General features: G+C 62.4%; 109 protein-coding genes, 2 tRNA genes and 2 pseudogenes (2 of these 113 running past the window's edge). 59 read left to right on the top strand and 54 right to left on the bottom strand.

The window, feature by feature from the left end; translation table 11 throughout:
• From PU133_RS14030 to PU133_RS14015, 4 genes are all read right to left on the bottom strand, one after another.
• Positions 1-261 carry the 5' portion of an O-antigen ligase family protein gene (locus PU133_RS14030; protein ID WP_404864546.1) on the bottom strand. The gene continues 948 nt to the left of window position 1, outside the view, so the window shows 261 of its 1,209 coding nt (coding positions 1-261); it begins with the start codon at positions 259-261; the stop codon falls past the left edge of the window.
• Positions 262-341: 80 nt separating this feature from the next.
• The gene (locus PU133_RS14025; RefSeq protein ID WP_404862186.1) at positions 342-1,901 is read right to left on the bottom strand and encodes an undecaprenyl-phosphate glucose phosphotransferase; all 1,560 of its coding nucleotides are present in this window, start codon (positions 1,899-1,901) and stop codon (positions 342-344) included.
• A gap of 47 nt (positions 1,902-1,948) precedes the next feature.
• A complete protein-coding gene (locus tag PU133_RS14020; RefSeq protein ID WP_404862185.1) occupies positions 1,949-3,130 on the bottom strand; it encodes a glycosyltransferase family 4 protein in 1,182 nt (393 codons plus the stop codon).
• 5 nt (positions 3,131-3,135) lie between these two features.
• Positions 3,136-3,708, bottom strand: a complete 573-nt coding sequence (locus PU133_RS14015) for a polysaccharide biosynthesis/export family protein (RefSeq protein WP_126010711.1) — start codon at positions 3,706-3,708, stop codon at positions 3,136-3,138.
• Between the two features lie 231 nt (positions 3,709-3,939).
• On the opposite strand from PU133_RS14015, the gene PU133_RS14010 reads away from it, so the two are divergent.
• Positions 3,940-6,141: a GumC family protein gene (locus PU133_RS14010; RefSeq protein WP_404862184.1), complete on the top strand. Its 2,202-nt coding sequence runs from the start codon at positions 3,940-3,942 to the stop codon at positions 6,139-6,141.
• 28 nt (positions 6,142-6,169) lie between these two features.
• On the opposite strand, the gene PU133_RS14005 is transcribed toward PU133_RS14010, so the two are convergent.
• Both PU133_RS14005 and PU133_RS14000 read right to left on the bottom strand, forming a co-directional pair.
• Complete coding sequence (locus PU133_RS14005) at positions 6,170-7,372, bottom strand: GNAT family N-acetyltransferase (RefSeq protein WP_404862183.1); 1,203 nt, start codon at positions 7,370-7,372, stop codon at positions 6,170-6,172.
• A 145-nt stretch (positions 7,373-7,517) separates the two neighbouring features.
• Complete coding sequence (locus PU133_RS14000) at positions 7,518-7,745, bottom strand: DUF2842 domain-containing protein (RefSeq protein ID WP_126010708.1); 228 nt, start codon at positions 7,743-7,745, stop codon at positions 7,518-7,520.
• Between the two features lie 136 nt (positions 7,746-7,881).
• Here PU133_RS14000 and PU133_RS13995 point away from each other — a divergent pair, with 136 nt between their 5' ends.
• Positions 7,882-9,003: a COX15/CtaA family protein gene (locus tag PU133_RS13995; RefSeq protein WP_126010707.1), complete on the top strand. Its 1,122-nt coding sequence runs from the start codon at positions 7,882-7,884 to the stop codon at positions 9,001-9,003.
• Between the two features lie 30 nt (positions 9,004-9,033).
• Here the strand turns inward: PU133_RS13995 and argC are convergent, their stop codons facing one another.
• The 5 genes from argC to PU133_RS13970 form a co-directional block, all read right to left on the bottom strand.
• A complete protein-coding gene (gene argC, locus PU133_RS13990) occupies positions 9,034-9,975 on the bottom strand; it encodes an N-acetyl-gamma-glutamyl-phosphate reductase (protein ID WP_126010706.1) in 942 nt (313 codons plus the stop codon).
• Positions 9,976-10,053: 78 nt separating this feature from the next.
• Positions 10,054-11,010, bottom strand: coding sequence for an agmatinase (gene speB / locus PU133_RS13985; protein ID WP_404862182.1), 957 nt, complete (start codon positions 11,008-11,010; stop codon positions 10,054-10,056).
• A 178-nt stretch (positions 11,011-11,188) separates the two neighbouring features.
• Positions 11,189-11,677, bottom strand: a complete 489-nt coding sequence (rpsI, locus tag PU133_RS13980) for a 30S ribosomal protein S9 (RefSeq protein ID WP_404862181.1) — start codon at positions 11,675-11,677, stop codon at positions 11,189-11,191.
• 2 nt (positions 11,678-11,679) lie between these two features.
• Positions 11,680-12,144: a 50S ribosomal protein L13 gene (rplM, locus tag PU133_RS13975; protein ID WP_126010703.1), complete on the bottom strand. Its 465-nt coding sequence runs from the start codon at positions 12,142-12,144 to the stop codon at positions 11,680-11,682.
• 208 nt (positions 12,145-12,352) lie between these two features.
• Positions 12,353-12,802, bottom strand: coding sequence for a PaaI family thioesterase (locus tag PU133_RS13970; RefSeq protein WP_126010702.1), 450 nt, complete (start codon positions 12,800-12,802; stop codon positions 12,353-12,355).
• A gap of 108 nt (positions 12,803-12,910) precedes the next feature.
• Between PU133_RS13970 and PU133_RS13965 the strand changes: the two genes are divergently transcribed.
• Entirely contained in the window at positions 12,911-13,735 is an 825-nt protein-coding gene (locus tag PU133_RS13965; protein ID WP_404862180.1) for an enoyl-CoA hydratase, read from the top strand.
• A gap of 12 nt (positions 13,736-13,747) precedes the next feature.
• Here PU133_RS13965 and PU133_RS13960 read toward each other — a convergent pair whose 3' ends face one another.
• Both PU133_RS13960 and PU133_RS13955 read right to left on the bottom strand, forming a co-directional pair.
• Positions 13,748-14,395, bottom strand: coding sequence for a 4-carboxy-4-hydroxy-2-oxoadipate aldolase/oxaloacetate decarboxylase (locus tag PU133_RS13960; RefSeq protein WP_404862179.1), 648 nt, complete (start codon positions 14,393-14,395; stop codon positions 13,748-13,750).
• Positions 14,392-15,087 (bottom strand): fumarylacetoacetate hydrolase family protein, encoded by a 696-nt coding sequence (locus tag PU133_RS13955; protein WP_126010700.1) that lies wholly within the window; start codon positions 15,085-15,087, stop codon positions 14,392-14,394. The genes PU133_RS13960 and PU133_RS13955 overlap by 4 nt, the downstream gene beginning before the upstream one ends.
• 182 nt (positions 15,088-15,269) lie before the next feature.
• Here PU133_RS13955 and PU133_RS13950 point away from each other — a divergent pair, with 182 nt between their 5' ends.
• The 8 genes and pseudogenes from PU133_RS13950 to PU133_RS13915 all read left to right on the top strand — a co-directional run bounded on the left by PU133_RS13950 (position 15,270) and on the right by PU133_RS13915 (position 21,531).
• Positions 15,270-16,292, top strand: coding sequence for an ABC transporter substrate-binding protein (locus tag PU133_RS13950; RefSeq protein WP_404862178.1), 1,023 nt, complete (start codon positions 15,270-15,272; stop codon positions 16,290-16,292).
• Positions 16,289-17,104: an ABC transporter ATP-binding protein gene (locus PU133_RS13945; RefSeq protein ID WP_404862177.1), complete on the top strand. Its 816-nt coding sequence runs from the start codon at positions 16,289-16,291 to the stop codon at positions 17,102-17,104. The genes PU133_RS13950 and PU133_RS13945 overlap by 4 nt, the downstream gene beginning before the upstream one ends.
• Positions 17,101-17,976, top strand: coding sequence for an ABC transporter permease (locus tag PU133_RS13940; protein WP_404862176.1), 876 nt, complete (start codon positions 17,101-17,103; stop codon positions 17,974-17,976). Before PU133_RS13945 ends, PU133_RS13940 begins: the two co-directional genes overlap by 4 nt.
• 35 nt (positions 17,977-18,011) lie before the next feature.
• Positions 18,012-18,740, top strand: coding sequence for a GntR family transcriptional regulator (locus PU133_RS13935; RefSeq protein ID WP_404862175.1), 729 nt, complete (start codon positions 18,012-18,014; stop codon positions 18,738-18,740).
• 125 nt (positions 18,741-18,865) lie between these two features.
• Positions 18,866-19,183: pseudogene (locus tag PU133_RS13930) on the top strand (VOC family protein); the annotation flags it as partial.
• A gap of 81 nt (positions 19,184-19,264) precedes the next feature.
• A complete protein-coding gene (locus PU133_RS13925) occupies positions 19,265-19,837 on the top strand; it encodes a CoA-binding protein (protein ID WP_404864545.1) in 573 nt (190 codons plus the stop codon).
• A 66-nt stretch (positions 19,838-19,903) separates the two neighbouring features.
• Complete coding sequence (locus PU133_RS13920) at positions 19,904-21,187, top strand: O-acetylhomoserine aminocarboxypropyltransferase (RefSeq protein WP_404862174.1); 1,284 nt, start codon at positions 19,904-19,906, stop codon at positions 21,185-21,187.
• Positions 21,187-21,531: a cupin domain-containing protein gene (locus PU133_RS13915; RefSeq protein WP_404862173.1), complete on the top strand. Its 345-nt coding sequence runs from the start codon at positions 21,187-21,189 to the stop codon at positions 21,529-21,531. Before PU133_RS13920 ends, PU133_RS13915 begins: the two co-directional genes overlap by 1 nt.
• A 10-nt stretch (positions 21,532-21,541) precedes the next feature.
• Here the strand turns inward: PU133_RS13915 and PU133_RS13910 are convergent, their stop codons facing one another.
• Positions 21,542-22,786 carry a cytochrome P450 gene (locus PU133_RS13910; RefSeq protein WP_404862172.1) on the bottom strand — a complete coding sequence of 415 codons (1,245 nt, stop codon included), beginning with the start codon at positions 22,784-22,786 and terminating at the stop codon, positions 21,542-21,544.
• Between the two features lie 105 nt (positions 22,787-22,891).
• Here PU133_RS13910 and PU133_RS13905 point away from each other — a divergent pair, with 105 nt between their 5' ends.
• The 5 genes from PU133_RS13905 to hupB all read left to right on the top strand — a co-directional run bounded on the left by PU133_RS13905 (position 22,892) and on the right by hupB (position 29,606).
• Positions 22,892-23,992 carry an NAD(P)/FAD-dependent oxidoreductase gene (locus tag PU133_RS13905; protein ID WP_404862171.1) on the top strand — a complete coding sequence of 367 codons (1,101 nt, stop codon included), beginning with the start codon at positions 22,892-22,894 and terminating at the stop codon, positions 23,990-23,992.
• Positions 23,993-24,130: 138 nt separating this feature from the next.
• Positions 24,131-24,763 (top strand): ATP-dependent Clp protease proteolytic subunit, encoded by a 633-nt coding sequence (locus PU133_RS13900; RefSeq protein ID WP_126010692.1) that lies wholly within the window; start codon positions 24,131-24,133, stop codon positions 24,761-24,763.
• Positions 24,764-25,104: 341 nt separating this feature from the next.
• The gene (gene clpX, locus PU133_RS13895; protein ID WP_126010691.1) at positions 25,105-26,382 is read left to right on the top strand and encodes an ATP-dependent Clp protease ATP-binding subunit ClpX; all 1,278 of its coding nucleotides are present in this window, start codon (positions 25,105-25,107) and stop codon (positions 26,380-26,382) included.
• Between the two features lie 318 nt (positions 26,383-26,700).
• Positions 26,701-29,118 carry an endopeptidase La gene (lon, locus tag PU133_RS13890; protein WP_404862170.1) on the top strand — a complete coding sequence of 806 codons (2,418 nt, stop codon included), beginning with the start codon at positions 26,701-26,703 and terminating at the stop codon, positions 29,116-29,118.
• Between the two features lie 215 nt (positions 29,119-29,333).
• Positions 29,334-29,606: a DNA-binding protein HupB gene (gene hupB, locus PU133_RS13885; RefSeq protein ID WP_126010689.1), complete on the top strand. Its 273-nt coding sequence runs from the start codon at positions 29,334-29,336 to the stop codon at positions 29,604-29,606.
• A gap of 87 nt (positions 29,607-29,693) precedes the next feature.
• On the opposite strand, the gene PU133_RS13880 is transcribed toward hupB, so the two are convergent.
• The 9 genes from PU133_RS13880 to dgcN all read right to left on the bottom strand — a co-directional run bounded on the left by PU133_RS13880 (position 29,694) and on the right by dgcN (position 40,248).
• Complete coding sequence (locus PU133_RS13880; RefSeq protein WP_404862169.1) at positions 29,694-31,328, bottom strand: M20/M25/M40 family metallo-hydrolase; 1,635 nt, start codon at positions 31,326-31,328, stop codon at positions 29,694-29,696.
• Positions 31,321-32,355, bottom strand: a complete 1,035-nt coding sequence (locus PU133_RS13875; RefSeq protein ID WP_404862168.1) for a class 1 fructose-bisphosphatase — start codon at positions 32,353-32,355, stop codon at positions 31,321-31,323. The genes PU133_RS13880 and PU133_RS13875 overlap by 8 nt, the downstream gene beginning before the upstream one ends.
• 32 nt (positions 32,356-32,387) lie before the next feature.
• Positions 32,388-33,362, bottom strand: coding sequence for a peptide ABC transporter ATP-binding protein (locus tag PU133_RS13870; RefSeq protein ID WP_126010686.1), 975 nt, complete (start codon positions 33,360-33,362; stop codon positions 32,388-32,390).
• Positions 33,359-34,381, bottom strand: a complete 1,023-nt coding sequence (locus tag PU133_RS13865; protein WP_126010685.1) for an ABC transporter ATP-binding protein — start codon at positions 34,379-34,381, stop codon at positions 33,359-33,361. Before PU133_RS13865 ends, PU133_RS13870 begins: the two co-directional genes overlap by 4 nt.
• Positions 34,381-35,319, bottom strand: coding sequence for an ABC transporter permease subunit (locus PU133_RS13860; protein WP_404862167.1), 939 nt, complete (start codon positions 35,317-35,319; stop codon positions 34,381-34,383). The genes PU133_RS13865 and PU133_RS13860 overlap by 1 nt, the downstream gene beginning before the upstream one ends.
• A 9-nt stretch (positions 35,320-35,328) precedes the next feature.
• Positions 35,329-36,333 (bottom strand): ABC transporter permease subunit, encoded by a 1,005-nt coding sequence (locus PU133_RS13855; RefSeq protein WP_404862166.1) that lies wholly within the window; start codon positions 36,331-36,333, stop codon positions 35,329-35,331.
• A gap of 56 nt (positions 36,334-36,389) precedes the next feature.
• A complete protein-coding gene (locus PU133_RS13850; protein WP_404862165.1) occupies positions 36,390-37,985 on the bottom strand; it encodes an ABC transporter substrate-binding protein in 1,596 nt (531 codons plus the stop codon).
• 280 nt (positions 37,986-38,265) lie between these two features.
• Positions 38,266-39,249 (bottom strand): N-acetyl-D-Glu racemase DgcA, encoded by a 984-nt coding sequence (dgcA, locus tag PU133_RS13845; protein WP_404862164.1) that lies wholly within the window; start codon positions 39,247-39,249, stop codon positions 38,266-38,268.
• A 3-nt stretch (positions 39,250-39,252) separates the two neighbouring features.
• Positions 39,253-40,248 (bottom strand): N-acetyltransferase DgcN, encoded by a 996-nt coding sequence (dgcN, locus tag PU133_RS13840; protein WP_404864544.1) that lies wholly within the window; start codon positions 40,246-40,248, stop codon positions 39,253-39,255.
• 183 nt (positions 40,249-40,431) lie between these two features.
• Between dgcN and PU133_RS13835 the strand changes: the two genes are divergently transcribed.
• Positions 40,432-41,448, top strand: coding sequence for a DUF808 domain-containing protein (locus PU133_RS13835; protein ID WP_404862163.1), 1,017 nt, complete (start codon positions 40,432-40,434; stop codon positions 41,446-41,448).
• Between the two features lie 27 nt (positions 41,449-41,475).
• On the opposite strand, the gene xseA is transcribed toward PU133_RS13835, so the two are convergent.
• A complete protein-coding gene (gene xseA / locus PU133_RS13830) occupies positions 41,476-43,074 on the bottom strand; it encodes an exodeoxyribonuclease VII large subunit (protein ID WP_404862162.1) in 1,599 nt (532 codons plus the stop codon).
• Between the two features lie 45 nt (positions 43,075-43,119).
• On the bottom strand, positions 43,120-44,070 hold the full coding sequence (locus tag PU133_RS13825; protein ID WP_126010679.1) for a LysR substrate-binding domain-containing protein: 951 nt from the start codon (positions 44,068-44,070) through the stop codon (positions 43,120-43,122).
• 275 nt (positions 44,071-44,345) lie between these two features.
• On the opposite strand from PU133_RS13825, the gene PU133_RS13820 reads away from it, so the two are divergent.
• Entirely contained in the window at positions 44,346-44,633 is a 288-nt protein-coding gene (locus tag PU133_RS13820; RefSeq protein ID WP_164527902.1) for a DUF1127 domain-containing protein, read from the top strand.
• A gap of 114 nt (positions 44,634-44,747) precedes the next feature.
• Here PU133_RS13820 and PU133_RS13815 read toward each other — a convergent pair whose 3' ends face one another.
• From PU133_RS13815 to PU133_RS13775, 9 genes are all read right to left on the bottom strand, one after another.
• A complete protein-coding gene (locus PU133_RS13815) occupies positions 44,748-45,554 on the bottom strand; it encodes a DUF937 domain-containing protein (protein WP_404862161.1) in 807 nt (268 codons plus the stop codon).
• A 75-nt stretch (positions 45,555-45,629) separates the two neighbouring features.
• Positions 45,630-47,003, bottom strand: a complete 1,374-nt coding sequence (locus PU133_RS13810; RefSeq protein ID WP_404862160.1) for a glutamate--cysteine ligase — start codon at positions 47,001-47,003, stop codon at positions 45,630-45,632.
• Positions 47,004-47,158: 155 nt separating this feature from the next.
• Complete coding sequence (locus tag PU133_RS13805; RefSeq protein WP_126010675.1) at positions 47,159-47,896, bottom strand: 16S rRNA (uracil(1498)-N(3))-methyltransferase; 738 nt, start codon at positions 47,894-47,896, stop codon at positions 47,159-47,161.
• A gap of 31 nt (positions 47,897-47,927) precedes the next feature.
• Positions 47,928-48,554 (bottom strand): hypothetical protein, encoded by a 627-nt coding sequence (locus PU133_RS13800; protein WP_404862159.1) that lies wholly within the window; start codon positions 48,552-48,554, stop codon positions 47,928-47,930.
• A gap of 1 nt (position 48,555) precedes the next feature.
• On the bottom strand, positions 48,556-49,311 hold the full coding sequence (locus tag PU133_RS13795) for a metallophosphoesterase family protein (RefSeq protein ID WP_404862158.1): 756 nt from the start codon (positions 49,309-49,311) through the stop codon (positions 48,556-48,558).
• A gap of 2 nt (positions 49,312-49,313) precedes the next feature.
• A complete protein-coding gene (locus tag PU133_RS13790) occupies positions 49,314-50,006 on the bottom strand; it encodes a lactate utilization protein C (RefSeq protein ID WP_404862157.1) in 693 nt (230 codons plus the stop codon).
• The gene (locus PU133_RS13785; RefSeq protein ID WP_404862156.1) at positions 49,999-51,429 is read right to left on the bottom strand and encodes a LutB/LldF family L-lactate oxidation iron-sulfur protein; all 1,431 of its coding nucleotides are present in this window, start codon (positions 51,427-51,429) and stop codon (positions 49,999-50,001) included. The genes PU133_RS13790 and PU133_RS13785 overlap by 8 nt, the downstream gene beginning before the upstream one ends.
• 2 nt (positions 51,430-51,431) lie before the next feature.
• Positions 51,432-52,211: a (Fe-S)-binding protein gene (locus tag PU133_RS13780; RefSeq protein WP_404862155.1), complete on the bottom strand. Its 780-nt coding sequence runs from the start codon at positions 52,209-52,211 to the stop codon at positions 51,432-51,434.
• A complete protein-coding gene (locus PU133_RS13775; protein WP_126010670.1) occupies positions 52,208-53,032 on the bottom strand; it encodes an FCD domain-containing protein in 825 nt (274 codons plus the stop codon). The genes PU133_RS13780 and PU133_RS13775 overlap by 4 nt, the downstream gene beginning before the upstream one ends.
• 169 nt (positions 53,033-53,201) lie before the next feature.
• Between PU133_RS13775 and PU133_RS13770 the strand changes: the two genes are divergently transcribed.
• Positions 53,202-54,521 (top strand): DUF3422 family protein, encoded by a 1,320-nt coding sequence (locus PU133_RS13770; RefSeq protein WP_404862154.1) that lies wholly within the window; start codon positions 53,202-53,204, stop codon positions 54,519-54,521.
• Positions 54,522-54,680: 159 nt separating this feature from the next.
• Here PU133_RS13770 and PU133_RS13765 read toward each other — a convergent pair.
• Positions 54,681-55,571: pseudogene (locus PU133_RS13765) on the bottom strand (LysR family transcriptional regulator); the annotation flags it as partial.
• Between the two features lie 194 nt (positions 55,572-55,765).
• Here PU133_RS13765 and PU133_RS13760 point away from each other — a divergent pair.
• Genes PU133_RS13760 through PU133_RS13740 form a run of 5 tightly spaced genes read left to right on the top strand, consistent with a single transcriptional unit; the run spans position 55,766 to position 61,661 of the window.
• Entirely contained in the window at positions 55,766-57,256 is a 1,491-nt protein-coding gene (locus PU133_RS13760; RefSeq protein WP_404862153.1) for an FAD-linked oxidase C-terminal domain-containing protein, read from the top strand.
• 17 nt (positions 57,257-57,273) lie between these two features.
• Entirely contained in the window at positions 57,274-58,515 is a 1,242-nt protein-coding gene (glcE, locus tag PU133_RS13755) for a glycolate oxidase subunit GlcE (RefSeq protein ID WP_404862152.1), read from the top strand.
• A 27-nt stretch (positions 58,516-58,542) separates the two neighbouring features.
• Complete coding sequence (locus PU133_RS13750; protein ID WP_404862151.1) at positions 58,543-58,941, top strand: DUF4870 family protein; 399 nt, start codon at positions 58,543-58,545, stop codon at positions 58,939-58,941.
• Between the two features lie 11 nt (positions 58,942-58,952).
• Positions 58,953-60,278, top strand: a complete 1,326-nt coding sequence (glcF, locus tag PU133_RS13745) for a glycolate oxidase subunit GlcF (protein ID WP_404862150.1) — start codon at positions 58,953-58,955, stop codon at positions 60,276-60,278.
• Between the two features lie 27 nt (positions 60,279-60,305).
• Positions 60,306-61,661, top strand: a complete 1,356-nt coding sequence (locus PU133_RS13740) for an NAD(P)H-dependent oxidoreductase (protein ID WP_404862149.1) — start codon at positions 60,306-60,308, stop codon at positions 61,659-61,661.
• A gap of 149 nt (positions 61,662-61,810) precedes the next feature.
• Here the strand turns inward: PU133_RS13740 and PU133_RS13735 are convergent, their stop codons facing one another.
• Both PU133_RS13735 and PU133_RS13730 read right to left on the bottom strand, forming a co-directional pair.
• Positions 61,811-62,167, bottom strand: a complete 357-nt coding sequence (locus tag PU133_RS13735; RefSeq protein WP_404862148.1) for a hypothetical protein — start codon at positions 62,165-62,167, stop codon at positions 61,811-61,813.
• 36 nt (positions 62,168-62,203) lie between these two features.
• Positions 62,204-62,279, bottom strand: a tRNA-Val gene (locus PU133_RS13730).
• Positions 62,280-62,521: 242 nt separating this feature from the next.
• Between PU133_RS13730 and PU133_RS13725 the strand changes: the two genes are divergently transcribed.
• The 25 genes from PU133_RS13725 (at position 62,522) to PU133_RS13605 (ending at position 87,176) form a co-directional block, all read left to right on the top strand.
• Positions 62,522-62,598, top strand: a tRNA-Asp gene (locus PU133_RS13725).
• A 342-nt stretch (positions 62,599-62,940) separates the two neighbouring features.
• The gene (locus PU133_RS13720) at positions 62,941-63,306 is read left to right on the top strand and encodes an NADH-quinone oxidoreductase subunit A (protein WP_126010663.1); all 366 of its coding nucleotides are present in this window, start codon (positions 62,941-62,943) and stop codon (positions 63,304-63,306) included.
• Positions 63,307-63,344: 38 nt separating this feature from the next.
• On the top strand, positions 63,345-63,899 hold the full coding sequence (locus PU133_RS13715) for an NADH-quinone oxidoreductase subunit B family protein (RefSeq protein WP_164528007.1): 555 nt from the start codon (positions 63,345-63,347) through the stop codon (positions 63,897-63,899).
• Positions 63,900-63,964: 65 nt separating this feature from the next.
• Positions 63,965-64,576, top strand: a complete 612-nt coding sequence (locus tag PU133_RS13710) for an NADH-quinone oxidoreductase subunit C (protein ID WP_164528006.1) — start codon at positions 63,965-63,967, stop codon at positions 64,574-64,576.
• 3 nt (positions 64,577-64,579) lie between these two features.
• The gene (locus PU133_RS13705) at positions 64,580-65,770 is read left to right on the top strand and encodes an NADH-quinone oxidoreductase subunit D (protein ID WP_126010661.1); all 1,191 of its coding nucleotides are present in this window, start codon (positions 64,580-64,582) and stop codon (positions 65,768-65,770) included.
• Positions 65,771-65,772: 2 nt separating this feature from the next.
• Positions 65,773-66,039 carry a hypothetical protein gene (locus tag PU133_RS13700; RefSeq protein ID WP_404864543.1) on the top strand — a complete coding sequence of 89 codons (267 nt, stop codon included), beginning with the start codon at positions 65,773-65,775 and terminating at the stop codon, positions 66,037-66,039.
• 15 nt (positions 66,040-66,054) lie between these two features.
• On the top strand, positions 66,055-67,275 hold the full coding sequence (locus PU133_RS13695) for an NADH-quinone oxidoreductase subunit E (RefSeq protein ID WP_404862147.1): 1,221 nt from the start codon (positions 66,055-66,057) through the stop codon (positions 67,273-67,275).
• A gap of 13 nt (positions 67,276-67,288) precedes the next feature.
• Positions 67,289-68,596 (top strand): NADH-quinone oxidoreductase subunit NuoF, encoded by a 1,308-nt coding sequence (gene nuoF / locus PU133_RS13690; protein WP_404862146.1) that lies wholly within the window; start codon positions 67,289-67,291, stop codon positions 68,594-68,596.
• A gap of 78 nt (positions 68,597-68,674) precedes the next feature.
• Positions 68,675-69,553 (top strand): hypothetical protein, encoded by an 879-nt coding sequence (locus PU133_RS13685; RefSeq protein WP_404862145.1) that lies wholly within the window; start codon positions 68,675-68,677, stop codon positions 69,551-69,553.
• An 89-nt stretch (positions 69,554-69,642) separates the two neighbouring features.
• A complete protein-coding gene (nuoG, locus tag PU133_RS13680) occupies positions 69,643-71,721 on the top strand; it encodes an NADH-quinone oxidoreductase subunit NuoG (protein ID WP_404862144.1) in 2,079 nt (692 codons plus the stop codon).
• A gap of 18 nt (positions 71,722-71,739) precedes the next feature.
• Positions 71,740-72,786 carry an NADH-quinone oxidoreductase subunit NuoH gene (gene nuoH / locus PU133_RS13675; protein WP_126013319.1) on the top strand — a complete coding sequence of 349 codons (1,047 nt, stop codon included), beginning with the start codon at positions 71,740-71,742 and terminating at the stop codon, positions 72,784-72,786.
• A 24-nt stretch (positions 72,787-72,810) separates the two neighbouring features.
• Positions 72,811-73,299 carry an NADH-quinone oxidoreductase subunit NuoI gene (gene nuoI, locus PU133_RS13670; RefSeq protein ID WP_126010656.1) on the top strand — a complete coding sequence of 163 codons (489 nt, stop codon included), beginning with the start codon at positions 72,811-72,813 and terminating at the stop codon, positions 73,297-73,299.
• Between the two features lie 137 nt (positions 73,300-73,436).
• Entirely contained in the window at positions 73,437-74,051 is a 615-nt protein-coding gene (locus PU133_RS13665; RefSeq protein WP_126010655.1) for an NADH-quinone oxidoreductase subunit J, read from the top strand.
• Between the two features lie 48 nt (positions 74,052-74,099).
• On the top strand, positions 74,100-74,408 hold the full coding sequence (nuoK, locus tag PU133_RS13660; protein ID WP_126010654.1) for an NADH-quinone oxidoreductase subunit NuoK: 309 nt from the start codon (positions 74,100-74,102) through the stop codon (positions 74,406-74,408).
• Positions 74,409-74,416: 8 nt separating this feature from the next.
• Positions 74,417-76,405: an NADH-quinone oxidoreductase subunit L gene (nuoL, locus tag PU133_RS13655; protein WP_404862143.1), complete on the top strand. Its 1,989-nt coding sequence runs from the start codon at positions 74,417-74,419 to the stop codon at positions 76,403-76,405.
• Positions 76,405-77,910 (top strand): NADH-quinone oxidoreductase subunit M, encoded by a 1,506-nt coding sequence (locus PU133_RS13650; RefSeq protein WP_404862142.1) that lies wholly within the window; start codon positions 76,405-76,407, stop codon positions 77,908-77,910. Before nuoL ends, PU133_RS13650 begins: the two co-directional genes overlap by 1 nt.
• 16 nt (positions 77,911-77,926) lie before the next feature.
• Positions 77,927-79,369 carry an NADH-quinone oxidoreductase subunit NuoN gene (nuoN, locus tag PU133_RS13645; protein ID WP_404862141.1) on the top strand — a complete coding sequence of 481 codons (1,443 nt, stop codon included), beginning with the start codon at positions 77,927-77,929 and terminating at the stop codon, positions 79,367-79,369.
• An 8-nt stretch (positions 79,370-79,377) separates the two neighbouring features.
• The gene (locus PU133_RS13640; protein WP_404862140.1) at positions 79,378-80,211 is read left to right on the top strand and encodes a biotin--[acetyl-CoA-carboxylase] ligase; all 834 of its coding nucleotides are present in this window, start codon (positions 79,378-79,380) and stop codon (positions 80,209-80,211) included.
• Between the two features lie 68 nt (positions 80,212-80,279).
• Positions 80,280-81,947 (top strand): ribonuclease J, encoded by a 1,668-nt coding sequence (locus PU133_RS13635; RefSeq protein WP_404862139.1) that lies wholly within the window; start codon positions 80,280-80,282, stop codon positions 81,945-81,947.
• Positions 81,948-81,960: 13 nt separating this feature from the next.
• Positions 81,961-82,371 carry a methylmalonyl-CoA epimerase gene (mce, locus tag PU133_RS13630; RefSeq protein ID WP_404862138.1) on the top strand — a complete coding sequence of 137 codons (411 nt, stop codon included), beginning with the start codon at positions 81,961-81,963 and terminating at the stop codon, positions 82,369-82,371.
• Between the two features lie 27 nt (positions 82,372-82,398).
• Positions 82,399-82,668, top strand: coding sequence for a DUF1467 family protein (locus PU133_RS13625; RefSeq protein ID WP_126010647.1), 270 nt, complete (start codon positions 82,399-82,401; stop codon positions 82,666-82,668).
• A gap of 417 nt (positions 82,669-83,085) precedes the next feature.
• Positions 83,086-84,417 carry a proline--tRNA ligase gene (gene proS, locus PU133_RS13620; RefSeq protein WP_404862137.1) on the top strand — a complete coding sequence of 444 codons (1,332 nt, stop codon included), beginning with the start codon at positions 83,086-83,088 and terminating at the stop codon, positions 84,415-84,417.
• Between the two features lie 84 nt (positions 84,418-84,501).
• Positions 84,502-85,767: a lipoprotein-releasing ABC transporter permease subunit gene (locus tag PU133_RS13615; protein ID WP_404864542.1), complete on the top strand. Its 1,266-nt coding sequence runs from the start codon at positions 84,502-84,504 to the stop codon at positions 85,765-85,767.
• Positions 85,768-85,793: 26 nt separating this feature from the next.
• Positions 85,794-86,486, top strand: a complete 693-nt coding sequence (locus tag PU133_RS13610; protein WP_126010644.1) for an ABC transporter ATP-binding protein — start codon at positions 85,794-85,796, stop codon at positions 86,484-86,486.
• 183 nt (positions 86,487-86,669) lie between these two features.
• Complete coding sequence (locus PU133_RS13605) at positions 86,670-87,176, top strand: hypothetical protein (RefSeq protein ID WP_404862136.1); 507 nt, start codon at positions 86,670-86,672, stop codon at positions 87,174-87,176.
• 21 nt (positions 87,177-87,197) lie between these two features.
• Here the strand turns inward: PU133_RS13605 and PU133_RS13600 are convergent, their stop codons facing one another.
• The 4 genes from PU133_RS13600 to PU133_RS13585 all read right to left on the bottom strand — a co-directional run bounded on the left by PU133_RS13600 (position 87,198) and on the right by PU133_RS13585 (position 90,905).
• Positions 87,198-88,436, bottom strand: coding sequence for a L,D-transpeptidase family protein (locus tag PU133_RS13600; RefSeq protein WP_404862135.1), 1,239 nt, complete (start codon positions 88,434-88,436; stop codon positions 87,198-87,200).
• A 98-nt stretch (positions 88,437-88,534) separates the two neighbouring features.
• A complete protein-coding gene (locus tag PU133_RS13595) occupies positions 88,535-89,836 on the bottom strand; it encodes a DNA polymerase IV (protein WP_404864541.1) in 1,302 nt (433 codons plus the stop codon).
• 97 nt (positions 89,837-89,933) lie between these two features.
• On the bottom strand, positions 89,934-90,590 hold the full coding sequence (locus PU133_RS13590) for a hypothetical protein (RefSeq protein ID WP_404862134.1): 657 nt from the start codon (positions 90,588-90,590) through the stop codon (positions 89,934-89,936).
• Between the two features lie 3 nt (positions 90,591-90,593).
• A complete protein-coding gene (locus tag PU133_RS13585; protein WP_126010640.1) occupies positions 90,594-90,905 on the bottom strand; it encodes a DUF3572 domain-containing protein in 312 nt (103 codons plus the stop codon).
• Positions 90,906-91,013: 108 nt separating this feature from the next.
• Here PU133_RS13585 and PU133_RS13580 point away from each other — a divergent pair, with 108 nt between their 5' ends.
• Positions 91,014-91,385 carry a response regulator gene (locus PU133_RS13580; RefSeq protein ID WP_126010639.1) on the top strand — a complete coding sequence of 124 codons (372 nt, stop codon included), beginning with the start codon at positions 91,014-91,016 and terminating at the stop codon, positions 91,383-91,385.
• On the top strand, positions 91,382-92,749 hold the full coding sequence (locus tag PU133_RS13575) for a PleD family two-component system response regulator (RefSeq protein ID WP_404862133.1): 1,368 nt from the start codon (positions 91,382-91,384) through the stop codon (positions 92,747-92,749). Before PU133_RS13580 ends, PU133_RS13575 begins: the two co-directional genes overlap by 4 nt.
• 544 nt (positions 92,750-93,293) lie before the next feature.
• Here PU133_RS13575 and rpmG read toward each other — a convergent pair.
• From rpmG to topA, 6 genes are all read right to left on the bottom strand, one after another.
• A complete protein-coding gene (gene rpmG, locus PU133_RS13570) occupies positions 93,294-93,461 on the bottom strand; it encodes a 50S ribosomal protein L33 (RefSeq protein WP_126010637.1) in 168 nt (55 codons plus the stop codon).
• A gap of 147 nt (positions 93,462-93,608) precedes the next feature.
• On the bottom strand, positions 93,609-94,775 hold the full coding sequence (locus tag PU133_RS13565; RefSeq protein WP_404862132.1) for an MFS transporter: 1,167 nt from the start codon (positions 94,773-94,775) through the stop codon (positions 93,609-93,611).
• Positions 94,776-94,795: 20 nt separating this feature from the next.
• A complete protein-coding gene (locus tag PU133_RS13560; protein WP_404862131.1) occupies positions 94,796-95,530 on the bottom strand; it encodes an NUDIX hydrolase in 735 nt (244 codons plus the stop codon).
• Positions 95,531-95,545: 15 nt separating this feature from the next.
• Positions 95,546-95,995 carry a DUF983 domain-containing protein gene (locus PU133_RS13555; RefSeq protein ID WP_404862130.1) on the bottom strand — a complete coding sequence of 150 codons (450 nt, stop codon included), beginning with the start codon at positions 95,993-95,995 and terminating at the stop codon, positions 95,546-95,548.
• Positions 95,996-96,093: 98 nt separating this feature from the next.
• Positions 96,094-98,409: a ribonuclease R gene (gene rnr / locus PU133_RS13550; RefSeq protein ID WP_404864540.1), complete on the bottom strand. Its 2,316-nt coding sequence runs from the start codon at positions 98,407-98,409 to the stop codon at positions 96,094-96,096.
• Positions 98,394-101,069, bottom strand: a complete 2,676-nt coding sequence (topA, locus tag PU133_RS13545) for a type I DNA topoisomerase (RefSeq protein ID WP_404862129.1) — start codon at positions 101,067-101,069, stop codon at positions 98,394-98,396. Before topA ends, rnr begins: the two co-directional genes overlap by 16 nt.
• 232 nt (positions 101,070-101,301) lie before the next feature.
• Here topA and PU133_RS13540 point away from each other — a divergent pair, with 232 nt between their 5' ends.
• The gene (locus PU133_RS13540) at positions 101,302-101,565 is read left to right on the top strand and encodes a hypothetical protein (RefSeq protein WP_404862128.1); all 264 of its coding nucleotides are present in this window, start codon (positions 101,302-101,304) and stop codon (positions 101,563-101,565) included.
• Here PU133_RS13540 and dprA read toward each other — a convergent pair.
• Genes dprA through PU133_RS13520 form a run of 4 tightly spaced genes read right to left on the bottom strand, consistent with a single transcriptional unit; the run spans position 101,515 to position 105,516 of the window.
• A complete protein-coding gene (gene dprA, locus PU133_RS13535) occupies positions 101,515-102,669 on the bottom strand; it encodes a DNA-processing protein DprA (RefSeq protein WP_404862127.1) in 1,155 nt (384 codons plus the stop codon). The two genes, PU133_RS13540 and dprA, sit on opposite strands and share 51 nt — an antisense overlap.
• On the bottom strand, positions 102,669-103,283 hold the full coding sequence (plsY, locus tag PU133_RS13530) for a glycerol-3-phosphate 1-O-acyltransferase PlsY (protein WP_404862126.1): 615 nt from the start codon (positions 103,281-103,283) through the stop codon (positions 102,669-102,671). The genes dprA and plsY overlap by 1 nt, the downstream gene beginning before the upstream one ends.
• Positions 103,284-103,297: 14 nt before the next feature.
• Positions 103,298-104,587 (bottom strand): dihydroorotase, encoded by a 1,290-nt coding sequence (locus tag PU133_RS13525; RefSeq protein WP_404862125.1) that lies wholly within the window; start codon positions 104,585-104,587, stop codon positions 103,298-103,300.
• The gene (locus PU133_RS13520; protein WP_404862124.1) at positions 104,584-105,516 is read right to left on the bottom strand and encodes an aspartate carbamoyltransferase catalytic subunit; all 933 of its coding nucleotides are present in this window, start codon (positions 105,514-105,516) and stop codon (positions 104,584-104,586) included. Before PU133_RS13520 ends, PU133_RS13525 begins: the two co-directional genes overlap by 4 nt.
• Positions 105,517-105,667: 151 nt before the next feature.
• Between PU133_RS13520 and PU133_RS13515 the strand changes: the two genes are divergently transcribed.
• Positions 105,668-107,314, top strand: coding sequence for an acyl-CoA dehydrogenase family protein (locus tag PU133_RS13515; RefSeq protein WP_404862123.1), 1,647 nt, complete (start codon positions 105,668-105,670; stop codon positions 107,312-107,314).
• Here the strand turns inward: PU133_RS13515 and PU133_RS13510 are convergent.
• Positions 107,299-108,231 carry an AEC family transporter gene (locus PU133_RS13510; protein WP_404862122.1) on the bottom strand — a complete coding sequence of 311 codons (933 nt, stop codon included), beginning with the start codon at positions 108,229-108,231 and terminating at the stop codon, positions 107,299-107,301. The two genes, PU133_RS13515 and PU133_RS13510, sit on opposite strands and share 16 nt — an antisense overlap.
• 237 nt (positions 108,232-108,468) lie before the next feature.
• On the opposite strand from PU133_RS13510, the gene PU133_RS13505 reads away from it, so the two are divergent.
• Together PU133_RS13505 and PU133_RS13500 are read left to right on the top strand one after the other, a co-directional pair.
• Positions 108,469-108,966, top strand: a complete 498-nt coding sequence (locus PU133_RS13505; protein WP_404862121.1) for a hypothetical protein — start codon at positions 108,469-108,471, stop codon at positions 108,964-108,966.
• Positions 108,963-109,286 carry a DUF6105 family protein gene (locus PU133_RS13500; protein WP_404862120.1) on the top strand — a complete coding sequence of 108 codons (324 nt, stop codon included), beginning with the start codon at positions 108,963-108,965 and terminating at the stop codon, positions 109,284-109,286. Before PU133_RS13505 ends, PU133_RS13500 begins: the two co-directional genes overlap by 4 nt.
• On the opposite strand, the gene ruvX is transcribed toward PU133_RS13500, so the two are convergent.
• A complete protein-coding gene (gene ruvX, locus PU133_RS13495) occupies positions 109,253-109,681 on the bottom strand; it encodes a Holliday junction resolvase RuvX (RefSeq protein ID WP_404864539.1) in 429 nt (142 codons plus the stop codon). The genes PU133_RS13500 and ruvX overlap by 34 nt on opposite strands.
• A gap of 130 nt (positions 109,682-109,811) precedes the next feature.
• On the opposite strand from ruvX, the gene PU133_RS13490 reads away from it, so the two are divergent.
• Positions 109,812-110,519, top strand: a complete 708-nt coding sequence (locus PU133_RS13490; RefSeq protein WP_404862119.1) for a metal-dependent hydrolase — start codon at positions 109,812-109,814, stop codon at positions 110,517-110,519.
• A gap of 29 nt (positions 110,520-110,548) precedes the next feature.
• Here PU133_RS13490 and PU133_RS13485 read toward each other — a convergent pair whose 3' ends face one another.
• On the bottom strand, positions 110,549-112,510 hold the full coding sequence (locus PU133_RS13485) for a putative bifunctional diguanylate cyclase/phosphodiesterase (protein WP_404862118.1): 1,962 nt from the start codon (positions 112,508-112,510) through the stop codon (positions 110,549-110,551).
• Positions 112,511-112,673: 163 nt separating this feature from the next.
• On the opposite strand from PU133_RS13485, the gene gatC reads away from it, so the two are divergent.
• The 3 genes in view from gatC to gatA are tightly spaced (at most 54 nt apart) and all read left to right on the top strand, a layout consistent with a single transcriptional unit that may run on beyond the window.
• On the top strand, positions 112,674-112,961 hold the full coding sequence (gatC, locus tag PU133_RS13480; RefSeq protein WP_126010622.1) for an Asp-tRNA(Asn)/Glu-tRNA(Gln) amidotransferase subunit GatC: 288 nt from the start codon (positions 112,674-112,676) through the stop codon (positions 112,959-112,961).
• A gap of 54 nt (positions 112,962-113,015) precedes the next feature.
• Positions 113,016-113,432 carry a GNAT family N-acetyltransferase gene (locus tag PU133_RS13475; RefSeq protein WP_404864538.1) on the top strand — a complete coding sequence of 139 codons (417 nt, stop codon included), beginning with the start codon at positions 113,016-113,018 and terminating at the stop codon, positions 113,430-113,432.
• Positions 113,432-113,867, top strand: the beginning of a protein-coding gene (gene gatA / locus PU133_RS13470; RefSeq protein WP_404862117.1) for an Asp-tRNA(Asn)/Glu-tRNA(Gln) amidotransferase subunit GatA. Its footprint extends 1,046 nt past the window's final position; only the first 436 of its 1,482 coding nucleotides appear in the window; it begins with the start codon at positions 113,432-113,434; its stop codon lies off the right edge, out of view. Before PU133_RS13475 ends, gatA begins: the two co-directional genes overlap by 1 nt.

Raw genomic sequence — 113,867 nt, 5'->3', positions numbered from 1 at the left:
GACGGCAAAGAAGATCGAGGTCAGCGCCAAGAAAAGCGACACCGCCATGTAAAGCGGCCCGCCGTCCAGATTGGCCATCTGGGTCAGCGCAATCAGCCCGCCGACATTGAAGAGGATCAGCAGCCCGATCAGCGGCATAATCGCGCGCGACAGGGATATGCCGAAGACGGCCCAGAGCCCGATCAGGCCGACCATGAAAAGTTCGTAGGGCGCCGGCTCGTTGATGACGAAGCCGGAGAGGAACACGCCGAACGCCACCATCGCCGCACCGACGATCCGGAACGACTGAGAGACCGGCGCAGAAGCCGGCCTGAACGTCTCATGGGCATGGCCGACGAGGCTCAATAGGCGTTCTCCGTATTGAGCAGGCGCAGCGGTGTCAGGACCAGGATCTTGAGGTCGAGGAAGAGCGACCAGTTCTCGATGTAGTAGAGATCGTAGGCCGTCCGCTGCTTGATCTTCTCGTCGCTGTCGATCTCTCCGCGCCAGCCATTGATCTGCGCCCAGCCCGTCACGCCTGGCTTCACGCGATGACGGGCGAAGTAGCCATCGACCACTTCGACGAAGAGCCGGTCGCGCGTCTGCGCCATCACGGCGTGGGGGCGAGGGCCGACGAGCGAGAGGTTGCCTTTGAGCACATTGAAGAGCTGCGGCAGTTCGTCGATCGACGTGCGGCGGATAAAGCGGCCGACAGGCGTCACGCGCGGATCGTTCTTGGTAACCGCGAGCAAGGCGGTCGGGTCGCTCATCTCCGTGTACATCGACCGGAACTTGAAGACCTCGACTTCCTCGTTGTTGAAGCCATGGCGCTTCTGCTTGAAGAGAACCGGACCCTTCGATGTCGTTTTCACCGCGATCGCGGCTCCAAGCATCACCGGCCAGAGAACCAGGAGCGCACCCAGCGAGAAGCAGATGTCGAAGATGCGCTTGGCAACCGAATCCCAATCGCGGATCGGTCGATCGAAGATATCCAGCATCGGCACGTCGCCGACATAGGAATAGGAACGCGGCCGGAAGCGGAGCTTGTTGGTGTGGGCGGCCAGTCGGATATCGAGCGGCAGCACCCACAGCCGCTTCAACAGCTGCAGAACGCGTGCCTCCGCCGTGATCGGCAGCGCAATGATCAGCATGTCGATGCGCGCGCGGCGGGCGAAATCCACGAGGTCCGTGGTGTTTCCCAACTTCGGATAGCCGGCGACCATGCTTGGCGAACGGGCCTCGTCGCGATCGTCGAACAGGCCGCAGATGCGGATATCGTTGTTCGGCTGCTGCTCGATCTGGCGGATGAGGGTCTTGGCGGTCTCTCCGCCGCCGACGATGACGGCGCGCCGTTCCATCGTCCCGTCGCGTGCCCAGCGCTTGATGGCGAAGGCGGTGAACTGGCGGCTGACGAAGAGGAACGCGCAGCCGAAGAGGAACCAGCCCGCGATCCAGAGGCGCGAGAATTCCTCGCCGATTTTGAGAAAAAAGGCAGCCACCGCCATGATCGCGATCGTCGCGCACCAGGCGATCAAAGCGCGCTTGAGCGTTCGCATCGGCGTTCTAAGCGCCGGAACCTGATAGGCGTCAGCCGCCTGGATGAGGAAAACGGCAAGCAGGGAGCCGATGAGGATGGATGTCGGGTAGCTGATCGCAAAGGCTTCCTGCGGCAGCACGTAGATCAGATAGATGCCCATGGCGCCCAGAAAGAGCCCGGCGAATTCGAACAGGCGCAGGAGCCCGACGATCATGCGCGGCGAATAGCTTTCTTCGCGCAGCTGCGAAGCGATCTGGTCAGCCAGCCGCCGCGTTTCCTCAGATGCGCTTGCCCCAGGCGCTGCTGTCGGCCCGGTTTCGCTGCTGGCGAGCTGCTCGCGAAGCGCCTGCGGGTCGAACAGCGGGGCACGTTTCTCGTTCTTCATGAGCGCGCGGACCTCTTCATCGATCCACAACGCCTATCAGGAAGGAGCTAAGAAAGGCTTGATGGGAAGCGTTTGAGGCCCCGTGCCTTCGCCTCGGCAAGCGCTGCTCCATAGGCGGACATGACGCCGTCGGCCATGGTTTCAACCGAGAAGCGTTGCGCGAATTGTGCCCGATCGGGCATGGCCGCGTTGAGGCTCGAAGGGTCCAGAATGGCCCCCGACATTGCCGCTGCAAGCGAGGGGGCGCTGCCTGGCTCGACCAAGGCGGCGCTGTCTATGTCCAGGATTTCGGGAATACCGCCGACGCGGGTGGCGATGACCGGCTTTCCACCGGCAACCGCTTCCAGCACGATATAGGGCATTGCTTCCGCTCGTGACGGCACGACCACCGTCCGCGCCATCGCGAACGCCTCGCGCGACGGCATGGCGGGGCGCATGGTGACTCGGTCTGCCAAACCGAGTGTTTGGAGTGTCGATTGATAGCGCGGCTTGTCGTCGCCGTCGCCAACCATCAGGGCCGAAAGCGATCGCCCCGATAGGCGCTCCGCCTCAACGAAGGCGTCGATGAAGACATCCGGGCCCTTCAGGTCCCGCATCATGCCGATATAGAGGAAGTCGACTGCGGGCGCGCTCAACCCAACGGGCTCGAACTCGGCGGGGCGCAGGCCGTTATAGACCGTTTGGGAAGCGGTGCGCGGCGGTCCGATCTTTCGCCCGTAGACGTTGCCCTCGTAGTCGCAGACGAAGACGAGCCGATCCGTCATGCGTTCCAGGAAGCGCTCGATCGCGAAGAACACGCGGCCCTTGGTCGAGCCGGGGTCGTAATGCAGGCTTCCGCCATGCGGGGAATAGAAACGGGCTACGCAATATCCAGATGCCCGTAGGAACGTGCCGGCGAGCCGGGCATAGGCGCCACCTTTGGCGCCATGCCCATGCAACACATCCGGCCGCAATGCCTTGATTTCTCTGTAGCTCTTCATCCCGGCGCTGAGATCGCTGGGGCTGATGGACCGCTGCATCGGCAGCCGGGTCAGACCCAGCGCCAGATGCGGACGAATGCTTTCGAACAGCGCGTCTTCGTAAGCGCCGCCTGTTGAACTGTCGCAGACGATGCCGACGGCATGTCCCTGTTGGCTATGGCGTTCCGCCAGATCGCGCACATGGCGGAAAATCCCGCCGACGGGCGATCGAAAGCAGTGAATGATGCGCAGCGGTCCTTGATTGGACATCTGGCTCAGAACAGCCGCTCGCGGACGTAGATCGTGTCACCGGCAACGATGGGATCGGAAATCGGTACGCGGCCGGTGATGACCTCGCCGTTGATCTTGCGGGTAACGTCGGCATCGTTCTGATTGGCGCGAGACGTGAAGCCACCGGCAATCGCAATGGCGTTCTGCACGGTCATGCCGGGCACGTAGGAATACTGGCCGGCAGCACCCACTTCGCCCATGATGAAGAAGGCGCGGTACTGGTCGACTTCGACCGTGACGTCCGGATCGCGCAGATAGCCTTCGCGCAGCTTTGCAGCGATGGCGCCTTCCAGTTCCTGCACCGAGCGGCCGCGCGCCGGTACCGAGCCGATCAGCGGAAAGGCGACGTAGCCGGCCTGGTCGATGGAATAGGTGCCTGTCAGGCTCGCCTGCTCGAAGACGGTGATGCGCAGCCGGTCACCCGCATCCAACTGGTAAGGCTGGATGGTTGCGGCGCTGAATCCCTCCGGTGCCGGCCGGTAACCGGAGCATCCGCCAAGCAGCAGCGAAGCGGCAAGAGTGAGAAGCAGCGCCCGTGGGCGAGAAATCGCGATCATGAGTATCCGTCCGTGCGCGTTCGACGCGGCCGATCAAGGCTCCTCCTCTTATCGAACTGTTAGGGTTAATGGCCGGTAAAGAGGCGCTGAAAGAAGATGTATCCAAGCATTCACGCGGATCGTCGACGAAATTAACGGTTGAGTTACCATGATTATTTACGGTCGCCCTTGAAGCATTCCGCGCGTGCGCCGCTGCGCCCAGTATTCGCGGAGATCCTGAAGGAGCCCAGAATGTCCGGCAATCTATCGTCACGCGGGGATGTCGATATCGATTTGGCCGGTCTGGCCGCCGCGCTCTGGGCGCGCAAGTTCGCCATTGCGGCAAGTGTGCTCATCGTTGGCGCGCTGACCTATTTCACCACCAGTTCCATGGCGCCGCTCTATCGCAGCGAAGCCCGCATCCTCATCGAAGAGCGCGGTTCGGCCCTGTCGCGGACGGGTGAGGGCGGTCAGACGCGGGATCTCGTGCTCGACGAGCAGGCCATCGCGAGCCAGGTCGAAGTTATCCGATCCTCCGACCTTCTGCGCGAGGTGATCACCGAGCTCGATCTTGGCAGCCGCGCGGAATTCGATCCGGCAGGCCAGCCATCGATGATCGGCGACCTCCTCGTGCTGCTCGGCATCGGCAGCGATCCGATCGATGCCAGTGCGCAGCAGCGCGTGCTTGAAGCGGTTCGGGAAAATCTGCAGGTTTACCAGGTGCAGAATTCGCGCGTGATCGCGATCGAGTTCTCTTCGCAGGACCCCGAACTGGCAGCGGCTGTCGCCAACGGTCTCGCAGGCGCTTATCTGCAGGTGCAGAGCGGCGCCAAGCTTGATTCCAATGCCGATGCTGCCGCCTGGCTCGAGCCGGAAATCGCGGAACTCCGTGGCCGCGTACGCGATGCGGAAGCCAAGGTCGCAGCCTTCAGGGCAGACAATGGTCTCCTGCTCGTGACCGAGAACAACACGCTCGTGACGCGGCAACTGTCGGACCTGACGACCGAGCTCTCACAGGTCCGCGCGCAGCGCGCCGATGCCGAGGCGCGTGCCGCCAATGTTCGCTCTGCACTCGAATCAGGCCAGTCGGCCGATGCCGTCAGCAGCGTCGTCGACTCGCCACTGCTGCAGCGCCTGCGTGAGCGGCAGTCGGAAATCGAAGGCCAGATTTCGGACCTCTCGATCACGCTTCTCGACAACCACCCGCGCATCCGCAGCCTGCGTTCGCAGCTTTCGGGCATCGGGACGCAGCTGAACGAGGAAGTGCGCAAGGCGCTCGCCAACCTGGAAGCCAATGCCGCCGTTGCCCGGTTGCGCGAAGCGGAACTGGCAGAGCAGCTCGACGTCTTGAAGCAGAGCTCGGCGCAAGCCGGCACCGACGAAGTCGAATTGCGCGCACTCGAGCGCGAAGCGCGTGCCGAGCGCGATCTCTTGGAAACCTATCTCGCCCGTTTCCGTGAGACGGTCTCGCGCGGCGATGCCAACGCGCTGCCGGCCGATGCCCGCATCATCTCCCGTGCTGGCGTAGCGAGCGAGCCCTATTTCCCGAAGGTGATCCCGGCCGTCATTGTCGCGATGCTGGCTACGGCACTCATCCACATGATCATCATCCTGCTGATCGAGCTCTTCTCCGGCCGGGCGCTTCGCGAACGGGTTGTCGTGGATGAGATGCGTGAGGAAACGACACCGCTGGAACCCAGCCGCATCGCGACGACGGGGACGGCGACAGCGAGCCTTGCCCACCAGCCCCTGACGGCATCCACTCAAGCTGTACCGGTCGCAGCGCCTGCACATCCGGCGGAGCCGCTGACACAGCCGGCACCTACGATCGCCAAGGCTGGCGCCCTCCCGGTGGCCGAGGACGAAGAGGACTTTTCGGTCGATGGCGTTGCGGCCGCCCTGATCTCCAAGCGCGTCCAGGTCGTCGCCGGCATTTCCCCGGAAGGCGATGCAGCGACGCTCGGCGCCGTTCTTCTGGCGCGCGCCGTCTCCGATCGCGGCCATCGCGTCCTGACGATCGACATGACCGGCGCCGGCCTGCCGGGAGCAACCATGGCAGGGGCGGGCCTTCCTGGCATTACCGACCTTCTCTGCGGATCGGTCTCGATCGCCGAGTCGATCCACGCCGACTACGCCTCATCTGCCGATATCATCCCGCTTGGAACGGCCGATCCGGAGACCGCCATGCGCGGCGCATCCCGGATCGCCATGATCATCGAAGCCCTGTCGGATGCCTACGACACGATCATCGTCGAGTGCGGCAGCACAGAGATCACGGCTGTCCAAAAGATGCTCGCAGACCGGCCGATCACTGTCGTGATGTCGGTGGTGGACCCGGACGCCCCGATCATCGCTGAGGAATTCGAAGCGCTGGTCGAAGCAGGATATGACGACGCGCTGATCATGCTGGTCGACGAGGACGGCCCCCAGTCGACCCGCAGCAACGCGGCCTGAAGGCACCGAATGCCTTCAGTCTGTTCGTTCAGGATATCCGGCGCTGGATGGCCCGGGCGATCTTGTCGAGCCGCGGATTGGCCTTGATCGCCTGCTTGGTCGAGGCGATGGCACGCAGCGTCGCGCCAACGGCACGACCCTTCATCGTCAGCGGCAGGTAGCAATCGTACTGCGTCGTGATCTGATCGCACCAAGACCGCTTGTAGGCCTCGTCGCCGATGCCGAAATCGAACATCATCTGGCCGTTGGCGCAAGCATCTTCGATCAGCCGGTAGAACAGGAACTCACCGATGCTGAGCTCGCTCGCCATGTCTTCATCGATCGAGCCGAACTGGCAGATGAGATGTCCGTTCTTGCGCGTCACGCCTGAAATCGCGCCGTAGCGTCCATCGGTGAGTTGCACGGCCGAGAGCCGCAACAAGGGTACGTTCTCTTCGGTCTTCGTGACGACCAAACGGCGGAAGAAATCCTGCACGTCCGGCTTGGCGAACACGTCAAGCTTGCCTTGCTTGTCGAAGCGGGCAGCCTTCTGGACGAAAAACGCCTCAAGTAAGCGAAGCGCCGTTTCGGGATCGTCGCCATGCATGATCTCGTAGCCGCCCAGTTCCTCCAGCGTGCGCTCACCAAGCCGGTGCTTCTTGCGCCGCTTCTTGCCATTGATGCGCGACAGCGCCTTGTCGAAGCCGCCGTCGAGCGTCATCTGGAACGCCTGGTTGTTGCTGACGACGCGGTCGAGCGGCATCAAGGGGTTGGCTACCCCGCGCCAGCGCTCCGGCGTGCGATAGAGCGCCAGCAGATCGAGCTTGAGCCCGGCCTCCGAGAGCGCAGCCGAAAGAAGCGGCGGCGAAAACTGCATGTTGTCGGGTGAAAAAAGGCCGAAATTCAAATTGCTGTAGGATGTGCCGATATAGCGGCCGACCTTCGCGCCGCCCTGGCTGATGATTTCGAGCGGCAGCATGATCCGCCCGCCGCCGGTGAAATGAAGGAGCACGACGACCGGTTCGGTACCCGTTGCTTCCAGCCAGTTGCGGCACCAGTCGTAGCTTAGATGGACGGAGGTGAAGAACTGCGTCTCGAGCGAACGCCACTGCCGTTCGGCCGCTTCGATGCTGGCGAAGATTTCCACGCGTTTGACCGTCTGGGCATCACCTTGAGCCGGAACATGCGACGTCACTCCCGCGATCAGCGGTGCGTCCGTCGGTTCGCCGGTTGTCTTACGGGCAACTTCCATGGGTACGATCCTCGTCATCAAACGACCTCGTCACGATGCGCGCGAGGATGGGGGATCGTCCTGAACAAAGCGTTGTCTGGACAACAGTCGAAGCGGTTAGAACCTCTCGAACACCCGACTAAGTCCTCCTATGCTTTCGCCGCCGTTAATCCAAAAGGTCGGATTTTTCTTTTGGAGGGCGTTCCATCCAGCTGATGAGCAGCATGGCCGGCACGACCCAAAGAACGCCGGTGAAGAGGAAATAGAGAAGATGCACCCACCAGGGTGACTCCGCCAGGCGATAGGTCGCGATGGTCGTGGCGACAAGCGCATAGATGATGACCAGTGCGACGATGGCGAAGGCGCCGATGAATTTCTTGAGGCGGACGGGCATGGTGGTCTCCTTGATCTTCCACATAGCCGGTCGGACGCTTCAGGCAAAGCGGCGCGACGCCATGCCGCAAAGCTCTTCGCCTTGAATTGGAAGGCAGGGTGGGGCAAATGCCATGGCAATCTGCAAGGACAGTGCAATGACCGTACTCGATGCCGTCTCACCCGCTTCCAGCCCATCCGAAATCGCCGCCCAGGCCCGACGCGGCGAACTGGAGACAAACCGCCGGATGCTTCGGCTCTGGCTTGGCATTGTCATGCTCGCGATTTTCGCGCTCGTGGTTGTCGGCGGCGCGACGCGGCTGACCGATTCTGGGCTCTCCATCACCGAATGGAAGCCGATCCACGGCGTCATCCCACCGCTGAGTGCGGAAGAATGGCAGGAGGAATTCGACCTCTACCGTCAGATCCCGCAGTACCAGGAAGTGAACCGGGGGATGAGCCTCGACGAGTTCAAGGTCATCTTCTGGTGGGAATGGGCCCACCGTTTCCTCGCCCGCGCCGTCGGCGTGCTTTTCGCCGTGCCTCTCGTCTTCTTCTGGGCCACCGGACGGATCGAGCCGCGACTGCGGCTGCCGCTCGTCGGTCTTTTCTTCCTCGGCGGCCTCCAAGGCTTCGTCGGTTGGTGGATGGTCGCGTCCGGCCTGACGGAGCGCGTCGATGTCAGCCAGTACCGTCTCGCAGTCCACCTGACGCTCGCCTGCATCATCTTCGCCAGCATCATGTGGGTGTCGCGGGGCCTCGCGCCGCACTCGACCGACGCCCCACCGACCGAGCGCTCCCATCTGGCCGCCGGCGGTCTTGCTCTCTTCGTCCTTTTCCAGATCTATCTGGGCGCGCTTGTCGCCGGGTTGAACGCCGGATTCGCGTTCAACACCTGGCCGCTCATCGACGGCGCCTTCATTCCCGCCGGTTTGTTCGTGATGGATCCGGCTTGGCTGAACCTCTTTGAAAACGTCAAGACGGTGCAGTTTGTCCACCGGATGACGGCCTACGCCCTATGGTTCGCCGCGCTGGCCCACATGGTCGTAGCGCTGCGCCATGGTGCAGGCAGCACCCATGCCAATCGTGCCATGGTGCTGTTCTTCCTCGTCACCATGCAGGCGCTGATCGGCATCATCACCCTGGTCATGGTCGTGCCGCTCAATTGGGCGCTCCTGCACCAGGCCTTCGCCGTCGTCGTCCTCGGCTTCGCAGTGGCCCACTGGCGCGCCTTTTATGGATCCTACGCGCCCACGGGGCGGCTCGCCGCCGCCGGTTGATCGATCATCCAAATGAGGTGCTAGCGCCTGTCAGTCGACAGGCGTGATTCCGAGCATCAAGTCCATGTTCTGAACTGCGGCGCCGGAAGCGCCTTTGCCGAGATTGTCCAGAACGGCCACCACATTGACGTGCTCGCCGCCTTCCGACCCGAACACGTAGATATTCATCGTGTCCTTGCCGTTGAGCGACGTCGGATCGAGGCGCTGGATCGCCATGCTCTCGTCGAGATCGACGACCGCAACAATATTCTGCCCGCGATAATGCTCGGCCAGGGCCTCATGCACGCTGCGCAGCGAAGGTGAACCATCGAGATCGGCGAGATGCAGTGGCACCTGCACGGCCATGCCCTGCGCAAACCGCCCGACGGATGGCGAAAAGAGAGGCGTACGCTGCAGGCCGCTGCGGATCTTCATCTCGGGCACATGCTTGTGCGCCAGCGTCAGCCCGTAGAGGAAGTGCGGGGCGCCGAGATAGTCTGGACGGCTCTCGTCCTCCATCTGGGCGATCAACTGCTTGCCACCGCCCGTATAGCCGGAAACGGCGTTGATGCTGACAGGGTAATCGGCAGGCAGCAGCGCCGCGTCGACCAGCGGCTTCAGGATGCCGATGGCGCCGGTCGAGTAGCAGCCAGGATTGGACACGAACCGCGCGGACGCGATCTGTTCGGGGCGTTCGGGGTCGGATTCGGCGAAGCCATAGACCCAGTCCGGATCGACCCGGTGGGCGGTGCTCGTGTCGATGATGCGCGTCGTGGACGAAACGCCGAGCATCGACACCGCCTCCTTCGCACCGTCGTCGGGCAGGCAGAGTATCGCGATATCGGCTTCTCGCAGGAACTCCTCGCGCAGTGCGGTGTTGCGGCGCTCTTCCTCGGGAATGGAGATGATCTCGATATCGGTGCGCTCCGCCAGGCGGGACCGGATCTGGAGACCAGTCGTGCCATGCTCGCCGTCGATGAAGATCTTCGCCATGTCCGTCATCCCGTTTGCGAGCAAATCCAGCCGCTTGAACGCAAGACCGGATTCACCCTGTGAGCGCGTTGAATCGAACTATGAACGCTCGATCGCGCGCCGTTCAGCCATGAGGCCGAGCGTATACATGGCGACACTGGCACCGGCAATGGCGGTGACATCCGCGTGATCGTAGGGTGGGGACACTTCGACGACGTCACCGCCGCGGATATCGAGGCGCCGCAACTGCCGGAGGATCGAAAGCATCTTTGCCGTCGACGGGCCGCCTGCAACGGGCGTTCCAGTGCCGGGAGCGTAAGCCGGATCGAGGCAGTCGATGTCGAATGTGAGGTAGGCTGGGCGGTTGCCGACGCGCGCGAGGATCCGAGAGGCGACGTCGCCCGTGCGCATCTCCTCCAGCTCGTGTCCGTAGATGATCTGAATGCCGAAATCTTCGGGCGCATGTGTACGGATGCCGATCTGGATCGACGTGTCCGGATCGACAAGCCCCTCACGCACGGCGCGTGCGACGAAGGATCCGTGGTCGATGCGCTTTCCGTCATCGTCCCAAGTGTCCTGATGTGCATCGAACTGGACCAGGGAAAGCGGGCCGTGACGGGCGACATGCGCCTTCAAGAGGGGCCATGTCACGAAGTGATCGCCGCCCAGCGTGAAGAGAAACGCTCCGGTATCGAGGATGCGGCCGGCTTCAGCTTCGATCCGATCCGGCGTTTCTTGGTGATTGCCGTAATCGAGCAGGCAATCGCCGTAGTCGACGACCGAAAACTCGGCGAACAGATCCCGTTCGAATGGATATTGCGGGTCGTTGTCGAAGATGGCGGAGGCGCGGCGGATCGCCTGCGGGCCGAAGCGCGCACCCGGCCGATTGGAAACGGCAGCATCGAACGGGATGCCCCAGACCACCGCATCAGCGCCGGCGACGTCCTTGCGGTAGGGCCTGCGCATGAAGGAGAGGGCGCCGGCATAGGTCGGGTCGGACGCGGCCCCGGTCAATTCGCTGGCATTGAAGGCGTGATCGATCGACTTCGATGGCATGGGCTCTGATCCTTTTCGGATGGATGGCAGCAGCCTGGAACCAGCGCTGCGATATCGAAAATTGGTAAGGCAGCCATAAGATGGGACGAGAGAAGCTGGTTGGGAAGGCCGATGCTGCATCGCAACGAAAAAAGGCGGAGCCGAAGCCCCGCCTTTTGATCTGGCAGCCGTCCGAAGCTTAGCGCTTGGAGAACTGGAACGAACGACGGGCCTTCGCCTTGCCGTACTTCTTACGCTCGACGACGCGGCTGTCGCGCGTCAGGAAGCCGCCCTTCTTGAGGACGCCGCGCAGTTCCGGCTCGTAATAGGTCAGAGCCTTGGAGATGCCGTGACGAACGGCGCCAGCCTGGCCGGAAAGACCGCCACCGGCGACCGTTGCGACGATGTCGAACTGGCCGGTGCGTGCGGCAGCGACGATCGGCTGCTGCAGAACCATCTGCAGAACCGGACGTGCGAAGTACTTTTCGAACTCGCGGCCGTTGATGGTGATCTTGCCGGAGCCTGGCTTGACCCAAACGCGCGCGACAGCGTCTTTACGCTTGCCGGTTGCGTAGGAACGGCCCTGTGCATCGACCTTGCGGACATGCGCCGGCTGAGAAGCCTGGGCGGAGCCGGCGGTCACGCCGGTTGCCTGGCCGAGGTCCTGGAGGGAATTCAGTTCAGCCATGATCAGGCAGTCCTCTTGTTCTTGGTGTTCAGCACGCCGATGTCGATCGTCTCGGGCTGCTGGGCTTCATGCGGATGGTTCGAACCGGCATAGACGCGCAGGTTCTTCATCTGGCGACGGCCGAGCGGGCCGCGCGGGATCATGCGCTCGATTGCCTTTTCGAGGATGCGCTCCGGGAAGCGGCCTTCGAAAATCTGGCGCGCGGTGCGCTCCTTGATGCCGCCGGGATAGCCGGTGTGCCAGTAGTACTTCTTGTCGGTGTACTTCTTGCCCGTCAGCACGGCCTTTTCAGCGTTGATGATGATGACGTTGTCACCATCGTCGACATGCGGGGTGTAGGAAGGCTTGTGCTTGCCGCGCAGGCGGGTGGCGACGAGGGTGGCGAGACGGCCGACAACGAGTCCTTCGGCGTCGATCAGCACCCACTTCTTCTCCACCTCTGCAGGCTTCTGCGAGAAGGTTTTCATGGATATCACTCTTTCGTTCGGGTCCCGAACCATGCGTGCACGGCAAGGGCGCTTCTTGTTGCTTGTCTTGGCATGGCCAAGTGCTGCCCGCATGGATCCATGCGTGGCTGCGAGCGGTGTATAACCCAACGGCCCGACACGCGCAATCGCAGTGAACACAGGCGTCGTAAAATTAGTCCAGCAATAACAGTGTCTTAAGTATGTGGTATTATTTTACCGCAGTTTCTGTCTGCGGTGGGATCGAATAGGTGGCCGATGCCTGCGCCACGATGGTCCCTTCTTTGTCCACGATGATCACGTCGACGACCGCCAGCCGCTTGCCGAGCTTGAGCAACCGGCAGCGTGAATAGAGCGGCACGCCGTCGGCCGGCCTGCGCAGGAAATTGATGGTAAGATTGGTGGTGACGGCGAGCGCGACCGGCCCGATATGGGCAAGAATGACGACATAAGCGCCGAGATCGGCAAGCGCGAACAGCGTCGGACCGGACACGGTGCCTCCCGGCCGCAGATGGCGACGATCGGGCATCAGCCGCAACACGGCGGCACCCGGTTCTATCTCGGTTACCGCATAGAACGGTCCGCCCTCGTTGATCTGCGGAAATTCCTGCGCCAGAAAGGCCTCCAGCGCGTCGATGGTCATGACCGGCTTCACGGCAATCCTTTGGTCTCGATCTTGAGCGCGCAGTTGAAAGCGCTGGTCCGGCCCCGTCAAGTCGTGCCAGAAATCGCCTGAAGCAGGGAATGAAAGCAAAGGAGCCGGCAGAGCATGGCCGACATCGTTTCGATGAAGCAGAAGCAGGACACGGACGCGTTGGTCGTCGCCCAGAAGTACGACGGCATCCTGCGGCTGTCGCTCAACAATCCGCCGGCGAATGCCCTGTCCGTTGCGCTTATGGAAGCGCTTCTGAGCAACCTGGAAGAGGCGCGTGACGACGCGGAGACGCGCGTCATCATCATTGCCTCGCTCGCAAAGGTGTTTTCCGCCGGCCACGACCTGAAGGAATTGCAGCGGCATCGCTCCGAAGACGACCGTGGCCGCGCATTCTTCGACAAGACCATGCGGCTCTGTGCGAAACTGATGCAGACGATCGTGGCGCTGTCGAAGCCCGTGATCGCCGAAATCGACGGGATCGCTACGGCGGCCGGCTGTCAGCTCGTCGCCTCTTGCGACCTCGCGATCTGCACCGACACCTCCGGCTTCGCGACGCCAGGCGTCAATATCGGCCTTTTCTGCTCGACGCCGATGGTCGCGCTGTCGCGCGCCACGCACCGCAAGCAGGCCATGGAAATGCTGCTGACCGGCGAGACGATCGATGCCTCCACCGCCAAGGAATTCGGCATCGTCAACCGGATCGTGCCGAAGGAATATCTGCGCCAGGTGGTCGACAAATACGCAGCTGTCATCGCGTCGAAATCGCCGCTGACGGTGAAGATCGGCAAGGAGGCGTTCTATCGCCAGGCGGAAATGAGCCTTGAAGACGCCTATGATTACACGGCGCGCGTGATGGTCGAGAACATGATGGCGCGCGACGCGGAAGAGGGCATTTCCGCCTTCATCGACAAGCGCAAGCCGGAATGGAAGGGAGAATAGGCCAGAGTCGCTCTACCGGTCCCTGAGACCGAGCAGATCCATCGTTGTCTGCCCGGCCCGCAAAGCGGCACGCAAGGCGTCCTCTTTCTGCTCGCGTTCATGGGCTGCTTCGATGGCCTCTTCAATCCTCGCATGGGGAACGATGACGACGCCGTCTTCGTCGCCGACGACGACGTCGCCGCGATGGATGGTTGTTTTCCCAAGCGTGATCGGTGCGCCGAGCGGCGATGTCCGGAGCTTGTCGGTGCCTTCGATGCACAAGCCCCGGGCAAAGACCGGGAATCCCATGGCCCGCAGTGTTGTCGCGTCACGGACGCAGCCATCGATGACGAGGCCGGCGATCCCGCGCGCCAGACAGGCTTCGGCGAGAACATCGCCGAACGGTCCGTCGCTCATCAATGCTTCGTGGTCGACGACGAGAATTTCGCCGGGAGCCGCGGCTTCGATGGCCTTGTGGATCATCAGATTGTCGCCAGCGGGGCAGAAGACCGGAAAAGCCGGCCCGCAAAGCCGGATATCCCGATCGATCGGTTTGATCGCGGCGGGCAGGGCGCCGATCCTGCCCATCGCTTCATGCAGAGTGGCGGACGAAAAGGATGCCAGGGCAGCAAGCTGCGCCGGATCCACCGTTGCCGGTCCTTCGTCCGCCCTGTCGCTCACTTGACCGGGTCGCCGATCTTGACGGTCAACGGCTCGAGCCCGTCGATCGTGCCGACGAGTTCATCGCCCGTCTTGACCGGTCCGACGCCGTGCGGTGTGCCGGTGAGGATGATGTCGCCCGCCTTCAGCTCGTAGAACTCCGACAGTTTCGAGATGATCTCGGGCAGCGACCAGATGAGCAGGCTCACATCCGAATCCTGGCGGGTTTCGCCATTGACGGTGAGCTTGATGTTGCCCTTCTCGATGTGCCCGGACTTCTCGACCGGCGTGATCGGCCCGCACGGGCAGGACTCGTCGAACGACTTGGCAATTTCCCAGGGGCGACCGCCGCCCTGGATGTCGCGACGCGTCATGTCGATGCCGACGCCGTAGCCGTAGACATGGTCGAGCGCCTGGTCCTCGGGAATGTTGTAGCCGCCCGATTTCAGCGCCATCACAAGTTCCAACTCGTAATGGAAGTCCTTCGTCATCGTAGCGTAAGCGATGGTGGAGCCGGACTGCACGATGGAATCCGTCGGCTTCTGGAAGAAGATCGGCGGGTCGCGATCCGCGCTGCCGCCCATTTCTTCTACATGCGCCACATAGTTGCGACCGACGCAGTAGATCCGGCGTACCGGGAAGCGCTCGTCCTTGCCGACCACCGGCAGGGATGCCGCTTTCGGCCGCTCGATGACAAAGCCTTCATGACCCATGATGTTCTCCTCCTCAGGGTGCCGGCGCGACAGACGCCGATCGCGAAATCGATGAAAGACGGTTTAACGCAAAAAAATAGATATTTGACAACAAAAAAATGAAAAGTATGGTTTGAGGCGTGGCGGCGCCACAGGTCCGATTGGGAGTTCGGGCCGAATTCAACATCCAAGGGAGGATGGCTATGCATGGATATCGGAATTGGCGGATCGCGTTCGCAGCGTCACTGCTCGTTGCTGCTCCGCTCGGCGTAACGGCGGCGAATGCCCAGGACATGATGCAGCTGACGGTGGCGGTGCCGAACCCGTCCGCAATCAACAACTTCCCGCTCTTCGTTGCGATGGGCGAGGGCTATTTTGCCGAGGAAGGGCTGGAGCTTACGGTCGAAGCTTTGAATGGCTCTGCGGCCGTTCTCCAGGTGATGGCATCCGGCCAGGCGCAGATCGGAAACCCGGGACCTGGCCCGCTGCTCTCGGCCCGTGCACGCGGTGAAGACGTCGTCTTCATCTACAACCAGTATCCGAAATCCATCTTCGGCCTCATGGTGCCGGAAGAATCCGAAGCCCAGGGCCCGGCCGATCTCGACGGAACCACTGTCGGCGTCGGCACGGCTGACGGCGCGGAAGTCGCGTTCACGCGCGGCATTCTGCAGGATGCCGGTCTGAAGGAAGGCGAAAACTACGAATTCCTCACCGTCGGCGATGGCGGCACGGCCGCTGCAGCATTCCTGGGCGAAGAAGTCGACGCCTATGCTGCCGCCGTCAGCGATGCGGCCATCATCGAGTCCCGCGGTATTCCGCTGCGCGAAATCACGCCCGAGGAATATCTCTCCTTCTTCGGCAATGGTTGGGCGGTCACGGGCCAGTTCATCGAAGAGAACCCGGAAGCGGTCGAAGGCTTCGGTCGTGCGCTGGTCAAGGCCACGCGATTTGGTCTCGATCCTGCCAACCGCGAAAAGGTGCTTGAGCACACGACGGCCGGCAATCCCCAGGAAGGCGAGGACACCGAGTTCGCCAACGCGCTGCTCGATGCCGTGATGGAGCGCATCCAGCCGGTCGACGACAGCAATGGCTACGGCTACCAGCCGCCGGAGCACTGGGAAGCCTGGCACCAGAGCCAGCTCGACACGGGCGGTCTTGCCGAACCACTGGAAAATCTCGAGGAAGCCTATAACAACGACTTCGTCGAAGCGTGGAACGCGCAATGACCTTAGCGGCACAAAAAGCCGCGGCAGTGCAGGCCGACCTAAAGGGTCGGCCTGTCTATCAGTTGCGCGGCGTTTCCAAGCACTATGCCCACGGGCATATCAAGGCACTCGATACGATCGACCTGACTTTGCGGGAGGGCACGTTCTCATCCGTAATCGGTCCGTCGGGATGCGGAAAATCCACGCTTCTGAAGATCATGGCGGGTCTCGTCTCGCCGACCAGGGGCAGCGTCGTGCTCGAGGGCAAGCCCGTCACCGGCGCGCGTCGCGACATCGGTATGATGTTCCAGCAGGCGACGCTCTTTCCCTGGCGCACGACGGCGGAAAACATTCTGCTGCCGATCGAGGTGCGCGATGGTCGAGCAGCCGCGAAGGCTGCGCGTGGAGCGGCCGAGGAACTTCTCAATACGGTCGGCCTCAAAGGGTTCGAGAATGTCTATCCGACGCAATTGTCGGGTGGCATGGCGCAGCGCGCCGCGATCTGCCGGATGCTCGTCACCAAGCCGAGCGTGCTGTTGCTCGACGAGCCTTTCAGCGCGCTCGATGAGCTTGCCCGCGATTTCATGAACATCGAGCTTCAGCGCATCTGCCTGGAGCGCAACGCCACCGCGTTTCTGGTCACGCACTCCATCCCGGAAGCCGTCTTCCTTTCGGATATCGTCTACGTCATGTCGTCGCGGCCGGGTCAGTTCGTCGAAACGATCGAGATCGACCTGCCGCGGCCGCGCACCGTGGAGATGCTCGTCGATCCAGCCTTCGGTCAATATGTGAACCGCATCCGCAGCCGTCTGGACAAGGGAGCCTTCGTATGAGCTCGGTATCGACGGATATTCCCATTCACGCCGACGGCGAGACGGTCTTCCCGGAAACTGTCTGGGAGGAAGAGGTCGCCTTCATCGACCGCATCCCGCGTCCGATCGCGATGATCGGCATCCTGGTCGTGTTCATCGCCGTCTGGCAGGGGCTCACCTCCTTCGGCATCGTGTCGCGCATCATTCTGCCGACGCCGTGGGAGACGGCGAAGGACATCGTCTTCGTCGGCAAGAACCTCGCAAGCGGCGGCTACATGCTGCAAGCCTTCTGGATGACGACCAAGGCGGTGCTGATGGGCTTCGTCTATGCTCTGATCTTCGGCTTCTCGCTCGGCATTCTCGTTGGCGAAACCTCCTTCGGCGAACGGGCTGTGCTGCCTTATCTCGTCGCGATCGACACGATGCCGAAGGTCGCTTTCGCGCCGCTGTTCCTGGCATGGCTCGGCTTCGGCATTGCGTCCAAGGTGGCGCTCGCGGCCTTCATTGCGACCTTTCCGATCGTCGTGGCCGTCGCGGCCGGCCTGCACGCGGCCGATGACAATGCCCGTATGCTCTTTCGCACCATGGGCGCGACCCGCTGGCAGACCTTGTTCAAGATGAAGCTGCCGACGGGCCTGCCGCATATCTTCACGGGTCTGAAGATCGCCGCGGTAGGCGTCATGGCCGGCGCGATCACCGCGGAGTTTTTGGGAGGCGGAAACGGCTTCGGCGAATTGATCCGGGTTGCTGCATCGCAGCTTAATACGCCGCGCGTCTTTTCCCTGATCCTCTATCTCAGCCTGCTCGGCTTCGCGCTATTCTGGTCCGTGGTCTGGCTTGAGCGCCGTTTGGTGTTTTGGCATAGCTCCACCGTCTCGGGCATCAACAAATAGGGATGGCGCAGTGAGCGCCATCGGCATCGGAATTCATGACAATCATCGAGGCATTCGATTCGAAATCGTCCGCTGGCGAGGCGCGGCGGGAAAAGACCACGGCCGCGACACTCGTCTATCGGGAATTGCGCCGTGACATTCTTCAAGGCCGCCTGAAGCCGAAGCAAAAGCTGCTGATCGAGGCTTTGGCCGAGCACTATCAGGTCGGCGCCAACCCGGTGCGCGAAGCCCTGAACCGGCTCTCCAGCGAACGGCTCGTCGATCGCGAAGAGCAGCGTGGCTTCTTCGTGCCGCCGCTCTCCCTCAGCCACTTCCGCGAACTGGTGACGACGCGCTGTTGGCTCGAGTCGCGCGCGCTGGAGGAGTCGATCGCCAACCGCACGGACGCGTGGGAAGAGCGCATCGTGGTCGCCTTCCACCGTCTGTCGCGCACACCCTTCAAGGCTCTTCGAGAGGATGGGCAGGCGGAGAACCACGAGTGGGAGGCCCGCCACCGCGTCTTCCACGAAGCCTTGATTTCCAACTGCGGGTCGTCTTGGCTTCTGAAATTCTGCGGCGAGCTCATGGATCAGGTGGAGCGCTACCGCTACATCTCTATGACGACCACCTATCCCCGGCGTGATTCCAACGAGGAACACCGGCTAATCATGGAAGCAACGCTGGATGGCGACGCGCGGACCGCCACGGAAAGGCTGGTGTCGCAGTATCAGCTGACCCTGAAGCTGCTTGAAGAACAGTCGTTCTTTCCGGGTGCAGACGACTGAACCCACCTTCGATTGTCTGTGTGAACCTCGACCTTGCCCGCCAGTTTCGATAGACCTCGCGGAGCCGGCGCCGTTGATGCGCGATCAGCTGGTCGGCGTCGGGGTGAGGGGCGGAGGACATCAGAATGATTTTACCGGAACCGCGTATCTCGCTCATCACGCTCGGCGTGCAGGATCTGAAGCGCGCGACCGCGTTCTACGAAGCGCTTGGCTGGCGCCGCGCTGCACCGTCGCAGCCGAGCGTCACCTTCATCCAGTTGGGGAACATCGTGCTGTCGCTCTTCTCGCGCGAAGAGCTCGCGAAGGATGCCGGGGTCTCCGCGACGGGCGACGGATTTTCAGGCATCACGCTCGCCTACAATGCCCACTCCACCGATGAGGTGGACGCGATCGTCGCGCGGGCGATCGAGTGCGGCGGCACGCTGGTCAAACAGCCCGAAAAGGTCTTTTGGGGCGGCTATTCGGGCTACTTCGCAGATACCGAGGGCCATCTCTGGGAGGTCGCCCACAATCCGTTTTTCGCAATGGACGATGCCGGAAATCTGAAGCTGCCGCTCGTCGACCACGACCGCTATGACGACGCCTACATTGCCGATGCGCTGCGGTCGGTCAAATCGATCGCCATCGTCGGCGCCTCGGCCAACGCTGTTCGGCCGAGCTACTTCGTCGCCAAATACATGATCGACAAGGGGTATACCGTTTTTCCCGTCAATCCAGGCCAGGCGGGGAAGGAAATTCTCGGACGCCCGGTTTCCGCAACGCTCGCCGACCTTCCGCAGCCCGTGGATATGGTCGATATTTTCCGGGCATCGGATGCGGTTCCGGGCGTGACGGACGAGATCTTGGCCATGCCGGTGCTGCCGAAGGTGGTCTGGATGCAGTTGACGGTGCGCGATGATGCATCGGCCGAGCGGCTTGAGAAGGCTGGGATCAAGGTGGTGATGAACCGGTGCCCGAAGATCGAATATGCACGGTTGTCCGGCGAGATCGGCTGGAGCGGCGTCAACAGCCGCCGGATTTCATCGCGCAAGCCGATGATGCGCTCGGGCTACCAGAGTTTCGGGATCGTTGCTCAAAACGATGATTCGGATGATTAGGATTTGACGCTACCGGCTTGGGGGCGCTTGGCCTTTCAAGCCGAGACACAGTGGAGGAGAAAGCTCATGTCGAAGAACGAACCGGGATTTGCCACGCTTGCGATCCATGCGGGCGCGCAGCCAGATCCGACGACCGGGGCGCGGGCGACGCCGATCTACCAAACCACGAGCTTCGTCTTCAACGATGCCGATCACGCAGCATCGCTCTTCGGCCTCCAGGCCTTCGGCAATATCTACACCCGCATCATGAACCCGACGCAGGCGGTGCTCGAGGAGCGCATCGCAGCGCTTGAAGGCGGCACGGCGGCCCTGGCGACGGCGTCCGGCCACGGTGCGCAGTTGCTGGTCTTCCACAACATCATGCGTCCGGGCGACAATTTCCTTGCGGCCAGAAGACTTTACGGCGGCTCGATCAACCAGTTCGGCCACGCCTTCAAGAATTTCGACTGGCAGGTGCGCTGGGCCGACCCGGCCAATCTCTCCTCATTCGAGAGCCAGATCGATGAGCGCACCAAGGCGATCTTCATCGAAAGTCTCGCCAACCCGGGCGGAACCTTCACCGATATTCAGGCGATCGCCGATCTTGCTCACAGGCATGGTTTGCCGCTGATCGTCGACAACACGATGGCTTCGCCTTACCTGCTGCGTCCGCTGGAGCATGGCGCCGACATCGTCGTCCATTCGTTGACGAAATTCATCGGCGGCCACGGCAATTCCATGGGCGGCATCATCGTCGACGGCGGCACCTTCGACTGGTCCGCATCCGGCAAGTACCCGATGCTGTCTGAACCGCGGCCGGAATATAACGGCATCGTGCTGCACGAAACCTTCGGCAATTTCGCCTTTGCCATCGCCGCACGCGTGCTCGGCCTGCGCGATTTCGGCCCGGCGATTTCGCCAATGAACGCGTTCCTGCTGCTCATGGGCGTCGAGACGCTGCCGCTGCGCATGCAGCGCCATTGCGACAATGCACTCGAAGTCGCCCGCTGGCTGAAGGCGCACGATAAGGTGTCGTGGGTGAACTATGCCGGCCTGCCGGACGATCCGAACAACGCGCTTCAGAAGAAATACGCGCCGAAGGGTGCGGGCGCCGTTTTCACCTTCGGCTTGAAAGATGGCTACGAGGCCGGCATCCGCTTCGTCGAGGCGCTGGAGATGTTCTCGCACCTTGCCAATATCGGCGACACGCGCTCGCTCGTCATCCATCCGGCTTCCACGACACACCGCCAGCTGACCGAAGAGCAGCAGATCGCCGCCGGCGCTGGTCCCGACGTCGTGCGCCTGTCGATCGGCATCGAGGATGTCGCCGACATCATCGGCGATCTTTCCCAGGCGCTGGACAAGGCGTGATGGTCAAGGCGCTGCGGGTCGAAACTGCCAACACCGAAGCGGAGGCCAGCGCGCCTCCGCCGGAGCGCATCATTTCCGGTGACCCGCGCTTCACCACCTGGAACATCGAGGACAATGGCAGGGGCCTCTATGCCGGCGTCTGGGAAGCGACGCCGGGCAAATGGGTCATCTCCTACGAGGAGTGGGAGTACTTCCGCGTCATCTCCGGCCTCTCGATCGTGACGGAAGAGGGTGGTGAGCCGGTCCGATACGGTCCGGGCGACGCCGGCATCATCCGCCCCGGCTTTCGCGGCACCTGGGAAGTCGTGGAAACGACCCGCAAGGATTACGTCATCTCCATCTGACGGCGATTTGTCACCAGTGGCAGGCGAGGCGCTCCAGCCCGTGGAAATGATAGCTGTCGCGGTAGCGCGGCGGTTCTGCGAGCGAAAGACCCGGCAGCCGTTCAAAGAGAATCGGCAGCGAAACCTGCATTTCCAGCCGCGCGAGTGGCGCTCCGATGCAGAAATGGATGCCTGCTCCAAATGAGACGTTCGCGCCGTCACTGCGCTCAGCATCAAACAGGTCGGCGTTTTCGAAGCGTCGCGGGTCGCGGTTGGCCGCACCCAGCATCAGCCCGATCCTGTCGCCCTTCTTCAGCGCAATGCCGTCCTCGAGCACCACATCCTGCAGCGCGTAGCGCGTGAACATGTGGAGCGGCGCATCGAAGCGCAGGGCTTCCTCTACGGTCGCGGCCGTGGATCGCTCGTCGGCAAAGAGAACCGCCGGATCGCTGCCTGCCTCCAGGATCGTCTTCACCGCATTGCCGGTCTGGTGCACGGTCGCTTCGTGGCCGGCGTTGAGCAGCAGGATCGCGGTCGAAATCAGTTCGTCCTCGCTCAATCGGCCGCCATCCTGTTCGGCGGCGATCATGTGGCTGATCAGATCATCGCGTGGATCGTTGCGCCGCTCCGTCACCAGGGCGCGCAGATAAGTGGCAAAGCCCCGAGCGGCCGCATTCGCATCGTCTTCGGCGGCGCGGTCGCGGCCGAACATGTACATGCGCACCATGCGGTGCGACCAGTCGAGCAGGTCGGGCACCCGGTCGTCCGGAACCCCGAGCATGCGGGCGATCACAGTGGCGGGAATGATTTCGGCATAGGCCGACAGAAGCTCGGCTTCGCCATTGCCCTCGAACCCGTCGATCAGCTGATGGCAGAGCGCGGCGATCTCCGGTCGCAGACGGTCGACGTGGCGCGAAACGAAGGCCCGGTTGACCAGCGTGCGCAGCCTGGTGTGGACCGGTGGCTCCAGTTCCAGCAGCGAATGCGCTTCGACCGCGTCGAAATCGGCGAGATGGGAGGCCGGCTCCGGCAGGCCAAGTTCGTCGCGCGTTGCCACATGCAATATCTGGCGGCCAAACCGTCGATCTCGTAGCAGTGCGTTCACATCATCGAAGCCGGCGAAGCACCAGAAGCCGTAGTCTTCCCAGAAGAATGCGGGCGCCTGCGCATGCAGCGCGGCATAGACCGGATAGGGATTGGTGAAGAACGCCTGATCACGCGGATCGAGCGACAGGTGCCGCCCATCGAGTGCCAGGAGAGGTGCATATGCGCCCAAACCATATCCTTTCAGCGGGTTTTGCCGTAGTTCGGCAAGCGATAAGCATGGGACTTCGCTTTGTGAAGCCCGCGCGTGCAGCGAGCCTGAGAAGTGAGGCATGAAATGAATATCATCATCGTCGGTGCCGGCATCGCGGGCCTTTCCACCGCCGGGTCCCTCGTCAAGGCCGGTCATCGGGTGACGCTCATCGAGCAGGGCCCGATCCCGAACCCGCTTGCGGCTTCGGGCGACCACCACCGCATCATCCGCCGGGCCTATGGCAAGGCGTCCGGCTATGGGCGCGCCATCACGGAGGCCTACGACGCCTGGGACGAGCTATGGGCAGATCTCGGCGAAAGCCATCTGGATGCCCGAGGCTTCATGTGCATTTCCCGCGAGCCCGGCGACGAGGCAGAAGAGATGCGCGACGGCCTGGCGGATGGCGGCTACCCGTTCGAGGAGCTGGATGCCGCCGAGACCGCGCGCCGCTATCCGTTTCTTGATGCGCAGGCGATCCGCTTCGCATTCACCTCGCCTGAGGGCGGTGCGCTGCACTGCCGGCGGATCGCCTCGGGGCTCGCCACCTGGCTGCGCGCTGCCGGGGCCAAGCTGGAAGAAAACGCCAAAGTTATTGCCGTCGATGCCGAGGCGGGTGCAGTGCTGCTGGAGGATGGCCGCCGTTTCGAGGCCGACCAGGTGGTCGTCACGGCCGGTGCATGGGTCCTGAAGCTCTTTCCGCATCTGGGCGTCGACCTGAAGACCTATCGCACCGCCGTCGTCTATCTCGATCCCCCGGCCGAATTCGCGGAGGCTTGGGAGCGGGCACCAGTCATCCTCGACGTCGGCGGAAAGACGGATGGCTATATCATCCCGCCATCGGGCGACGGTGGTCTTAAGTTCGGCTCGGGGCTGCACAAGAGACCGCACGACGATGCCGATGCGCAACGCGAGCCGGCTGAAGGCGAGGGGGAGACGATCCGCGACCTCTTTGCGCCCCCATTCCTGCGCTTGGACGATTACCGGGTTCGCGAGACCGTAACCTGCGCCTACACCTTCACCGAGGATCAGCGATTCTTTGCCGCCGAATTCGGCCGCTGCGTCGCCGTCTCCGCCTGTTCGGGGCATGGCTACAAATTTGGCGCTGCGGTGGGGCGTCGGGTCGCGCGCTTCGTCAACGACCGGAATTTTGCGGCTCTGCAATCCTGGCTCAGGGCCGATCCTTAAGGTTAAGACGTCGAGCCCCTTTCAATCCATGGGTCTCGTCTTGAAGACAGGCATATCCACACTCTATGTAAGGAATGGCAGGATTACGTGATTCTCGTGGCCGGTTTGGAGCCGCAAGTTTTTTCAAGGACTGATTGCATGACAAGAACGGTTGATACCGCAATGGCGCTGGTGCCGATGGTCGTCGAGCAGACGAACCGCGGCGAACGTTCCTACGACATCTTCTCGCGCCTTCTGAAAGAGCGGATCATCTTCATCACCGGTCCGGTCGAGGACCAGATGGCGACGCTCGTCTGCGCGCAGCTGCTTTTCCTCGAGGCTGAAAACCCGAAGAAGGAAATCGCGCTCTACATCAATTCGCCGGGCGGCGTCGTCACGGCCGGCATGGCGATTTACGACACCATGCAGTTCATCAAGCCGGCGGTTTCGACGCTCTGCGTCGGCCAGGCGGCATCGATGGGCTCGCTTCTTCTGTGCGCCGGCCACAAGGACATGCGCTTTGCAACGCCGAATGCCCGCATCATGGTGCACCAGCCTTCGGGTGGCTTCCAGGGCCAGGCATCGGACATCGAGCGCCACGCCCAGGACATCATCAAGATGAAGCGCCGCCTCAACGAGGTCTACGTCCAGCACACCGGACAAGATTATGACACGATTGAGCGTACGCTGGATCGCGATCACTTCATGACGTCGGAAGAAGCCCGCGATTTCGGCATCGTCGACAAGGTCATCGCGTCGCGCGAGGCCATGGAGCAAGAAGCCGCGAAGTGACGGCCTGGCCCAATTGGGCCGGCGACCCGATCGGGCGGCTGCTGCGCCATGTGGGGCGAAGCAGCCGTTCCAAAGCGGCAAGTGTGACGATCCGGTCTCACCGGGCAACAAAGTCGTAGCGGCTAGCCTGTTCGTAACCGTGCTGGATTGTTGCCGAGGGTCGGCAAATCTGATTTTGTCAACCCTCAGGCTATAGATGTCGCTATAGGACATCAATTGGTGCCGGATACAGGCGACCCCCACCATCCAGGGTCGCCGACGAAGGGCACCCGGGCGGCATGCCCGAACGCAGATTGAACAGGTTTCGGCACCCTTGTCGAAAGTGCTGGAAGGGAATGGATATGAGCAAGGTCAGCGGCGGCAATAGCGGCGACTCCAAGAATACGCTTTATTGCTCTTTCTGCGGCAAGAGCCAGCACGAGGTGCGCAAGCTCATCGCAGGTCCGACCGTTTTCATCTGCGATGAATGCGTCGAACTCTGCATGGACATCATCCGCGAGGAAAACAAATCCTCGATGGTCAAGTCGCGCGACGGCGTGCCCACGCCACAGGACATCATCAAGGTTCTCGACGAGTATGTGATCGGCCAGCAGCAGGCCAAGCGCATCCTCTCGGTCGCCGTGCACAACCACTACAAGCGCCTTGCGCACGCAGCGAAGAATTCCGACGTGGAACTCTCCAAGTCGAACATTCTGCTGGTGGGCCCGACGGGTTGCGGCAAGACCTATCTTGCCCAGACGCTCGCGCGCATAATCGACGTGCCGTTCACCATGGCCGACGCCACCACGCTCACGGAAGCCGGCTATGTGGGCGAAGACGTCGAGAACATCATCTTGAAGCTGCTGCAGTCGGCCGACTACAATGTCGAGCGGGCGCAGCGCGGCATCGTCTACATCGACGAAGTCGACAAGATCTCGCGCAAGTCGGACAATCCCTCGATCACCCGCGACGTATCGGGCGAGGGCGTCCAGCAGGCGCTTCTTAAGATCATGGAAGGCACGGTCGCATCCGTTCCTCCGCAGGGCGGTCGCAAGCATCCCCAGCAGGAATTCCTGCAGGTGGACACGACGAACATCCTCTTCATCTGCGGTGGCGCATTCGCCGGCCTCGACAAGGTGATCTCGGCACGTGGCGAGAAGACGTCGATCGGCTTCGGTGCGACGGTTAAGGCTGCTGAAGATCGCCGCGTCGGCGAAGTGCTGCGCGATCTGGAGCCGGAAGATCTGGTGAAGTTCGGTCTGATCCCGGAATTCATCGGCCGTCTGCCGGTCATCGCGACGCTCGAGGATCTCGACGAGGATGCTCTCATCCAGATCCTGTCGGAGCCCAAGAACGCGCTGGTGAAGCAGTATCAACGCCTGTTCGAGATGGAAGATGTCGACCTGACCTTCCACGAGGATGCACTTCGTGCCATCGCCAAGCGGGCCATCACCCGCAAGACCGGCGCTCGCGGCCTCCGCTCGATCATGGAGAAGATCCTGCTCGACACGATGTTCGAGCTGCCGGCGCTGGAAGGCGTGCGCGAGGTCGTGATCTCAGACGACGTGGTCGATGGTGCCGCGCGCCCGCTTTACATCTACTCCGAGCGCGAAGAGGAAAAGGGCAACGCGACAGCGTGATCCCGACCCCCTATCGGCTCTGAAAGTCTCGGCCGAAAGCCCGCCCCACAGGCGGGCTTTCGTGTTTCTGGAACTTCGGCCTCCGTCCCTTTCGAAGAGCTGTTGATGCTGAGAAATTCGCGACGTTTTGACAATTGCATGACAGCCGCTTTCCGAAGGATGATGATGTGACTCGTGGCCGTGGCGGCCACTTGAAACGCGTACGGGATAACGCCACTTAACTTTCAACGATCGAGGGCTCCAAACCCCCGTTTTCCGCCGATCGGCGGCTCCCGCTAGTGCCGCAAGGCACGCCCCGCGGGCCAGAAAGGAAGATTGATGACCGACAAGACCATGACAGCAGCCGCGGATGCCTATCCCGTCCTCCCGCTGCGCGACATCGTTGTGTTCCCACACATGATCGTGCCGCTCTTCGTGGGCCGTGAAAAATCCATCCGCGCACTGGAAGAGGTCATGGGTGGCGACAAGCAGATCCTGCTTGCAACCCAGACCAACGCCGGCGACGACGATCCGGAACCGTCCGCAATCTACAAGATCGGAACGGTTGCGAACGTCCTGCAACTTTTGAAACTGCCGGACGGCACCGTGAAGGTGCTGGTCGAAGGACGCGCGCGCGCCGAGATCACCGGCTATTCGGACCAGACCGATTATTACGAAGCGACTGCCAAGCCGCTCGACGAGCCGACCGAAGATCCAGTCGAACTCGAGGCACTGGCGCGTTCGGTCGTCACCGAATTCGAAAGCTATGTGAAGCTCAACAAGAAGATCTCGCCGGAAGTCGTCAGCGCGGCCAGCCAGATCGACGATTATTCCAAACTCGCCGATACGGTCGGCTCGCACCTGTCCATCAAGATCAGCGAAAAGCAGGACATGCTGTCCACGCTTTCGGTGAAGAAGCGTCTGGAAATGGCGCTCGGCTTCATGGAGGGCGAGATTTCTGTTCTGCAGGTTGAGAAGCGCATCCGCTCGCGCGTCAAGCGCCAGATGGAGAAGACCCAGCGCGAATATTATCTCAACGAGCAGATGAAGGCGATCCAGAAGGAACTCGGCGACGGCGACGACGAGCGCGACGAGATGGCCGAACTGGTCGAGCGCATCCAGAAGACCAAGCTGTCTAAAGAAGCGCGCGAAAAGGCCGATGCCGAGCTCAAGAAGCTGAAGCAGATGAGCCCGATGTCGGCGGAAGCCACCGTCGTGCGCAACTACCTCGACTGGCTGCTCGGCCTGCCGTGGGGCAAGCGATCCAAGATCAAGACCGACCTCAACAATGCCGAGATGATCCTCGAGACCGATCACTACGGTCTGGACAAGGTCAAGGAACGCATCGTCGAGTATCTCGCCGTCCAGGCGCGGTCCAACAAGATCAAGGGCCCGATCCTCTGCCTCGTCGGCCCTCCCGGCGTCGGCAAGACCTCGCTCGCCCAGTCGATCGCCAAGGCGACCGGCCGCGAATACATCCGTATGGCGCTTGGCGGCGTGCGGGACGAAGCTGAAATCCGCGGCCACCGTCGCACCTATATCGGCTCGATGCCTGGCAAGGTCATCCAGTCGATGAAGAAGGCGAAGAAGGCCAATCCGCTCTTCCTGCTCGACGAAATCGACAAGATGGGCATGGACTTCCGCGGCGATCCGTCATCGGCGCTCCTGGAAGTGCTCGATCCGGAACAGAACTCGACCTTCATGGACCACTATCTTGAGGTCGAATACGACCTCTCGAACGTGATGTTCATCACGACGGCGAACACGCTGAACATCCCTGCGCCCCTGATGGACCGCATGGAGATCATCCGTATCGCCGGCTACACCGAAGACGAGAAACTGGAGATCGCCAAGCGTCACCTTCTGCCGAAGGCGATTCGCGATCATGCCCTTCAGCCGAGCGAGTTCTCCGTGTCGGACGCGGCGCTGATGGAAGTCATCCGCACCTACACCCGTGAAGCAGGTGTCCGCAGTCTGGAACGCGAGCTGATGAAGCTTGCCCGAAAGGCCGTGACGCGGATCCTGAAGGACAAGGACCTGAAGACGATCGAGGTGACGCCGGAAAACGTTTCGGAATTCCTCGGCGTGCCGCGCTATCGCCACGGCGAGATCGACGGCGAAGATCAGGTCGGCGTGGTCACGGGTCTTGCCTGGACCGAGGTCGGCGGCGAGCTGCTGACGATCGAAGGCGTCATGATGCCCGGCAAGGGCAAGATGACGGTGACCGGCAATCTGAAGGACGTGATGAAGGAATCGATTTCCGCGGCGGCATCCTATGTCCGCTCGCGCGCTGTCGATTTCGGCATCGAGCCGCCGCTCTTCGACAAGCGCGACATCCACGTGCACGTGCCGGAAGGCGCAACGCCCAAGGATGGCCCGTCTGCCGGCGTGGCGATGGTGACGGCGATCGTGTCCGTGATGACCGGCATCCCTGTTCGAAAGGATGTCGCCATGACGGGTGAGATCACGTTGCGTGGTCGCGTCCTGCCGATCGGTGGACTGAAGGAAAAGCTTCTCGCGGCGCTTCGCGGCGGCATCAAGAAGGTGCTGATCCCCGAGGAGAACGCCAAGGATCTGCCGGAGATCCCGGACAACGTGAAGAATGGGCTCGAAATCGTGCCCGTATCGCGCCTCGGCGAAGTTCTGGAACATGCGCTGACCCGCGTGCCGGAACCGATCGAGTGGGATGCGGCAACGGCGAGCACCGTCGTCACTCCGGAACTGGCCGACGATCACGGTGCGACCATCGCGCACTGACGCTTAAACGGCCACCTGCAGCGGGCATCGTGTTCACGCTGCGACAAGCAAGTGGAAAACCGGGCCAAGTGCCCGGTTTTTTCGTAGTCATATGCTGAAAACGCTGGAAAACCGGGCTTTTCCGTGCGATTGGCATTCGATTGCCAGGCGTCTGGACTAGGATGCCGAGCCAGTTTCAGTGAAACGTTTCGTACCAATTGGAAAGGGGTGGAAACATGAACAAGAATGAACTCGTCGCTGCCGTCGCCGAGAAGACCGGCATGGCAAAGACCGAGGCGGGCTCCGCTGTTGAGGCCGTCTTCGAAGTCATCACCGGCGAATTGAAGTCGGGTGGCGACGTGCGCCTCATTGGTTTTGGAAATTTTTCGGTATCGCGCCGCGAAGCTTCGAAGGGCCGTAACCCCTCGACTGGCGCTGAAGTGGACATCCCGGCACGCAACGTTCCCAAGTTCTCTGCCGGTAAGGGCCTCAAGGACTCCGTCAACTAAGACGGTCCTCAAGGACAGAAATTCAAAAAGCCCGGGTTTCGCCCGGGCTTTTTTGTTGGAACTGACCTGGAAGCCTATGCTGAGGGTTCAAGCCCGCAGGACATCGTCGATCACGGTTGCCAGGAGATCTGGCAGAACGCGAAACGTGTAATCGCCGTGGGTCCGCTCCAGGAAATGGTGATAGTCGCGGCCCCATGGGCCGATATTCACGGTTGGGATCGGCGGATAGCCTGCATCTTCGGCAAAGCGGATCGAAGACCCCCAGAGCGGCATTTGCTCCCGGATACCCTCGAGGCTTGCCGAGGCGTTGCGCGCAAGGAAGCTGATGTCCGAAATGGCGGGGAAGAACTCGCGGGATTCCACCGACAGCTCTTCCTGCACTGCGATCCTCGCCATCGCGGCCTCGATTATCTTGCGTGTCTGCGCGGCGGCTTCGTCCGATGGCCATGCGATGGCAGGGTAGGGTGTCGATGCGATCCCGATGATCACGGCGGCACCCGGAAGCTGTGCTGCATCCAGCGCGAGTTCCGTCAGCCGGCGTGACCGCTCGGGAAGGTCGAAGCCTGATTGCTCCAGTTCCGCCGCCGCCTGATCGAACTCCGCCTCAAAATTGGGACTGGCGGCTCGGGCGCGTTCGCGCAGTTCGGCAAATGTCAGGATCGAGACGTCGTCCCAGAGCGGGCTTGCGGAAAGCTTGAACGAAGCCGCGCGCTCCTTCATGCGACTGGCAGCACGGGAAACAGCAGCCCCAGCCAAATCGCGCGCCATGGCGATGATGTCTTCCGGGCGCCGGCGGTGCATCAGCACGTTCCAGTAAAGCCAGGCACGTCCCGGCGTCGTGACGTTGTAGACGCTCTTTGCATCCTTGAGCGACAGCGCCGTTGGCGGCGCGGCGACCTCGTCGCCCGTCATCTCGCCCAGCGCCGGCGCGCATTCGAATTCGATCGCGAGCTCCGCCGCAAGATAGGCCGCATTGATGCCGTCGAACGGGTAGCAGGCGTGGGCATCCTTGCCAGCGACGAAAGCGCTCAGCAGCACCTTGCCGATCGTGCCGAAGGTTGCGACCCGGCCGTTTTGACCCGTCTCGGCATCGCAGGTCGCATCGAGATTGAGGGCGACAACGGGCTCAAGGCCGCGTGATTGCAGAAACTCGGGCAGCATGGCCGAGACCGCGCGCATGCCGGCAGAGTTTTCCTCCTCGTCCGGCGTCGCGATCAACAGCAGATTGCCGGTGCGATCGTCGGTTTCTGCAAACTGCTCCAGCACGGCAAGCCCTGCCGCCACGCCGGATTTCATGTCGAGCATGCCGCGACCGGGCACAAATTCGCCGCTCTGGAGATCGGTGAGCGCCTGGGGGTAGCCGCCAGTGGCTTCGAGCCGCGCGATCAGACCTTCCCGCAGTGCATCCGGCGATCCCGCAAGCTCCGACAGGTCGCCATAGTCATCGACAGGCACGACATCGAAATGGCCAGCCAGGATGATGGTCCGACTTCCTGAACCCCGCACGAGCGCCAGCACATTGGCCCGGCCCTTGGGATCGCCCTCGATCGGGGCGAGCGTGAGATCGGCGGGATTGGCTTTGAAGTACAAGTGCTCGGCGATGAGCCCGTGCAACCGGCTGGCAAAGGCCGCTTCGTCAGGTGTGCCGGTGACACTCGGCCAACCGACGAGCGTGTGGGAGAGCGCGCGGGCGCGCTCCGTCAGCCGCTCGCGCTCACGCACGGTCGCGCGTGCTCTCGCTCGCTTCGCGGTGATAGGCGGCGACCGTTTCGACTTCTTCGCGCGAACCCATGATGACGCTGACGCGCTGGTGCAGCTTTTCGGGCTGCACGTCCAGGATGCGCTCGTAGCCGGTGGTCGCCACGCCGCCTGCCTGCTCCATCAGGAAGCCCATCGGGTTCGCCTCGTACATCAGGCGCAGCTTGCCCGGCACGTCCGGCTTCCGCTTGTCCCAGGGATACATGAAGATGCCGCCGCGCTTCAGGATGCGGTGGATGTCGGCGACCATCGAGGCCGTCCAGCGCATGTTGAAGTCCTTGCCGCGCGGGCCGGTCTTGCCGGCAAGGCACTCGTCCACATAGCGCTGCATGGGCGCATCCCAGTGCCGCTGGTTCGACATGTTGATGGCAAACTCGACGCTGGTTTCCGGCACCCGAAGCCGCTCGTCGGACAAGACCCAGGAGCCCATCTCGCGGTCGAGCGTGAACTCGTAGACGCCGGTGCCGACGGTCAGGATCAGAAGGGTCTGCGGCCCGTAGATCGCATACCCGGCAGCAACCTGGCGCGTGCCCGGCTGCAGGAAGTCCTCTTCGCGGATTTCGCGGCCCGATGCGTCGGCCGGTGCCTCGAGCACGGAAAAGATGGTGCCGACCGACAGATCGACGTCGATGTTGCTGGAGCCATCGATCGGATCATAGACCAGCAGATATTCGCCCTTGGGGTAGCGGTTCGGAATGCGATGGATCGTATCCATCTCCTCAGACGCCATGGCGGCGAGATGACCGCCCCATTCATTCGCATCGATCAGAAACTCGTTGGCGAGCACGTCTAGCTTCTTCTGCACCTCGCCCTGAACGTTTTCGCTGTCGAGTGACCCGAGATTGCCGCCAAGCGCACCCTTGTTGATCGTGTGGCTGATCGCCTTGCAGGCGCGCGCGACAATCTCGATCAGGAGGCGCAGCTGTGCCGGAAGCGCTTCTTCCTTCCGCTGCTGCTCAATGAGAAACTGCGTCAGTGTCTTGCGCTTCATGGCTCGGTCCTCCGCTGAAAACTGGCGACGTTCTAGGCTGCGACGCTTTTTTCCATCGACAGCGGGAAGAAGCAAGCGGCATCCCGGCCTTCAACCGGCATCAGTGGTGGCATCTCGCGCCGGCATTTGTCTTCGGCGCGCCAGCAGCGCGGATTGAACGGGCAGCCGGGCGGCGGATTGAGCGGGGAGGGCAATTCGCCCGTCAGCGGAATGCGCTCCTTCTGCCGCTCGGGATCGGCCATCGGCGTCGCCGAGAGCAGGGCCGCCGTATAAGGATGTTGCGGATCGGAGAACACGCGCTCCGCAGTGCCGAATTCCACGGGCTTGCCAAGATACATCACCAGAATGTCGTCGGCGATGTGGCGCACGACCGACAGATCGTGGCTGATGAAAAGGTAAGCGAGGCCAAGCTCGTCCTGCAGATCCATCAGGATGTTCAGCACCTGCGCCTGGATGGAGACGTCGAGCGCAGACACCGGTTCGTCCAGAACCAGGATCTTCGGGTTGAGCATCAGCGCGCGCGCAATGGCGATGCGCTGGCGCTGACCACCGGAGAACATGTGCGGATAGCGCTCGTAATGCTCGGCGCGCAATCCTACACGCGCCAGCATTTCATGTGCCTTGCGGCGGCGTGTCGCTGAATCGTCGCTGGTGTTGATTTTCAGCGGCTCCTCGAGAATCGCTCCGATCTTCTGGCGCGGATTGAGCGAGCCGTAAGGGTTCTGAAAGATGATTTGCACCTTGCGGCGCAATTCTGCAGTTGGCCCGGTGACGGGAATGCCGTCGATCTTGAGCTCGCCCTCGGTCGGCGTCTCGATCATCGTGACGAGGCGGGCAAGCGTCGATTTCCCGCAGCCGGATTCGCCGACGACGGCGAGCGTCTTGCCTGCCTCGAGACTGAATGAAACGCCGTTCAGCGCCTTGACCGTCGCCGGTGAACTGAAGGCGCCGCGCTTGACCTCGTAGTGGCGGTGCAGGTCGGTTCCCTGAAGGACAATCTCACTCAAATCAGTTCCTCCTGCCGTTCTGCCAAGGCTGCTGCAGGCGCCGGATGGCCTTGCGGTACGCCATCGACGAGCGGGTAATTGCACAGCGCGAGCCCGAGTGATGCCGGCTGGCGCTTCACGGTGCGGCGGCAAAGATCGGTCGCAAAGCTGCAGCGCGGCTCGAACAGGCAAGCCGGCGGCCGGTCGTTCGGGCCAGGCACGACCCCCGGGATGGATGGCAAGCGCTTGTTGCCGCGCGCCCGCTCGGGAAGGGCGGCCAGAAGCGCGGCGGTGTAGGGATGATGCGGATCGCGGAAGAGTTCCTTGACCGGCTGCTCCTCCACCTTTTGGCCAGCATACTGCACCTGCACGCGCTCGGCGGTCTCGGCGACCACGCCCATGTCATGCGTGATCAGGATCAGGCCCATGTCGGTCTCTTTCTGAAGCCGCACGAGAAGATCGAGAATCTGAGCCTGGATGGTCACGTCGAGCGCCGTCGTCGGCTCGTCGGCAATCAGAAGCTTCGGATTGCAAGACAGCGCCATGGCGATCATCACGCGCTGGCTCATACCGCCGGAAAGCTGGTGCGGGAAAGCCGAGAGACGTTCCGCAGGAGCCGGGATGCCGACCAGTTCCAGAAGCTCGATAGAGCGCTGCCGCCGCTCCTTGCGGCCGAGCCCAAGGTGCTTGCGCAGCATTTCGCCGATCTGGAAGCCGACGGTGAAGCACGGATTGAGGCTCGACATCGGCTCCTGGAAGATCATGGCGATATCCTTGCCGATGATCCTGCGCCGCTCACGCGCCGACATGCCGATGAGATCGTTGCCTTCGAAGCGCATCACATCCGCTTCGATCTTCGCCGTCCAGGGCAGGAGCCCCATCAGCGCCAGCATCGAGACGGATTTGCCTGAGCCAGACTCGCCGACGATCGAGAGGATCTCGCCGGCGTCGACGGTGAGGCTTACTCCATCCACTGCCTTGAAGGGACCAGAGGACGTGTCGAAGGTGACGGTCAGATTTTCCAGTTCGAGAAGCGGCATCAGGACCTCTTCAGCTTGGGGTCGAGCGCATCGCGCAGGCCGTCGCCCATCAGATTGATGGCGAGCACCGTGATCAGGATGGCAAGACCCGGGAAGGTGACAACCCACCAGGCGCGCAGGATAAACTCGCGGGCTTCCGCCAGCATCGTGCCCCATTCCGGTGTCGGCGGCTGGGCCCCCATGCCGAGAAAGCCGAGCGCTGCGGCGTCGAGGATTGCGTTGGAGAAGGAGAGCGTCGCTTGCACGATCAGCGGCGCCAGGCAATTCGGCAGGATCGTTACGAACATCAGCCGCAGGCGGCTTGCCCCAACGACGCGGGCGGACGTCACATATTCCCGCTCGCTTTCGGCCAGCACCGAAGCGCGCGTCAAACGCACGAAATGGGGTTGAAGCACGAGCGCGATGGCGATCATCGCATTGGTCAGCCCTGGGCCGAGAATGGCGACGAGCACCAGGGCGAGAAGAAGCGACGGGAAGGCGAGGATCACGTCCATGACGCGCATGATCACCGTGTCGATCCAGCCGCGGAAAAAGCCCGCGATCAGGCCGAGCAGCACGCCGCTCGTTACGGATAGGACGACGACGACCACGCCGATGAACAGCGAGAATCGCGCGCCATACATGAGCCTCGAAAGCACATCGCGACCAACGGGATCCGTGCCGAGAATATAAGCACTCCGGCCGCCTTCCTCCCACATGGGCGGAATGAGCAATGCATCGCGGTTTTGGATCGTCGGCGCATGCGGCGCCAGCAGCGGCGCGAACACGGCGATCGCGACGATGATCAGGAAGATCACGAGACCGATGACGGCGCCCTTGTTCTGGCTGAAATAGTACCAGAACTCCGAAAGGCCGGACCGTGGCTTCGTTGCGGTTTCGGGCACTTCCGCCTCGGTCCGTTCGTCGATGGCGGATTTTTCTGCTTCGATATGGGACATGGCCGCTTCCTAGTGCCGGATTCGCGGGTTTATCAGCCCGTAGAGCATGTCGACGAGAAGATTGACGAACATGATGATGATGGCAATCAGCAGGAGACCGCCCTGGACCACGGCGTAGTCGCGCCGGAAGACCGAATCGACCATCCACTTGCCGATGCCGGGCCAGGAGAAGATGGTTTCCGTCAGGATCGCGCCGGCAAGCAGCACACCGACCTGAAGGCCGATCGTGGTGACGACCGGGATCATGGCGTTGCGAAGCGCATGGAGCCCGATGACGCGCCGTGGCGACAGGCCCTTGGAGCGCGCGGTCCGCACATAATCCTCGCCGAGAACCTCCAGCATGGCGGAGCGCGTCTGGCGCGCAATCACGGCAAGCGGAATGGTGGCGAGCACGATCGTCGGCAGGATCAGATGGCTGAGAGCCGAGCGGAAAGCACCGGCTTGTCCCGACAGAAGGCTGTCGATCAACATGAAGCCGGTGACGGGCGGGAAGAAATAGAGAAGCGAGATACGGCCCGAAACCGGTGTCCAGCCGAGCGTTCCGGAGAAAAAGATGATGAGCAGCAGCCCCCACCAGAAGATCGGCATGGAATAGCCGACGAGAGCCGTGCCCATGACGGTCTGGTCGATCCAGGTGCCGCGCTTGACCGCTGCAAGCACGCCAAGCGGGATACCGAGCGCCGTTGCCAGAACGATGGCGCAGAACGCAAGCTCGATCGTGGCCGGAAACAGCGTGAAGAATTCGTCGAGCACCGGCCGGCGCGTCACGATCGAGGTGCCGAGATCGCCCTGCAGGATGCCCATGAGATAGTCGAAATACTGAGCGACCAACGGTCGGTCGAAGCCCATTTCAGCGCTCAGCTGCGCGTAGCGCTCCGCGCTCATGCCGCGCTCGCCGGCAAGCAGCATGATCGGATCGCCGGGCAGCAGGCGGATGAACGCGAACGAGATGATCGAAACCCCGATGAAGGTCGGGATGATCAGCGCCAGTCGTGAGAGAAAGAACCTTAACATGGCAAAAACCGGGAGCGGCTCATCACCGCCCCCGGCTCCCTGTCTTTGAACAGACTTTATTCGGCGATGTCGACGCCGTCGAACGTCATGTCGCCGAGCGGGCTCTGAACGAAGCCGGTGACTTCGCTGCGCATCGGAACGTAGACGACCGAGTGAGCGATCGTTGCCCAGGGAGCTTCCTGCTTGAAGATTTCCTGAGCCTGCGTGTAGAGCTCCGCACGCTCTTCCTGGGTCGGAAGCGTCTTGGCTTCCTGGACGAGCGCATCGAATTCCTCGTTGCACCACTGAGCACGGTTGGCACCGCCGACAGCATCGCAGCCGAGCAGAACGGCCAGGAAGTTGTCCGGATCGCCGTTGTCGCCAGTCCAGCCGAGAAGCACGGCACCATCGCGGTCTTCAGCCGAAGAACGCTCCAGATACTCGCCCCACTCGTAGGACACGATCTCGACGTCGACGCCGATCGCATCGAAGTCGGCCTGCATCAGTTCGGCCATGCGGCGTGCGTTCGGGTTGTACGGACGCGATACGGGCATCGCCCAGATCTTCATGGAAAGATTGGTGACGCCGGCCTCTTCGAGAGCAGCGCGGGCAGCTTCCGGATCGTATTCGTCGTCGACGAGGTTGTCGTTGTAGGACCACATTGTCGGCGGGATCGGTGCCTTGGCGACGGTGCCGGCGCCCTGGTAGACGGCGTCGATGATCGCCTGCTTGTTGATCGCCATGTTCAGCGCGCGGCGCACTTCAGGACGATCGAAGGGCTCCTGCGTCGTGTTGTAGGCGAAGTAGCCGACGTTCAGGCCTTCCTGTTCCATGACGGTCAGGTCGGGGTTCTGCTGCAGGCTCTCGAGGTCTGCCGGGTTCGGGAAGGCCATGATGTGGCACTCGCCCGCGGCCAGACGCTGCTGGCGAACCGAAGCGTCCGTCGTGATCGCGAAGACCAGATCGTCGATCGGCTCTACGCCGGCCCAGTAATCGTCGAAGGACGAATAACGGATGGCGGCATCGGCCTGATAGGCGACGAACTGGAACGGACCGGTGCCGATCGGCGCCTGGTTGAGCTGCTCGGGCGTGCCGGCTGCTTCCAACTGGTCGGCATATTCCTTCGACATGATCGAAGCGAACGGCATCGCGAGGTTTGCGAGGAACGGTGCGTTCGGTGCCGTCAGCGTGAACTTGACCGTCAGATCGTCGACCTTTTCGATCGAAGCGACGAGGTCAGGCATCGACATGGAGTTGTAGTATTCCCACGAAGCGCCCGAAACATAGGCGTTGTAGGAATTTTCCGAATTGCCCTGGCGATCGAACGAGAAGATCACGTCATCGGCGTTCAGGTCGCGGGTGGGCGTGAAGCTGTCGCTGGAATGAAACTTGACGCCTTCACGAAGCTTGAAGGTGTATTCCAAGCCGTCTTCGGAGACTTCATAGCTTTCGGCAAGGCCGGGCTCGGTCTCGGTCGTGCCCTTCTTGAACTCCAAGAGGCGGTTGTAGATCGGGTGCGCGGAAGCGTCGAAGGTCGTGCCGGACGTGTAGAGCGCGGGGTCGAAGCCTTCCGGCGAGCCTTCCGAGCAATAAACGAGCGTCTTGGCCTGCGCAGCCGCTCCGAAGCAGGCCACGAGCATCGTCGTAGCCAAAAGCGTCTTGAGGTGACTCATAATAGCGTTCCCCTGGAACTGGTTTTGAAGGAAGTTTTCTTTTGAACGCCTGAACCGATCCGAATTGGTGGAGAAAACGGCCATCAGGTTGGGTTCTGCTGAGGAGCAAACGTCAATCCGAACCGAATTGCAACGTGAGCCTCTCGCTTTTTTTGACTGGATGATCAAACCGTAAAGACAGCGCAACAAAATTGCGCCGACTGGTTGCCGCAAGATCATTTCGCTCAATATTGCTGCGTCGCACCATGATCGTGCTGTGGACAGGCTCTCCGGCGCAATATTATCCCCAGAGAGCAGGCGGCGCCGCCCAGACCATTGAGCCTTCGTAATGCATTGCATGTTCGCGGTCTTCGGCAAGCAGAAGAGGCCCGTCGAGATCGACAAGCTCGGCCCCTTGCGCCACAAGAAGAGCGGGCGCCATTGCAAGGGATGAACCCACCATACACCCGACCATCAGCGAGAAGCCTTGCGCACGCGCATCCTCGCGCAAACCCAACGCTTCGGTCAGGCCGCCCGTCTTGTCGAGCTTGATGTTCACCATGTCGTATCGCCCTTTAAGCTCGGCGAGCGAGGCGCGGTCGTGGCAGCTTTCGTCGGCACAGACGGGCAGGGGGCGCTCGATTTCGCCGAGCATGGCGTCCTGCCCGGCAGGCAGGGGCTGTTCGACCATCGCCACGCCCAGCTTCAGGAGGTAGGGCGCGATTTCCGAATAGAGCTCCGCCGTCCAACCTTCGTTCGCGTCGACGATGATCGCCGCTTGAGGCGCGCCGGCGCGCACCGCTTCGAGCCGCGCGATGTCGTTCTCGCCGCCGAGCTTCAGCTTGAGCAGGGGCCGAGCAGCATTCTCCTCCGCCTTCCGACGCATCGTTTCAGGCTCGGCCAGCGACAAGGTATAGGCGGTCTGAAGCGCCGTCGGCGCCGACAGCCCCGCCAATTCGTGAACCGGCCGTCCGGCGCGCTTGGCTTCGAGATCCCAGAACGCGCAATCGAGCGCGTTGCGGGCAGCGCCTGCGGGCAGGCGCTCCTGAAGGCTTTGCCGGTCGATGCCTCCTGAGGCGATCGCATCGGCAAGGTGCCGAATTTCCGCAATCACGCCTTCGACGGTCTCGCCATAGCGAGCATAAGGGACGCACTCGCCCCAGCCCATCAGATCGCCATCGGTGAGCTTCACGGTGACGACGCGCGCATGGGTGCGCGAGCCACGGGAAATGGTGAAGACGTCCTTCAGCGCGAAGACATCTTCGGTAACGTCGAGCTTGATCATCGCTCAGACCAGCGCTTCGACGAGCCGGGCTGCGCCGTGACGATAGGGATCGACGGTGGGAAGGCCCATCCGCGCTTCGATGTCATCCAGAAGCCGGCGGGCTTCGTCTTCACCGAGCGCAGCCGTATTGATCGATATGCCCGTAACGACGCAGCCGGGATTGACGATGCGGGCCATTTTCAAGGCAGTGTCGCGCAGATCCTCCAGCGATGGCAGCGTGTAGGAGGGCAGGCCGCGCATATGGGTGCGCGTCGGTTCGTGGCAGAGCACGAGCGCGTCCGGCTGGCCGCCGTGGATCAGCGCCAGCGTCACGCCCGAATAGGACGCGTGGAAGAGGCTGCCCTGACCTTCGATCAGATCCCAATGGTCCGGATCATTGTCGGGCGTCAGCCATTCGACGCTGCCCGCCATGAAATCGGCGACGACAGCATCGAGCGGAACGCCGTCACCGGTGATGAGGATGCCGGTCTGGCCGGTGGCACGGAACGTCGCCTTCCGGCCTCGCGCCGTCATTTCACGCTCCATAGCGAGCGCGGTGTACATCTTGCCGACCGAACAATCGGTGCCCACAGCGAGGCACCGCTTGCCCTTCCTGCGGTCGCCATTCGCGATCGGATAGTCGACGCTCGGCACACGCACGTCGTGCAGTGAGCGCCCGTTCGCTTCGGCAGCGCGCACCAGTTCCGGTTCGTCCGTCAAAAGATTGTGGAGCCCGGAAGCGACGTCGAGGCCGGCTTCGAGCGCCTGGACCAGAACCGCGATCCAGTCCTTTGAGATCACGCCGCCGCGGTTGGCGACGCCGACGACCAGTGTCTTCACGCCAGCCGCCACAGCTTGCTCGATCGTCATGTCGGGCAGGCGCATGTCCGCCTTGCAGCCGGGCAGCCGAAATTGTCCGATCGCATAATCCGGCCGCCAGTCGCGGATGCCCTGGGCAACCTTCGCCGCAAGAGGATCGGCGGCATCACCGAGAAAAAGCAGATAAGGCGTCGCAATCATCGTCATTTCGCAGTCGGCTCCACTATTCATTTGCCTCAAGCCTATCGATGCCCCCAACGCGGCGAAAGAGGGGAAGCTCGCGGCATACAAAATGTCGTTGTCAGGAACGCTCTGGCGTCGCCGGACTTATAGGTTAGATTTCACCTGTTTCTGACCTTCAATTTCACCATCCGTGAGACGCAAATGAGCGGTTTGCTGGCACTTCTCGATGACGTCGCAGCGCTGACCAAGCTTGCGGCGGCGCAATTGGATGACATCACCGCGCAGGCATCGCGCGTCGGCGTCAAGGTCGCCGGCGCCGTGATCGACGATACGGCAAAGGCCGGAGCGAAGTCGCTCGGCGTCGTCGTGGATGACGCGGCGGTTACGCCAAAATACGTCCAGGACCTTCCGGCCGCCCGTGAACTGCCCATCGTCTGGCAAATCGCGCGCGGATCGATCTTCAACAAGCTGGTCATCCTGCTGCCGGCAGCGCTGCTGCTCGACACGTTCGCGCCGTGGCTGATCACGCCACTGCTCATGTTGGGCGGCGCTTATCTCTGCTTCGAGGGCGCCGAAAAAATCCTGCATCTCTTCGCGCCGCATGAAGAGAGGACGGAACACGCTGAGACGATCGATGCCGCACATCTCGAGAAAGAGCGCGTGGCGGGCGCCATCAAGACCGACTTCATCCTGTCTGCTGAAATCATGACGATCGCGCTCGCGGCGATCGAAGCACAAGGCGTCCTTTCGCGTGGCGTGGTGCTTGCGCTTGTCGCCATCGGCATTACCGTACTCGTCTATGGCGCCGTAGCACTCCTCGTGAAGGCCGACGATTTCGGGTTGAAGCTTGCGCAGGTCGGCAGGCTCGGGGTGACCCGATCCGTCGGGCGCGGCATCGTCAAGGGCATGCCGAGCGTGATGACGGCGATCTCCACCATCGGTACTGCCGCCATGCTGTGGGTCGGCGGCTCGATCGTGCTTCACGGGCTCGAAGTGTTTGGGTTCGGCGCGCTCAGCCATGTCATCCACGACATCGCGCATGGCGCGGGCGCGCTCGTGCCGGCGGCTGAAGGCGCGGTCACCTGGATCGTCACTGCAGCGCTGGACGGCGTGTTCGGTCTCGCTCTTGGCTTGCTGCTGGTGCCGGTGGTCACGCGCGTGCTCACGCCGATCGCGAATGCGTTTCGCGGCAAGAAGGAAGCACCCGCCGCGCATTGAGGGGAACGGGTCCGGTCGCGGGAACCGCTAGAACAGCGATCCCTGTTTCGGCTTGACCCCTTCGCCCTCGGATGCAGGCGCTTTTCTGACCAGCTTCCTCGGCGCTGAGCCGTCCAAGGCGAGCGCATCCACAATCCCATCGGCAAATTTCAGCGACAGGCGCTGGCCGGATCCAATCTGTTCCGCAAGCGACAGGGCTTGCCCGGTTTCATCGCGCACGATCGCATAGCCGCGCCTCAGCACATTGTCCGGATTGAGCGAGCCGAGCACGCGCGACTGCTCGACCATCTGGCCGCGCAGGCGCTCGAGCCGCCGCGCCATCGCCCTGTCGGCACGCTCCTGCCGGGTAGCCATCGTCTCGGACAACCGTTCGATGCGCAATTCGATGGGGCGGAGGCTGAGCTGGGCTTCGATCCTTGTCAGGCCCGAGCGCGTCCGATCGAGCCGGCGCTCCACGATGCGCTCGCCCCGGATGATGAGATCCATAACCCGTTGGCGTCGATCCTTGATGCGGGCGTCGAGCGTCGTCGGTGTCAGCCGGCTTGCCCGCGCCTCGAAGGCCCGGCGCTTGTTCAAGGTGTTCAGTTCCAAAGCCCGACCGAGCTTCGCCGACACCTCGTCGAAGTGCCGCCGGGGCAGCGCAAACAGCGTGTCGATCGAGGGCAGGGCGCGCGCCGTCTGCCGCAGCACCTGCCGCCGTTGGTCGAGGTGACGCGACATGCAGCCCGAAAGCCTCGCCGAAAGCTGAGCGAGCCCGGCCTCGAGATCTGCCCTGACCGGCACGGCCATTTCCGCAGCGCCGGTCGGCGTCGGTGCACGGCGGTCGGCCGCATGATCGATCAGCGTCCAATCCGTCTCGTGACCGACTGCTGAAATCAAGGGAATGCTGGAACTCGCGGCCGCGCGCACGACGATCTCGTCGTTGAACCCCCAGAGGTCTTCAAGGCTGCCGCCGCCACGGGCGACGATCAGGACATCGGGCCGCGGGATGGAACCACCGGCCGGCAGCGCGTTGAAGCCGGCGATCGCGTTGGAGACTTCCATGCCCGTGGTCTCGCCCTGAACCCGCACCGGCCAGACGAGCACATGCACGGGGAAGCGGTCACGGATGCGGTGCAGAATATCACGGATGACGGCACCCGTCGGCGATGTCACGACGCCGATGGTCATCGGCATCAAGGGCAAGGCACGCTTGCGCGCATCCTCGAACAGCCCTTCGGCGGCAAGCTTGCGCCGGCGCTCTTCCAGAAGCGCCATCAGCGCGCCGGCCCCGGCGGGCTCCAGCGCCTCGATCACGATCTGATATTTCGACGAGCCGGGATAGGTCGTGACCTTGCCCGTCGCGATCACCTCCATGCCTTCCTCGGGCTTGAAGCGAAGCTTGGCGAAAGAGGTGCGCCAAATCACGGCCTCGATGCGCGAACGATCGTCCTTCAGCGAGAAATAGGCGTGGCCCGAAGAGTGCGGACCGCGATAGCCGGAAATTTCACCGCGCACGCGCACATGGCCGAACGCATCCTCGACCGTGCGTTTGATCGAGCCTGAGATCTCGCTGACGGTGAATTCGGTGAGATTCGTCACGGCCTGAGATGCCGTCGGAGAATCGATATCGAAAAAGTCGCTCATCGCACCATTGCGCCCGGTTGCTTCGAGAGGGTCAAGCGTCGACGCCTACCAGCCCGGCATCAGATGTCCATTGCGCTGGCGCGGGCGCATCTGCACGAAGCCCTGGTCGCTCTCCTCCATGGCGGCGAGCGGCATCGGCGTGATGTTGTCGAGGCTTGCCGAAATGTGCTGGCTGATCGCGTTCATCAGCGATGCCGGAACGCCGGGCCGGCGCATGATGCCGATCTGTGCGGGCGCCAGCGGGGGGAAACCGTCCGCCGGCGAGAGGATACGCATGCCAGGCCGAAGTGCCGCTTCGGGCAGAAGCGATACGGCAAGACCTGCGAGTACCGCAGAGGCGACAACGGTCGAGGACCAGCTGGTGAACAGGATCTGATACTCGCGATTGACCGAATCGAGTGCCGAGCAGGCAAGCTGGCGCCACTGGCAATTGCGCCGTCCGACGGCAAGCGGCAGCGGCGTCGTCTCATGCGCCGTGTGGTTGGCCGAAGACACCCAGTGAAGCGGTTCGGTACGCACCACCTCCGATTGGCGGACGCGCGGATTGTGCGTCACCAACGCGATGTCGAGCTCGCCGCGCGCCATCTTCTCTCCGAGATCATTGGAGGATTCACACACGATATAGAGTTCGACATTCGGGTTTGACTTGGCGAAACGCGCGATGATCTCCGGCAGGAAACGGTCGGCGTAATCGTCCGGCGTGCCGATCCTGAGCAAACCTTCCAGGCGGTTCTCGTCGAACGCGGCAAGCGTCTCCTCATTCAGCCGCAGCATACGGCGCGCATAGATGATCAGCTTCTCGCCGTCTTCCGTCAGGCGGTTGGTGCGCCCGTCCTTGACGAAGAGCGGCTTGCCGATCCGCTCCTCCAGCCTGCGCATCTGCATGGAAACGGCCGACTGCGTCTTGTGAACGCTGTCGGCCGCGCGGGTGAAGGAACCTGCATCGACGATGGCAGCGAAGGTCTTGAGCTGATCGATATCGAGGGGGGCCGGCATGGGCGTCGTCCGCATCATAAAGATTGATGCTTATCATTAGAAACATTCGCTGGAACGATCAATGCGATTCTGCGATCACTCTCAGCGTTCACACTCGTGATCACGGAAAGCCGCCACAACCGACGGGGTCCATTTCAAGAATGGCTCCGCGTCGGGCGGATTTCTGCGGCCTCGAGCAAGCGGACCGGGCACGTCAAGAGAGCACACGCTGCCCGAACGGAAACTGCTCTCCATCATCGGTCGCCGGCTGGAAACCGGCGCGAAGGAGCACTGCCATGAAGACGATCGAAACCCGCCCCGATCTCGATATCGCCCCCGCACGGATCACAACTTCGGTGGTTCTGAAAGCGCTGGCACACCGTCTTCTTGCCGTGTTCCGCGCGCTGCGAAATCGCAAACAGGTCATGTATCTGGAGGACTTCACCGAGGAGCAACTGGCCGATATCGGCCTCACGCGCGGCGATCTCCTGAATTCGCTCGAGCGTCCCTGGTACGACGACCCGTCGCAGCATCTGTCGCGCTCGGCGTGGCAGCGGCGCACGCGCATCCGCTCGCGGGCGTGACGTTTGACGGACGGCCTGCCCCATCCGTCCAGTGCGGTGCTCTCGTTGCCCCGAGAACCGTGCACAGCGCATGCCCCGCACCGAGCGGGGCATGCGTCGTTTTAGGCTTGACCATCAGGTCTGGCGCTTCATGCCATCCAGATATTGGTCGAAGATCTTGTCCATGGACTTGGCGTAGCCGGTCTGTACCTCGCGTCCCGCATCGAACATCTGGCCGAACAAACCGTCCAGCGTAGTCTTCTGGTCGCCAGGCTTCTGCTCAGGTGGCGGTTCGTCTGCTTCCGGCGGCGGCTCGGTGTCCGATGTCCGATACTGGCCGAACATCGTGTCCATCATGTCGTTGAAATTGCCGAACACCGGGTTGTCGAAGGGCGACTTCGGCTGTGGCGTCGGTTCCGGCAGGTCGTCCCGCCCAGCCGCCTGGTAGCGGATCATCTGTTTCAGCATGTCGCCGAAGACGTCGGGGCCGGATGATATCTGGCCTTGCGCGCGCGCCATCTGCTCGTTCGCCTGGGTGTAGAGCCCGCCCATAACCATGGAGGCGAGCACGGGCAGCATCTGCTTGAAGATGTCCTGGCCAATGCCGGTCGCCGATGCCGCCTGCTCCGCAACCCGGCGGCTGAGATCCTTGGACCCGAAAATATGGCCGAGGATGCCGTTGCCTTCCTGCACGCCCTGCGGCGTGAACGCAGCCTGCACGTCCTCGAAATAACGTCGATGGTGACCATCGGCGAGCGCTGACAGAAAGGATGCCATCGGTGCGGATCCGGCGGTATTGCGCTTCAGTCCCGCCGAGAACGCGGGCGCGAGCGCCGCCATCGCCTGCGCGACCTGCGCTTCCGAAAGGCCGAATCGGCGGGCCATCTCTGCGGTGGCATGGCCGTTGGCGGCCTGCTGCATCATGTCGTAGATCGGCATCATCGGCGGTCGTCCTCCCAAACATCTGCTTGGCAGGAACTATAGGCCGAAAGCGCTCACGCCGAAACGGCCGAGGCGTCAGTAGGCGTATTCGTCGAAGACCGGCTCCACCGAGCCATTCCACCGTCCCTTGTAGAGCGACAGCATCTGCCCCGCCGCCGTTTCGCCACGCGCGACGACCTCTTCCAGCGGCGCAAGGAAATGGCTCTCGTCATTGCCTTCGTCGTTGAGGCGGGCGCGGGATTGAAGTCCCTTGCGGGCAATGTCGAGCAGGTCGCGGGAAAGCTGGTGCAGCGAACGTCCGTCGATCTCCGCAGCGAGACCCTGGACCGGTACTGCGTCGCGCAGTGCGTGGACCTGTTCGAACGTCCAGCTTTTCGTCAGCTGTTCCGCCGCATCGAGCGCTCCGCCATCATAGATCAGGCCGACCCAGAAAGCGGGCAGGGCGCAGATGTTGCGCCACGGGCCGCCATCGGCACCGCGCATTTCGAGGAAGCGCTTCAGCCGCACATCCGGGAACAGCGTGGAGAGGTGGTTTGCCCAGTCGCCCATCGTCGGCAGGCCATCCGGCAGCTCGTCCTTCAGAGCGCCATCCATGAACTGTCGGAACGTGACGTGTGTGCAGTCGTGATAGACGCCGTTGCGCGTCACGAAATACATCGGAACGTCGAGTGCCCAGTCCACATAATGCTCGAAGCTGAAGCCCGGCTCGAAGATGAAGGGCAGGAGCCCCGCACGCTGATTGTCCGTATCCCGCCAGATGTCGCCACGCCAGGACAGGAAACCGTTCGGCTTACCTTCGGTGAAGGGCGAGTTGGCGAAGAGCGCCGTCGCGATGGGCTGAAGCTTGGTCGAGACCTGCATCTTGCGGCGCATGTCGGTCTCGCTCGAAAAATCAAGGTTCACCTGGATCGTGCAGGTCCGGTACATCATGTCGAGACCCTGCTTGCCGACCTTCGGCATGTAGTTCGTCATGATGTCGTAGCGCGATTTCGGCATACGCGGCGTCTCGGCCAGCGACCATTTCGGGCTGCCGCCAAGGCCGAGAAAGCGGATGCCGAGCGGTTCGGCGATCTCGCGCAGCTGCGCCAGATGCGCGTTCGATTCCCGGCAGGTCTGGTGGATGGTTTCGAGCGGCGCGCCGGAGAGTTCGAACTGGCCGCCAGGTTCGAGCGAGATCGCGCCCTGGCCGGTCGGCTCGACGAGACCGATGATCTTGCCGGCATCGATGATGGGCTCCCAGCCCAGCATCCGGGTCATGCCGTCGAGCAGCGCCTTGATCGAGCGCTCGCCCTCATAGGGAACGGGCGTGTTGCCATCGATGAAGAAGGGGAATTTCTCGTGCTCGGTGCCGATGCGGAAATCGGTTTCCGGCTTCGATCCGTCTGCGAGATGGGAGATGAGCTCGGCCTTGGAGGCGATCGGCGTCAGGTCAGTCGTGTCGCGTGCCATGAAGCTCTCTGCGGATGTTTTATCTGGGCCGGCCCGATCTTGCCGAGCGGGATGCTCGCTGCTTGAACCAGAAGGCGCGCGGTGCGCAAGCAAAAATCATTGAACCCGCTGTCAACGGATGGAAAGAGGGATAGGCCTTTCGTACGGATTTGGACTCAGCGCCAATCGCCGATCGTCGCCTGCAGCACCGCGAGCGCAGCGACGGCAGCGGTGTCCGCCCTCAGGATCCGTGGCCCCAGCGGAATGGCGGTCACGAAGGGAAGAGCGTGCAGCCTGCGGCGCTCATCTTCCGAGAACCCGCCTTCCGGCCCGACGAGCAGCGCCAGCTGCGTCTCCGTGATCGCGCTGAGCGCCGCGACGGGATTTTGCGTCTCGGCTCCTTCATCGCAGAAGACGATCCGGCGCTCATGGTCCCAGCCGGTGAGCAGCGGCTCAAGCTTCAGCGGTTCGCGAACCTGCGGAATGGCGAGGATGCCGCACTGCTCGGCCGCTTCGCGCGCATTGGCCGCCAGACGCTCCACATTGACGCGGTGAACCTGCGTATGCTGCGTCAAAACCGGCTGTAGAATGCCGGCACCCATCTCCACCGCCTTCTGCACCATGTAATCGAGCCGCCCCTGCTTCAGCGGCGCGAAAAGATAGTGCAGGTCGAGCGGTGCAGGCTGGGGGCGCACCTGCTCGACGGGCACGATCTCCACGCGCTTCTTCGCAGGCTGGGTCAGCGTGCATAGCCATTCGCCGTCACGCCCGTTGAAGACGAGCACTTCCGCGCCTTCGCTGAGGCGAAGCACGTTCAAGAGATAATTCGTCTGGTCCTTGTCGAGCGGCACGGTTTGCTGGTTGGCGAGGGCAGCTTCGACGAAGAGGCGTTGCAGTCTGAAATTGGCGCGCATCCCAACGCCATGCATGAGGCGCGCCGCGAACTCAAGTGCCGTGCGACAGACCCGTTGGGTGGATCACCGGTCGGTAGCCGGCCTCAAGCGCTCGAAGCGTCGACGGCGGCGTCAGGATCACGCCATCGCTTGCGTGCGGGGCTGGATTATCGTGGTATCCATCGAATGACCACCCAAGGAGCTTACCTCCCAGAACCAGACACGGGTATCCCGACACGTCGAGGAAGCTGCCGTCCGGCAAAAAGTGCATATCCCGCAGCGGCAAGCGACGACGCACATTTGCGTCGAGCCGCTCGCTGTGAAGTATAGCGTCGATATCCGGCGCTTTCATCGCCGCCAGCCCGTTGCCCGCCGCAAAAAAGCGGGAGAACTCGATAGCGCGGGCGCGCTGGCATTCGAAGCAGGGTCGATGGCCGGACGCCAGCGCGGTCGCTTCGTCGAGAAAGAAGAGCTCTGTGTAACTCTCGCCCATGACAATCCGGCTTCGACCCTTGAAGTCGCCAAGACAGATGATCCAGGCTCTCGACGCATAGCGACGCTTCGTCAGCGTGCGTGTCGCCGGATCGTGGATCCGGCCGCCGCGATTGCCCATGAAAAGGCCCCGCGCCGAATGAGCATGGATCGCGCCGAACGGATCGACCCGATTCTGGAGCGGCATGTCAGCCTCCGGGTTCACCCTTGGCGCGATGCACGGTGTAGATGCTCTTTGCGTCACCTTCGAGGATCAGCGCGGTCAGTTTCTCGCGCACATAGACGCCGGTATCGATGTTGATCCGGTTTGGCCGCAGGTCAGCTTCCTCCTGCGGCGTATGGCCATGGACGACGATTTTTGGATGCAGCCCCTCGTAAGAGAGAAACTCGCGGCGGATCCACATGAGTGTGTCGGGTGTCTGCGCTTCCAGCGGCACCATGGGCTTGATACCCGCGTGGCAGAAGAAGAAATCGCCAAAGGACACCGAATAGGGTCTCTGCTCGAGAAAGCGTCGGTGCATCGACGGCAGCGCGTTGATGAACTGATCGGCGCTGGCGAGAAAGACGTCATCGCCATCAGTGGCGAGCGTGACACCGTAGGAGCGGGCCGTCTCCTCGCCGCCATTGGTGGCAAACATGCTGGCAGGGTCGGGCTCGCTGAGAAAGTCGAGCATCGCCTGGTCGTGATTGCCGCGAAGCGCGATGATGCGGGCATCCTGTGCCATGCGACCGATGAGAAAATCGAGTACGCCCTTCGAATCCGGCCCTCGGTCGACATAGTCGCCGACATGGACGATCCGCCAGTCTTTCGCGGGCCGAAACCGCAGATCCTCGTCGATGCGCCGGTGCATGGCACGAAGGAGATCCGCATAGCCGTGAACATCGCCGATGGCGTAGATGCGAAGACCATCGGGCGCACGGGCTTCTCCGAGCTCGATCCCCATCGTCAGCCGCCGGAATCAACCACGATGATGTGCAGCGCGCGCGGGCCATGGGCGCCGAGAAGCAGCGTCTGCTCGATGTCGGCCGACCGCGACGGTCCCGTGACGAAGTTGACGACGCGGCTCATCTTGCCCTTGCCGAACATCTGACGCACCCGCCGCCACACCGCCTCCATGTCGCCTTCAATATCGGCGCTATCGATGACGACGAGATGATATTCGGGCAGGAAGTTGATCGTGGTGGGATTGTCGGCACCGGCTGTGAGCACGACGGTTCCGGTTTCGGCCACGCCGGCGATCGCGTGGCTGAGACCAGCCATGTCCAGGCCGTCGCTCGGCCCGTCGACCACGCTCAAGGATGCGGCAGCCTGCCAATCCGCGCTGCGCAGACGCGGATCGCTGCCGATGCGAATGGCCGCAGGGAGATTGCGTTCGCGCAGGTACCGTCCGACGCAATCGGGCAGGGCGGCGTAGCTTGATACCCTTTCCACGGTCGCCTGCACTGCCTCTGCCTTTTCGATGAACAGCGCCTGCCGCGCGTCCTTCGGCAGTTGCCCGCGTTGCGGAACGACGCCGAGCGGCGCATTGCCGAGACGCTCCGAGACCGCCTTGCGGCGGTCCGCATCCGACGTCGTGCGGCTGTTGACGGCGCGGATCCGGTTGAGGATGCCGGCGCGTGCGGTTGCTTGATCAGCCATGGTGTTCAGCCTTTGCACGCGCTGCGTATTGCTGCTGGAACGTCTTGCCTTCCGGCGCCGGCAGGTCCCGATGGACCGTCCAGCCGGATGCCAACGGCAGGCTCTTCAGCCGGTGGCGGTCGCCGCCGAGCTTGGCGATGATTGGCATCGCGATCGACACGGCAGCACGATAGAGCGCCGGCCGCTTGGCGAAAAAGGCCCAGAACCCGAGGCCGAAGCGAGCGGGCTTCGGCGACAATTGGCGCTCGAACTCGTCCTCCCGCCAGTGTCGCATCATCTTCGGCAGCGGGATGCGCATGGGACAGACGGATTCGCAGCGCCCGCAGAAGGTGGAGGCATTCGGCAAATGGCCGGCCTTGTCGATACCGTTGAGCGATGGGGTCAGCACCGCGCCCATCGGTCCCGGATAGACCGAGCCGTAGGCATGGCCGCCGACGGCGTGATAGACCGGGCAATGGTTCATGCAGGCGCCGCAGCGGATGCAGCGCAGCATCTCCTGGTATTCGGTGCCGAGCATGGCGGTGCGGCCATTGTCCAGCAGCACCACGTGGTATTCCTCCGGACCATCCGGGTCTTCTGCGCGCTTCGGGCCGGTGGAGAAGGTGGTGTAGACCGACATTTCCTGGCCGGTCGCCGAGCGTGCGAGCACCCGCAGGATCTGGCTCGTGTCTTCGAGCGTCGGCACGATCTTCTCGATCGAGGCGACGACGACGTGGCAGCGCCCGAGCGTCTGCGTCATGTCGCCATTGCCCTCATTGGTCACGATGACCGAGGAGCCCGTTTCCGCGACGAGGAAATTTGCGCCGGTGATGCCGACATCGGCCTGGAAATAGCGCTGGCGCAGCACCGCACGTGCCTCGGCAAGCAGCGTCACCGGTTCGGTCAGGTCGCGGTCGAGATCCAGATGCGTGTGGACACGGCGGAAATCGGCTTCGACCTGATCTTTGTTCAGGTGAACCGCCGGCGCGATGATGTGGCTGGGATGCTCGCCGCGCAACTGGATGATGTATTCGCCGAGATCGGTCTCGACGGGCTCGATGCCGTGCTCGCTCAGGTAGTCGTTGAGATGGATCTCTTCCGAGATCATCGACTTGCCCTTGGTGACGGTCTTCGCATTGCGCTTGCGGCAGATCTCGAGAATGATCCGGCGCGCATCCTCGGCATTTTCCGCCCAGTGCACGTGACCACCGGATTCGGTCACCCGCTTCTCGTATTCCTCAAGATAGAGGTCGAGATGGGCGAGCGTGTGATCCTTGATCGCCTTTGCATTGTCGCGCAGCGCATCGAATTCGGGCAGGGCTTCGGCCGCCTTCGCCCGCTTCTCGATGAAGTTCTTCTCCACATTGCGCAGCGCCTTTTGCAGCTGCACGTCGGCCAGCGCCTTGACGGAATTCTGCTTGAATTCGTGCGAGGTGAGTTGCATGGTCAGCGTCCCGAACCGGCGATGGGCGGCGTGTCGGTCATGCCGGCCAGCACTTCCGCCACGTGCCGCACCTCTGTCTTCGCGCCCTGGCGCTTCAGCTTGCCCGCCATGTTCATCAGGCAGCCGAGATCGCCGGCAAGCAGCAGATCGGCATCGCTCGCCTCGATATTGGCTGCCTTCTTGGTGACGATGGCGTTGGAGATGTCTGGGTACTTCACACAGAAGGTGCCCCCGAAGCCGCAGCAGACATCCGCATCCTTCAGTTCCTTGAGATCAAGACCGTCGATCGAGCCGAGCAGCGCGCGGGGCTGGCTCCGCACGCCCAGTTCACGCAGTCCCGAGCAGGAATCGTGATAGGTCACGGTCCCGTCGAAAGACCCCGGCACATCCGTCATGCCGCGAATATCGGTTAGAAACGAGACGAGTTCATGAACCTTCGCCGCGAACTCGGCCGCGCGTTTCTCCCAGTGCGGATCGCCTGCGAAGAGCTCCGGATAGTGCTTCTTCAGCATCGCCGCGCAGGACCCGGAAGGCGCGACCACATAGTCGAAGCCCTCGAAGGTCTCGATCACCTGGCGCGCAATGTCGGCGGTATCCTTGCGGTCGCCGGAATTATAAGCAGGCTGGCCGCAGCAGGTTTGCGCGCGCGGCACGTCCACCGTGCAGCCTGCCGATTCCAGAAGCTTGATCGTCGCAAAGCCGACGCTCGGCCGGAAAAGATCCACGAGGCAGGTGACGAAAAGGCCCACCCGCGGCGTGGTGGTGGGGACGTTCAGGCTCACTCGGCGGCCTCCTTGTTGGCGATCATGGCTTGTGCCTTGGCCGCTTTCGGGGCGCGGCGTTGCTTCAGGCGCATGGCGGCGATCTGTTCCCAGTCGTCGACACGCTCGGCTTCTTCCATGGTTTTGGATACGAAATCGATATGGTCCTGCGCCGTCTTGCGGGCGCGGTCGGGATCGCCCGCGATCACCGCTTGGGCGATAGCGCAATGCTGATCGAGAAGAGTGTCACGGGCACCCGGCACTCCGTAGATCAGCGCGCGATTGTAGAAGACGCCGTCGGCGAGAAGCCGGTAGCAGGACCGCAGCGTATGGAGCAGCACGATATTGTGCGCCGCTTCGCCGACAGCATCGTGCAGTTCAACGTCGAGTTCGGCTTCCTCGGCGAAGTCGGCGCGGCCGTGAGCTTCGCGCATCGTGTCGACCAGCGCAGACAGCTGCGCCCGATCCGCAGCGGTTGCCCGCCGTGCCGCAAGCTCCGCCGTCATGCCCTCCATGGCGCGACGATACTCGAGATAATCCTCGGTCGCCCGCCGGTGCCGCCCGATGAGCTGCACGAGCGCCGGCGCAAAGATCTGCCCGACGATATCTGCAACGAAGGTGCCGCCGCCATGGCGTGAATGGACGAGCCCGCGAAGCTCCAGCTCCTTCAGTGCCTCGCGCAGAATCGGCCGGGAGACGTCGAGCTGTTGAGCGAGATCGCGCTCACCCGGCAGGCGATCCCCAGGGCGCAGAACGCTTTCTAGGATGAGCCGCTCGATCTGCAGCACCACGGCATCCGCCGTGCGCGCATGGTCGATGCTCTTGAAAATGTCGGAACTCATGGGATGTCGCTCCGCCGCCCACCGTCGGCACCTAGTCACCGCTGAAACTATCAACTGAGACAGCCAGTGGTCAATAATCTTTGCCAGTTGTGTTTCGGTTCGGCCCCTTGCTCAATCGCGCAGCGACGCCGATAGTGCACCGTGGGTTCGTGGTCTCGAGGGTGCTGAGTTGAGCAGGGGCAGTTTTGGTTTTCCGGTCGCACCGCAGCGTGCCAAGGCGCTCGGCGAGATCCACGCGCGCCCATCGCCGCTTCTGGAAACGCCCCGCGTCATCGTTCAGCTGGCCTTCATGACCGATGGCGGGGCGAGCGTCGACCACGCCGTTCTCGCTGACCTGATCCGAGCCCGTGGCCTGTCGGCACCGCAGAAGGATGCCCGGCATCACACCTTGTCCTGGGGGCAGGGCATGCTGCGGTGGGAGCGCCACACGGAGTTTTCCACTTATGCCTGGGAAGGGCCAGTGCCGGATCGCTTCGATGGCGATCTCGTCGGCCATCCCTTCGGTGACGGCTTCAATCCCCCGGGCAGCCTCATTTCCGGCGTTCGGCTTGAAATCCGCAAATGGACCGATGAGGAGGAAGCACAGGCAATTCGCATCTTCGATCCGTCGAGCCTCTGCTATTCGCTGGTGGAAGACGGGCGCGCTGCGGCGCTGACCGATTTCCGGCAGGACAAGGATGGGCTGACCCGCATTCTCGTGCTCGACAAGGGTTTGTCGCCGGCGCGAGCAGGTGCGCTGACGCAGCGCCTGATCGAGATCGAAACCTATCGCACGCTTGCCATGCTGGGCTTGCCGCAGGCCCAGACCCTGTCGCCGGAAATCCGCCGCATCGAAGACAGGTTGACCGAGATCACGCAGAAGATGCGGGAAAACGCGCGCGAAGACGCAGACGCGATGCTGACGGACATCACGCGTCTTGCCGCTGAACTTGAAGCGAATGCCGCAGCCGGGCTCTACCGTTTCGGTGCGAGCCGCGCCTATGACGGCATCGTGCTCGAGCGCATCAAGGCGCTGCACGAGCAGGCGGTGCCCGGCTACGACACCTGGGGCGCATTTCTGGAACGCCGCGTGGCGCCCGCAATGCGCACCTGCCGGTCGGTGGAAGAACGCCAGGTCAATTTGTCGCGCAAGCTGGCGCGTGCCACGCAGCTCCTTCGAAGCTGGATCGACGTGGAGCTCGAAAAACAGAACTCGGCGCTGCTGCATTCCATGAACCGCCGCGCAAAACTGCAATTGCGCCTTCAGCAGACGGTCGAAGGGCTCTCGGTCGCAGCCATCTCCTATTACGTCGTCGGGCTCGTTTCCTATCTCGCCAAGGCCCTGTCGGATCTTGGCTTGCCGATCGACCCTGCTCTGGTGACCGGTTTATCCGTGCCGGTCGTCGTGCTGGTCATTTTCCTGATTGTGCGCGGCATTCGTCAGCATCATCGCCGTGAAGACGAAGACGCCGCCAAGGGCAAAGCCTCTGACGGCGACTACGAAATCTGAGCGTTTCGAATTAAGCCGCGAAAGCTACTCGGCCGCGGCCTTATCCTTGGCGTGCGCCGCGGCAGCCTGTTCCGTGGCCTTGGCGGCCGATGCGGCCTCCGCCTGTTTCACGGCATTCTTCCGCAGCGCCGCAAGGTCGGCCACTTGTGGTTTTGGGAGGTCCCAGTAGGGCGTCGGTCCGAACAGGGCCGCAAGAAAATCGATGAAGACGCGGATCTTGGCCGGCAGGAACCTCCGGCTCGCATAGACCGCATGGATCGCAACGTTCCGCGATCCTTCGTAGTCGGGCAGAACGCGGACAAGCCGGCCGCTCGCCAATTCGTGACCGATATCCCATGTCGACCGAAGGGCGATTCCCACGCCGCCGATGACGCATTCGCGCACCACTTCGGACGAATTGGTCGCAAGCGGCCCGAGCGGCCGGTAGATCAGCGCGCCGTCGGGTCCCTCCATCTTCCAGGGCTCGCTGTTGTGCGACGGGATGCAGACGTGACGATCGAGCTCGCCGATCTTCTTCGGCTCGCCCATCCGTTCGATGTAATCGGGAGAAGCGCAGAGAATGCGCTGCACAGGCGCGAGTTTGCGCGCGACAAGGCTCGAATCCGACAGTTCGGCAATTCGGATCGCCACGTCATAGCCGTCGCCGACAATGTCGACGAACTCGTCCGACAACACCAGATTGACGGCGAGATCCGGGTTGGCCTGCATGAAGCTGTTGATGTGGGGCGCAATGTGCATGCGTCCGAACGAAGTGGGCGCGGATACTTTGAGCGTGCCGCGGGCAAGTGCCGAACGTCTGGAGACGAAGGCTTCGGCCTCCTCGATCCCGGCCAGAATGGCCAGAACGCGCTCGTAGAAGCCATGCCCGGCTTCCGTCAGTGAGATCTGCCGCGTGGTGCGCTGCAGAAGTCGCGTGCCCAAGCGATCTTCGAGGCGACGCAGTCGTTTCGATACCACGGCCGGCGAGAGACCGAGTTCTCGACCGGCAGACGACATGCTGCCAGCTGCGACGACGCGTGCAAATATTTCAAGATCGCCCAGATTGTTCATCGCATCCTCGGCTGACGGCCCCCAACTCGACCCCGGATTTGTGGAGCCAATCAAGTGTTACGCATCGCTTCACGGATTGGATTTCGACCTTCGCAGTATTCGCGCGAAAGCATCCTTGCGGCCGATTGCGGATGCCCTGGATTGTCTGGTAAACAAAATAGACCACACGCGGGAACCTAAACGGGAGATCACCCATGCTCAAGATGCCGGAGCCGGATGCGGACGTCCTGGCGCGCCGCAAGAGCATCGTTGCCGATCTACGCGATATCGTGCCGGGCGAGGGCGTGGTCGATGCCACCAACGAGATGCGCGCCTTCGAAACCGATGCGCTGACGGCCTACCGACAGATGCCGCTCGTCGTCGTCCTGCCGGAGACCGTGGAGCAGGTGAGCCGCGTACTGCGCTATTGCCACAAGAACGGCATTCGCGTCGTTCCGCGCGGCTCGGGCACGTCGCTGTCCGGCGGTGCGTTGCCGCTTGCCGACGCCGTGCTTCTGGTCATGTCGCGCTTCAATCGGGTTCTGGACATCGATTACGCCAACCGCGCGGTCGTCGTGCAGCCCGGCGTCACCAATCTCGGCATTACCCATGCGGTGCAGGACGAAGGCTTCTATTATGCGCCGGATCCATCGTCGCAGATCGCATGTTCCATCGGCGGCAACATCGCCGAAAATTCCGGTGGTGTTCACAGCCTGAAATACGGGTTGACCACCAACAATGTGCTCGGTCTGGAAGTCGTTCTGATCAACGGAGACATAGTCCGGCTCGGCGGCAAGCACCTTGATTCCGAAGGCTATGACCTGCTGGCCCTGATGACCGGCTCCGAAGGTCTGCTCGGCGTGGTCACGGAGGTCACCGTGCGCATTCTGCAGAAGCCGGAAACGGCGCGCGCAGCGCTCATTGGCTTCCCGACTTCCGAAACCGCCGGCCAATGCGTGGCCGACATCATCGCTGCCGGCATTATCCCAGGCGGCATGGAGATGATGGACCGGCCGGCGATCCACGCCGCCGAAGACTTCGTTCACGCGGATTATCCGCTGGATGTCGAAGCGCTGCTGATCGTGGAACTGGATGGGCCCGAAGCCGAAGTCGATTTCCTGCTTGCCGAAGTCGAGGCACTGGCGCTTCGCAACGGCGCGACGACGATCCGCGTATCGAAGAGCGAAGAGGAGCGCGCCACTTTCTGGGCAGGCCGAAAAGCCGCCTTCCCATCGGTCGGCCGCATCTCGCCCGATTATCTTTGCATGGATGGCACGATCCCGCGGAAAGAACTGCCGCGCGTTCTGGCCGGCATGCGGGAGCTCTCGGAGATCCACGGCCTTCGCGTCGCCAATGTCTTCCACGCCGGTGACGGCAACCTTCATCCGCTGATTCTCTACGATGCCAACAAGCCGGGCGAACTGGCCGCTGCTGAAGCGTTCGGTGCCGATATCCTGCGGCTTTGCGTCAAGGTCGGCGGCGTCTTGACCGGGGAGCATGGTGTCGGCGTCGAAAAGCGTGACCTGATGCCGGAGATGTTCAACGAGATCGACCTCGACCAGCAGATGCGGGTCAAGTGCGCCTTCGACGAAAAGCATCTTCTCAACCCGGGCAAGGTATTCCCGCAGCTGCGCCGCTGCGCCGAACTCGGCCGCATGCATGTGAGCGCCGGCGCGCTGCCGTTCCCAGACATTCCGCGGTTTTGATGATGGCAGCCGGACAGGTGACTATGAAAAGCGGCGATCCTCATCTTCGCCCCGCGACCGAAGACCAGGTGCGCGACGCCGTCGCCTGGGCCGCGGCGGAAAAGACGCCGCTCGAGATCGTCGGCCAGGGGTCAAAGCGCGCGATCGGCCGGCCGATGCAGACGGCGGAAACGCTGTCGCTCGCCGATCTGAATGGACTGACGCTTTACGAACCCGACGAACTGGTGCTGGCCGCCTGGGCCGGGACGCCGCTCGTCGAAATCGAGAAAGTGCTTGCCGAGAACAACCAGCGCTTCGAATTCGAGCCGATGGATTATGGGCCGCTTCTCGGCGAAGAGCCGGGCAGGGGCACGATCGGCGGCATGCTGGCGGCCAATCTCGCCGGGCCACGCCGGCTGAAGGCGGGAGCGGCGCGCGATCATGTGCTCGGCATCCGCTGCGTCACCGGGCGGGGCGAGATCGTCAAATCGGGCGGCCGCGTCGTCAAAAACGTCACCGGTTACGATCTTTCCAAGGGTCTCGCGGGTTCCTGGGGAACCCTTGCCGTGCTGACCGAAGTGACCATGAAGGTGCTCCCGCGCGCGCAAACCGAAGCAACCTTGGTGTTGTTCGGGCTGACCGACAGCGATGCGACTGCCGCGATGTCGCTCGCCATGGGATCGAGCGGCGAGGTGGCGTGCGCTGCCCATCTGCCGGAAAGCGTAAAGGGGCGCTTCATCGACGGTCAGTTGCCGCGTGCCGCGACGGTGCTGCGGCTCGAAGGCTTCGGTCCGTCAGTCGACTATCGTTTCGAAAGGCTCGCACAGCTGCTGGCGCCATTCGGGCCGACCGAAAGGCTCGATGACGCTCAGTCACGCCAGCTCTGGCAGGAAGTCCGAGATGTGAAGCCCTTTGCCGATGGCACGATGAGGCCTGTCTGGCGCGTTTCCGTCGCGCCGATGGAAGGCCATGCGCTGGTGGCAGCGTTGCGGCTCAAGGCCGGGATCGATGCCTTCTACGACTGGCAGGGTGGCCTTGTCTGGCTGCGCATGGAGGCGGGCGCCGATGCGGTGGGCCTGCGCCAGGCGATCCGCGCGGTCGGCGGAGGTCACGCAACGCTGGTGCGGGCCGCGCCGGAATTGCGTCGCTCGGTGGACGTGTTTCAACCGCAGCCCGGTCCGCTTGCGGCTCTATCTGCACGTCTCAAGGCCGAGTTCGATCCGATCGGCATCCTCAATCCGGGTCGCATGGCCGCGCTGAAGGCGCCCGAGCCTGCGTGAGCGACAAATATTGAAAGGCAGACATCGATGAGCTTGCACGAGGAAGGCCCAAGAACGCCGCTGCCCGGTGGCAGCCCACCCAATGGCGGCGGATGGTTCGAGCCCGGCAAGAACAACATCATGTTGATCTACGGCCTCTATCTCGTCAGCGCCATTGTCGGCGTCACGGCGTTCGTCGGCCTGATCATGGCCTATATGAGCCGCGGCACCGCGCAGCCCTGGGCTGAGACGCATTACACATGGGCGATCCGCACCTTCTGGATCGGCGTTCTCTACACCATCATCAGCTCTATCCTGGCGCTCGTCGCGATCGGCTTCCTGCTGATGATTCTCGTCGCAATCTGGGCAATCGTTCGCATCATCGCAGGCCTGCAGAAAGCATCGCGCGAGGAGCCGATGCCCAATCCGCAGAGCTGGCTTTTCTAGGATTCGCTGCTTTGGAAACGAAATTCTCTGCCGCCCAGCTTGCCGATCCCGGCGTCGCCGAATCGGAAAAGATCCTGCGCAAATGCGTCCACTGCGGCTTCTGCACCGCGACGTGCCCGACCTATGTGACGCTTGGCAACGAGCTCGATAGCCCGCGTGGTCGGATCTACCTGATCAAGGACATGCTGGAAAACGATCGGCCGGCCGACAAGGAGATTGTGACGCATATCGATCGTTGTCTCTCGTGCCTTGCCTGCATGACCACGTGCCCTTCGGGCGTCAATTATATGCACCTCGTCGATCATGCCCGCGTCCACATCGAGAAGACCTACAAGCGGCCGCTGATGAACAGGCTGACGCGCCAGGTGCTCGCTGCCGTGTTGCCGTATCCCGCGCGCTTCCGGCTGGCGCTGAACGCGGCGCGGCTCGGCCGTCCGCTGGCGCCGCTCTTCGATTCGGTGAAGCCGCTGAAGCCCTTTGCCGCCATGCTGCGCCTGGCGCCCTCGTCGGTGCCCGGCAAGTCCAAGTCCGCGGAGCCGGGTGCGCGGGCCGCCACCGGTACCCGCCGTGGCCGCGTGGCGATCCTCACCGGATGCGCCCAGCCGGTCCTGAAGCCGTCCATCAACGAAGCGACCATCCGGCTTCTTACGCGCCTCGGCATCGAGGTCGTGGTGCCGGAAGGCGAAGGCTGTTGCGGCGCGCTGGTGCATCATATGGGGCGCGAGGAAGCGGCGCTCGAATCGGCAAGGCGCAATGTCGATGTCTGGACGCGCGAGATCGAGCGGGGGCTCGACGCGATCATCATCACCGCATCCGGCTGCGGCACGACGATCAAGGATTACGGCTACATGCTCCGGCTCGATCCGGCCTATTCGGAAAAGGCGAGAATCGTTTCGGAGCGGACCAAGGACATCACCGAATATCTGATGACGCTCGCGATCCCCGCGGTCGCGGCACCCGAGCCGCTGACGGTGGCTTATCATTCGGCCTGCTCCATGCAGCACGGCCAGAAGATCACGCGCCAGCCGAAGGACCTTCTGAAGGCGGCAGGCTTCATGGTGAAGGACCCGCCCGAAGGTCATCTGTGCTGTGGGTCGGCCGGCACTTACAACATCATGCAGCCGGAAATTTCGGCCCGACTGAAGACGCGCAAGATCGCCAATATCGAGAAGACGCGGCCGGATGTCGTGGCGACCGGCAATATCGGCTGCATCACCCAGATCGCAAGCGGCACGGCCATTCCCGTCATCCATACGGTAGAGCTTCTGGACTGGGCCCATGGCGGGCCGAAGCCCGCCGGCCTTGCCGCCACACGGACGCTGGAGGCGGCTGAGTAACATCCAAAACGCCCGGGGAGGACAACCATGAACCTATACGCCAAGCTCTGCCGCAGGGCAGAGGAGGGCCGGCCCGTTCGCGTCGGCCTCATCGGGTCTGGAAAATTCGGCTCGATGTTTTTGTCGCAGGTTCGAACCATCCCCGGCATGCACCTGATGGGCATTGCGGACCTGTCGGCCGAGCGTGCCCGCAAGGCGCTTGAGGCAACCGGTTGGGATGCCGATTCGGCGATGGCTCAATCCTTCGACGACGCCCGGTCCTCCGGCCGCACGATGATCACCGAGGATACGCAAGCCCTCATTGCGGCCAATGGGCTGGATGTGGTGGTCGATGCGACCGGCAATCCCGCCGCCGGCGTGCGGCACGCGCTGCTTGCCGCCGAGCATGGCCGACACATCGTCATGGTCAATGTCGAGGCGGACGTGCTCGCCGGCCCTTTGCTGGCCGAGCGGTTCCGCCGCGCCGGGCTCGTCTACGCCATGGCCTATGGCGACCAGCCGGCGCTCGTCTGCGAAATGGTGGACTGGGCCCGCACCTGCGGCTTCCGGGTCGTGGCTGCCGGCAAGGGCACCAAATATCTGCCCGAGTACAGCCGCTCCACGCCCGACACCGTCTGGGGCCATTATGGAATTACGCCGGAAGATGCTGCCAAGGGCGGCATGAACCCGCAAATGTTCAATTCCTTCATCGACGGCACGAAATCCGCGATCGAGATGGCGGCAATCGCCAACGCGACGGGCTTGGCTGCGCCTGAAGACGGCCTTTCTTTCCCGCCCTGCGGGGTTCACGATCTCGCCGATATCCTGAAGCCGAGCGCCCAAGGCGGGCTTTTGGAAAAGAGCGGCATGGTCGAGGTGATCTCGAGCGAGGAGCGCGATGGCCGCCATGTCGTCGGCGATCTGCGCTGGGGCGTCTACGTGACCTTCGAGGCCGAGGACGAGGGCGCACGCGGTGACTATGCGAGGCGCTGCTTCAAGGAATATCAGGTCGCGACCGACCGGTCCGGCCGTTACGCCTCGCTCTACCGACCATCCCATCTGATTGGGCTCGAACTTCCCGTCAGCGTTGCGTCCGCCGCGCTGCGCAACGAGCCGACCGGCGAGCCGGTGAGCTTCTCAGCCGACGTCGCCGCCGTTTCAAAGCACGCCTTGAAGGCCGGCGAAATGCTCGACGGGGAGGGTGGCTATACCGTTTGGGGCAAACTCATGCCGGCCGAGCGCTCGCTCGCCTTCGGCGCGCTTCCGATCGGTCTTGCCCACGGCGTGAAACTCACCCGCGACGTCGCCGCCGGCGCAGTCGTCACATGGGCGGATGTGTCGATCGAGGACAGCCAGGCCGTCCGCATTCGCCGCGAGATGGAATCGGCCTTCAACCGACCGTGAGGGTGGTGCGGCGGAGTCCCACTCAGCCCTCATGGTGAGCCTGTCGAACCACGAGGGCGTGGTAGTGAGCTGCCAATGAGGTTCTGCGGCAAAATCAGCAGCAGGTAGATGCCCAAAGCCGGTTCTTTGAGACGACTGCACCGACCGACTCACCATTTCATCCGCATCGGCCGCCAGACGACCGCTTCGCGAATGCGCTCGTTATCGCGTTCCACCACATATGTCTTCAGCCGGCGCGACCCGCATTGCTTGCACCGAAAGGGCACGTTTTGGATCGCGCGGCTCGGGTGAACGAACTGGGTCAGATCCAACGAGAAAAACAGTGCCTTCCGGTCGCAGGGAAGGCACTCGGCCTGAATATAAAGGCCGTGGCGCGCGGCATCTTCAAGCGTTCTGATCGGGCGGGGCATCGCCGAGAATTGGTACAAATAAGGAACATCGTCAATGGCCGAAAAAGATGATCGGCAATTGGCCACACGCGTACGAGCAGAAGTGATCACGGCCAACAGATGACCAGCAATGCAGAAAAAAGAGAGGGGGGATGGTGGGCGATGACAGGCTCGAACTGCCGACATCCTCGGTGTAAACGAGGCGCTCTACCAACTGAGCTAATCGCCCCCGGCCGGTAACGGTGACCGGCGGTACGGGCGTCCATCTAGGCGTTTTGGATGGGCAGTGCAAGAGAAAAACGCGCCGATTGTGCAGAGCCATGGCGAGAGATGGCTGGCGGAAAATTGGCGTCGTGCAATTGTCGTATTTCGTCCATCCCGCGCTTGACAGCCCCGAAGCAAGGTCCTATTCAGCCGCCACGAACGAAGCGCGGCCCACATAAAACGCGGTCACTGCTTCGCTTCATGGATGCGGGTGTAGCTCAGTTGGTTAGAGTGCCGGCCTGTCACGCCGGAGGTCGCGGGTTCGAGCCCCGTCACTCGCGCCACTTTCCTCTGATACTTCAGAATGTTGGAAAGTGGCGCTCACGCCTCGTGTGAGTACGCATCTCGCTCTTCTTTTCATCGTTGCTGGTGGTTGGGCGTCACGCCGGATTGCGCGCTTTGCGGTGCCATTTGCGCATGGTTGACGACGACGTCTCGTGGAGCGGGCCACTCGCCCGTCATCAAGACGACATCGAGGGTTGAATTGGCGGCGTTCGCCCTTGCTTCGCGTGTCCCCGTGCGATAGTCAGACACCGCATTGCAACATGACCTGCTTCCGAACGATTGGGCATCTTGGCCGTCTCGCGCGACCTTTGAGGATGCCTCGGAAGCAAGAGGCAGCCATCATGAACGAACTTCTCGGTTCCTACGTCCCCATCGCCATCTTCCTGGGGCTTTCGCTTTTCATCGGATGTGCGCTGCTCCTGGCGCCATTCCTCGTCGCCTATCGCGCGCCGGACCAAGAAAAGCTGTCGGCTTACGAATGCGGCTTCAACGCGTTCGACGACGCCCGCATGAAGTTCGATATCCGATTCTATCTCGTGGCGATTCTCTTCATTATCTTCGACCTCGAAGTGGCCTTCCTTTTCCCTTGGGCGGTGTCCTTCAATGACATCGGCTGGATCGGCTTCTGGTCAATGATGAGCTTCCTTGCCGTGCTGACCGTCGGCTTTATCTATGAATGGAAGAAGGGAGCGCTCGAATGGCAGTAGCGTACCCGCAGCGCCCGGCGGCACAGGGCGGCGCCACCATGGTAGCTCCGGCTTCATCAGGTATCATCGACCCGAATACCGGCAAGCCGATCGGCCATGACGACGCGTTTTTTGGTGAGATCAACAACGAGCTGGCCGATCGCGGTTTTCTCGTCACCTCGACAGATGAACTGATCAAGTGGGCACGCACGGGCTCGCTCATGTGGATGACGTTCGGGCTTGCCTGCTGCGCCGTCGAGATGATGCAGATGTCGATGCCGCGCTATGACGCCGAGCGTTTCGGCTTTGCGCCGCGCGCAAGTCCGCGCCAGTCCGACGTCATGATCGTTGCCGGTACGCTGACCAACAAGATGGCGCCGGCGCTGCGCAAGGTCTACGACCAGATGCCGGAACCGCGCTACGTCATTTCCATGGGCTCCTGTGCCAATGGCGGCGGCTATTACCACTATTCCTATTCGGTGGTACGTGGCTGCGACCGCGTCGTGCCTGTCGACATCTATGTCCCGGGTTGCCCGCCGACCGCCGAAGCCCTGCTTTACGGCGTCATGCTGCTGCAGAAGAAAATCCGGCGCACGGGTACCATCGAGCGCTGACGCGTGCCGCGGCGTCCGGCGCTGGGCTGGGCGGCCGCTTCCCTTTGTGGAGAAAACGGTTGGATATTGCTGTTACGAGCGCCGGGCTGAAAGAGCTTGCGGCCTACATTCGTGAAGAGCGTGGGGCTCTCGTCACCGATGCGAAAATCGCGTTCGGCGAACTGACGCTGCACGTGCAGCCATCCGGATTGATCGAGCTGGCGACGTTCCTGCGCGACGATCCGCAGTGCCAGTTCGTGAATTTCATCGACATCTGCGGCGTCGACTGGCCGGGCAGGGCCGAGCGTTTCGACGTGGTCTATCATCTCCTGTCCCCGCGCCAGAACCTGCGCATTCGTCTGAAGCTCATGACGGGCGAGGACGTGCCGGTGCCGTCGCTTTGCGGCGTCTATCCCGGTGCAGACTGGTTCGAGCGCGAGGCCTACGATCTTTACGGCATCCTGTTCACCGGCCATCCTGACCTGCGCCGCATCCTCACCGACTACGGTTTCGAGGGCCATCCGCTGCGCAAGGATTTTCCGCTGACGGGCTTCGTCGAGGTTCGCTACGACGACGAGGTCAAGCGCGTCGTCTACGATCCGGTGGAACTGCGCCAGGAATATCGCGACTTCGACTTCCTCTCGCCATGGGAAGGCACCGACTACGTGCTGCCCGGCGACGAAAAGAAGAGCCAGTAGGTCATGACCGAACACAACGTCCGCAACTTCAATATCAATTTCGGCCCGCAGCATCCGGCCGCGCACGGCGTTTTGCGCCTCGTGCTGGAGCTTGACGGTGAAATCGTCGAGCGCGTCGATCCGCATATCGGGCTCCTGCATCGCGGCACTGAAAAGCTGATCGAGCACAAGACCTACACGCAGGCGATCCCGTATTTCGACCGCCTCGACTATGTCGCGCCGATGAACCAGGAGCATGCCTTCGCGCTTGCCGTGGAACGTCTGGCTGGTGTCGAGGTGCCGATCCGCGGCCAGTTGATCCGCGTGCTCTATTCCGAGATCGGCCGCATCCTCTCGCACCTTCTGAACGTGACCACGCAGGCCATGGACGTCGGTGCGCTGACGCCGCCGCTCTGGGGCTTCGAAGAGCGCGAAAAGCTGATGGTGTTCTACGAGCGGGCGTCCGGCTCGCGCATGCACGCCGCCTATGTGCGGCCGGGCGGCGTCCATCAGGACCTGCCGGAACAGCTCGTCGAGGATATCGGCAAGTGGTGCGACCCGTTCCTCAAGACGGTCGACGACATCGACGAGCTTCTGACGGAAAACCGCATCTTCAAGCAGCGTAACGCCGATATCGGCGTCGTGACGCTCGACGAATGCTGGGCCTGGGGTTTCTCGGGCGTGATGGTGCGAGGCTCGGGCGCTGCATGGGATCTGCGCCGCTCGCAGCCCTACGAGTGCTATTCGGATTTCGAGTTCGATATTCCGATCGGCAAGAACGGCGACTGCTACGATCGCTATCTCATCCGCATGGAAGAGATGCGCCAGTCTGCCCGCATCATGAAGCAGTGCGTCGAGCGCCTGCTCGGCAAGGACAAGATCGGCCCGGTCTCTTCACGAGACGGCAAGATCGTCGCGCCGAAGCGGGGCGAGATGAAGCGGTCGATGGAAGCGCTCATTCACCACTTCAAGCTCTACACCGAGGGCTATCGCGTGCCGGAAGGCGAGGTCTACGCCGCCGTTGAAGCGCCCAAGGGCGAATTCGGCGTCTATCTCGTGTCCGACGGCACGAACCGTCCCTATCGCTGCAAGATCCGCGCACCCGGCTATGCGCATCTTCAGGCGATGGACTTCATCTGCCGTGGTCACCAATTGGCCGATGTGTCGGCGATCCTCGGCTCGCTCGATATCGTTTTCGGCGAGGTCGATCGCTGATGCTGAGGCTGCTCGCGCTCTTGGTGCTGGGACTGGCAGCGTCGCCGGCCGCGGCGCAGACAGCCAATCCATCGAGCTCGCTCGGCGGTCCTTCGGGTGCGGTATCATCCGGTTCCCGCTCGATGGGCGCTCTGGTTGCCGAAGGCTACGAGATCAAGGCGTCATCGCCGACCGGAAACAGATTCGTCGTCTTCCTGCAGAAGGAAGGCTCCGCCTATGCTTGCGAATTCGTGACGCTGTCGAATTCGCGCTGTGGCGAAATCGACTAGAGAGGCAATTGCGAAATGTCCGTGCGTCGTCTTGCTGAAGACCATGTTCAACCTCCGGCCTTCGCCTTCAATGCGGAAAATGCCGACTGGGCTCAGGCGACCATTCGCAAATATCCTGAAGGCCGCCAGCAGTCGGCGATCATCCCGCTTCTGATGCGGGCGCAGGAGCAGGAAGGCTGGGTCACCAAGGCCGCGATCGAAGGCATCGCCGACATGCTGTCGATGCCTTATATCCGCGCGCTCGAAGTGGCGACCTTCTACACCCAGTTCCAGCTGAAGCCGGTCGGCACACGCGCCCATGTGCAGGTCTGCGGAACGACGCCGTGCATGCTGCGCGGCTCGGAAGACCTGATGCGCGTCTGCCGCGAGAAGATTCATGCGCAGCCGTTCCACACCAATGCAACGGGCACGCTCTCCTGGGAAGAAGTCGAATGCCAGGGTGCGTGCGTGAACGCGCCGATGGTGATGATCTTCAAGGACGCCTATGAGGACCTGACGCCCGAGCAGCTCGCCGACATCATCGACAAGTTCGATGCGGGCGAGGGCGCTTCGGTCACGCCGGGTCCACAGAACGGCCGACACCTGTCTGCGCCGCTCGGCGGGGCGACGACGCTTCGCGACGAGGAAGCGATGCAGCGTGTCGCCGATCGGGACGTCGCCGAGCGGGCCGTCAAGCCGACTGCTCCTGAAGCTGCTGCAGGTGGTGAAGAGCCTGTCGAAAAGGGTCGTCCTGCACAGAAGGGCGTACCGCTCGAAGCTGATCCAACCGTCGCAAGCCCGCAGGAAGCGAAAGGCCCTGGTGGCCCGTCGAAGACCGAGGATGAAGCCGGTGGCGAACCGGCCGCTCCGGAGAAGGCGGAAGCCGACGCGGCCCCGGCGGCAAGCGGCCGAACCGGCGGCGAACGCGCCGATGCGCCTGCTGCCGGCGCGGCCTCAGTGCCGTCCACACCGGTCAGTGATGCGGTCAAGCCGGCGCCTGCGGAAAAGCCGGCCAAGCCGGACGACCTCAAGCTCATTTCCGGTATCGGTCCGAGGATCGAGGCGAAGCTGAATGATCTTGGCATCTGGACCTATGAGCGCGTCGCAAGCCTCACGGCCGCCGAGCGCGCCTGGGTGGACGATCACCTGAAATTTGCCGGCCGCATCGAGCGCGACGACTGGGCTCGCCAAGCCGAAGCCCTCGCCAAGGGTGGTGAAGCGGAATACATCCGCGTCTTCGGCAAGAAGCCGCGATAAGGAAGGTAGTACGATGCTGAAAGACGAAGATCGCATCTTTACCAACATCTACGGTATTAGGGACAAGTCCTTGAAAGGCGCGATGAAACGCGGCCATTGGGACGGCACCGACATCCTCATCGCCAATGGCCGTGACTGGGTCATCTCCGAGATGAAGGCGTCGGGCCTGCGTGGCCGAGGCGGCGCGGGTTTCCCGACCGGGCTGAAATGGTCCTTCATGCCGAAGGAGAGCGACGGCCGCCCGCATTATCTGGTCGTCAACGCCGACGAATCCGAGCCCGGTACCTGCAAGGACCGGGACATCATGCGCAACGATCCGCACACGTTGATCGAAGGCTGCGTAATCGCCGGTTTCGCCATGGGCGCCCATGTCGGCTACATCTATCTGCGCGGCGAATATATGCGCGAACGCGAAGCCCTGCAGGCCGCGATCGACGAATGCTACGATGCCGGCCTGCTCGGCACCGGCAACAAGTGCGGATGGGATTTCGATCTCTACCTCCACCACGGCGCCGGCGCCTATATTTGCGGTGAAGAGACGGCACTTCTCGAAAGTCTCGAAGGCAAGAAGGGCCAGCCGCGCCTGAAGCCGCCATTCCCGGCCAACGTAGGCCTCTACGGCTGCCCGACGACCGTCAACAACGTCGAGTCGATCGCCGTTGCACCCACCATCCTGCGTCGCGGTGGTGCCTGGTTTGCCGGCATCGGCCGGCCGAACAACACGGGCACCAAGCTTTTCTGCGTATCCGGCCACGTCAACACGCCGTGCACCGTCGAAGAAGCCATGTCGATCCCGTTCCGCGAACTGATCGACAAGCATTGCGGCGGCATCCGCGGTGGCTGGGACAATCTGCTGGCGGTCATCCCCGGTGGCTCGTCCGTACCCGTGGTCCCGGCCGACCAGATCATCGATTGTCCGATGGATTTCGATTCGCTGCGCGATCTGAAGTCCGGTCTCGGTACGGCAGCGGTCATCGTGATGGACAAGTCGACCGACATCATCAAGGCGATCGCGCGTCTCTCGGCTTTCTACAAGCATGAGAGCTGCGGCCAGTGCACGCCCTGCCGTGAGGGCACGGGCTGGATGTGGCGCGTGATGGAACGCATGGTCGAAGGCCGCGCCCAGAAGCGCGAAATCGACATGCTCTTCGATGTGACGAAGCAAGTCGAAGGCCATACGATCTGCGCGCTCGGCGATGCAGCGGCATGGCCGATCCAGGGCCTGATCCGCCATTTCCGTCCGGAGATGGAAAAGCGCATCGAGGCATACACTTACCGGGCCGATTCGACCCGGAACACGACACTGCAAGCGGCCGAATAAGCCGCAGTTCAAAGACTGATCTAGAGGAAACGTCGAGACGGGAACGATGACTTCATGACGACTGCAAGGAGCACTCCTATGTCGCAAGCAGCATTTCCCTTTGGCATGACCCCGGAAACGATAATGCAACCGGTCGCCGATATGCAGAAGATGATGAGCGAGATGGCGTCGGCCATGCCGGCATCGCGCATGATGTCGCCACTGATGGCCCATCCGACGGCTGCCGCAGTTGCGGCAAGTGCTATCGGCATGGGTGCCGCCAGCCAGATGATGGGCATCTTCTTCGGCTCGATGCAGGGCGCGATGGAAGCATCCCGCCGGTTCGGTCTTCCCGTCGCGCCGGTATCGTTTGATGCGAAAACAGCGTTCAGGGCCGCTGACGTCGAAGACATGGCCAATGCTGGCGCGAAAGTCGTCGATAACGCCTTGAAGCAGACTGAAAAGGCCTCGAAGGCTGTCGAAAAGACGGTGGCCGAAAGCGTCAAGACAGCGACCAAGACTGTCGATGCATCCAGCAAGGTTGCCCGCAAGGCGGAGAAGTCGGTCAAAGAAGCCGTCGCCTCCAGTTCTGCAGCTATCGAGAAGGCCGTGAAGTCGGCTTCGGCTGTTTCTGTCAGATCGGCCGAGCCCGTTTCGGCCAAATCGATGCAGAAAGCGGCGAATGCGACCCTCGAAACCGTTGCCAAGGTTCAGACGGACGCCGTCAAGGTCGCCGAAGCGATGATGGTTGCGCCGGCCTCCATGGCAAAGCCCGCCAGCCCGGACGATCTGAAGACGATTTCTGGAATCGGTCCGAAGGTGGAAGAAGTGCTGAACAAGCTCGGGGTCTGGTCGTTCGCCCAGATCGCCGCATGGAGCGACAAGGAAATCGCCTGGGTCGAGGATCATCTTCAGTTGAAAGGCCGCATCGGCCGGGATGATTGGATCGGCCAAGCGGCGGGATTTGCCAAGAAATAGGTTGCACTGGCGGCCCGTCCGATGCGAAAGCCGGGCCGGCCGCCGATGCGGTTTAAAGACACGCGGCATCGGCCGCATGAGGACTGAGAATGGCCAGGTTGAAAATCGACGGAAGAGAGATCGAGGTTCCGGATCACTACACGCTGTTGCAGGCGTGTGAGGAAGCCGGCGCCGAGGTTCCGCGATTCTGCTTCCATGAGCGACTTTCGATCGCCGGCAACTGCCGCATGTGCTTGGTCGAAGTGAAGGGCGGCCCGCCGAAGCCAGCGGCCTCCTGCGCCATGGGCGTGCGCGACATGCGTCCTGGCCCCAACGGCGAATTGCCGGAAGTCTTCACCACCACGCCGATGGTGAAGAAGGCGCGCGAAGGGGTGATGGAGTTCCTTCTCATCAACCACCCGCTCGATTGCCCGATCTGCGACCAGGGTGGCGAATGCGACCTGCAGGACCAGGCCATGGCTTTCGGCATGGACAATTCGCGGTTTTACGAAAATAAGCGCGCCGTCGAAGACAAATATATTGGCCCGCTCGTCAAGACGATCATGAACCGCTGCATCCACTGCACGCGTTGCGTTCGCTTCACGACCGAAGTCGCCGGTATTTCCGAGCTCGGCCTCGTTGGCCGCGGCGAGGATGCCGAGATCACCACCTATCTCGAACACGCGATGACGTCGGAACTTCAGGGCAACGTGATCGACCTGTGCCCGGTCGGCGCGCTGACTTCCAAGCCCTATGCCTTCCAGGCGCGTCCCTGGGAACTCGGCAAGACCGAGTCGATCGATGTCATGGACGCCTGCGGCTCCGCGATCCGCGTCGATACGCGCGGCCGCGAAGTCATGCGCATCATGCCGCGCATCAATGAGGCGATCAACGAAGAGTGGATCTCCGACAAGACCCGCTTCATCTGGGATGGCCTGCGCACGCAGCGCCTCGATCGTCCTTATGTGAAGCGCGACGGTCGTCTGCAGCCGGCAAGCTGGGGCGAAGCCTTTGCCGCCATCAAGGCGCAGGTGTCCGCCACCTCGGCAGACCGGATTGGCGCAATTGCCGGCGATCTTGCAGCCGTCGAAGAAATCTACGCGCTCAAGCTTCTCATGGAGAAGCTCGGCTCCACCAATATCGACTGTCGCCAGGACGGCGCTGCGCTCGATCCGTCGCTCGGCCGCGCCTCCTACATCTTCAACCCGACGATCGAAGGTATCGAGGATGCCGATGCGCTGCTGATCATCGGCGCCAATCCGCGCTTCGAGGCTTCGGTCCTGAATGCGCGCATTCGCAAGCGCTGGCGGATGGAAAACTTCCCCGTTGGCGTGATCGGCGAAGAGGCTGACCTTCGCTACGAATACACCTATCTTGGCGCCGGCACCGATACGCTGGCTGGCCTCGTCGATGGCTCGGGTGACTTCTTCAAGGTTCTGCAGGACGCCGAGCGGCCGATGATCATCGTCGGGCAGGGCGCTTTGGCCCGCACCGATGGCGCGGCGGTGCTCGACAGCGTGCTCGCCCTTGCCGACGCGGTCGGCGTCGTCAGTGAAGACTGGAACGGTTTCGGCGTGCTCCACACGGCTGCAGCGCGCGTCGGCGCTCTCGACCTCGGCTTCGTGCCGGGACAGGGCGGCAAAAATGCTGCGGAGATGCTCGGCGACACCGACGTGCTCTTCCTTCTGGGCGCGGACGAACTGGATTTCACGGCCCGCAAGGCCGGCTTCACGGTCTATATCGGCACCCATGGCGACAATGGCGCCCATCAGGCAGACGTCATTCTGCCGGGCTCGGCCTATACCGAGAAGTCCGGCACCTATGTGAACACGGAAGGCCGTGTGCAGATGGCTTCGCGCGCCGGTTTCGCGCCTGGCGACGCCAAGGAAGACTGGGCGATCCTGCGTGCGCTGTCGGACGTGCTCGGCCACAAGCTGCCGTTCGATTCGCTGCCGCAGCTGCGCGCGCATCTCTATGCCGCCCACCCGCATTTCGCAGCGATCGACGAGATCGCGGTCGGCGACGTGTCCGGCATTCGCGGCCGCGAGGCTGGCAGCAATTTCGACAAGACCCCGTTCCGCTCGCCGGTGACGGATTTCTACCTGACCAACCCGATTGCCCGCGCTTCAGCGGTCATGGCCGAATGCTCGGCGCTTGCGCGCGGCGACGTCAAAGTCGCAGCCGAATAGCCGCCGAGGGGGACGATGATGGACGGATTTTTCGCAACTTACGCCTGGCCGGCCTTGATTATTCTCGGTCAGTCGCTCCTGCTTCTGGTCGCGCTCTTGGTGTTCATCGCCTATGTGCTCTACGCCGACCGCAAGATCTGGGCGGCCGTGCAGATGCGCCGCGGCCCGAACGTCGTCGGTCCCTGGGGGCTGCTGCAGTCTTTCGCCGACCTTTTGAAATTCGTCCTCAAGGAGCCGGTCATCCCGTCCGGCGCCAACAAGGGCATCTTCCTTCTGGCCCCGCTCGTCTCCGTGACGCTGGCGCTTGCCGCCTGGGCAGTCATCCCGATCAACGAGAACTGGGCGATCGCCTCGATCAATGTCGGCATCCTCTATGTCTTCGCCATTTCCTCGCTCGAGGTGTACGGCGTGATCATGGGCGGCTGGGCATCGAACTCGAAATACCCGTTCCTCGGTGCGCTGCGCTCGGCTGCGCAGATGGTCTCCTACGAAGTCTCCATCGGCTTCGTCATCGTCACCGTTCTTCTCTGCGTCGGGTCGCTCAGCTTGACGGACATCGTCCTGTCGCAGCGTGACGGTCTCGGCACGATGGTCGGCCTGCCCAATTCGTTCCTCGATTGGCACTGGCTCGCGCTGTTCCCGATGTTCATCATCTTCTTCATCTCGGCGCTTGCTGAGACGAACCGGCCGCCTTTCGACCTGCCGGAAGCCGAATCGGAACTCGTTGCCGGCTTCATGGTGGAATATGGATCCACGCCGTACATGATGTTCATGCTCGGCGAATATGCCGCCATCGTCCTGATGTGCGCGCTGACGACGATCCTGTTCCTTGGCGGCTGGCTTCCGCCGGTCGATTTCTGGCTCATCAATTGGGTGCCGGGCGTCGTCTGGTTCGTCCTCAAGATGTGCATGGTCTTCTTCATGTTCGCCATGGTGAAGGCTTTCGTGCCCCGCTACCGCTACGATCAGCTGATGCGTCTTGGCTGGAAGGTCTTCCTGCCGATCTCGCTCGCAATGGTCGTCATCACCGCATTCGTTCTCAAACTGACCGGCTGGTCCGCCTGATCGGCCGGGAGAGGTTGAAAAGCCATGGCTCTTGCTCAAGCCGCTAAATCGCTGTTCCTCAAGGAATTCGTCGGCGCGTTCTTCCTGTCGATGCGCTACTTCTTCGCGCCGAAGGCAACGGTGAACTACCCGTTCGAGAAAGGCCCGGTCAGCCCGCGTTTTCGCGGTGAGCATGCCCTGCGCCGCTATCCGAACGGCGAGGAACGCTGCATTGCCTGCAAGCTCTGCGAAGCGATCTGCCCGGCACAGGCGATCACCATCGAGGCCGGCCCACGCCGCAACGACGGCACCCGCCGCACGGTGCGCTACGACATCGATATGGTGAAGTGCATCTATTGCGGCTTCTGCCAGGAAGCCTGCCCGGTAGACGCCATCGTCGAAGGGCCCAATTTCGAGTTCGCCACCGAGACGCGTGAAGAGCTTTATTACGACAAGGATCGCCTGCTCGAGAACGGTGATCGCTGGGAGCGCGAAATCGCCCGCAACATAAAGATGGATTCGCCGTACCGGTGATGATCTAGACGGGGCGAAGGCCCTGATCTAAGAGAACCGCGCGAGGTTCTGCCTCTCGCACCTGCGAAAGACACTCTTGAGCGCCGCTTTCGAATTTTCGGGACTGCGCGGCATTCGGGAAGACAAAGGCACGCCAGATGGGTCTTCAGGCCGTATTCTTCTATCTCTTCGCCTTCGTCGCCGTGGCATCGGCGTTCATGGTGATTTCGGCCCGCAATCCGGTTCACTCGGTGCTGTTCCTGATTCTGACCTTCTTCAATTCGGCCGGCCTGTTCCTGCTGACGGGCGCCGAATTCCTCGCGATGATCCTGCTCGTGGTCTATGTCGGCGCGGTCGCGGTCCTCTTCCTCTTCGTCGTCATGATGCTCGACGTGGACTTCACGCAGCTGCGTTCGGGCGTGCTGGAATATGCGCCGATCGGTGCGCTGGTCGGCCTGATCCTCGCGGCAGAGCTCATCATCGTGCTCGGCGGGGCGACGTTCGCTCCCGAGATCGCCGGTTCCGGCGCGATGGCAATCCCGCCTTTGACCGAACGCCAGAATACGCAGGCGCTCGGCGACGTGCTCTACACGGACTTCATCTACTTCTTCCAGATCGCCGGCCTGATCCTTCTGGTCGCGATGATCGGTGCGATCGTTCTGACGCTGCGCCAGCGTGACAACGTCAAGCGCCAGGACATCGCAGCCCAGGTCGCCCGCGGCCCCGCCAACTCGATCGAGGTGGTGAAGGTCAAGCCGGGGCAGGGCGTCTGATTGCTTTATTATAGCCTTCCACGAGGGCTACGAGGGGTTTAGGGACTCATGGAAATCGGGATTTCCCATTATCTGACGGTCGGCGCGCTGCTCTTCACGATCGGCGTCTTCGGCATCTTCCTCAACCGGAAGAACGTCATCGTCATTCTCATGTCGGTCGAACTGATCCTGCTCGCCGTCAACCTGAACCTGGTCGCCTTCTCCGCCTTCCTGAACGACATCGTCGGCCAAGTCTTTGCGCTGTTCATCCTGACGGTCGCTGCGGCGGAAGCGGCCATCGGCCTCGCCATCCTCGTCACGTTCTACCGCAACCGCGGCTCCATCGCGGTTGAAGACATCAACACGATGAAGGGCTGACCTGCGTCATGTATCACGCGATCGTCTTCCTGCCGCTGATCGGCGCCATCATCGCCGGGCTCTTTGGCCGCTCGCTGGGCGCCAAGGCCTGTGAGTACATCACGTCCGGCTTCCTGGTCTTTGCCGCGTTCCTGTCGTGGATTGCCTTTTTCTCTGTCGCTTATGGCGACACTGACGTCATCCGCGTTCCAGTGCTGCAGTGGATCCAGTCGGGCTCCATGTCCGTCGACTGGTCGTTCCGCATCGACACGCTGACGGCCGTCATGCTGGTCGTCGTCAACACCGTCTCGGCCTTGGTGCACATCTACTCGATCGGTTATATGCACCACGATCCGCATCGGCCGCGCTTCTTCGCGTATCTGTCGCTCTTCACCTTCGCCATGCTGATGCTGGTGACGTCGGACAATCTGCTGCAGATGTTCTTCGGATGGGAAGGCGTCGGTCTCGCCTCCTATCTGCTGATCGGTTTCTGGTACAAGAAGCCGACGGCCACGGCTGCGGCCATGAAGGCGTTCATCGTCAACCGCGTCGGCGATTTCGGCTTCGCGCTCGGCATCTTCGGCGTCTTCGTCCTGTTCGGTTCGATCAGCTTCGACACGATCTTTGCCGGTGCGGCCGACTTCATGCCGGTGGAGGGTGCAGACCCGGGTACGGAAGTCGTCTTGAACTTCCTCGGCTACAGCCTGACCCGTGCCGACGCGCTGACCGTCACCTGCCTGCTGCTCTTCATGGGCGCCATGGGCAAATCCGCCCAGTTCCTGCTGCACACCTGGCTGCCGGACGCCATGGAAGGCCCAACGCCGGTATCGGCGCTCATCCACGCAGCTACCATGGTTACCGCAGGCGTGTTTCTTGTCGCCCGCATGTCGCCCGTCTTCGAACTCAGCATCGATGCGCGCACGGTCGTCGTCATCATTGGCGCGATCACGGCCTTCTTCGCCGCCACCGTCGGTCTGGTCCAGAACGACATCAAGCGCGTCATCGCCTATTCGACCTGCTCGCAACTCGGCTACATGTTCGTGGCGCTCGGCATCGGCGCCTATGGCGCGGCGATCTTCCACCTCTTCACGCACGCCTTCTTCAAGGCACTGCTGTTCCTCGGCGCCGGCTCGGTCATCCATGCCGTATCGGACGAGCAGGACATGCGCCGCATGGGCGGGCTGCGCAAATACATCCCGCGCACCTACTGGATGATGATCATCGGCACGGTCGCGCTGACAGGCGTCGGCATCCCGGGCCTCTATTTCGGCACCGCCGGCTTCTTCTCCAAGGATGCGATCATCGAAAGCGCATTCGTCGCGGAGAATGCGGCTGCTGGCTTCGCTTTCACCATGCTGGTCATCGCCGCGCTCTTCACGAGCTTCTACTCCTGGCGCCTGATCTTCATGACCTTCCACGGCAAGCCGCGCGCCTCGGCCGATGTCATGCACCACGTGCATGAATCGCCTGCGATCATGATGGTGCCGCTCTATATCCTCGCGGTTGGCGCTCTGCTGGCCGGCATCCTGTTCCACAAGCAATTCTTCGGCGATTACTACGAGGGCTTCTGGCAGGGCGCGCTGTTCACGCTGCCGACCAACCAGATCCTGGAGGAGTTCCACCACGTTCCGTTCTGGGTGAAGCTGAGCCCCTTCATGGCCATGCTCATCGGCCTCGTGACCGCCTGGTACATGTATATCCGCTCGCCGGAAACGCCGAAGGAACTCGCCGCCCAGCATCGCGGGCTCTACCAGTTCCTTTTGAACAAGTGGTACTTCGACGAACTCTATGACTTCCTGTTTGTGCGCTCGTCCAAGGCGCTCGGCCGGTTCCTCTGGAAGGAGGGCGACGGGCGCGTCATCGACGGCTTCGGGCCGAACGGCGTCGCCGCGCGCGTTCAGGACGTGACGGGCCGCGTGGTCCGCCTCCAGTCCGGTTACCTTTATCATTACGCATTCGTCATGCTGATCGGCGTCGCTGCGCTCGTCACCTGGATGATGCTCGGGAGTGCCTTCTGATGACCGATTGGCCGATCCTTTCCACGGTCACATTTCTTCCGCTGGTCGGTGCTCTGCTGATCCTGATGATCCGGGACGATTCCGAGATCGGCCGGCGCAACATCCGCAATGTGGCACTGCTGGCGACGAGCTTCACCTTCGTGCTGTCGCTCTTCATCTGGATCAACTTCGACAGCGCCGAGCCGAACTTCCAGATGGTGGAGCGGGTCGAGTGGCTGGGTAGCGGCATCGCGTATCATATGGGCGTCGACGGAATTTCGATGCTGTTCGTCATCCTGACGACGTTCCTGATGCCGATCTGCATCCTCGCCAGCTGGCGGGTGGAGAAGCGCGTCAAGGAATATATGATCGCGTTTCTCGTGCTCGAGACGTTCATGATCGGCGTCTTCTGCGCGCTCGATATCGTTCTTTTCTACATCTTCTTCGAAGCCGGCCTCATCCCGATGTTCATCATCATCGGTGTCTGGGGTGGCAAGCGGCGTGTCTACGCCTCGTTCAAGTTCTTCCTGTACACGCTGCTCGGCTCGCTGCTGATGCTGCTCGCCATCATGGCGATGTACTGGGATGCCGGCACGACGGACATTCCGCTGCTGCTGAACCATGACTTCTCGGCAGAGATGCAGTTCTGGCTCTGGATCGCGTTCTTTGCGTCCTTCGCCGTGAAGATGCCGATGTGGCCGGTCCACACCTGGCTGCCGGATGCCCACGTCGAAGCCCCGACCGCTGGTTCGGTCATTCTGGCGGCGATCCTGCTGAAACTCGGCGGCTATGGCTTCATCCGTTTCTCACTCGCCATGTTCCCGCTGGCGTCCGCCGACTTCGCACCGCTCGTCTTTGCGCTCTCCGTCATCGCCATCATCTACACCTCGCTGGTGGCGCTGATGCAGGAAGACATCAAGAAGCTGATCGCCTACTCGTCCGTCGCCCATATGGGCTACGTCACGATGGGTATCTTCGCAGCCAACGCGCAAGGTCTTCAGGGCGCGATCTTCCAGATGCTGTCGCACGGCCTCGTATCCGGCGCGCTCTTCCTCTGCGTCGGCGTGATCTACGACCGGCTGCATACCCGCGAGATCGCGGCCTATGGCGGCCTCGTCAACAACATGCCGAAATACGCGCTGGTCTTCATGGTCTTCACCATGGCCAATGTCGGCCTGCCGGGCACGTCAGGCTTCGTCGGCGAGTTCCTGACCCTGATCGGCATTTTCCGCGTCAACACCTGGGTCGCTATCCTGGCCACGACCGGCGTCGTGCTATCGGCCGCCTATGCACTCTGGCTCTATCGCCGCATCATCTTCGGTGCGCTGGAGAAGGAGAGCCTGAAGGCGATGCTGGACCTCAGCCGCCGCGAGAAGGTCATCCTTTATCCGCTCGTCGCGCTCGTCATCTTCTTCGGCGTCTATCCTATGCCGATCCTCGATGTGACGGCGGCTTCGGTCGAAAATCTCTTGAACAACTATACGGCCGCGATCCAGTCCGCGGGCGATGTCGCCCTCTCGAACTGATGCTCCGAGGACCAAAATGACCGCTGAACTGCTGCTGCAAAGCATCCAACTGTCGATGCCGGAAATCATTCTGGCCGTCGGCGCCATGGCATTGCTCATGGTCGGCGTCTTTTCGGGCGAGCGCTCCACCAGCATGGTCACCGGCCTTGCAGTCGGCGTCCTGATCATTGCGGGACTGTGGCTCCTGCTGGTGACTGGCACGGGCAGCGCATTCGGCGGTGCGTTCCTCGCGGATCCATTCGCGAAGTTCATGAAGGTGCTGATCCTGATCGGCTCCATCACGGCGATGGTGATGTCCGTCGGGCAGGCGCGCGAGGAGCGGATCAACCGCTTCGAATTTCCGGTCCTGATCGTTCTCGCCACGCTCGGCATGATGCTGATGGTTTCCGCCAACAGCATGATCGCGCTCTATCTCGCGCTGGAGCTTCAGTCGCTCGCTCTCTACGTCGTCGCCGCGATCAATCGCGACAGCGTTCGTTCGACGGAAGCCGGCCTCAAATATTTCGTCCTCGGCGCGCTGTCGTCGGGCATGCTGCTCTATGGCGCTTCGCTGATCTACGGCTTCACAGGCCACACGGGCTTCCAGGAGATCGCGGCGGTGCTTGCAGCCGACGAGCGCTCGCTCGGCCTCGTCTTCGGTCTCGTCTTCGTCCTGGCAGGCCTCGCCTTCAAGATTTCGGCCGTGCCGTTCCACATGTGGACGCCGGACGTCTATGAAGGTGCACCGACGGCGGTCACGGCATTCTTTGCCGCCGCTCCGAAGGTCGCTGCCATGGCCATGCTGACCCGCATCGTCATCGAAGCCTTCGAGCCGATCACGCCGGACTGGCAGCAGATCATCGTTTTCGTTTCGATCGCCTCGATGATCCTCGGCGCCTTTGCCGCGATAGGTCAGCGCAACATCAAGCGCCTGATGGCCTATTCGTCGATTGGCCACATGGGCTACGCGCTGGTCGGCCTCGCCGCCGGCACGCAGGCAGGCGTATCGGGCGTTGCCCTCTACATGCTGATCTACATGGTGATGACGCTCGGCACCTTCGCCTGCATTCTTGCGATGCGGAAGAAGGATGAGGGCAATGTCGAGGAAATCGACGATCTTGCCGGGCTCGCCTCCACGCATCCCTTCATGGCGATGATGTTGACGATCCTCATGTTCTCGCTGGCCGGCATTCCGCCGCTCGCAGGCTTCTTCGCCAAGTATTTCGTCTTCGTTGCCGCCATCGAAGCCGAGCTCTATGCGCTGGCCGTCATTGGCGTGCTCGCATCGTGCGTCGGCGCCTATTATTACCTCCGGATCATCAAGATCATGTGGTTCGATGAAGCGACGGAAAGCTTCGTGCCGGCTTCTGGCGAACTGAAGCTTGTGTACGGCATCGCTGGCATCTTCACGCTGGGTTATCTGTTCATCGGCGGCCCGATCGGTGCTGCTGCGCAGGCAGCCGCCGCGTCGTTCTTTTGAGCCTGGGCGTGGCGGCCAAGCAAGCGCACTTCGCTCTGGCTCCAACGGCCGCCCAGTCGGGCTACCGCGTCAAAAGCTTCGAGACCGTCGGGTCGACCAATGCCGAGGCTCTCGATGCAGCGCGTGCCGGCGATACCGGCCGGTGCTGGTTCGTGTCCGATCATCAGCAAACCGGGCGAGGGCGCCGGGGTCGGCCATGGCAGACCGAGCGGGGAAACCTCGCGGCATCGCTTCTGATCGTGAATAATCTGGACCTGAAGGCAACGGCGACGCTCGGTTTCGTCGCGGGTCTGGCGTTGCACGATGCACTGAGCGCGCTGATCCCCGACGCGGACCTCGCCGTGGCCCTCGACGGTGACGCGCGGCGGCGGTTCGAGCTGAAATGGCCGAACGACGTTCTGGCCGGCGGCGCGAAGCTTTCCGGCATTCTTCTGGAGTCGACCAAGCTGCCGAATGGCCGCCAGGCCACATCGATCGGTTGGGGCGTCAACGTTGTCACCCATCCAGGCGATACCGAATTTCCAGCGACGTCTCTGCGGGCACTGGGCAGCAGCGCCGATGCGGGCGACGTTTTCCTCGCGCTCAGCGACGCTTGGGCCGAAAATCACGCCATCTGGAACGGTGCTTCGGGACTGGATGCCATTAGGTCGCGCTGGCTCGAGCGCGCAAGCGGGCTCGGCGGACAGGTCGCGGTCCGGATCGACGGACGGGTCGCGCGCGGTATATTCGAAACGATCGACAGCGATTGTCGCTTCGTCATCCGTGAAGATGACGGTCGCCTGACCCATATAACAGCCGGTGACGTGCATTTCGGCGCAGTCGCATCCGCGCGGGCAATCTAACCCTGCTTGAAGTTTGCGGAGCGTCGAGAATGCCGGTCGCGCCAGAACAAGGACATTGAAGAAGGCAAATGGCGAAACAGGACGAACTTGTATTTCTGCCGCTTGGCGGTGTCGGTGAGATCGGCATGAACCTGGGTCTTTACGGCTGGGGCCCTGTTGGCGCGCGCGAATGGCTGATGGTCGATTGCGGCGTGACCTTTCCAGGTCCCGACCTGCCGGGCGTCGACCTCGTCCTGCCAGATATCTCGTTCATCGAGGAAGAACGCGCCAATCTGCGTGGCATCGTCATCACGCACGCGCATGAGGATCATTACGGCGCGCTGTCGGATCTCTGGCCTGGGCTGAACTGTGCGGTCTACGCCACACCGTTCACGGCCGGCATGCTCGAAGCGAAGCGGTCCTACGAGCGCGAGCGCAATCCCGTGCCGATCACCGTCTACAAGCCGGGAGACCGCTTCACGGTCGGCCCGTTCCAGGTCGAGGCCATTCCGGTCAACCACTCGATCCCCGAACCGGTGTCGCTGGCGATCACGACGCCTGCGGGCACCGTCATCCATACGGGTGACTGGAAGATCGACGAGGAGCCGACGCTGCTGCCGAAGACCGACGCTCATCGCTTCCAGCAACTGGGCGATTCCGGCGTGCTGGCGATGATATGCGATTCGACGAATGCCATGCGCGAAGGCGTGTCGCCGTCGGAACGCGCCGTCAGCGACAGCTTACGCTCCATCATCGAGCGCGCCGAGGGCAGGGTGGCTATCACCACATTCGCCTCCAATGTCGGCCGCATTCGCTCGATCGCCGAAGCCGCACGCGACGCCGGGCGCCAGTGCCTGCTGCTCGGCTCTTCCATGAAGCGCGTTGCCGATGTTGCGACCGAAATCGGCTTGATGGATGACATCCCGCCCTTCATCGCCGAGGACGAGTTCGGCTATATCCCGCGCGACAAGGTCGTCGTGATCCTGACCGGAAGTCAGGGCGAGCCGCGCGCAGCACTCGCCAAGATCGCGCGCGACGAGATGCGCCACGTGGCGCTGACGGCCGGCGACACGGTCGTCTTTTCCTCCCGCACCATCCCGGGCAATGAGAAGGCGATTCTCGACATCATCAATGGTCTGGTCGATCAGGGCATCAAGATCATCACCGACGGCGCCGAACTTGTGCATGTGTCGGGCCACCCGCGCCGCTCGGAACTGCAGCAGATGTATTCCTGGGTGAAGCCGCAGATCCTCGTGCCCGTGCATGGCGAGGCAGCCCATCTCTCCGCGCATGCGGAACTTGCCAAAGCATCGGGCATCAAGCAGGTGCCGCGGCTTCGCAACGGCATGATGCTGCGCCTCTCGCCAGGGCCCGCCGAGATCATCGACGAAGCCCCGGTCGGCCGGATCTACAAGGATGGCCGACTGATCGGCGATCTGGAGGAGATGGCGATCGGCGAGCGTCGCAAGCTCTCCTTCGTCGGCCATGTCGTCGTCAACGTTCTTCTCGATGCGAAATACGAGCTCGATCGCGATCCAGAGATCATCACCCAGGGCGTCCCGGCCTTTGACGACGAAGGCGATGCCATCGCCGACCTTCTGGTCGATGCGGCGATTGGCGCGGTGGACTCCATCCCGCGCGCTCGGCGAAAAGACCTCGCGACCGTACGTGAGTCCGTGCGCCGGTCGGTGCGCGCCGAGGTCAACAACATCTGGGGCAAGAAGCCGGTGACCACCGTTCTCGTCACCCGGATTTAAGGGAGGAGACACCGTGCTGGGACGCTTGAACCACGTCGCGATCGCGGTGCCGAACATCGCCGCGGCAAGCGCGATCTATCGCGAGATGCTCGGTGCCGACGTGTCGGAGCCGCAGTCCTTGACGGACCACGGAGTGACGGTGGTCTTCGTCGATCTCGGCAACACCAAGGTCGAACTGCTTGAGCCGCTGGGTGAATCCTCGCCGATTGCGGCTTTTCTCGAGAAGAACCCGTCCGGCGGTATGCATCACATCTGCTATGAGGTCGAAGACATCTTCAAGGCGCGAGACCATCTGATCAAGGAGGGCGCGCGCGTCCTCGGTGATGGCAAGCCCAAGCTCGGCGCCCATGGCAAACCCGTCCTGTTTCTGCATCCGAAGGATTTCTGCGGGACGCTTGTCGAACTAGAACAGAGCGCGGCCTGAGCGCCGCCAAGCCAAGGCTTCCCTGCCATGTCCTTCTTTTCCGGATTTGCTGTCTATTTCATCATCTGGTGGGTCACGCTTTTTGCGGTTCTTCCGCTTGGCGTCCGCACGCAGGAAGAAGCGGGCGACATCACGCTGGGCACCACCGAAAGCGCGCCGTTCACCGCACAACTCGGGAAGAAGGCGCTGATCACCACTTTAGTATCCGGTGTGATTTTTGCGGTCTACTATGTGATCACGTCGGTTTACGGTCTATCCGTCGACAGCATCCCACGCATCGTTCCGGAATTCGGCTAGACGTCCGCGCCTGACGCCTCTGGTCGGAAAGCAAAAAAAAACAAGGCCAAAGCCTTGTTTTTTGAAGTCCCGCGTGATCGACCCGATTTCTCGGTGGCAGCGATTTAGCGCGCCGGCGACCTGATCCTCCCAAGACTTGACCGCGAATGGGCAGAAATTCATCGATCCCTGCCTCGTTTGTGGGCACAAGCTAGCGTAAGGGGATTTGAATGTCACCATCAATCTTCGAAAAACTGTCACATTTCGTCGCAGGGTTGTGATCGCTTCGTGAGCCAACGTCATTGCATTGGCTACCGATCCGGCGCGGCAGGGGGCCGGGTTCCATTCAATCCGCGAAGCCGCTATGAACGCGCGTCTTTCCATCGCCAATTCGCCTGATTCCGGGGCTAGCCCAATCAGGTCACACCTGGACACGCCATGCGCCTCTCACGCTACTTTCTTCCCATCCTGAAAGAGATTCCCAAGGAAGCGGAGATCGTTTCGCATCGCCTCATGCTGCGCGCGGGCATGATCCGCCAGCAGTCGGCCGGCATCTATTCCTGGCTGCCGCTCGGCAAGCGTGTGCTGGATCGTGTGAACGCGATCGTCCGTGAAGAGCAGAACCGCGCCGGCGCCATCGAGATCATGATGCCGACGATCCAGTCGGCGGATTTGTGGATGGAAAGCGGCCGCTACGACGATTACGGCAAGGAGATGCTGCGCATCGAGGATCGCCAGAAGCGCGCGATGCTCTACGGGCCGACCAATGAGGAGATGGTGACCGACATTTTCCGGTCCTATGTACGCTCCTACAAGAGCCTGCCGCTCAACCTCTACCATATTCAGCTGAAGTTTCGCGACGAGATCCGCCCGCGCTTTGGTACCATGCGCTCGCGCGAATTCATGATGAAGGATGCTTATTCCTTCGACATCGACAAGGCAGCAGCGGTTCATTCCTACAACAAGATGTTCGTTGCCTATCTGCGCACCTTCGCGCGGCTCGGCCTGAAGGCGATCCCGATGCGTGCCGATACCGGTCCTATCGGCGGCGATCTCAGCCACGAATTCATCATCCTGGCGTCGACGGGCGAGTCGGAAGTGTTCTGCCACCGCGATTTCATGGATTTCGAGATCCCTGGTGACGACACCGATTTCGACGACGTCGCCGGTCTCCAGTCGACCGTCGATCGCTGGACGTCGCTCTATGCCGCGACCTCCGAGATGCACGATGCAGACGCGTTTGCCGCTGTTCCGGAGCACTCAAAGGTTTCCGCGCGCGGCATCGAAGTCGGCCACATCTTCTATTTCGGTACCAAATATTCCGCTCCGATGAAGGCGACCGTGACTGGCCCGGACGGCAAGGATCACCCGGTTCACATGGGTTCCTACGGCATCGGCCCGACACGCCTCGTCCCCGCCATCGTTGAGGCGAGCCATGACGAGGGCGGCATCATCTGGCCGGCCGGCGTGGCGCCGTTCGATGCGGTCATCATTAACATGAAGGCCGGCGATCAGGCCTGTGATGCCGCGTGCGAACAGGTTTATGCGGCGATGACTGCCGCTGGACTGGACGTGCTGCTGGACGACACCGACGAACGGGCAGGCGGCAAGTTCGCAACGGCTGACCTGATCGGCGTGCCATTGCAGGTGATCGTCGGTCCGCGTGGCATTGCTTCCGGCGAGGTGGAAATCAAGACACGCAGCACGGGCGAGCGCGAGACGCTGCCGCTCGATGCGGCGATCAACCGACTGACTGCGACTGCAGGCTGAGCGCAACCGACGATCCAGGGGATAGCCGACATGAGTGACGCCACCGCCGTGCCGGACAATGCACCCGAGGAGCAGACGCGTCCCATGTCGCGCTCTGCCGGCGCCTTTTCGGCGTTCGAGCGCATGGTCGCCTGGCGCTATCTGCGCTCGCGCCGCAAGGAAGCGTTCATTTCGGTGATTGCCGGTTTCTCATTCGTCGGCATCGTTCTTGGCGTTGCCACGCTCATCATCGTCATGGCCGTGATGAACGGCTTCCGCACCGAACTGATCGACCGTATTCTCGGCATCAATGGTCACATGATCGTTCAGCCGATGGACCGACCGCTCGACGATTATCGGGATCTGGCTGCTCGTTTCGAAGGCGTTCAAGGCGTCGAGATGGCGATTCCCTTGGTTGAGGGGCAGACACTCGCTTCCGGCTTCCAGGGTGCGGGCACCGGCGCGATCGTCAAGGGCATCAGCGCGGACGACCTGACGCGCATGACGACGGTTTCGGAAAACATCCGGTCGGGCGATCTCGTTGGATTTGCCGCGGGGCAGGGCGTGCTGGTCGGATCGCGCATGGCCGAAGCGCTCGGTGTCGGCGCCGGCGATGACATTACGCTGGTGGCCCCCGATGGCGACATTACCCCGCTTGGCGTAACGCCGCGGGTCAAATCCTACCCGATTTCCGGTGTGTTCGAGATCGGCATGTCGGAATTCGATGCGGCGATCATCTTCATGCCGCTTGAGGAAGCGCAGCTCTACTTCAATGCCGAAGGTCTGGTTCAATCGATCGAGCTGTTCGTCCAAAACCCCGATTTGGTTCAGGACTACCGCGCGGCCATCGAAGAGGCAGCGGGTCGGCAGATCTTCGTGACCGATTGGCGCCAGCGCAACCAGACGTTCTTCTCGGCACTGGAAGTCGAGCGCAACGTGATGTTCATGATCCTCACGCTGATCGTGCTCGTTGCCGCGCTCAACATCATTTCTGGCCTGATCATGTTGGTGAAGGACAAGGGCCGCGATATCGCGATCCTGCGCACCATGGGCGCGACGTCGAGCTCGATCATGCGCATCTTCTTCATGACCGGCGCAGCCATCGGCGTCACCGGAACGATCGCGGGCGTCTTGCTCGGTGTCATCGTCTGCCTCAACGTGGAATCGATCCGCTGGTTCTTCTCGTGGCTGTCGGGCACGACGATCTTCGATCCGGAACTCTATTTCCTGTCGCAGCTGCCAGCCGAGATGGATCCGGGTGAGACGCTGTCGGTGATCCTGATGGCATTGCTGCTGTCCTTCATCGCCACGCTGTTCCCGGCCTGGCGCGCCTCACGCCTCGATCCCGTCGACGCTCTCCGCTACGAATAGACCTCCGAACAGAATAGAAAATCCGCATGGTCCTCGATACCGCACCCTATGTGCTGCAGCTTCAGCAGGTCGAACGGCACTACAACCAGGGCGACACCGAGCTCGCCATTCTGCGCGGTGCCGACTTTTCCTTGAAGCGCGGCGAAATCGTCGCACTCGTCGCGCCGTCGGGCGCTGGCAAGTCGACGCTGCTGCATGTCGCGGGTCTCCTGGAAAAGCCGGATGCCGGCGAGGTGCTTTTGGCCGGTGATCCCTGCTCCAACCTCACGGACGAGCAGCGGACCGATCGCCGGCGCAGCGATATCGGCTTCGTCTACCAGTTCCACCATCTGCTGCCCGAGTTCACGGCACTCGAAAACATCATGATGCCGCAGCTGATCGGCGGCCTGCCGGAAAAGGAAGCGTCGGAGCGCGCCGCGCAGCTTCTGGATTACATGCGCATCGGCCACCGCGCCGGCCACCGTCCGTCGGAGCTTTCCGGTGGCGAACAGCAGCGCGTGGCGATTGCCCGTGCCGTCGCCAATGCACCGCTGATCCTGCTTGCCGACGAGCCCACCGGCAATCTCGATCCCGAAACGGCCGGCTATGTCTTCGAGGCTCTGGAGGCACTGGTGCGTCAGTCCGGCCTCGCGGCATTGATTGCCACGCACAATCACGAACTGGCCGGTCTCATGGATCGCCGGGTGACGCTGAGCGAAGGCCTCGTCGTCGACTTTTAGAGAAGAAATCGCTTCATCTTTCGTGAAATTCAGCATGGCCAGGATCTGCGCCGTGCGCGTCAACACGCCTTTGTGATCTTCGCCGTCTTATCCCGCACGCATTGCTGCGCCAATTGGGATGCGGCGATCGATGAAGGGCACGCTCGTCAAATGACAAACGACACTCTGTCAGGAGACACGATCATGAAGCTTATTCTAGTCTTGGTGCCCGCCCTCGTCATCGGCGTGAGCCTTCCGGCAGCGGCCGAAGACACGGCATTCATTGAGGGGCTGTCGGGCTCTTGGGCCGGCGAGGGCACGGCGCGGCGCACTGCCGACAGCGACCCGGTTGGCGTGAACTGCCAGTTTACGTCCAGCGCCGAGGCCCAGAGTTTCAGTCTCGATGGCACCTGTCGCGCCATGGCAATCATCCGCCAGAACGTCTCGGCGCAGCTGACGAACACCAGTGGCACCAGTTATGAAGGCATATACACCGGTCCCCGCGGCGGACAGTCGGCGCTTTCGGGCGCCCGAAACGGCAACACGCTCGATCTTCAGGTCGCCTGGGCTCAGGAAGTCAATGGCGACAGCGAGGCACGCATGCAGGTGGAAGTGCCCGACCCGGATTCCATGATCATCCGCACGATCGACACCAGCCCCACAACGGGTGCCGAGGTCGTGACGAGCGAGATCAGCCTCAGCCGCCAGTAACCGGCGCGCTGTTCGTTCCCGTCATCCCCGCCGCGTCACCACGATGAAATCGGTGCCTTTGCCGGTTTCCGTGCCGAGGCCGTTGTCCGAGATGGCGAGCGACGAGCCGACCGTCAGCTCTCGCGACAGTCGATCGGAGATCGCTGGCGTGAGCTGCAGTCGGTCAAGCGTCGACGCTAGGTCGACTTGCGCGGCCGTCGGGGAGGCATCGGGTTCAAGTGCGGTCAATCCGGCGACCGAAGGGGCAGGCCGGTCCGACAAGGACAGGCCGTTCCACGTCGCCCTGCCAGCCGTGATGGCAGACACCGTGAGCAGATGCGCGCCCAGCGGGCGCTCCGGCGACTTCAAATGCACCGGCATGTCGAAAATCGGCACGAAGTCGCGCCGCGCATAGAGATGCCCGGCAGGCACGTCGCCCTTGCCCGCAGCTTCGTACAAGGCGTCGATATCGGCCTTCGCCAGATAGCCGGTCGGCGCAAGACCTGCTTCCTTTTGGAAGCGACGGAGCGCATCGGCGGTGCGTGGCCCGGCGAATCCATCGGTAGCACCGGCATCAAAACCAAGCGTGTTGAGCAGTTGCTGCGCATCCTGGGTAAGCTCGCGGTGGGTGCGGCGCGTGAGGAAGAGCCGCAGTGGCGATCGCGGAGGTTCGGCCGATCCTGCATCGTTTGCCGTTGCAGTCATCTGACCTGCAGATGCCACCTCGACCCCATCCGCATGCGGATCATGCGTGTCCAGCCGCAGTTCCAGATTGCCTGCCATCAGCCGATCGTATGGCGTGAGCGCGTCGGGCAGAGCACGATGTCGGATCGACTTAGGCCGGATGCTTTCGCGTGTGATGACAACATGGGCCTGCAGCTGCGTCATCGCGAAGAGGTCGCGAGCGAAGTCATTCGGCATGCGCACGCAGCCGTGGGAAGCTGCATAGCCGGGCACATGGTTCGAGGCGTGGAGCGCGATTCCGGACCAGGTCAGCCGCTGCATATGGGGCATCGGCGCATTGGAATAGATGTTCGAGCGGTGGAACGTGCGCTTGTCCAAGATCGAGAAGATGCCGGTCGGCGTCGTATGGCCAGCCTTGCCACTGGAAATCGGCGAGGAGGCAATCTCGTCAAGGCCGGAGAAAACAACGAGCCGCTGCGCATCGAGCGACACGCAGATCGTCAGCGGTTCCTTGCTGCTTGAAGCGACCGCTTCGCGAATGCCGCCGGACGCCAGCAGGGAAACGGACAGAAGGCCCAGAAAAGATCGTCGATCCATGATTTCTTACTCGATACAGACAAGGGATCGTCCTCAGTCTGCCCGAGATAGATTTCCGGAATCTTGCGATTGCCGAGTGATCCGTTAATCGGGAAAAATCAGGCGTCGTCACGTTCCGGGCGCCCGCGATTTCCTCGGCCGAACGTATAGCCCGTTTCAACGCTTGCCCGCCCGAACTTGGCGCGCACGCTGTCCATGGCGCTTTCTGCCACGGCCCGGCGGCCTGCCAGAGGATCGACGAGATCAGGAATGTCCGCGCGGGCAAGGTCGGTGAGGTCGGAAACGCCGATCCCGAGCAGCCGGAATTTCGTTCCGTCCATTTCCTTCTCCAGCAGGGAAAGTCCGGTGCGGAAGATCCGATCGGCATAACGCGTCGGGTCATCCAGACGCCTATTGCGGGTGCGAATGCGAAAATCGGCCGTCTTCAACTTCAGCACCACGGTCTGCCCGGCGATGCCCGATGCCTTCAATCGATGGGCGACCGTTTCCGACAGCGAGCGCAGAACCGGCACGAGATCGTCGGGACGGCCGAGATCGCTGTTAAATGTTGTTTCCGCCGAAACGCTCTTGGCAGCCTCGCGGGGTTCGACGACCCGCTCGTCGCGCCCGCGTGAGAGCCGGTAGAGCCGTTGCCCCATGGAGCCGTAGCGCGCCATGAGAACGCCTTCCTCCATGCGTTGCAACTGGCCGATCGAGCGGATGCCGTCGGCGGCAAGCTTGTCGGCGAAGGCTTTGCCCACGCCCCAGATCATCGTCACGGGCTTATCGGCCAGAAACTCGAGTGCCTCGGCTTCGCCGATCACCGCAAAGCCCCGCGGCTTGTCGAGATCGGACGCGACCTTGGCGAGAAACTTGCAGTAGGAAAGCCCCACCGAAACCGTAATCCCGATCTCGTTCTGCACCCGCGTCGCAAAGCGCGCCAAGGTGCGGGCAGGACTGTCCCGGTGCAGCTTTTCCGTGCCGGTGAGGTCAAGAAATGCTTCATCGATCGAGATCGGCTGAACGAGCGGCGTCAGCGCTTCCATCATCCGCCGCACCTCGCGACCGACCGCGACGTATTTCTCCATGTTCGGCTTGATGACGACCGCTTCGGGGCAGGCCTCGAGCGCCTTGAACATCGGCATGGCCGAGCGAACACCGGAGATGCGGGCGATATAGCAGGCCGTTGACACGACACCGCGCTTGCCGCCGCCGATGATCACCGGCTTATCGGCAAGCTCCGGGTTGTCGCGCTTTTCCACCGCTGCATAAAAAGCGTCGCAATCAATATGGGCGATCGACAGACGGTCGAGCTCGGCATGACGCACAATGCGCGGGCTGCCGCACGCCTGGCAAAACCGGCCGCGCGAAACGGCCGGCCGCAGGCAATCGCGGCAGAAGCTCAAGACGGCGTCACCCATGGCGCGAGACTGTGGTCCTCTGGAACATAAGTTGAACACCTGCACGATAAGCGCTAGCGTTCAGATGCTCAAGACGTCGGGTTAGCGAGTCGGAGCGTCAATTCTCAAGAAATTCGAGGATCAGATCACGCGTCTCGTTCCAGTCCTTCGCCATCGCGACCTTCTCGCCAGGATGCGGCGCCAGAGCGCGGAATGTGTCGTTGGCCATCAGGTTGATGAGGAGAGCGTTCGGCAGCCGGTCGCGCACGGAGTGCAGATTGTGGAAGATGTCGTCGATGAACACGACCTTAGTGTCGCGATCCCCGTGAATGAGATGAAGCACCGTGCCTTTTTCGTCCTCGGTCGCAATCATCGGGTAGGACATGTCGTGCGCGTCGAGCAGAGCGCGCCGAACGGCGAAATGGCGCGGCGGCATCGCCGTCAGAAAGACGATGTCCGCGTGGTGCTTCAATACGGCGAGCGTTTCGGCGGCGCTGGCAACCGGTGTTTGCCAATCATGCTGCTCGACGAAGAACGCCTCGATGCTGGCCGAGATGTCCCGATCCGAGACAGGCGTGCCATCGTCACGCCGGCAGACATTGCCGTGCAACCGGAACGACGAGGGGCGCAGCTCCAGGCCCTTGTTCTCGAGGTAGGCGATGAAGGGCGTGACGAATTCGAGCACGACTTCATCGACATCGCAGACGATCAGAGGGCGGCTGGAACGCGCAACCCAGTCGAACTGGGCAAGATCTTCGGGAAGGACAGCTGGCATCGGTCAGAAGCTGTTGGTGTCGAGGCCAGGCGGGCCGGACAGCGCCCGGTGGGCGCGTGCGACGTGCTCGGGCTTTTCGCCGGTCGCCGCGCAGAAATCCATCAAGGTCCGCTCGTGGTCCATGAGGAAGTCGATCAGCGCCAGATGAAAGCCAGGCTCACCGGCCGACTGGCGCAGGGTCGAAACGCTCATGCCGGTCAGCGACAGAAAGCGGCCGAGAAGCTCCGGTTCGTTCGCCAGCCAGCCAAGTATAGAAATCGCGATCGTCTCGGCTTCAGTCCCGTCTTTTCCGGGTTGTGTTGCATTTGATGCCAAGAGTTTGCTTTTCCTCAACCAGATGCCGATACGGTAGAACAGTGAAGGGAGCGGCTTTCGCCGGCGACGAGACGTCCAAGCCGAGGTGAACCGCTGATGGGAGTATCTATGCCCAAGACCGTTTTGATTGTCGAGGACAACGAGCTGAACATGAAGCTGTTCCGCGACTTGATCGAGGCGTCCGGCTACGAGACCATCCAGACCCGCAACGGGACCGAAGCGGTCGATCTTGCCCGCGCCCACCGCCCCGATTTGATCCTCATGGACATCCAGCTTCCGGAAGTCTCCGGCCTCGACGTCACAAAATGGCTGAAGGCCGATGACGAGCTTCACTCGATCCCGGTCATCGCCGTCACGGCTTTTGCCATGAAGGGAGACGAGGAGCGCATCCGTCAGGGCGGTTGCGAGGCCTATATTTCGAAGCCGATCTCCGTGCCGCGCTTTCTCGAAACGATAAAGACCTATCTGGGTGAGGCATGACCGCGCGCATTCTCGTCGTCGATGACGTCCCGGCCAACGTCAAGCTTCTCGAAGCCAGGCTGCTCGCCGACTATTTCGAAGTTCTGACCGCCGTGGACGGCCCGAGCGCGCTCAATGTCTGCGCCGCGACACAGGTCGACCTCATCCTGCTCGACATCATGATGCCCGGCATGGATGGCTTCGAGGTCTGCGAGCGGCTGAAGGCGAACCCGCGCACCGCACATATTCCGGTGGTGATGGTGACGGCGCTCGATCAATCGGAAGATCGGGTGAGGGGGCTTCGTGCAGGTGCCGACGAGTTCCTGACCAAGCCAGTCAACGACATCCAGCTCATGACACGGGTGCGCAGCCTGCTGCGCCTGAAGGCGCTTGGCGACGAGCTGCGCATGCGCGCCGAGACCGCTGAGCTGATTGGAACGCAGGATCTGATCAACGGCGTTGACGGAATCGACAAGGCCCATGTCCTGCTCGTCGATGAACGCGTCAGTGCCCAGGAGCGCGTCACCCGCATGCTTGCACCGATCGCCGAGGTGGTGTGCATGTCGGATCCGCAGGCCGCGCTGTTCGAAGCGGCGGAACGGCCTTACGATCTTGCCATTATCAGCGACAATTTCACCAATTACGATCCGTTGCGGCTTTGCTCGCAGCTGCGCTCGGTGGAGCGCACGCGCTTCTTGCCGGTGATGCTGATGGCTGAAGCTGGTTCGCAGGCTCTCGTCACGCGCGCGCTCGAACTCGGCGTCAACGATTACATCCAGCGCCCTATCGACCCGCACGAGCTTCTGGCGCGTGCCAACACCCAGATCAAGCGCAAGCGCTACAACGATCACTTGCGCAGCAGCGTGCGCGCCACGATCGAACTGGCCGTCACCGATGCTTTGACGGGCCTCTACAACCGACGTTATCTCGACACCCACATGCCTGTTCTGGTCGAGCGCTCGAGCAAGCGGGAAAGACCGCTTTCCGTCTGCATGATCGATCTCGATCGCTTCAAGTCGATCAACGACAACTTCGGGCATCAGGCCGGCGACGATGTGCTGCGGGAACTGTCGCGCCGCATCAAGCAAGCCGTGCGCGGTGCCGATCTCGCCTGCCGTTATGGGGGCGAAGAGTTCGTTGTCGTAATGCCGGATACCGACGGTACCCTAGCCGCAGCTGTCGCCGAGCGCCTACGCGTCAGCATCGAGGCCGTGCCCTTTCGGGTCAACGGCCGCGCCGAGCCTCTCTCGGTCACTGCCTCGCTCGGCATCGCGACGCTCAAGGATGGTGAAGCGGCTGCAAGCAGCGTCTTTCAGCGCGCGGACGAAGCGCTCTACACGGCCAAGCGCAGCGGTCGCAACCGTGTGGTCGCAGCAGCAGCCTAGACCTGCTCTCATCCATTTCGTTGTTGCGTGGAAAAAATTATGTATCGCTTGTGACGAAAGCGTCAGAGTGGATCGTGAAGCCGGCCGAGCACCACGTCAGTGTCACTAGACTTGGTGCTTATAACTGTAAAAAATTCTATACACGGTTCTGCAGGTATCGGACGTCGCTTACAGCCCCCACGATTAACCAAGGTCCGGTGCGCTTTAGAAAGTGCTTAACGCAAGATTGATTTCCTAGGGTTTTTGGGCGAAGCTTCAAGGGTGAGGCGTTGGGACACTTCACCTAAAAAGATAACCCCGTGATGTTCAGGTCCGCCGCATCTCCTGGGTCATGGGGTCGGTCGATCAGAGCGCTCGATCAAACGTGGCATCCTCGTACCACGTCGAGCGCCTGATCGACCCCTTTTTGTTGGCGCGGCCACCAGCTGTCCAGTCACTCACGTCACCAAGTTATCTTCGAAACGACAAAACCCCGGACGCAAAGTCCAGGGTTTCCAATGCTCATCCGACGAAGTCCACGCGGCGTGCCGCGCAGAACGAAGACTTACTTGATCTTCGTTTCCTTGAACTCGACGTGCTTGCGCGCGATCGGGTCGTACTTCGTCTTGTTCATCTTGTCGGTCATGGTACGGCTGTTCTTCTTCGTGACGTAGAAGAAGCCGGTGTCTGCCGTCGAAAGCAGCTTGATCTTGATTGTGGTTGCCTTGGCCATGGGAATTCCTGCTCGTCAAAAACGACGCCGCGGACAGCCGAAGGGCTCCACGGCGCGAGAAACTTGGGGCGATACCTACTGATTGTCCCGCGGATGTCAAGGTCGATTGGGCCCCGAAGGTCGTGTTGGAGCCTTGTACCCAGGGTTTCAGCCCCGCGCGGGTCCGAAAATCATACGCCCGAGCGTCAGGAGCACGTAGAGGCTGAAGAAGAATCCAAGCGCAATCGCGAATCCATCCGTCCCGAAGATGTCCATGGCGATTCCGATAGTCTGCGGCCCGATAAGAGCACCGAGCGCGTAGCAGAGGATGAAGGCGGCATTGGCGGCTGCAAGATCGGCGCCTTTGAGCGAGGCGCCAAGATGGGTCAGGCCGACCGTGTAGAGCCCGCAAACGACGCCGCCCCACACGAAGAGCACCGCCGCCATCAGCCACCAGCCTCCCACTATGAACGGCAGTGCGGCAGAGCCTGCAAGCCCGATCAGAGCCAGCAGCGTCAGCAAGATGCGCCGGCTCTTCACCCGGTCGGCAACGAGGCCGATTGGGATCTGCAGCAGCACGTTGCCAAGGCCGATCGCCGTAAGCAGAAGCGCACCTTCCGATTCGGTGAAGCCGGTGCGCGCCGCATAGATGGGGAACAGCGCCAGCCCGCCCGCTTCGACGGCACCGAAGACGAAGACGGCGGCAGTAGCCGTCGGCACCAGAAAGACGTAGCGCAGGAAACTGCGCCGCGGCTTCTCTTCGATCCGCGGCGCTTCGTTGCGCGCCAGCGCGATGGGAATGACCGCCGCGAGCACAATGGCGGCGCCGGCCGCAAAGGGCAGCATCCCCTGGCTCCCGATCACGGCGAAGATCAGCGGGCCGGTGGCAAAACCAAGAGCCAGAACGGTGCCATAGACACCAAGCACGAGCCCGCGCCGCTCCGGCGGTGCCGCGGCGTTGATCCAGAATTCCGACAGGATGAACACGATGGTGACGGCACCGTGGAACACCACGCGAAGCGGAAACCATGTCCAGAAGGGTTCTGCAATATAGAAGCAAAGGCCGCTTGCCGCAGCGAGGCAGAGCATCACGATCATGGTGCGCGCGACGCCGAACCAGCGCGCAAGCTTTGGTGCAAGCGGTGCGGCCGCGATCGATGCCAAGCCGGCAAACGCCGTATTGAAGCCGATCATCGAGGAGGAGATGCCGCGTCGCTCCATGATGACACTGAGCAGCGGCAGGCCAAGGCCGATGGCAACGCCGACAGCGCCGATGGCCGCAAGCGCAGCGATCAACGAAGACCACCGGATCGTCGTACCGACCTCGGACCGCATGGTGTTGCTCCGCATGGAATTCAGATGATGTCGCGCACGAAGGTGCCGTGCTTCACGTAGTAGAAGGGGACCGGTTGATCGAAAGGCAGGTCTGGCTGCGCGCCCAGCGCATCCTGGAGATCGCCGATGATCGTGCGGGTAATGCGCGGCAATTGCATCCGGTCGATATCGTCGAACCCGATCCAGGTGAGATCCTGAAGTTCCTCGCTGTCGGAAACGTCCTTCGGGTCGGCGCCGATCTCGTCGAGGAAACAGGCGAAGAACCGCGTGTCGAACCGCCGGCTCTGTCGCGGTGGCGTGATTGCCCGCGCGACGTAGCGAAGGGATGAGAGGTCCGGTGCCAGCCCGCGCTCGGAGAAACCGGACCAGTTGGAATGGAGACCGACCTTGCCGTTGCCGGCAATCATGAGCCCGGCCTCTTCCGACGTCTCGCGAACGGCGGCAACCGCCAGCGCCTGCGCCCGAGCGGCGGTCATGGCACGATCGGTCCTCGCCATGAGGCGCTCCGTCACGGTCTCTTTCAGCGGTCTGGCGACGCCGACCCGCGAATCGGCGCGATCGCGACGACCACCGGGAAACACGTAGAAATTGGGCATGAAGGTGTGGGCGCGAGCGCGCTTGCCGACGAGAAATCGGATCTCAGGACCAGCACGATCGATGAGTATGATCGAAGCGGCATCCTTCGGCCTCAGCAGGGGATGCTCGTTCGAGGTGATATAGCGTGTGCCAACTCGGGGCGCCTGGTCGCGCGCCATGCCAGTCATGTTCCGTCAGGTCCGGCTCTCATCGGGCACCTCGTCCAGCGGATCGTCCTCGCCGCCGAAGCCATGCATACGCAAGGCCCATTGCAGACCGATGACGCCACCTTTCAGCGGCTGCATGCTCGCCACCGTCAGGATCAGTGTCACCGGGATCCAGAACGCAAGCGCCTGCCACGACGTCCAGTCGACGACGCGTTCCCCGAACATGTAGCCGGCAACCACAACGTGGCCGACGATGAAGATCGCGAGATAGGGCGGCAGGTCGTCGGAGCGGTGGTGATGCATCGCTTCGCCGCACGAAGCGCAGTAATCTACAGGCTTCAGGAACGCGCGGAACAGCTTTCCTTCGCCACAGGCCGGACAGCGAGACTTCAAGCCACGCATGATCGACCCGCCAAGCGCGCGAGGAGCGCCATCATGCCGGTCGTCTGCCGCGTGCGATTGTCCGAAAGTCTGCATGATCGAAGGTCTCTGTTCTGAACCCGGGCGCTGATGGACCATATAGGCGCGAACGGTGCCGATGTCGCCCCTCTCAGCTTTTTCGGCGCGCTTTTGCCTCAGCGACGGCCGCGTGGCGGCCTTGTGCCGGGCTTTTTCGCCGCGCCACGACGCTTTTCGCCGTGCTTTGCCTTGTGGAACGATCTCGCACCCGCAGGCATCTTGCGTGGCTCGCTGACGATCTCGAAACGGAGCGCACCCGCGAGCGGGAGCGCCTCGACCAGCTTCACGTCCACCGTGTCACCAAGCCGGAAGCCTTCACCGCTCTCGCGACCCGTCATCGACTGATGGGCCTCGTCATAGATGAAATAGTCGTAGCCGAGCGTCGAGACCGGCACGAAGCCGTCTGCACCGAACTGCGGAAGCGAGACGAAGAGGCCGGATTTGACGACACCGGAGACGCGGCCCTCGAACGTATCGCCGACCCGGCTGGCCAGATGATGGGCGATCAGCCGGTCGACCGTGTCGCGCTCCGCGGCCATCGCCCGGCGTTCCGACGTGGAGATATCGGCTGCGATGTCGACCAGCGCCGCTTCCTCTTCAGGCGTGATCGCGCCATCTCCCAGCTTCAGAGAGCCGATGAGCGCCCGGTGGACGATCAGGTCGGCGTAGCGGCGAATCGGAGACGTGAAATGCGCGTATCGCATCAGGTTCAAGCCGAAATGACCGAGATTGTCAGGGCTGTAGATCGCTTGGCTCTGCGACCGCAGGACCATCTCCGACACCATCGTCTCATGCGGCTTGCCGCTTGCCGATGCAAGGATGTGGTTGAAATTGTTGGCGCGAAGGCTGCCGCGCGCAAGCGACAGATCAAGCGTCGCCAGGAACTCGCGCAGAGTTTCCTGCTTGGCCAGAGATGGTGCGTCGTGGATGCGATAGATCAGGCTCTGGCGCTTGCGCTCCAGTGTTTCCGCAGCGGCCACATTCGCCTGGATCATGCACTCTTCGATGAGCTTGTGGGCATCGAGACGCGGCGGCACGATCACCTTGTCGACCTTGCCATCCTTGTCGAGCACGATCTTGCGCTCCGGCAGATCGAGCTCCAGGGGCTGTCGCTTGTCGCGGCCCTTGCGCATCGTGCCGTAGGCTTCCCAGAGCGGCTTCAGCACGCCTTCGAGCAGCGTGTCCGTCTTGACGTCCGTTGCGCCGTCGATGGCCGCCTGGGCCTGTTGATAGGAGAGCTTGGCGAGGCTCCTCATCATGATGCGGTGGAAACTGTGGCGCAGCTTCTGGCCATCCTTCGAAAAGGTCATGCGCACGGCGAGTGCGGGCCGGTCGACGCCTTCCTTCAGCGAGCAGAGGTCGTTGGAAATGCGTTCGGGCAGCATCGGCACGACCCGGTCCGGAAAGTAGACCGAGTTGCCGCGCTTCAGCGCCTCGCGGTCCAACTGCGATCCGGAGCGCACATAGTGGGAGACGTCGGCGATCGCGACCGTGACGATGTGGCCGCCCTTGTTGTCGGGGGAGGGATCCGGCTCGGCATGGACCGCGTCATCATGGTCCTTCGCGTCCGGTGGATCGATCGTGACCAGCGCGAGATCCCGCCAGTCTTCGCGGTGCGCCATGGTCGCCGGCTTTGCGGCCTCCGCCTCGGCAATGACGCTGTCGGGAAAAACATGCGGAATGCCGTGATCGTGGATGGCGATCATCGAGATCGCCTTCTCGCTCGAAACCGAGCCGATGACGGAAAGAACCTCTGCACGTGCCAGGCCGAACCGTCCGATCCGGGTGACTGCGATCTCGACCAGATCGCCGTCTTGGGCGTTATTGGCCTGTGCCGCTTCGACGACGAGCTCGTTCTGCTGACGCTCGATCGGCATGATGCGTCCGCCACCACCGGGCTCGGCACGGAAGACACCGAGAGAAGCGTCCTTGCGCTTGTCGATCAGCTTGATGACCCGCGCGGTGTAGGCCGGGCCGGTCTTTTCCTTCGACGGGAAGATCTTCGCCAGCACCCGATCGCCGACACCGGGCGTGCGACCGGGCTTGCCCGAGCGGCCGACCGCTTTGTTGAGGCGGATCGACACGGCGGGCGCAACTTTCTGCGCGTCGTCCCATTCGGCAGGCCGGCCGATCAGTCCGCCTTCGGCGTCGCGTGTCGTGATGTCGATGAGCGTGACGGGCGGCAGCTTGTCTGGACGGACGAGCTGCTTGCGGTCCTTCTGGACAAGCCCGTCATCAGCCAGATCACGCAGCAGATCCTTCAGCGCAACGCGATCCTCGCCCTTGAGCCCAAAGGCCTTGGCGATATCGCGCTTGGTGGCGCGATCCGGGTTGTCCGCGATGAAAGCGAGCAGCGTCTCGCGGTCGGGCAGGGTGGAGTGGGCGATGGTCTTGCCTCCGGCGAAGGGTCGGACCCCTACGCCTCCTTCGATTTTGCCGAACTTGTCTTCTCGGTCGATGTCTTGGCGGCGGCTGCCTTCTTCTTCGGTGCGGCCTTCTTTTCGGTAGCCGGCTTCTTGGCCGGGGCTGCCTTCTTGGCTGCCGCCTTCTTCGGCGCAGCCTTCTTGCCGCTCTTGCCGGCGCGCTCGGCCACCAGCTCCAGCGCCTTTTCAAGCGTCACGGCCTGCGGGTCGAGGTCCTTCGGAAGCGTCGCGTTGACCTTGCCCCAATTGACATAGGGGCCATAGCGGCCGTCGCGCACGGTGATCGCGCCGCCATCGGGGTGCTCGCCAAGCTCCTTCAACGCAGCAGTGGCTGTGCGACCGCGCGCAGGGCCCTTGGCCTTGCGTTCCGCAATCACCGTCACCGCCCGGTTGAGGCCGATGGTGAAGACGTCCTCGACCGTCTCAAGGTTGGCGTAGCCGCCATCGTGCAGAAGGAAGGGACCGTAGCGGCCGAGGCCGGCCGAAATCATCTTGCCGGTTTCGGGGTGCTTGCCGATGTCGCGTGGCAGGCCGATCAGCGCCATCGCCTTTTCATGGTCGATGTCTTCGACCTTCCAGCCCTTCGGCAAGCTCGAGCGCTTCGCTTCCTTGCCGTCGCCCCGCTGGACGTAAGGTCCGAAACGGCCCGATCGAAGCGTGATCGGCTCGCCCGTGTGTGGGTCGCGGCCCAGATCCTTCGGCTCGCCGGACAGCTGCGCTTCATCGCCATTGGCGCTCTCGGCGGACAGTTGGCGGGTGAAATTGCATTCCGGATAGTTCGAGCAGCCGACGAAGGCGCCGAACTTGCCGAGCTTCAGCGACAGATTGCCGATGCCGCAGGTCGGGCAGATGCGTGGATTGCCGCCGTCTTCGCGCTTGGGGAAGACGATCGGGGCAAGCTCTTCGTTCAATACGTCGAGCACGTCGGAAACGCGCAGTTCCTTGGTGTTCTCGATCTGCGCGAAGAAATCCTTCCAGAAAGCGCGCAGCACGTCTTTCCAGGCGAGATCGCCGTTCGAGATCTTGTCGAGCTGCTCTTCGAGATTGGCCGTGAAGTCGTACTCGACATAGCGCTCAAAGAAGTTCTGCAGAAACGCCGTGACGAGACGTCCCTTGGCCTGCGGGATCAGCTTGCGCTTGTCGATCTCGACATATTCACGGTCCTGCAGCGTGGAAAGCGTCGCCGCATAGGTCGAGGGCCGGCCGATGCCGAGCTCCTCCATGCGCTTGATCAGCGTCGCTTCCGAATAGCGCGGCGGCGGCTCGGTGAAATGCTGGGATGCGTTGATTTTCTCTTTGGCGACGGTCTCGCGCGCGTTGATTTCAGGCAGACGGCCATCGTCGTCACCGTCGTCGGATTGCTCGCCGTCTTCCTTCTGATCCGTGTAGGCGGCGATGAAGCCGTCGAAGCGGATGACGGAGCCCGTGGCCCTCAGGCCAGCGATCTTGTCGCCATTCTTGGCGGCGATCTCGACGGTGGTTCGCTCGATCTCCGCCGATGCCATCTGGCTGGCGATCGCCCGCTTCCAGATCAGGTCGTAAAGACGGATCTGGTCCTGGTCGAGATAGCGCTTCACGTCATCGGGACGGCGCTCGAAGCCGGTGGGGCGGATCGCCTCGTGGGCTTCCTGTGCGTTCTTCGCCTTGGTCGAATAGAAGCGCGGCTTTTCGGGCCGGTAGCGGTCGCCGAAATTCGACGCGATCTCCTCGCATGCGGCCTCGATGGCGCTCATGTCCATCTGCACGCCATCGGTTCGCATATAGGTGATGAGACCGACGGTCTCGCCGCCGATGTCGATGCCTTCATAGAGCTTTTGCGCGACCTGCATGGTGCGCTTGGCGTTGAAGCCGAGCTTCGACGATGCAGCCTGCTGCAGGGTCGAGGTCGTGAAGGGCGGAGCTGGGTTGCGCTTTGTCGGCTTTGCCTCGACGCTTTCGACCGTGAAGGAGGCGCCTTCGAGCATCGCCTTGATCGTGTCGGCTTCGCCAACATTCGACACGGTCTGGCGCTGGATCCGCTTGCCCTCATAGGACGAGAGCCGCGCATTGAAGACGTCGTTGCGCGGTGTCTTCAGGTCGGCGCTGATCTGCCAGTATTCTTCGGCGACGAAGCGCTCGATTTCGGCTTCGCGATCACAAACGAGACGAAGCGCCACCGACTGAACGCGGCCGGCCGAGCGCGCGCCGGGCAGTTTGCGCCACAGAACCGGAGACAGATTGAAGCCAACGAGATAGTCGAGCGCGCGCCGCGCCAGATAGGCATCGACCAGCGGCGCATCGATATCGCGCGGATTGGCCATCGCATCGAGCACGGCCTTCTTGGTGATCGCGTTGAAGACGACGCGCTGGACGGACTTGCCCTTCAGCGCCTTCTTCTTGTTCAGCACTTCGAGCACGTGCCAGGAAATGGCTTCCCCTTCGCGATCCGGGTCGGTCGCGAGAATGAGGCTGTCGGCGCCCTTCAGCGCGTCGGTGATGTCTTTCAGTCGCTTGTTGGAGGCGGTATCCACCTCCCAGCTCATCTCGAAATCCTCGTCCGGCTTCACCGAGCCGTCCTTGGCCGGCAAGTCGCGCACATGGCCGAACGAGGCCAGGACCTTGAAGTCCTTGCCGAGGTATTTGTTGATTGTCTTTGCCTTGGCAGGCGATTCGACGACGACGACGTTCATGAACACGCTCAAATTCTGATGAGTGAGCACCGCGCGACCAGTGCTGGATAGTGCCGCTTGGCGGCGATCTCAGGCTCGGAGATGGACAGCAAGCGGCTTGAGGTCAAGTCATTTCCGATCACGCAGCATTTGCGCATGGAGTTATACAACCTGAAGACGCATAACGGTGTGTTGCACTTATGACTAGAACCGCTATGTTTCTGACATTGGCTTGGGATGGTTGATCCTGAGCTTGGATGAGGCGCTGCGCGCGGGAGACCTCAAAATGGATGGTCAGACAAATGGCGGGCGCAACCATGCGCATGACCCGGAGACAATAGCGTTTATCCGGCAGATGCTTGGCGAACTGCGCGTCATGGCTGAGCAGCAGCGGTGCTTCATGCTCTGCTATCTCATCGAGATGGCGTATGTTGAGGCGGGCGACATCCAGCTCGGCGTCAAGCCGTCAGACATCATCCGTAAGAAGACTGACCAGTCCGGACGGATGACGGGATAGGCGCCCGGCAAGATCAAGCTCGAGCAGGACCAGGTAAACGACAGCCGGCGGCAACTCGGTATGGCGCACGATATCGTCCACTTCGACGGGCGTCGCGCCCAGCGCCGAAACGATCCTGTCGCGATCTGTTTCGCCAGGCTCGGCCTGCAAGCCAGGTCCATCCTCGTCCCGCTCGCGCACCGAGAGCGGGGGCGCGACCGGCCTGCCGACCAGAGGCGCCAGGGCTTCCAGAATGTCGGTGCTGCCGATAATCAACGTTGCGCCGTCCTTGATCAGCGCGTTGGTGCCGGCCGATCGCGGGTCAAGCGGCGATCCTGGAACCGCGAAGACGATGCGGCCGAAATCCGCGGCACGACGCGCCGAGATGAGCGAGCCCGAGCGGGTCGCTGCCTCGACCACGACGAGGCCGTAGCCGATGCCGGCAATCAGGCGATTGCGGCGCGGAAAGTCGCGGGCGCGGGGCTCCCAGCCAAATGGCATTTCCGAAACGGCAAGACCGGCGCCGTCCGTCATCTGCTGGTAGAGCTCGAGATTTTCGGGCGGATAGGGCATGTCAAGCCCACCGGCCATTGCCGCGATGGTGCCCGTTTCGAGCGTCGCACGGTGGGCTGCCGCATCGATGCCTCGAGCGAGGCCGGATACGACGACATATCCTGCGGCCCCGACCTCGAGCGCCATGCGGGCGGTGAACTTTGCGCCCGCGGCCGATGCATTGCGCGATCCGACGAAGGCCACGGCCGGCTTTTGGGTCAGTGATGTGTCACCTTTCACCGCCAGAAGCGGTGGAGCGGCATCGATCGAACGCAGAAGCGGCGGGTAGTCCGGCTCCCCGATCCCGACGAAGCGCGCACCGAAGCGCGTTGCTTGTTCGAGTTCCCGCTCGGCCTGTTCGACACTCGCCACGCGCAGCGACCGCCCGCCACCACGTGCCGAAAGGTCGGGCAGGGCATCGAGCGCAGCTTCTGCCGAGCCACAATGGTTGATCAGTTCGCGGAAGGTGGCAGGTCCGACATTGTCGCTGCGGATGAGGCGCAGCCAGGCGAGGCGCTGGCGATCGGTGAGCGCAATCCCGCGCGGCCGGCCGGCGCCCCCATCGTGCGCCATCAGCCGCGGGCCCCGATCCGGCTTTCGGTGCCGTTGATCAGCCGGCCGATATTCGCTCGGTGCTTGATGAAGGTGATGATGCTCATGATGACGAAAAGCTCCATCAACCGCATTTCGCCCAGAATGAAGAAGGAGAGCGGAACGACGATCGCTGCAAGAAGCGCGGCAAGTGAGGAATAGCGCGTGAAATAGGCCGTTCCGATCCAGATCACCGCGAAGATCAGCACCATGGCGGGCGCAAGCCCGAGCAGCACACCCACATAGGTTGCAACGCCCTTGCCCCCGCGAAACTTCAGCCAGACGGGGAAAAGGTGGCCGATAAACGCACCGAAGCCGGCGATGATGGCGAGGATTTCGGAAAACTGTGCGGCGACGACGACCGCCAGCGTTCCTTTGAGGGCATCTCCGATCAGCGTTGCGGCCGCAAGCTTCTTGTTGCCGGTGCGCAGAACGTTCGTGGCGCCGATGTTTCCGGACCCGATCTTACGCACGTCCCCGAGCCCGGCCATGCGCGTCAGGATGAGCCCGAAGGGGATGGAGCCGAGCAGGTAGCCGAACGCCAGCGCAACCAGGAACAGGTCGAAGGGGACCTGCGTGATGATCGGTTCAGGCATGCATCAACTCCGGCTCAATCCGCTTTGAAGACTGTGGCGCCCGCCACGAAGGTTTGCAAGACGCGCCCCTGGAAGCGTGCATCTTCGAACGGCGTGTTCTTGGAGGTCGAGACGATGCGATCCTTCGAAAACACGAAGGGCTCGTAGAGATCGACGATCGCCAGATCAGCCCGTGCCCCAGGCTTCAGTGTGCCCGCGTCTAGGCCATAAAGCTTGGCTGGGCGCGTCGAAAGCGCGTCGATGAGCCGAGGGAGCGGCACGTCGCCGGAATGGTGCAGCCGCAATGCGGCGGCGAACAGCGTTTCGAGACCGATGGCGCCATTCTCCGCGTCGGAGAAGGGTAGGCGCTTGGTATCGACGTCCTGCGGGTCATGGGCCGACGAAATGATGTCGATCGTGCCGTCGCGCACGGCCTCCACCATCGCGCGACGGTCCTCCTCGGTGCGCAGCGGCGGCGACAGCTTGAAGAAGGTGCGGTATTCGCCGATGTCGTTCTCGTTCAGCGTCAGATGGTTGATCGAGATGCCGGCGCTCACGTCGAGCCCGCGCGCTTTTGCAGCCGCAATGGCGTCGCTGGATTCGGGAACCGAGATGCTGGTTGCGTGGTAGCGTCCGCGCGTCAGTGCGGCGAGGCGCAGGTCGCGCTCCAACGGAATGATCTCCGCTTCGCGCGGGATCCCTGACAAGCCGAGCCAACTCGCGAAAAGCCCGGCGTTCATCACGCCTTGGGCCGCAAGATGCTTGTCCTGCGTCTCGCAGGCGATCAAGGCGCCGAAATCGCGCGCATAGGTCAGCGCGCGGCGGATGACGGCAGTGTTGGCGAGCGTGCGCCGGCCATCGGTAAATACGACAGCGCCTGCGGCCGAGAGAAGGCCGATCTCGGTCATCTCTTCGCCGGCGAGGCCTTTTGTCAGCGCAGCTGCCGGATAAACCCGAACGATCGCCGAATCGCGCGCTGTCTTCAGCACGAACTCGACGAGCGCCACATCGTCGATCGCCGGGCTCGTATCCGGCATCATGACAAAGGACGTGACACCGCCCGCGGCGGCTGCGCGACTGGCCGAAGCGATCGTCTCGCGGTGCTCGCTGCCGGGCTCGCCCACATGAACCCGCGTATCGACGAGCCCCGGAATGACCAGCTTATCGCGGCAGTCGATGATTTTGGAGCCTTCTGGTATGCCCTGATTGTGGGCACCGGCGCCGGCCGCTTCGATGATCCCGTCCTTGATGATGACGGAACCGATCTCATCGATGCCGCGCGACGGATCGATGATCTGCGCGCCGGTGAGGACCGTGATCGTCATGGCTGCACCTCCTCGCCGGTGAGAAGCGTTTCCATGACGGCCATGCGCACGGCGACCCCCATTTCCACCTGCTGCTCGATGACGCTCTGTGGACCGTCGGCGATCTCCGAGGCGATCTCGACGCCGCGGTTCATCGGGCCGGGATGCATGACCAGCGCATCCTCCTTGGCATAGGCAAGCTTCTCCGCATCAAGGCCATAGAAGCGGAAATATTCGCGCACCGATGGCACGAAGGCGCCTGACATGCGCTCGCGCTGCAGGCGCAGCATCATGACGACGTCGGCATCCTTCAGGCCTTCCTTCATCGACGTGTAAACCTCGACACCCATGTCGTTGACGCCTGAAGGCATCAACGTGGACGGGCCGATGACGCGGACGCGCGCGCCCAAGAGATTGAGAAGCACGATGTTAGAGCGCGCCACGCGGCTGTGCAGCACATCACCGCAGATGGCGACGATCAGGCGGCCGACCTTGCCCTTGGCACGCCGGATCGTCAGCGCATCGAGCAGCGCCTGTGTCGGATGCTCATGCGCGCCGTCGCCGGCATTGACGACGGAGCAGCCGACCTTCTGCGAGAGAAGTGCTGCGGCACCGGCCGACGAATGCCGCACGATCAGGATATCCGGCCGCATGGCGTTCAGCGTCATCGCCGTATCGACGAGCGTCTCACCTTTTTTGACGGACGAATTGCCGACCGACATGTTCATGACGTCGGCGCCGAGCCGCTTTCCGGCCAGCTCGAAGGAGGCTTGAGTGCGCGTCGACGCTTCGAAGAAGAGGTTGATCTGCGTGAGTCCGCGCAGGCTCGCCTTCTTCTTTTCGCGCTGACGGCTGAGCGCGACGGCAGCGTCTGATCGATCGAGGAGATAGTGGACGTCGGCCTCGTTCAGACCCTTGATGCCGAGAAGGTGGCGGTGCGGAAAGGACATGGGCGTGACGGGCTCCGGCTTGCGGCTCGTCGCTCTATAGGCGCGGCCCGCCGCCCGAACAAGCGCCGGCCCTGCGCGCAGCCGCGCTGCTCCACCGCAATTTCTCCGTCTATCCCGCTGCAATCGCGCTCGAATCCGGTTAGGAAGGGCGATGAGCACCCGTCCCCCGCCAGCGACCCACGACGTCTTCAACCAGCCGCCGCGTTTTTCGGGGATGAATGCCTATCGCGCCGATCCGCTGCTCGTCGAAATCACGCTCGACATGGATCGCGCGCTTCGCCTCGATTTCGAGGGCGTCGGCCGTTTCGTGATGAGTGCGGAGGCGCAGGATCTGGCAAGGCTCGCCAACCGCAACCCGCCGGAACTGAAGACCCACGATCACCAGGGCAACCGCATCGACCAGGTGGATTTCCATCCCGCCTATCATGCGCTGTTGCGCAAGTCGGTATCGGGCGGGCTGCATGCCTCGGTCTGGGAAGATCTGCCGGCGGAAGCGGGCGTCGCCCACAAGGCGCGTGCCATCCGGTTTTTCCTGACGGCGGGGCTCGAAACCGGGCATCTCTGCCCCGTCACGATGACCAATGCATCGGTCGCCGCGATCATGGCGTCGCCCCGGATCGAACGCGATTGGCTGCCGAAGATCCTGTCCCGCAAATATGATTCCGCCCACAAGCCGGCGATGCAGAAGACCGGCATCACGCTCGGCATGGGCATGACCGAGAAGCAGGGCGGCACGGATGTGCGCGCCAACACCACGTCTGCCGAGCGTGTGGGAGAGGGGATCTATCGGCTTGCCGGCCACAAATGGTTCATGTCCGCGCCGATGAGCGATGCATTCCTGATGCTGGCCCAGACGCCCGAAGGCATCGGCTGTTTCCTGGTTCCCCGCATCCTCGAAGACGGATCACTCAACGGTCTGCGGTTCCAGCGCCTGAAGGACAAGCTCGGCAATCGATCGAACGCATCGAGCGAAGTCGAGTTTTCCGACACCTATGGCTTCTTGCTCGGCGAACCGGGCGAGGGCATCCGCACGATCCTCGACATGGTGACCATGACGCGGCTCGATTGCGCGGTCGCCTCCGCCGGCATCATGCGATCCTCGCTTGCCGATGCGGTGCACCACACCAGGCACCGCTCGGTGTTCGGCAAGAAGCTGGTCGACCAGCCGTTGATGGCGCGTGTGCTCGGCGACATGGCCCTCGACGTGGCAGCCGCGACAGCGCTCTCCATGCGGCTTGCCACCGCCTTCGACCGCGCCCGCAACGATCCGCGCGAAGCGGCTTATGCGCGCCTTATGACGCCGGTTGTCAAATACTGGGTCTGCAAGATCGCTCCGGCTCTGGTCTACGAGGCGATGGAATCGGTCGGAGGCAATGGCTATGTCGAGGAAAAGGCGCTCGCCCGCCACTACCGCGAGGCCCCGGTCAACGCGATCTGGGAAGGTTCGGGCAACGTCATGGCGCTCGACGTGCTGCGGGTGCTGGCCCGCGGGCGCGATCTCTTCGACGTGGTGCTCGAAACGATCGCCGCCGATCTCGGTGCCGCGGGCAGGCGGACGCGAGACGTCCTGGAGGCTGCCATGGCGGTCTGCGAAAGTGACCAGGGTGCGGCCCGCATGCTGACCGAGCAACTGGCCCTTTCAGCTGCGGCAGCGGAACTCAACCGAATCGGTGCAGGCCGCGTCGCCGATGCCTTCATTGAAACGCGGTTGGCCGGCGCCTGGCGCTCCACCTATGGCATGCTCGATTCCCGTTTCGACGCCCGCCAGCTCGTCGATCTCCTCTATCCGGAAAGCTGACGGAGCAGGAACAGCGCCAGCGGCATGGTCCCGATCGAGGCCGCCGTCTGGATGGTCGTGATCGCCGCATAAAGCGGGGCATCGCCATTCATCTGGCGCGCAAGCAAATAGCCGTTCATGGCCGTCGGCACCGCTGCGCATAGGACCAGGATCTCGAGCGTTGCGCCTTCGATCCCGATGGCGAGCGCCACTGCGACCATCACCAGCGGAAACAGGACAAGCTTGATGGCGGACGTCAGCGCTGCGACGGGGCGTGGTTTGAGAGCGTCGCCGACCCGCAGCCCAGCACCCACCATCAGCAGGCCGAGGCCGAGCGCGCTGGCGCCGATGAGATCGATCGCCGTGATCAGCGGGGCGGGAATGTCAAACGGCAGATGGCGGGCGCCGAGGCCGGCGAGGCAGGACAGGATGAGCGGGTTGCGCACCATGCGCAGCGCCAGCACCGAGAGCTTGCGCGCCCCGCCGCCGAACCACACCATCACCGCCACGCAAACGAGATTGATCGGCAGGATGATCAGCGCCATCACGAGCGCGACGAGCGCAATCCCTTCAGCGCCGTGAAGGCTGCTAGCGATGGCAAGCGCGACGAAGCCGTTCCAGCGAATGCCGGTCTGGAAGATGGTAGTGAAGCTCGATGCGGTGATGCCCTGCCGCTGCATGATCGGCCAAAGCGCAAGCACGAGCGCCATCATCAGACCAAGCGTGATGGCGACGGTCAGCGCGACGCGGCCGATGTCGAGCGCTGCGAAATTGGCTTCGTAGAGCGTCATCGAGAGGAGGGCAGGAAAGGCGACGAAATAGCCGAACTGCTCCAGCCCCAACCAAAATTCCTGGTCGATGGCATTCCAGCGCTTCAGCACGACCCCGAGCAGCACGAGCAGAAAGATCGGGATGATGCTTTGCAGGATCGGAATCATGAATGCGAGCCTTTCGAAGCCCGTCCATTAGGCCCCATGCAACGGATGAGCAAACGCGTTCCGCAATGGGACCGCCGTTAACCATAAATGACGATAGCTGAATGCCGCGATGGCCCGGAATCGTTGGCTCCCTTATGGTTAGCAGATCGTTAACGGGTTTTTGGCGGTAAGCTTTCTGCAACCGCCTTCTACTTGCTTTGTTAACGGTGCGACAAATGAGGCAAGGGCTTCCCACGCATGCGGACGATCGTGATCGGCATATCGATGTTCTGGATGGTGGAGTTTTCCATGTCCGGGCTGAGCCGCGCCGTTCCGTCGCCCTTGGGCACAGAGCCCGGCATGTTTGCTTGGTTGAGCATCCATCATCTCTTCGGATTCGCTGAATTCGGCATAGCCGCATTGTTTTGCCTGGCGGCGCTCTTTGCGCTGTTCGGCGCGGACGCAACCAAGCGCGATTCGGGCGAGACGCTTGTTGCTGCCGTCACCGGCGCATTGGTGCTGACAGCGGCAACACATGCCTTCAGCTGGCTCGAGGGCAGGGTGGATGCAGGCGTGTTCATCGAAGCCGGTCTGCTCCTGATGACGGGGGCGGTAGCGCTGTTCCTTGACGGGACCACCGTTAAAACAGCCGCTGCCGACGACGATGCGACCGCTTCCAATGCTTACCTCAAGAACCGGATCGCCGCCGCGACAGCGTCCGTCCACACCTTCCCCGATGCGAGGCCACGATCATGAAATGGTTTCTGATACTCTGGGCCGCGCCGGTGGGATCGCTGATCGCCTGGTATGGGCTTTCCTATCACGATATCAGCTTCGGATTTTTCATGCTGACGCGTGAGACGCACGATCTGGTCTTCCAAATCTATGGCAATGTGCTTGGAATCGAGCCGGAAACCATACCGCCGCTTGTTGCGCGCGCGCTCGTGGTCGACACGTTCATCGTGCTGGGCATCGTCGCGTTCCGAAAGCGCCGTGAGATCCGGGCGTGGTGGGCAGCACGGCAAATGCGCAGTACGGCGCTTCAGAGCGACGAGAGCCTGTCGAGCGCTCCCTGAAGAATGAACGCGGCCGCGGCGGCGTCGATGCGTTCAGCTCTTCTCGCGCGTGACACATCCATGCCGATCAGCGCCCGTTCGGCCGCCACCGTCGACAACCTCTCGTCCCAGAAGGCGAACGGAAGCTCGGTCAAAGGCTCCATATTGCGCACGAAAGCGCGGGTAGCCTGCGCGCGGGGGCCCTGGCTACCATCCATGTTGATCGGCAGTCCGATCACGATTCCCGAAACTTGCTGCTCCGCCAGAAGCTTGAGCAATGCGTCCGCGTCCTTGGAAAATTTCGCGCGCCGGATCACCCCGCGCGGGCTTGCCAGCGTCAGCCCCAGATCCGAAATAGCGACGCCGATCGTCTTGGTGCCGAGATCGAGGCCGGCGAGCGTGGTGCCCTTGGGCATGTGGCCGGGCAGGTCTTCGAGCGCGACGATTGACAAGATATCGGCCTTCCGGGTTTTGCAATTGGGCTTCTCTGCGCCATCTTCCGGCGCGGAGCAATAACCCCGCTCGGGCATCAGCAAGGAGATATCGATGAAACTGACCTGGCTCGGACACGCCGCCTTCAGGATCGAAACTGGGAAGGCAACGATCCTGATCGATCCGTTCCTCACTGGAAATCCTGGGTTCGCTGGTCTCGATCGCAAGGATGCCGTCCAGGGCGTCACGCATATCGTGCTCACCCATGGCCATGCGGATCATGTCGGCGATACCGCAGCGATCGCCAAGGAAACCGGTGCGACCGTCGTCGCCAATGCCGATCTGTGCGGCTTCCTCGGCAAGCATCGCGGCGTGGAGAAGCTCGATCCGACGAACACCGGCGGCACCGTCCATCATGAAGGCTTCTCGGTGACCTATGTGAATGCTCTGCATTCCTCCGCCGACATCACCGAGGATGGCGTGTCGCACGCGCTCGGCAACGCCAATGGCTGCGTCTTCCACATCGAAGGCGGGCCGACGCTTCTGCACATGGGCGACACCGACATCTTCTCCGACATGGCGCTGATCAACGAACTGCACCGGCCGGAAATCGGCATCGTGCCCATCGGCGACCGCTTCACCATGGGCGGCGCCGTCGCAGCGCTCGCATGCCGCCGCTATTTCGACTTCAAGACGATTATTCCGTGCCATTACGGCTCGTTTCCGATCATCGATCAGACGGCGGATGTGTTCGTCGATGCGTTGGAGAGCCAGGCGGAACGCGCAAAAGTGGCCGCTGCCGGCACGCTGCATCAGTTCTGATCTCTGAAGCCGGCTTCCGGCTGGAAAATCTATGCCCGCAGTGCGACACGTTGGCGCCCGGCGCTGCGGGCAAGGCTCAAGGCGTTCTGGAAGGATAGCGGGCGGTCGAAATGGTAGCCCTGGCCATAGCTGCAGCCGATGGCTTTCAACTGCGCCGCAATCGCACCGCTCTCGACGCCTTCCGCCACGCAGTCGATCCCGAGATTCGCCGAGAGATCGACCACCGACTTCACGATGTTGCGGCAGCGGACGTCGTTTTCCATCTGCTGAACGAAGCTGCGGTCGATCTTCAGCTTGTCGAAGGCCAGGCGGTGCACGTGGCTGAGGCTCGAATAGCCCGTTCCGAAATCGTCGAGCGCCACCTTGATGCCGGCGGCACGGAAAAGCGAGATCATCCTCTCCGCCGTTTCAAAGTTCGACAGGAGTGCCGTTTCGGTGATCTCGAATTCCAGGCGATTCGTGGCGACGCCCGAGCGCTCCACAAGGCTGAGGATTTTCAGCGCGTCGATATGATTGCAGATGTCGCGCGCCGAAAGATTAAACGAAATCCGGCAGTCGAGTGGCAGTTCGTCGAGTGCGTCGATCGCCTTCCGCAGGAGGATCAGCGATACGTCGTTGATCAGCCCGCAGCGCTCCGCAATCGGCACGAAGGCGGCGGGCGAGATCTCGCCCAATGTCGCATTGTGCCACCGACCGAGCGCCTCGAAGCTGACAACTTCACCCGTCTTCAGATCGACGATCGGCTGAAACGCCAGATAGAACTCCTGCCGGAGATCGCCGATCCGCAGTTCGCGCTCGATGGACGTCCGTTCATGCAGAAGCTGCGTGTGCTGCTCGGAGAAGATTTCGACGCCGCCATTCTGTTTGGACTTGGCCTGATAGAGCGCGAAATCTGCCTGTTCGATGAGGCTTGCAGCCGTCACATGACGTTCTTGCGAAACAACGATACCGCATGAGCCTGAAAGCCGTGCGATGCCGGCGGGCGTTTCGTAGTGGTCCTTCAGCGCGAGGCAGAGGGCGTTGGCGATGGTCGACGCCTCGTCCGCATCCAGTTCAGAAGGCAGGATGAAGCCGAATTCGTCGCCCCCAATTCGCGCGATCGTGGTGCCGGGCTGCAGGATCTTGCGGAAGCGTCGGGCTGTCTCGACGAGGACCGAGTCACCGGCTGCATGGCCGAACACATCGTTGACCGGCTTGAAGCCATCGAGGTCGATCAGGCCGATCACCGGAGGCTTGCCGCCTGCCGCCGTTTTCATCACCTGGTCGATTTTCTCGAAGAAGCTGCGCCGGTTGTCGAGGCCGGTCAATTGGTCCTCAAGCGCGTGCTTGGCGTTCAGGACGCCGAGTTGCTCGGTCTCCTTTTGCTTTTGTTCGAGAATGTCGGAGATGCGCACGATTGACACGAAGTTGTCGAAATTGCTGTGCGTGACGTGGATGAAGGCGAGCGAGATGAAGCAGACACTGATCGAGATGGCTGTGAACACCGGCTGGCCGCTGAACATGAAGTTGCCGATCAGGATGAAGAAGACGCTGCCTGCCGTGACCAGTGCGGCCGGCGGCAGGTTCATGAGGCAGAAGACGCAGGAAATGGCTGAAATAGACAGGAAGAAGGCGATGTGGCTCTGCTGGTAGGCATCGCCGAAGGGGTACAGGCTGACACCCCAGAAGCCGAAGCAGATGGAAAAGAGGCCGGCGAGTATGACGGTGCCGCGCATTTTGCGGACGGCCTGCTCGGGCGTCGGGCGGTCGTTGCGCCGCAGATGCCATTTGGCCAGACGGACGATGCAGATCAGCGACAGGAAGCCCGGCACGTAGAGCGTCTGCCATTGTGGGGCCGACCCATGGTGGGTCCATGCGAGTGCCGCAGCATTCACCATCAGCAGGATGTAGAGAATCGGAATTTGCCGCGTCAGCGCGGCATATTGCGCGACGGCAAACCGTTCGTTTCCTACGTCGACATTGAAGAGAAAGGACTTACGAAAAAACTGCAACACAACCAGGCACCCCCAACGGCTGCAGTAAAGAAGAGAAGCATTGAAATATCGTATAGACTGCTGGACATACGGGGATCGTAATGCACAGTTTGCCAGCCTTGCTCTCAGCAGGCGCGAACGCTATACGCACCCGCACGCCTGAAAATCCCGGAGTTTTCGCATGTCTGTCGATATCGCAACGGTAAAGCGCGTTGCCCGTCTGTCCCGCCTCGCGGTGAGCGACGAGGATGCACAGCGCATGGTCGGCGAGCTCAACGTGATCCTCGGCTTCGTCGAGCAGCTGGACGAGGTCGACGTGAGCGGCGTCGAGCCGATGACCTCGGTGATCGCCATGGACATGAAGAAGCGCGCCGATGTCGTGACCGATGGCGACAAGGCTGCCGATATCGTGGCCAATGCGCCGGCTTCCGAAGAAGGGTTCTTCCTCGTCCCGAAAGTCGTGGAGTAGGCTGTGGATCTGGCTATCGCAGCCGAAACGCCTCTTCAGGACGATGTGCGTGACATGGTCAGCGCGCTGAACGCTCACATGATCCCGTTGACGCCGCGCGAGTTCCAGTTCCAGCTGACGGTCGAGCAGATGGCCGAGCCTTCGGTGACGGTGTTCGTCGCGCGCAATGGAGATGGAAACGCTGTCGGCATGGCGTCGCTGAAAGAGCATGGGGAAGGCCTCGGCGAAGTGAAGCGCATGTTCACCAAGCCCGAAGTGCGCGGCCAGCGCGTCGGCTCCGCGCTTTTGCAGCAGGTCGAGCAACGCGCTCGGGATCGCGGCCTGTCCCGCCTCGTTCTCGAGACAGGGGAGGCACCGGGTTTCGAAGCTGCATGGCGCATCTATGAGCGCAGCGGTTTCACCCAGTGCGGCGCTGTCCTCGACTATCCTGATTCCGGTTATTCCAGATTTTACGAAAAGAAGTTTGCCTGATGTCCGAACTGACCCGCCTGACCATCGCCGAAGCTCGCGAAAAGATGCGCGCACGCGACCTTTCCTCGGTCGAACTGACGGATGCCTATCTGAGCGCGATCGAAGCTGCCAACCCCTCGATCAATGCCTATGTGACGGTCACAGCTGACAAGGCGCGCGCCATGGCAAAGCGCTCGGACGAGCGCATGGCGAGCGGCGAGGCGGGAGCACTCGAAGGGATCCCGCTTGGCATCAAGGATCTTTTTGCGACGGAAGGCGTCCACACGCAGGCCTGCAGCCATATCCTGAACAGCTTCGAGCCGCGCTACGAATCAACCGTCACGTCCAACCTCTGGAACGACGGCGCCGTCATGCTCGGCAAGCTGAACATGGACGAGTTCGCCATGGGCTCGTCCAACGAGACGTCTCATTACGGCCCGGTCGTAAACCCCTGGC

It is taken from the genome of Georhizobium sp. MAB10 (assembly GCF_045012825.1).
Lineage (GTDB): Bacteria > Pseudomonadota > Alphaproteobacteria > Rhizobiales > Rhizobiaceae > Georhizobium > Georhizobium profundi.
The sequence above is the reverse complement of the archived record's forward strand: the minus strand, read 5'-3'. Positions and strand labels throughout refer to the sequence as shown.

Excerpts from the sequence above, each read along its gene's own strand:
- lon (WP_404862170.1), top strand. The coding sequence starts at position 26,701 with ATGACCGACAAGACCATGACAGCAGCCGCGGATGCCTATCCCGTCCTC.
- PU133_RS13650 (WP_404862142.1), top strand. The coding sequence starts at position 76,405 with ATGACCGATTGGCCGATCCTTTCCACGGTCACATTTCTTCCGCTGGTC.
- ruvX (WP_404864539.1), bottom strand. The coding sequence starts at position 109,681 with ATGCCCAAGGGCACCACGCTCGCCGGCCTCGATCTCGGCACCAAGACG.
- PU133_RS13865 (WP_126010685.1), bottom strand. The coding sequence starts at position 34,381 with ATGCCGCTTCTCGAACTGGAAAATCTGACCGTCACCTTCGACACGTCC.
- PU133_RS13775 (WP_126010670.1), bottom strand. The coding sequence starts at position 53,032 with ATGAGTTCCGACATTTTCAAGAGCATCGACCATGCGCGCACGGCGGAT.
- argC (WP_126010706.1), bottom strand. The coding sequence starts at position 9,975 with ATGGCGAAGATCTTCATCGACGGCGAGCATGGCACGACTGGTCTCCAG.
- PU133_RS13505 (WP_404862121.1), top strand. The coding sequence starts at position 108,469 with ATGCGGACGATCGTGATCGGCATATCGATGTTCTGGATGGTGGAGTTT.
- PU133_RS13515 (WP_404862123.1), top strand. The coding sequence starts at position 105,668 with ATGAGCACCCGTCCCCCGCCAGCGACCCACGACGTCTTCAACCAGCCG.
- dgcA (WP_404862164.1), bottom strand. The coding sequence starts at position 39,249 with ATGATCAAGCTCGACGTTACCGAAGATGTCTTCGCGCTGAAGGACGTC.
- PU133_RS13815 (WP_404862161.1), bottom strand. The coding sequence starts at position 45,554 with ATGATGCCGATCTACGACATGATGCAGCAGGCCGCCAACGGCCATGCC.
- dgcN (WP_404864544.1), bottom strand. The coding sequence starts at position 40,248 with ATGATTGCGACGCCTTATCTGCTTTTTCTCGGTGATGCCGCCGATCCT.
- PU133_RS13790 (WP_404862157.1), bottom strand. The coding sequence starts at position 50,006 with ATGGCTGATCAAGCAACCGCACGCGCCGGCATCCTCAACCGGATCCGC.
- speB (WP_404862182.1), bottom strand. The coding sequence starts at position 11,010 with ATGCCATCGAAGTCGATCGATCACGCCTTCAATGCCAGCGAATTGACC.
- dprA (WP_404862127.1), bottom strand. The coding sequence starts at position 102,669 with ATGGCGCACGATGGGGGCGCCGGCCGGCCGCGCGGGATTGCGCTCACC.
- PU133_RS13490 (WP_404862119.1), top strand. The coding sequence starts at position 109,812 with ATGAAACTGACCTGGCTCGGACACGCCGCCTTCAGGATCGAAACTGGG.
- xseA (WP_404862162.1), bottom strand. The coding sequence starts at position 43,074 with ATGAGCGACTTTTTCGATATCGATTCTCCGACGGCATCTCAGGCCGTG.
- PU133_RS13920 (WP_404862174.1), top strand. The coding sequence starts at position 19,904 with ATGTCGAAGAACGAACCGGGATTTGCCACGCTTGCGATCCATGCGGGC.
- PU133_RS13705 (WP_126010661.1), top strand. The coding sequence starts at position 64,580 with ATGACCGAACACAACGTCCGCAACTTCAATATCAATTTCGGCCCGCAG.
- PU133_RS13750 (WP_404862151.1), top strand. The coding sequence starts at position 58,543 with ATGAGCTTGCACGAGGAAGGCCCAAGAACGCCGCTGCCCGGTGGCAGC.
- PU133_RS13785 (WP_404862156.1), bottom strand. The coding sequence starts at position 51,429 with ATGCAACTCACCTCGCACGAATTCAAGCAGAATTCCGTCAAGGCGCTG.
- proS (WP_404862137.1), top strand. The coding sequence starts at position 83,086 with ATGCGCCTCTCACGCTACTTTCTTCCCATCCTGAAAGAGATTCCCAAG.
- PU133_RS13720 (WP_126010663.1), top strand. The coding sequence starts at position 62,941 with ATGAACGAACTTCTCGGTTCCTACGTCCCCATCGCCATCTTCCTGGGG.
- nuoK (WP_126010654.1), top strand. The coding sequence starts at position 74,100 with ATGGAAATCGGGATTTCCCATTATCTGACGGTCGGCGCGCTGCTCTTC.
- PU133_RS13810 (WP_404862160.1), bottom strand. The coding sequence starts at position 47,003 with ATGGCACGCGACACGACTGACCTGACGCCGATCGCCTCCAAGGCCGAG.
- nuoG (WP_404862144.1), top strand. The coding sequence starts at position 69,643 with ATGGCCAGGTTGAAAATCGACGGAAGAGAGATCGAGGTTCCGGATCAC.
- PU133_RS13510 (WP_404862122.1), bottom strand. The coding sequence starts at position 108,231 with ATGATTCCGATCCTGCAAAGCATCATCCCGATCTTTCTGCTCGTGCTG.
- rpsI (WP_404862181.1), bottom strand. The coding sequence starts at position 11,677 with ATGGCTGAACTGAATTCCCTCCAGGACCTCGGCCAGGCAACCGGCGTG.
- PU133_RS13665 (WP_126010655.1), top strand. The coding sequence starts at position 73,437 with ATGGGTCTTCAGGCCGTATTCTTCTATCTCTTCGCCTTCGTCGCCGTG.
- PU133_RS13760 (WP_404862153.1), top strand. The coding sequence starts at position 55,766 with ATGCTCAAGATGCCGGAGCCGGATGCGGACGTCCTGGCGCGCCGCAAG.
- PU133_RS13635 (WP_404862139.1), top strand. The coding sequence starts at position 80,280 with ATGGCGAAACAGGACGAACTTGTATTTCTGCCGCTTGGCGGTGTCGGT.
- nuoH (WP_126013319.1), top strand. The coding sequence starts at position 71,740 with ATGGACGGATTTTTCGCAACTTACGCCTGGCCGGCCTTGATTATTCTC.
- PU133_RS13800 (WP_404862159.1), bottom strand. The coding sequence starts at position 48,554 with ATGCCGCTCCAGAATCGGGTCGATCCGTTCGGCGCGATCCATGCTCAT.
- PU133_RS13955 (WP_126010700.1), bottom strand. The coding sequence starts at position 15,087 with ATGGGTCATGAAGGCTTTGTCATCGAGCGGCCGAAAGCGGCATCCCTG.
- PU133_RS13855 (WP_404862166.1), bottom strand. The coding sequence starts at position 36,333 with ATGTTAAGGTTCTTTCTCTCACGACTGGCGCTGATCATCCCGACCTTC.
- PU133_RS13560 (WP_404862131.1), bottom strand. The coding sequence starts at position 95,530 with ATGGCGCGCGACCAGGCGCCCCGAGTTGGCACACGCTATATCACCTCG.
- PU133_RS13875 (WP_404862168.1), bottom strand. The coding sequence starts at position 32,355 with ATGAAGCGCAAGACACTGACGCAGTTTCTCATTGAGCAGCAGCGGAAG.
- PU133_RS13555 (WP_404862130.1), bottom strand. The coding sequence starts at position 95,995 with ATGCAGACTTTCGGACAATCGCACGCGGCAGACGACCGGCATGATGGC.
- PU133_RS13615 (WP_404864542.1), top strand. The coding sequence starts at position 84,502 with ATGTCGCGCTCTGCCGGCGCCTTTTCGGCGTTCGAGCGCATGGTCGCC.
- clpX (WP_126010691.1), top strand. The coding sequence starts at position 25,105 with ATGAGCAAGGTCAGCGGCGGCAATAGCGGCGACTCCAAGAATACGCTT.
- PU133_RS13715 (WP_164528007.1), top strand. The coding sequence starts at position 63,345 with ATGGTAGCTCCGGCTTCATCAGGTATCATCGACCCGAATACCGGCAAG.
- PU133_RS14015 (WP_126010711.1), bottom strand. The coding sequence starts at position 3,708 with ATGATCGCGATTTCTCGCCCACGGGCGCTGCTTCTCACTCTTGCCGCT.
- PU133_RS14025 (WP_404862186.1), bottom strand. The coding sequence starts at position 1,901 with ATGAAGAACGAGAAACGTGCCCCGCTGTTCGACCCGCAGGCGCTTCGC.
- rpmG (WP_126010637.1), bottom strand. The coding sequence starts at position 93,461 with ATGGCCAAGGCAACCACAATCAAGATCAAGCTGCTTTCGACGGCAGAC.
- PU133_RS13835 (WP_404862163.1), top strand. The coding sequence starts at position 40,432 with ATGAGCGGTTTGCTGGCACTTCTCGATGACGTCGCAGCGCTGACCAAG.
- gatC (WP_126010622.1), top strand. The coding sequence starts at position 112,674 with ATGTCTGTCGATATCGCAACGGTAAAGCGCGTTGCCCGTCTGTCCCGC.
- PU133_RS14010 (WP_404862184.1), top strand. The coding sequence starts at position 3,940 with ATGTCCGGCAATCTATCGTCACGCGGGGATGTCGATATCGATTTGGCC.
- PU133_RS13820 (WP_164527902.1), top strand. The coding sequence starts at position 44,346 with ATGAAGACGATCGAAACCCGCCCCGATCTCGATATCGCCCCCGCACGG.
- PU133_RS13965 (WP_404862180.1), top strand. The coding sequence starts at position 12,911 with ATGGCCGACATCGTTTCGATGAAGCAGAAGCAGGACACGGACGCGTTG.
- rplM (WP_126010703.1), bottom strand. The coding sequence starts at position 12,144 with ATGAAAACCTTCTCGCAGAAGCCTGCAGAGGTGGAGAAGAAGTGGGTG.
- PU133_RS13900 (WP_126010692.1), top strand. The coding sequence starts at position 24,131 with ATGACAAGAACGGTTGATACCGCAATGGCGCTGGTGCCGATGGTCGTC.
- PU133_RS13950 (WP_404862178.1), top strand. The coding sequence starts at position 15,270 with ATGCATGGATATCGGAATTGGCGGATCGCGTTCGCAGCGTCACTGCTC.
- topA (WP_404862129.1), bottom strand. The coding sequence starts at position 101,069 with ATGAACGTCGTCGTCGTCGAATCGCCTGCCAAGGCAAAGACAATCAAC.
- PU133_RS13795 (WP_404862158.1), bottom strand. The coding sequence starts at position 49,311 with ATGGGGATCGAGCTCGGAGAAGCCCGTGCGCCCGATGGTCTTCGCATC.
- PU133_RS13610 (WP_126010644.1), top strand. The coding sequence starts at position 85,794 with ATGGTCCTCGATACCGCACCCTATGTGCTGCAGCTTCAGCAGGTCGAA.
- PU133_RS13695 (WP_404862147.1), top strand. The coding sequence starts at position 66,055 with ATGTCCGTGCGTCGTCTTGCTGAAGACCATGTTCAACCTCCGGCCTTC.
- plsY (WP_404862126.1), bottom strand. The coding sequence starts at position 103,283 with ATGCCTGAACCGATCATCACGCAGGTCCCCTTCGACCTGTTCCTGGTT.
- PU133_RS13995 (WP_126010707.1), top strand. The coding sequence starts at position 7,882 with ATGACCGTACTCGATGCCGTCTCACCCGCTTCCAGCCCATCCGAAATC.
- PU133_RS14005 (WP_404862183.1), bottom strand. The coding sequence starts at position 7,372 with ATGGAAGTTGCCCGTAAGACAACCGGCGAACCGACGGACGCACCGCTG.
- PU133_RS13850 (WP_404862165.1), bottom strand. The coding sequence starts at position 37,985 with ATGAGTCACCTCAAGACGCTTTTGGCTACGACGATGCTCGTGGCCTGC.
- nuoF (WP_404862146.1), top strand. The coding sequence starts at position 67,289 with ATGCTGAAAGACGAAGATCGCATCTTTACCAACATCTACGGTATTAGG.
- PU133_RS13915 (WP_404862173.1), top strand. The coding sequence starts at position 21,187 with ATGGTCAAGGCGCTGCGGGTCGAAACTGCCAACACCGAAGCGGAGGCC.
- PU133_RS13860 (WP_404862167.1), bottom strand. The coding sequence starts at position 35,319 with ATGTCCCATATCGAAGCAGAAAAATCCGCCATCGACGAACGGACCGAG.
- PU133_RS13500 (WP_404862120.1), top strand. The coding sequence starts at position 108,963 with ATGAAATGGTTTCTGATACTCTGGGCCGCGCCGGTGGGATCGCTGATC.
- nuoN (WP_404862141.1), top strand. The coding sequence starts at position 77,927 with ATGACCGCTGAACTGCTGCTGCAAAGCATCCAACTGTCGATGCCGGAA.
- PU133_RS14000 (WP_126010708.1), bottom strand. The coding sequence starts at position 7,745 with ATGCCCGTCCGCCTCAAGAAATTCATCGGCGCCTTCGCCATCGTCGCA.
- hupB (WP_126010689.1), top strand. The coding sequence starts at position 29,334 with ATGAACAAGAATGAACTCGTCGCTGCCGTCGCCGAGAAGACCGGCATG.
- PU133_RS13575 (WP_404862133.1), top strand. The coding sequence starts at position 91,382 with ATGACCGCGCGCATTCTCGTCGTCGATGACGTCCCGGCCAACGTCAAG.
- PU133_RS13805 (WP_126010675.1), bottom strand. The coding sequence starts at position 47,896 with ATGCGCGCCAATTTCAGACTGCAACGCCTCTTCGTCGAAGCTGCCCTC.
- PU133_RS13625 (WP_126010647.1), top strand. The coding sequence starts at position 82,399 with ATGTCCTTCTTTTCCGGATTTGCTGTCTATTTCATCATCTGGTGGGTC.
- PU133_RS13935 (WP_404862175.1), top strand. The coding sequence starts at position 18,012 with ATGACAATCATCGAGGCATTCGATTCGAAATCGTCCGCTGGCGAGGCG.
- PU133_RS13600 (WP_404862135.1), bottom strand. The coding sequence starts at position 88,436 with ATGGATCGACGATCTTTTCTGGGCCTTCTGTCCGTTTCCCTGCTGGCG.
- PU133_RS13590 (WP_404862134.1), bottom strand. The coding sequence starts at position 90,590 with ATGCCAGCTGTCCTTCCCGAAGATCTTGCCCAGTTCGACTGGGTTGCG.
- PU133_RS14020 (WP_404862185.1), bottom strand. The coding sequence starts at position 3,130 with ATGTCCAATCAAGGACCGCTGCGCATCATTCACTGCTTTCGATCGCCC.
- PU133_RS13525 (WP_404862125.1), bottom strand. The coding sequence starts at position 104,587 with ATGACGATCACGGTCCTCACCGGCGCGCAGATCATCGATCCGTCGCGC.
- nuoI (WP_126010656.1), top strand. The coding sequence starts at position 72,811 with ATGGCTCTTGCTCAAGCCGCTAAATCGCTGTTCCTCAAGGAATTCGTC.
- PU133_RS13685 (WP_404862145.1), top strand. The coding sequence starts at position 68,675 with ATGTCGCAAGCAGCATTTCCCTTTGGCATGACCCCGGAAACGATAATG.
- PU133_RS13605 (WP_404862136.1), top strand. The coding sequence starts at position 86,670 with ATGAAGCTTATTCTAGTCTTGGTGCCCGCCCTCGTCATCGGCGTGAGC.
- PU133_RS13945 (WP_404862177.1), top strand. The coding sequence starts at position 16,289 with ATGACCTTAGCGGCACAAAAAGCCGCGGCAGTGCAGGCCGACCTAAAG.
- PU133_RS13905 (WP_404862171.1), top strand. The coding sequence starts at position 22,892 with ATGAATATCATCATCGTCGGTGCCGGCATCGCGGGCCTTTCCACCGCC.
- PU133_RS13475 (WP_404864538.1), top strand. The coding sequence starts at position 113,016 with ATGGTCAGCGCGCTGAACGCTCACATGATCCCGTTGACGCCGCGCGAG.
- PU133_RS13595 (WP_404864541.1), bottom strand. The coding sequence starts at position 89,836 with ATGGGTGACGCCGTCTTGAGCTTCTGCCGCGATTGCCTGCGGCCGGCC.
- PU133_RS13740 (WP_404862149.1), top strand. The coding sequence starts at position 60,306 with ATGAACCTATACGCCAAGCTCTGCCGCAGGGCAGAGGAGGGCCGGCCC.
- PU133_RS13580 (WP_126010639.1), top strand. The coding sequence starts at position 91,014 with ATGCCCAAGACCGTTTTGATTGTCGAGGACAACGAGCTGAACATGAAG.
- PU133_RS13925 (WP_404864545.1), top strand. The coding sequence starts at position 19,265 with ATGGACGATGCCGGAAATCTGAAGCTGCCGCTCGTCGACCACGACCGC.
- PU133_RS13940 (WP_404862176.1), top strand. The coding sequence starts at position 17,101 with ATGAGCTCGGTATCGACGGATATTCCCATTCACGCCGACGGCGAGACG.
- PU133_RS13520 (WP_404862124.1), bottom strand. The coding sequence starts at position 105,516 with ATGTCCTTTCCGCACCGCCACCTTCTCGGCATCAAGGGTCTGAACGAG.
- nuoL (WP_404862143.1), top strand. The coding sequence starts at position 74,417 with ATGTATCACGCGATCGTCTTCCTGCCGCTGATCGGCGCCATCATCGCC.
- PU133_RS13825 (WP_126010679.1), bottom strand. The coding sequence starts at position 44,070 with ATGCCGGCCCCCCTCGATATCGATCAGCTCAAGACCTTCGCTGCCATC.
- PU133_RS13565 (WP_404862132.1), bottom strand. The coding sequence starts at position 94,775 with ATGCGGTCCGAGGTCGGTACGACGATCCGGTGGTCTTCGTTGATCGCT.